Below are 112,741 nucleotides of genomic sequence, written 5' to 3'. Positions count from 1 at the left end.
GTGTGTGATCAGCGGTTCGAAGGTGATGGGCGTGTCCGGGTCGTGACGCACCATGCGGACGCGTTCATGGCGCTGGTCGAAGGTCCACACGAAGTGCCGCATGGCCTGTCCGCCCAGAATTTCCGTTTCGGGCGTGGACTCGATCACCGGCTGGATCAGCACATTATCGCCGATCTGCGCATTTCCCGCGAGGCGCGCGGCGGAGCGGCGCTCGATTTCCGCAAAGCGGACGGCGGCGCCCGTCGCGCGCGGCGGCGCGACCGTGTCGTAGCGCTCCAGATTGCGCAGGACGATCGGGCTCAGCGCTGCGCCGCTGTCGATCAGCAGGCGTCGCGTGCGATCGGGAAAGCTGACGCGGATCCAGGGGCGGGTGTCAGGACCGTTCGCATCGAACACGGTCACGCCGTCCGGGCGGGGCAGGGCGCCGCTCTCCACCCGCATCTCGCCCAGGCCGTAATCGAGCGTCAGCAGTACGTCCTCAAAGGCGTCATATTCGAGTATGCCGTCGATCTCGCGCCCCAGGGCAATCGAGAGGTGATCCAGCTCGCGGACTCCCGCCCGCAGGCCGGTCAGGGCGACGGGCCCGGTGGTGACGCGTCCGAAATTCGCCCGCACGCCGCTGTCCAGCCGCTGCCCGGAGACGCGCTCTATACTGTCCGGATCGACATAGCTGGCCGACGCACCCGTATCGTAGAGAAACCAGAGCGTCCGGTCTTGCGCCGTCTCGCCGTCGCGCACGTCCAGCGTCACCGGCAGGAAGAAATAACCGCGGCACATCTGCGAGGGCAGGACGACCGGATCGATCGTGCGGGCGGCGGCCGGTGGTGGCGCGGCAAGCTTGCCTGCAGCCAGCAGCACGACTATCAGAGCGAACATCCGTTTCATGCTTGTCCCCCGTCACGTTTCCCGCAGGATACGACAGCTGATCTGCATGCCAAGTCGATTGGAGTTCCGATGAAATCGATCTGTGTCTATTGCGGCTCCAATCCTGGCGAGGATCCGGCCTTCGTCGACACCGCACGCGGGGTTGGCCGGACGCTCGCCGAACGCGGCATCGATGTCGTCTATGGCGGGGGACGGGTCGGTCTGATGGGCGAGCTGGCCGATGCCGCGCTGGAGGCCGGCGGCCGGGTGATCGGCATCATTCCGGAATTCCTCGCCCTCAAGGAAATCGCCCATCTCGACCTGACCGAACTGCATGTCGTCCAGTCCATGCATGCGCGCAAGGCGATGATGGTGCAGATGTCCCAGGCCTTCATCGCCCTGCCGGGCGGTATCGGCACGATGGAGGAATTGTTCGAGGTGTGGACCTGGGCCCAGCTGGGCCACCACACCCATCCGGTCGGCCTGCTCAATGCCGCGGGCTATTACGACGACCTCATCAGCTTCCTGGACCGGATGACGCACGAGCGTTTCCTGGCGGAAAATCACCGCCGCTCGCTGATGATTGCCGACCGCATCGACACGCTGCTGGCCGCGTTCGAAACCTACCACGCCCCTCCCGCCGACGTCCGGATCAAGACCGGCCAGACCTGAGTCGGGCCGCTTTCTTTTCCTGTCTCCTCCCTCTGTTTTCCCCGGCCCGCGCGCCGGGGCCCGGCTGAGCCTGCGCCTGAAACGCCGCTGGGCCCCGGAATAAATCCGGGGAAAGCGGCTCTGTGCTCTTCTTCCCCACCTTGTGGGGAAGTGGGCCCTCCATAGCCTTGGCGAAGGAGGGGTCGAAGGGGCCGGCGCGGAGCGCCGGGAGGCGGTGGAGCTTGTCTCAAACACACCGCCGCTGACGCGGCGCCCCTCCGGCTCGCCGCCTTGCGGCGATCCACCTCCCCATGAAATGGGGAGGAAAGGCTTGGATCAATCGATCCCCAGCTCGGCCCAGATCGCGTCGACCTTTGCCTTCGTGGCGTCGTCCATGTCGAGCTTTTCGCCCCATTCGCGATTGGTCTCGCCGTCCATCTTGTTGGTTGCGTCCAGGCCGATTTTCGAGCCGAGGCCGGAGACGGGCGAGGCGAAGTCGAGATAGTCGATCGGGGTGTTCTCGACGGTGACGATATCGCGGGCAGGGTCCATGCGGGTGGAGACCGCCCACATCACATCCTTCCAGTCACGCGCATCGATATCGTCGTCCACGACGATGATCCACTTGGTGTACATGAACTGGCGCAGATAGGACCAGGCGCCCATCATCACGCGCTTGGCATGGCCGGCATAGGCCTTCTTCATCGAGATCACGGCGATGCGGTAGGAGCAACCTTCCGGCGGCAGCCAGAAATCGGCGATTTCGGGGAATTGCTGCTGGATCAGCGGGATGAAGACCTCGTTCAGCGCCTCGCCCAGCACGGCGGGTTCGTCCGGCGGCCGGCCGGTATAGGTGGTCAGATAGATGGGATCCTTGCGCATGGTGATGGCTGAGATCTCGAACACCGGGAATTGCTCGACGGAGTTGTAGTAGCCGGTGTGGTCGCCATAGGGGCCTTCCGGACCGTATTCGTCCAGGAGGACGTGACCCTCCAGAACGATCTCTGCTTCGGCCGGCACTTTCAGCGGCACGGTCTTGCAGTCGACCAGTTCGGCCTTCCGGCCGCGCAATATGCCGGCGAACTGGTATTCCGACAGCGTGTCGGGCACGGGCGTGACGGCGGCGAGAATGGTGCCCGGGTCGGCACCGAGCACCACGGCGGCGGGCAGGGGTTCCGGGCGCTCCTTCTTCCAGCGCTGATAGTGCTGGGCGCCGCCGCGATGCTTCAGCCAGCGCATCAGCGTGCGCGTCTTGCCCAGCTTCTGCATGCGGTAGATGCCGAGATTGAAATCGTCCTGCTTGTCGTCGGACGGGCCCTTGGTGACGACCAGCGGCCAGGTGATCAGCGGCGCGGGCTCGCCGGGCCAGCAGGTCTGGATCGGCAGGCGGTCGAGATCGATCTGGTCCCCGGTCAGCACCACGTCCTGGCAGGGGGCCTTTTTCACGGTCTTGGGCCGCATCGACATGACGGTCTTTGCCAGGGGCAGCATGTCGAGCGCATCCTTGACGCCGCGCGGCGGTTCCGGCTGACGCAGGAAGGCGAGCAATTCGCCGACCTCGCGCAGCTCCGCACCGGTCGTGCGGGCTTCGCCACCCAGCGTGACCGCCTGAGCGACGCGTTTCACCGTGCCGAACAGATTGACGAGGCAGGGCATCTCGCTCTTCTCGCCTTTTTCATTGACCACATTCTCGAACAGCAGGGCCGGGCCGCCGGCATGCAGGGTGCGGCGGTGGATCTCCGTCATTTCGCGATCCGTCGAGACGGGCGTGGTGATGCGCACGAGGTCGCCCCCGGCTTCCAGCTGGTCGATGAAGTCGCGCAGGGATTTGTAGGCCATGCGGGTCTCGCTCCGGTGATATCGAATGACCGAAACTGCAACTTCACGGGCGAAAGTCCAGCGTCTGCTACGTCGCACCTGCAGGCGAACCGTGCTCGAGGGCATTTGAGTCAAGTTCGACTCGAATTTTGCGACACGTCTTGAGTCTTGCTTCAGACGCGGCTGCTAGAGCCCGCGGCCCGCTGGATGGAAGGGTGTCCGCATGCTGCACAGAATGGTTCTTGTTGCCCGCGCCCGGGTCCATCTCGGCGAGGGTGCGCTCAATGGCGATCTGGGACTGATGCTGGCGGCGCATATGAAGGCGAGCGTGGAGCGGGAGATGACCGGCGGGCTGGTCTGGCTCGACGGCTGGTTTCTGGACGTGCTGGAAGGCGATCGCGAGGCCCTGCGCAGCTTCTTCCTGGCGATCGCGGCCGATCCGCGGATATCGGACCTGCGCAGCGAGGAATTCCTGCCGATAGCCCGCCGTCAGTATGCGCGCTGGTCCGTCGCCCGGGGCGATGCGGCGATCTATGATACCTCCGCACTGCGGGCTTTGCGTGAAGGACATGCCAGCGCGGCGCAGGCGAGCGAGCTTGTCGCCCAGTGCCTGCGCAGCGCCACGCTCGCCGAATCGCCGCCGCTGGTTGCGGCCTAGCCGTTGGCCGCAGCCGCCTCGCCGACGGTGCGGATTTGCTGCAGGAACCAGCGCCAGCCCCAGGGATAGTCGGAGATGTCGGCGGTGCGCGTGAAACCGTCATGGACCAGATCGACCCGTGTTCCGTCTCCGTCCTCGCTGAGCAGCCAGGTCACGCGCTGATGGGGAACGTCCGGATCGCCGCGCCAGTCCCGCCACTCCATCACCAGGCGCTCCGGTTCGGCGATCTCGAGCAATTGCATCGGCGGCACGACGACCTCCCGGCCGTTTTCCTCGTAGCGCCATCCGAAATCGAGCGTGCCGGCCGCAAGATCGATCACCGCCGCCTTGGTCAGCCACTGGTCGAGCAGGGCCGGGTCTGTCAGCGTACGCCAGACCGCCGCGCGCGGGGCATCGACATGGATGGAGAGTCTGACCTGCGGATGCGGGTCGGCGAAGTCGGGAAGCGTGACGGGCTGGCCGGACAGATGCGTGCCCAGGGCGCCCAGATGCATGCGCCAGAGATCGTCGACCAGCTCCCGGGCCCGTCCGATGGCGGGGCTGTCGGCCAGCACGTGCCGTGCCGTGACTGCCGTGCCGTCATCCTTCGGTGCCAGGCTCAGCGTGACGCGGCCGGCCTGGCCTTCCAGCGGCCAGTCGAAGGCAATCTCCCGATCCGGCTCGAAAGTGTGCAGGCGTGTCTGGATACCCGGATGAGCCGGGGTGCCGTAGGTGTGACGTCCCCAGAAGCTGAAGCCGCCGCCGGGGCGCGCATCGATCGCCACGCCCTCGGCAAACCAGACCGTCAGGTCGGCCGGGTCGGTCAGCGCCCGGAAGACGCGATCGGGCGGTGCGGCGATGGTGTGGGTGTAGCTGACATCGAGTGCAGTCATGAGCCGGTCTCCTCGTCCGGTAGCGATTCCGCGATCTGTTTGAGTCCCGTCAGGCGCGCGGACCAGTAGAGCCGGTAGGGCGCGATCCAGCGGTCGATCGCCGCCAGGCCCGCCGGGTCGAGCGCATAGATCCGGGCGCGTGACTCCCGGCGCTCGCGCACCAGGCCGGCGCGTTTGAGCACACCGACATGGCGGGCAATGGCCGGCCGGCTGACGGGGAAGTTTTCGGCAATGGCCCCGGCCTGCATCTCGCCCTGGCGGAGCAGGTCGAGAATCGCCCGTCGCGTCGGGTCGGCGATGGCGTGAAAGCCGGGATGATCTGTCTGGACTTTATCCGTAACCATACTGTTACGAATAAAGCGTGACGCGATTCAAGGCAAGCCCGATCCTTCCCGGCGCCGGGGCGCCGGGTTCGCAAAGGCGGTCATCGGATGTGTCAGCCTGGAGTGCCGATGTGCGGGGCAGGGCGGTCGCGCAGGGCGGCGGCGACACCGGCCGCGAGTTCGCCGGCGCCGGAGGAGACCCGGTTGGTCGCGCCGAAGCGGACAATGACCAGATCCTGTTGCGGCATGATATAGGCCAGCTGGGACTGGAAGCCGCGCATCATGAAGGTGCCGTCCGGCAGGTTTTCATGATCTTCCGGCAGCCAGAACCCCATGCCGTAGGCGCCGTCCGAGCCTTCCGTCGGCAGGCGGACCAGATCGACCCAGTCCTCGGGCAGGAGGCGTTGCCCGTCGACGATCCCGTCTTCGGCATACAGCTGCGCCAGCCGGGCCCAGTCATGCGCCGTGGCATACATGTAGGACGAGCCCTGAAACGTCCCGCTCTCATCCGGCTCCAGTATGGCGGAGCGGATGCCCAATGGTTCGAACAGGCGGGCGCGCAGCTCGGTGACCTGCTCGGGCAGGGTGTCGCCGAGTTGCTGCTGCATGGCGTGCGTCGCGAGGATCGTATTGCCGCTCATATACTGCCAGTGCTCGCCCGGCCCGTAGAGCCGCTCGCGCGTGGCGGCGAAGTGCGGCATGTCGGACCGGGTCATCAGCATCCGCGAGTTGGGGTCCCAGCCGTCATTGCACTCGGCAATGGCCAGCCCGCCGGCCATGCGCAGCAGGTCCTCGATGGTGATGTCGGTCAGGCTGTCGTCGACGGCGGCGAGCGCGGGAACCTCGCCCTCAGCCTCGATATCGATCAGCCCGTCCTGCTGCAGCACGCCGGCCAGCGTGGCCATCGTGCTCTTGGTCATCGACCAGCCGTGAAAGCGTGTCTCGCGGCTGGCGCCGGGCGCATAGCGTTCCGCGACCAGACGGCCCTGGTGCAGGACGGCGACGCCCAGCGTGTTGCGCGGATCGGTGTCCGGATCGCCGAAGGCACCGTCGACCGAGGCTTGCAGTGCGGTCACGTTGAAGTGCGTGTCGCGATGCTCCGTGTCGAGTTCGAGCGGTTCGAAGGGGGCAGCGAGCGGGACTTCCAGGTCCGGATCGAAATCGCCGCGGCCATGGACCAGCGTACAGCCCAGACCCTCGCGATAGACGGCATGCTGGCGCCAGAACAGGCCGAACACGCCGGAGCGGACCTCGCGGGCCTCGGTGTCGATATCGTAGTGGATCAGGCTGCCGGCCCCGCCGAGCAGCGGGTCGATATAGATCGACTTGGCCAGATCGGTGTCGAGGCCGGATACGAAGGTCAGCGAGCAGGTCTGCTTGGCGACGAGCCCGGTCCCCGACGGCAGATAGCTGCGCCCGAGCGGCGACAGGTTGAGGGCGAGAAGCCCGCCCGCAACCACAATGGCTGCTGTACCGAGAAGAATACGCTTGGCCATGACGTTCCCCGTGATTCCGGTGGAAATCTAGAGCACTTTCAGCAAAAGTGGGCACCGGTTTTGCGGTTCGAAAATGCGACCGCTCAAAAAGCCGCGCCAGGCGCCTTGTGCGAGTCCGGGGTGCCTCAGCCCAGCTTGTCGAAATCCGGGGCACGGCGTTCCATGAAGGCGGCGGCGGCCTCGGCAAATTCCGGCGAGCGCAATTGTGCGGCGAACTGCCGGCCCTCCAGCGCGATCCGGTCGGTCAGCGGCCCCGGCGCGCGCCGCATCAGGGCCTTGGCCTTGGCCAGCGCGTCCGGTGCCTTGGCGGCGAGAATGCGGGCGGCGTTGCGCACGGTTTCCATCAGCGCGTCCGGCGTCGTGACGGCGCCGACGAGGCCGGTCTGGGCGGCCCGTTCGGCACTCCAGGTCGCGCCCAGCAGCAGGAGTTCAGCGGCCACGACATGGCCGAAAGCGCGAGGCATGGTCTGGCTGGAGCCGTATTCCGGCGCCAGGGCCAGATCGACGAAGGGCGTCTTGAAGCTGGACCGGTCCGAGCAATAGACGAGGTCGCAATGCATCAGGAGGGTGACGCCGATACCGATGGCGAGCCCGTCGACGGCCGCGATCACCGGCTTTTTCGCATTGAGCAGCGCTTGCATGAAATGCTGCACCGGGGACACCTCGTTTCCGTCCATCGCCGGCGGCTGTTCCATGAAGTCGACGATGTCATTGCCAGCGGTGAAGATGCCGCCTTCGCCGGTCAGGATGATGACCCGCACGGCGGGATCCCGGTCGCCATCCTCGATGGCTTCGGCGGCAGCGGAATACATGGCCCGCGTCAGCGCGTTCTTCTTGTCGGGGCGGTTGAAGGAAATCGTGCGGATACGCTCCGCGGTATCGACCAGAACCTGTTCGCTCACACGAGCCTCCCATGGATCGTTTTTCAGATGTGTTGCCGGGCAGGTTAGAGCATTCGGTACGGCTTTGGAAGGTCCGTTCCAGTTTACGTAAACGTCAAGAATGGTCAGTCGTCGCGTGTGACCAGACGGGTGAGTATGTCGTGCAGCCGGTCGGCATCGTCCGTTCCCAGCCAGGCTTCCAGCTCGAGATTGAGGTCACGCAGCACATGGTCGGCGGCGTCGCTGACGGCGCGGCCCTTCTCGGTCAGGGATACGACGGCCGAGCGCTTGTCGGTGCGCGAGGCCGTCTTCACGACGAGGCCGAGGGCCTCCATGCGGTTGACCAGCCCGGTCACCGCCGGCGGGTTCAATGACAGTGTCTCGCCGATATCGCCCATACGCCGCTCACCCTTGCGGGCCAGCAGGAACAGGACGGCAGTCTGGGCTGTGGTGACGCCGGCGGTCTTCTTCAGGCGCGCATCCGCATCCCGGTTCATCCGCCGGGCCGCGATTTCAAGCAAAAGGAAAAGCCGCCGGTCGACGGCACGCGCGCGAGCCATGTCCCTAAAACTGCGCCGATTCTGAACCCGGGGGGAGATGAGTTGAAATACAATTTAAAATAGCATAATATGGAATTACACGAAAACCATTCAGGCTTCCCCCGTTTTTACGGGGGAAGTGGCCGACTCCGGCCGAGGGCCGGAGAAGGTCGAAGGGGGTAAGTCAAAAAATGCGAGAGGACACGACAGTATCGCGCGCTCGGGCGCGCTCCATGAGGCGGTCAATGACCAAAGCGGAGCTCTGGCTTTGGCAGCGCCTGCGTGCCCGCCAGCTCTGCGGTCTGAAATTCAGGAGGCAGCACCCGATCGGGCCCTATATCGCCGATTTTGCATGTCTTCAGTGCCGCCTCGTCGTCGAGCTTGATGGTGCCTCTCATTCAACCGACCAGGAAATTGCCCATGATCGAAGACGGACAGCATTCATTGAACGCGACGGCTGGCTCGTGCTCCGATTCTGGAACACCGACCTTTATGACGATATCGACGAGACATTGAACAGGATCGCGGAAGTCGCCAGCGCCCGGACTTCCCTTGCGCAACGTCGTCCGCGCTGAAGGGTCCAAGCGCCGCTTCGCGCCGCCCCCTCAGTCCGCTACGCGGACAGCTCCCCCGCAAGCGGGGTGAGCCCTTTCGGTGTTGAGGCGGGGGGAGGTGGCCTGTCCTCAGGCGAAGCGCCAGACCTTTGCGAAGCGGACTTCGCGGTCTTCCAGCTCGCGCTGGACGGGGACGGTGTAGCGGGCGACTTCCTCCAGTTCGCCCTTGGGCAGGAAGGCGCGGCCGGGATCGCCGATCAGCACGGTGGCGCCGCGCCGGTGCAGGCCGGCCAGCCAGTCACCGATCCGGAGGGCAAGGTCGGCCTCGTAGAAGACATCGCCGGCGAGCACGACATCCCAGCCGTCATCGCGGCCGACAACATCTTCCAGCCGTGCAGTGACAGTGACGTGGTTGGCGGCCGCGTTGGCCTCGATCGCCGCGATGGCAAAAGCGTCCAGCTCGCTGGCTTCGACCGTGCGGGTTCCGGACTTCAGGGCCGCGATGCCGCTGAGACCGCTGCCAGCGGCAAAGTCGAGCACATGCCTGCCGCGGACAATGTCCGGATTGTCGAGACAGTATCGTGCCAGCGCCTGACCGCCGGCCCAGGCGAAGGCCCAGAAGGGTGGCGGCAGGCCCAGTTCGCCGAGAGCCTCCTCGGTCTCCTGCCACAGCGCCACGGTTTCCACGGCAAGATGCAGCGGCACTTCCGGGACCAGTGGCGGTGGCATCAGGGCAGTGTGTTCGCGAACGAAGCGATGCGGGTCGCGGATGGCGGGGGTGTCGGCCACGGTTTTCCCTGTCACACTGGCTGTCGCGTCGATAGAGCGATGACAGGCCGGGGGCAAGAATGACTGCGAAAATGACGGGCTGCACCTATGTGCTCGCCGTGCCGGATCTGGCACCGACGGCGCGTTGGTGGACGGAGTGCATGGGGTTCGAGGCGTGGCTGGACGTGGACGGCTGGGCCTTCCTGCGGCGCGACAACTGCTATCTGCGCATCGGCGAATGTCCGGATGCGATCCTGCCGCGCGATCTGGGCGATCACCAATACTTTGCCTATGTCGAACTGGACGATGTCGACGCCTATCACGCCGAGATCGCCGGACCGGGTGTGGACATCATCCATCCGCCCGAGGACCGCCCCTGGGGCATGCGCGAAATGGCCGTGCGCACACCGGACGGACACCGCATCATGTTCGCGACAGAGCTGTGAAAAAAGCGGCCGGACCCCGAAAGGCCCGACCGCCAGCCATGGCAAATCCGTGATCCGGTTATTCGCTGTCCGGTGTGATGATCCGCGCGCCTTGCAGTTGGGGCAGGGCCAGCACATCGGCCTGGATCGTCTCCAGATCGCCCACGAGCACCAGCGTCATCCGGTCCAGCGGCAGATAGGTGCGCGCTGTTTCCGAGATGTCCTCGTCGGACACCGCGAGGATGTTGGGCACATAGGCTTCCAGATAATCGTCCGGCAGTCCCCAGAAATCGCGCTGGGCGAGCTGGTTGATCAGCCCGCCGGTCGAGGCGTTCTGCAGGATGAAGATGCCGGCCAGCCAGTTGCGGATGCCCTGGGCTTCCTCATGCGGCGGGTTTTCCGTCTGCAGGCGGTCGATTTCGTAGAAGGTCTCGCGCAGGGCGGCCGCCGTGTCGGCGGCTGTCACATCGGCGTTGAAGGTCCACAGGCCGCCGTCCAGCATCCAGGTTTCACCCGAGCCGGGCGAGTAGGTATAGCCCTTGTCCTCGCGCAGATTGCGGGTAAGGCGCGATGTGAACGAACCGCCCAGAAGCGCATTCATGACTTCCATGGCGGGGGCGTCCGGATCGCCGATCGCAACGCCGGGAAAGCCCAGGCGGATCGTGGTTTGCGGTGCCCCGGGACGGTCGATCAGCTGGACGACCGGGCCTGTCGAAGCGGTTGCGCCCTCGGCGCTGTCCGGCTCGCCGGTTTCCCAGTCACCGAAAGCTTCGCGCACGGCGGCTTCCATGGCGGCCTCGTCGAACCGGCCCGCGATATAGACCCGTGTCCGCCCTGCGCCGAAATGGTCGCCATAGAAGGCGTTGACGTCCTCGATCGTGTAACCGCGCAGCTGTTCTTCCGTCGGCAGGATGTGGCCATAGGGGTGATCGCTGCCGAACAGCAGGTCACGATAGGCCTCGTCGGCGATCGAGCCGGGCTGGGCGCGCGACACATCGACATCGCGCACGAGATTGGCGCGTACGCGTTCGAACTCGTCCGCATCGAGATTGGGACGACGTACCACATCGGCCAGGAGTGCCACGGCGTCCGGTCCGTATTGCGACAGCACGCCGGTGGAGATGCCGGTCGTGTGTACGCCGACCCCGACATTGATATTGCCGCCCATGGAGGCAATCGTCTCGGCGAGCGCCTCCTTGGAACGGCCGCCGGCGCCTTCTTCCATCATGGCGCCCGTCAGATCGGCGAGCCAGGTCTGGGCACCGTCATCGATATTGCCGGCCCGGACCTGGACCGAGATATCCACCGTTGGCGCCAGACCGAAGGGGATGAAGGTGACCTCCAGCCCGTTATCCAGCGTGAAATGCCGGGTTTCCGGCAGTTCGAAGGCAACAGGCTCGCCGATCGGCGGCTGTTCGTGAATCTGTGCCTGCACCGCCGCCGACGGCAGGAGGGCGAGACTGGCCGCGGCCAGGGCCGCGCGGAGAGATGTCTTGGCCATGGGGCTCTTTCCCTTTGCGATCCCGATCATTCTTCACCCTCCGGTGTGGTGCCGTCCTCATCGGCGAGGCGCACTTCCAGAACGGTACGGTTGCCCGGGCGCAGATATTCCCGGGCGGTCTGGCGGATCAGTTCCGGCGTGACCTGCTGGAAGCCTTCTGTGATGCGGTTGATGCGGCCCGGATCGTCGTCGAACAGCGCGAAGGAGGCGAGCAGGTCGACCAGGCCGAAGCGGGTCGAGGTGTCCACGGTGCCATAGAAGTCGGCCAGCAGCTTGGTGCGGGCGCGTTCCACATCGGCCTCCGAGACCGGCTCGGTACGGATCTCCTCGATCGTGGCGTCCAGTGTCGTCATGACGTCGGACACGGTGAACTCGCTGTCGTGGATCAGGCCGACCGTCCACAGCATGGGGCCGTTATAGTTGAAGGCATTGCCCAAGAGGTTGATGCCGCCGAACACGCCGGACGCATAGCCTTCCTCATTGACGATGGCCTGGGTCAGACGGCTGTCATCGCCCTGGACCAGCAATTGGTCGAGCACGGCCATGGCGTAGTATTCCGGAGTGCCGCGCGGGGGCATGTGATAGCCCACGGCCAGCGCCGGCTGGTTGGCGAGATCGTCCTCGATGAAGGCAAATTTCTCTTCTGCCTGGCGCGGTTCCGACGTGTCGATTTCGGGCAGGGGATCGCCGGCAGGAATGTGGCCGAACATCTCCTCGATCCAGCCCAGGGTCTCTTCGCGATCGAAATCGCCGGCCACGACGAGCACCGCATTGCTGGGAGCGTAGAACTGGTCGAAGAAAGTCTGGGCGTCCGCCAGGCTGGCAGCATCGAGATCGGACAGGTCGCCGTAGAAATTATGGGCGTTGTGCCAGTTCTCGTTGGCGGCCATCGGCAGGTCGATCCAGATCCAGCCGCCATAGGGCTGGTTGATCACATTGACGAAGACCTCGTTGCGAACGACCTCGCGCTGATTGTTCAGCTGGTTCTCGTCGAGATCGGGAAAGGCCATCCGGTCGGCCTCGGCCCACAGCACAGCCTGCAGGGCATTGGACGGCACGACTTCGTAGTAGTTGGTGAAGTCGTAGCGGGTGGATCCGTTGTTCACGCCGCCGGATCCGTAGATCAGATTGTCGAATGCGCCGTGCGGCAGATTGCGCGAGCCCTGGAACATCAGGTGTTCGAACAGGTGGGCAAAGCCGGTGCGGCCGCGCGGCTCGTTGCGGAAGCCGACGCCGTAATAGACGCCCACCGTTGCGGTCGGAACGGTGTGGTCCTGCGACAGCACGACACGCAGCCCGTTATCGAGCTGGTGATAGCTGACATCGACCGTGAAGTCGGTCGAGACGCTGTTCGCGGTGCCGGAGCCGGTTTCGGCGGCGGCCGATGTATCGCCTGTTTCCGGCGGCGTGTCCGCAGGCTGACAGGCTGCGAGAACGAGGGCGCCGATACCGGCTGCCAGGCCTCGTTGGATGTCCATGATGTCCCCACCCGGTGCAATTGGTCCGAACGCATATCAGACGCTGCGGGGGCGTTCCGGTCAAACCGTCATGGAGAAGAATTAATCTTGGCCGTGGCTCAGATCAGCGCGCCCAGCGCCAGTGTCGCGACCAGCAGCAGGCCGCTGGTGCGGTTGGCCTTGAACAGGGCGAGACAGCGCGCGCCATCCTCCACGTCCAGCTTGCGGACCTGGTTGAACAGGTGGGCTGTATAGGCGGTGAAGGGCAGGACCACCCAGGGCGATGCGCCGCTCAGCCAGATCGCCAGGGCGACCAGAAGGGCGTTGGCGCCGTAGAAGCCGGCCACCCAGTAGGGCGTGCTCTCCCCGAACAGGCGGGCGGTCGACTTCACGCCGACCAGGGCGTCGTCCTCGACATCCTGGTGGGCGTAGATCGTGTCATAGCCGAGCGTCCAGAAGATCGCCGCGGCATAGAGCGCGATCATGGCGGGCTCGATGGCGCCGGCTGCTGCAGTGAAGGCAACCGGAATGCCCCAGTTGAAGGTCAGGCCTAGCCAGGCCTGCGGCCACCAGGTGATCCGCTTCATGAAGGGATAGGCGGCGACCAGGACCAGCGCCGCCAGACCGACCCCGATCGCCAGGAGCGGCAGCTGGATCAGGACCAGCAGCCCCACCAGCGCCTGGCCGGTCAGGAATATCCAGGCCTGGCGCAGCGATACGGTTCCGGCCGCCAGCGGGCGGTCGGCGGTGCGGGCAACCTGCGCATCCAGATCGCGATCGACAATGTCGTTATAGGTACAGCCGGCGCCGCGCATGGCGATGGCGCCGATGGCAAAGATCACTGCGTACCAGAGATCGGTCCAGCCAAGGCCTTCGCCGGTGCGGGCCAGCATCAGGCCCATCCAGCACGGCAGACCGAGCAGCCAGAACCCGATCGGACGGTCATAGCGCGCCAGACGCAGATAGGGCCGCACGGCCGACGGTGCGCGATCCACCCAGGTCTTCGGAAGGCTGTCGGCGACTCGCCGGTCGAAGTTCAAAACCATATTCGCTGTGTGGCAAAACCGGCCGGGCAGTTCAAGCGGCACTTGACGCACCGGCGCAGCCCCGCCAAAGCGAAAACATGTCGACCGATCCCAGACTCTTCATCGGCCAGGATCTCGCCGCCGGACAGGCGGTCGCCCTGCCGAAGGAAGATACTCACTATCTCGTCAATGTGATGCGCCGCGCGGCGGGCGACACGGTGCGCCTGTTCAACGGTCGTGACGGCGAGTGGCGGGCGCAGATCGTGGAGACCGGCCGCAAGGCTGCGATTCTCGAACCCCTCGAACAGACGCGCCCCCAGGCCGGAGTGCCGGACCTCTGGCTGCTCTTCGCGCCGGTCAAACGCCAGAAGACCGATCTGATGGTGGAGAAGGCGACCGAGCTGGGCGTGGCGCGGCTGTGTCCGGTTTCAACGGCCCGCACCCAGAGCGAGCGTGTCCGCATCGATCGCTTCCGCACCATCACCAAGGAGGCGGCCGAGCAGACCGAGCGTCTTGACCTGCCGGAAATCGACGAGCTGGAGCGGCTGGACCGGGTGCTCGACGGCTGGGATCCGGCGCGGCGGCTGATCTATTGCGACGAGGCCGGTGACGAGGCGGGCGAGCCCTGGGGTGGCGCGCGCGGGCGCGGCCAGCCGATGGCCGCCGCGCTGGCCGGGCTGGAAGCAGGACCGGCGGCGATCCTGATCGGGCCCGAGGGCGGCTTCTCAGACGCCGAGCGCACCCGGCTGCGGGATCACGATTTCGTCACCCCGGTGACGCTGGGGCCGCGCATCCTGCGTGCGGAAACCGCTGCCATGGCAGCGCTGGTGCTGTGGCAATCCGTTCACGGCGACTGGCGTTGAGCCGCGGCCCGGCGTCGCATCACGGCGATCCGCAGATACCGGCCCTTGTTCTCGCTGGAACGCCCACATATCTGTTGCGGACATTGAAGACAGAGCGGGGGCGCCTGGCATGAGCGGCACCTATAATCCGGGCGGCGAAGGCGCACCCGTCGAAAGTCTGGACCAGCTGACGGCCTATTTTGCTGCCGGCTGCAAGCCGGAGGCCGGTTTCCGTATCGGGACCGAGCACGAGAAATTCGGGTTCGCGCTCGAGGACCACACGCCCCTGCCTTACGAGAATGGCGGCGGTCCGAGCGTGAGGAAGATGCTGGAAGGCCTGGTCGCCTTCGGCTGGACGCCGATCGAGGAAGAGGGGCATGTCGTGGCCCTCAAGCGCATGGGCGCCTCGATCACGCTGGAGCCGGGCGGTCAGTTCGAACTCTCCGGCGCACCGCTTGAAACCATTCACGAGACCTGTGCGGAAGTGAACGGCCATCTGCGCGAGGTGCGCGAGGTCGCCGACCGGATCGGCGCCGGCTTCCTGGGGCTGGGCTTCTCACCCAAATGGTCCCTTGAAGAGACGCCGATGATGCCCAAGGCGCGCTACAAGCTGATGAAGGCCTACATGCCCAAGGTGGGCACGATGGGGCATCAGATGATGTTCCGCTCGTGTACGGTGCAGACCAATCTGGATTTCGCCTCCGAAGCCGACATGGCGAAGAAATTCCGGGTCTCGCTGGCGCTGCAGCCGCTGGCGACGGCCCTGTTCGCCAATTCCCCCTTCAAGGATGGCGGGCTGAACGGCTTCCTGTCCTACCGGGCGCATGTGTGGACGGACACCGACAACAATCGCACCGGCATGCTGCCCTTCGTCTTCGACGAGGGCTTCGGCTTCGAACAGTACCGCGACTGGGCGCTCGACGTGCCGATGTATTTCGTCAAGCGCAACAATGTCTATCTGGACGCCACCGGCCAGAGTTTCCGCGACTTCCTCGACGGCAGGCTGCCGGTGCTGCCGGGCGAGCGTCCGGTGCTGAGCGATTGGGAAGACCATCTCTCCACCCTCTTCCCGGAAGTGCGCCTGAAGACTTTCCTGGAAATGCGCGGCGCCGATAGCGGGCCGTGGAACACGCTGTGCGCCCTGCCGGCCTTCTGGGTCGGTCTGCTCTATGACTCGACGGCGCTGGATGCCGCCTGGGATCTGGTGAAGGACTGGACGGCCGAGGAACGTACTGCATTGCGGCTCGGCGCGGCGCGCATGGGCCTGAAGACGCCCTTCCGCTCGGGCACGCTGCAGGATGTGGCCCGCGAAGTCCTGGCAATCAGCCGCAAGGGCCTGAATGCCCGCAAGCGCCTGAACGGGCACGGTGAAAACGAGTCGCTCTTCCTCGACGACCTGGACGAGATCGTGAAGACCGGCCGCACCCGGGCCGAGGACCTGATCGCGCGCTTCAATGGCGACTGGGGCGGTTCGATCGAACCGGTGTTTACCGAAGCCGCCTACTAGCGAACCTCTCCGGATCCCTCCTCATCGCGGGCAATTGATTGTCACAGCCGCGTCACGGGCTTGAGCCCGAATGCCGTGCATGGTCAATTGCGGGCCGGAAATTTGGCCCGCCGGTGGGGCGGGGACGGGGAGAACATGGTTATCAATCTGGTTGTTGCCATCGGCATTGTCGTGACCATCGCGACGGCAATTCCGGTGTTTCTCGAGATGCGCAATCACCCGAAAGGGCTGCACATCCTCTTCTTCGCCGAAATGTGGGAACGCTTCTCCTACTACGGTATGCGCGGTCTGCTGATCTTCTATCTGACCCAGCATTTCCTGTTCGACGATGCCTTCTCCAGCTCGCAATACGGCGCCTATACAGCCCTGGTCTATCTGCTGCCGCTGGTCGGCGGCTATCTGGCCGACAAGTATCTGGGCAACCGCAAGGCCATTGCCTTCGGTGCGCTGCTGCTGGTCGCGGGCCACTTCACCATGGGGATTGAAGGCGAGCCTGCGCGCGAGGCGATTGTCTATGATGGCGGCCAGTACGAGCTCGTGGCCGAAGGCCGCGGCGCTGCGCGCACCGTGCTGCTGGAAGTCGGCGAAGCCACCTATGACTTCTCCGCCAATTCCGCGGGCGATCTGGTGATCGAGGGCCTGCCGGCGAGCGCGGCCATCCCGGCGACCCTGCCGGCCGGCTCGTTCGAGACGCAGATCATCGAGCGCGACCGGATGTTCGTGAACATCTTCTACCTCGCCCTTGCACTGATCATCATGGGCGTCGGCTTCCTGAAGGCCAACATCTCCTCGATCGTCGGTCAGCTCTATGAAGAGAACGATCCGCGCCGCGACGGTGGTTTCACCCTCTATTACTACGGCATCAATCTGGGCTCCTTCTGGGCGGCCATCCTGTGCGGCCTGCTCGGCGAGACCGTGGGCTGGTGGGCCGGTTTCGGCCTGGCCGGTGTCGGCATGCTGCTCGGCTGGCTGGTCTTCGTCCGCGGCCGCGCGCTGTTCTTCATGCCGGGTACCAACCTGATCGGCCATGTCGGCAACCCGCCGGAGCCGGAGAAGCTGAAGCAGAAGGTCTTCGGACCGCTCAGCCGCGAAGGCCTGATCTACCTGCTGGGCGTCGCCGGCGTGCTGGTCGTCTGGTTCATGGTGCAGGCCCACACGATCATGTTTGCAGGCACCGACCTTCTGGCGGTTCTGCTGATCATCGGCGGCCTGCTCTTCGTCGGCTACATGATCTACTACATGGTCACCGAATGTACGGCGGTCGAGGCGCAGCGGCTGATCCTTGCCATCTTCCTGATCGTGACCTCGGTGGTGTTCTGGGCCCTGTTCGAACAGGCCGGTTCGTCGATGAACCTGTTCGCCGCCCGCAATACCGACCTGTCGGTGGCGGAAGCGGCGGTCTGGAATCTCGGCCCGATCGGCATCGAGATGAGCCTGACGGCATCGCAGACGCAGTCATTCAATGCCGGCTTCATCCTGATCTTCGCGCCGGTCTTTGCCGCGCTCTGGGCTTTCCTGGCCAAGCTTCAGAAGAACCCGAACACGGTTCTGAAGTTTGCGCTGGCGCTGGTCCAGGTGGGCCTGGGCTTCATGCTGCTGGTCTGGGGTGTCAGCTTTGCCGACGACAGCTATCGCGTGCCGCTGATCTTCCTGGCGGGCGCCTACCTGCTGCACACCACCGGTGAGCTCTGCCTGTCGCCGGTCGGTTTGTCGGCCATCACCAAACTGTCTCCCGCCGCCGTGGTGTCCTTCATGATGGCGGGCTGGTTCCTTTCCAGCTCCTTCGCACAATACGTGGCGGGCATCATCGCCACCTTCACGGCGACCGATACGGTTGCCGGCCAGGTGCTGGATCCGGAAGCGGCGCTCAGCGGCTATGCCTCGGTCTTCCAGGCGATCGGCCTCGTGGCGATCGTGCTGGGTATCGTGGTCGGTGTGTTCAGCTTCCTCCTGAAGAAGCTGGGCCATGGCCGCGCCGAGGATCAGGTGAAGATCCCGGCGGCTGCCGAAGCGGCAGGCCCGGAACAGGACGCGCATCCCAAGGCGTGATGCTGTCCTGACACCGGCATGAAGAAGGCCGCGGAGCAACTCGCTCCGCGGCCTTTTTTGTCGTTCCTGCCACCCTATTCCTCGCAGGCATAGTCCGGTACGGCTGCGTCGATCTGGAAACTCCCGGTCTCGCGATCGACGGTGACCTCGGCATATTGCAGCAGGTCCATGCCCAGCACGATGGCGGGTTCGTTTTCCCAGCCCAGATGCTCGAAGATGTCGAGATCCGCGTGAAGCACCCGTAGCGAAGGGAAGCAAAGACCGCCCATGCGGAACTGGCGGATCGACAGCAGGCTGGCCTCTTCCACCTCCCGGCCGTCAATGCCGCCGACCGTCATCGCCCGCATGACCATGTGACGGGTCCCGACCAGGCGATCCAGCGGGACATTCGCGATCGTCCGCGCGCTGCCGCTGTCGAGCATCACCCTCACCGGACGGCTGGCGCGGAGCATGGCAGCGTCCCCGACAAGCAGACCGGCCGGATCAATACGGCCGTCGGCGCGGGATGCGGGGGAGGGGGCGAGTTCCAGCCGTCCAGCGGCGAAATCGACGCGATACCGGTCGGCGCGAATGGCATCGACGCCGAGGAGGCCGGCGACGGGGATGGGTTGCCCCTCTTCAACCGGAATGATCACGCTCAGGAGGTCGATCGGGGACTGGTCTCCGAAGTTGAGGCTGTGAAGCGCGAAACGCTCCGCCTCGAAGCGTGTTGTCAGTGCCTGGACATCGTCGACATGCTCCCACCGCGACTGGAAGCCCAATTGCTCTGCCACGGGGGCCGCGATCGCCGTGTGACTGGCGCCGGTGTCGAGAATGAAGGGGAAGGGGCCCGCATCGCCGATGGTCACCGGGAGCAGAAGGTGGCCGCTGGGCGTGCGTTCAAGCGGGATACCATCCCCGGCAAGAGCCTCACTGGACTGTGCGGCTCCCGTCGCAAGAACGGCCGCGGCAACCAGAGCGGCGCCGGAAGCTCTTCGTAATCTACGGGCATGCGACATGGTCCTGCCTCCCTGCAGGTTCGCCAGCAGCCCCTCGCTGGTCTGTGGTTCCGGATTTCGGCGCCTTTGCAGCGCTCTCTGTTGTCTTGATACTGTCACGATACGCCGCCCCGGCGGGCGGCTGCAAACGGGACCCGGGTGTTTCCGGGTCCCGCTGCGATCACTAAAACGTGTCCTGGAACCGCAGATAGGCAACCTGGCCCATCGAGATATTGCGGTACTCGATGGCGTCGATCACGCCGTCTGCTCGGGATCCGTCATAGAAGACCCGCCGGCGGTCGTCGCCATTGTTGAAGACCCCGTCCACGCCGGCTCGTACGGTCATGCCGAACCAGCGTGTCGTCTCGACATAGATGTCGAAATCGCCATCGGTGTTGTCGAACTCGCGATATTCCTGAGCCAGGAAGGTCTCGCCATCGGAGAGCCAGTGATAGTCCCAGCCCCAGGCGAGCTGTCGCTGCGGGAAGGTCTGCCGGAAATCCAGGCTGAGTTCCCACTCGCGAATGCCGGACCAGTGACGGCTTTCGCCGGTGAGCGGGTCGTCGACCTTGGTGTCGTACCATTCCAGGAACACGTCGATCACGGCATTGGTCAGTCCGAACCGGTCGAGCGGCGAGGTCAGATTGCCGGTGACGCGCAGATTGGTCCCGTCGCCGATATTGCCCGGCGCATCGAAGACACCGTCATCGGTGACGATCGGCACCCAGCCGTCGAGATCCTGGATCCAGTCATAGCCGATCTGCAACGAGAAGGAGCCGTCTTCGCCGAACCGCCGTTCCCATTCGGCCTCGATGGTCCAGGTCCGCTGGGGCACATAGTCCGGATTGCCGAGAACGGGATTGTCGTCGGCGGCATCGATGGAACTGGCGAACTTGTCGAATTCGAGCTGGTCGACATCGCGCCGTGCCGTGAAGCGCAGCCGGTTCCGGTCGTCCTGGCGCCAGTTCAGCGTCACGCTGGGTTTGGCGTAGGTGAAGCTGCGCGACTGCTCCGCATCGCCTGTCTGGGTGATCTCGGAGAATTCGTAGCGCAGGCCTGTTTCCACACTCAGCCTGTCGCTGGCCGACCAGACATGGTTGGCGAAGATCTCGCTGCGGGTTTCCTCGACCCGCGTCGACGAGACCGGCAGCGGAATGGGCGTGACAACGGTGCCGTCATCCTCGAACAGGTCCAGGTCGGTATCGCGGGCATTGATCGCGGTTTCCGCCCCGATCTCGAAAGCGTGGGTCGGGTTCGGATTCCAGGACAGCGTCTGGCGAAGGGCGGTTTCTTCGTAATCGCCCTCGAAGCTGACGATGGTTGCCCCAAGGAAACCGGTTTCGACGTCATAGACTTCATAGGGTTCGGGGCCGTCGGCCCAGCGCTCGCGGCTGGCGAGCAGAATCGTTTCGGATGACAGCGCGTCCGTGAAATCGTGGTTGAAGGTCAGCGTCCCGGACCCGATGGCGCCATGGTTCTGGGTCTGGTTTGTCTCTATCGTCACGAGAGTGCCGGCCGCATCGCGCGTGAAGTCGATGGCGCCGCGGTGCCAGGTCCAGGCTTCAACCTGGCCGTCGAAACGCAGGCGCGACCGCTCGCTGATTGCCCAGTTTACAGACAGGCTGGGAATGATCTCGGAATAGGCACGCTGATCCGAGACGCGTGAGAAAAACTCCGGCTCGTCCTGCCCGTTGTGGAAGGCGTGGTGCCGGCGCAGCCGGTTGCCGTCGAAGCCGCCCTCGATCCCCATCACCACGTCGGCATTGCCGACCGGCATGGAGTAGGAGATTTCGCTCCAGTTTCCGGCACGCCCTGAATCCGACAATACAAACCGCGAAGCCCAGGAACCCGATCGTCCTGCGCCCTCGCGCAGAACGACATTCACGAGGCGCGGGTGGCCGCGCATGTCGTATTGCGGCAGGGCTTCCTGGATCAGCTCGACCCGGGCGACATCCTCTGTCGGGATACGCTGCAGGACCGTCTCCAGCGACAGCGACTTGTTGGATGGCCGCTGACCGTTGATCAGGAGATTGCCGAAACTGTCGCCCAGGCCGCGGCGATCGGTGTCGCCGCCCGAAAGCGAGAAGCCGGGCACCCGGCCGACCATGTCCAGCGCCGTGACCGGTGAATATGTGGCAAAGAAGGCCGGTGCGTAGATCGCTATCCCGGCTTGCGTCTTGATAATGGTGTCCGCAGTCCCAGCGTCTGCGTCATCCCGGAATGCCCAGGCTGAATCACCAAATAGTGCGGCTGTCGCGGCCCCTGCGACCACGCCGATAACTGTCCCTCGCATTGTACCCCTGACGAGTTGTGCCAACCCAGCGTCCCTTGACGACTGGGGTAGTACATGGCGGGACCTTATAATACGTAAGCTTTCGTAAGGTGCATCACGCGCCTGTTATTCGGCTGTGTTGCTGCGGCGCGGCATCAGCTGCCGGCACCGCCCACCGTCAGACCCGAGATCTTAAGGCTGGGCTGGCCGACACCGACGGGTACGCCCTGGCCGGCCTTGCCGCACGCGCCGACGCCCGGATCCATCTCGAAATCGTCGCCGATCATCTCGATGCGGGTGAGGGCGGTCGGCCCGTCGCCGATCAGCGTGGCGCCCTTCACCGGTGCAACCACTTTCCCGTCCTTGACCCGGTAGGCCTCGGTGCACTGGAAGACGAACTTGCCGGAGGTGATGTCGACCTGGCCGCCGCCGAAATTCACGGCATAGATGCCGTCTTTCAGGCTTTCCAGCATTTCCTCGCGCTTGTGATTGCCGGCCAGCATGTAGGTGTTCGTCATGCGCGGCATGGGCGGATGGGCATAGGATTGCCGGCGGCCATTGCCGGTCGGCTTGTGGCCCATAAGGCGGGCATTCATGCGGTCCTGCATGTAGCCGGTCAGGATACCGTCCTCGATCAGCACGGTGCGCTCGGTCGGCGTGCCTTCATCGTCGATGGTCAGCGAGCCGCGCCGCTTCTCCATCGTACCGTCATCAATCACGGTGACGCCTTTAGCGGCGACCTGCTGGCTCATGCGTCCCGCAAATGCGGATGTGCCCTTGCGGTTGAAGTCGCCTTCCAGGCCATGGCCGACGGCCTCGTGCAGCAGCACGGCCGGCCAGCCTGGACCCAGAACCACGTCGAACACGCCGGCCGGCGCATCGACGGCGTCCAGATTGACCCGGGCGATACGCAGTGCCTCGTCCGCCAGCGGCTTCCAGGCGTCCGGCGCAATCCAGCGGTCGAACTCGGCGCGACCGCCGGCACCGGCGGATCCGGTTTCGCGGCGGCCGTCGCGTTCGACGGTGACCTGGACGTTCAGGCGTACCAGCGGCCGGATATCGGTCTTGATGTCGCCGTCGGCGCGGATGATCGAGATATTGCGCTTGGCGCCGGCGATGGAGGCGGAAACCTGAACCACGCTGGCGTCCTTCGTCCGGCAGTAGGCGTCGATCTCCTGCAGCAGCTTCACCTTGGTGTCGAAGGCGGGATGCGCCACCGGATCGACGGCGTCGTAAAGCTTGCGATTGGTGCCGGCCGGCGGCGGGGCCAGTACGCCGGCATGGCCGCGCTTCACGGCACTCGCGGTTTCCGCGGCGCGCTTGACAGCATCCAGCGTCGGATCGGAGGAGTGCGCATAGCCGAAGGCCTCACCCGCCACGCAGCGCAGACCGAAGCCGCGATTGGAGTCGAAGCTCGCAGACTTCAGGCGCCCGTCGTCGAAAACGAGGGATTCAGAAACGGCCGTCTCCAGAAAAAGCTCGCCATCGTCGGCACCGGACATGGTGTCGGCAAGGACCGGTGTAACGTCCTCGACGTCGAATTCGAATTGTTCGATCGGTTCCTCAGACATGGCGGCACTCCAGAAGCGGTTTCACGAGCATGACATAGTCGACCGGGGAGGACGAGGGAACACGCGTAGGTCAGCGAAGCCGCACAGCCGACAGGCAATACCCGAGCATTCCGTTCCAGGCGGCTGAGACGTTTGGCCGCATACTGAGTCGGTGTCAGCGGCCTATAGTCGCATCACCAATCGGGGCTTAGGCGCGCGAATGCTTCGCAGTGTCGGTTGGACGGGGAGTGTAGAGCTTTTAAAATCAGTGAGTTGCCGGCTATTCTGATATCATGTGCGAATGCCGGTACAAAAAATGCCGTTGACGGCCTGACACGGCCGTGACCGGGCTCTATATTCCGCCGCCATCGGCGGGGGATTCCTGCCTTAATGCCTGACTTGTATGGGGAAGCCATGCGATTCCTGACCGCACTCGTGCTTACTTGGACAACCGCCGCTGCCGGCGCACTCGCAACGCCCGGCCAGCCGACGGACGGCCATCTGGGTTTTCAGCCGGCCGTCACGCCGATCATGGAACGCGTGACCAGTTTCCATAACATCCTGCTCTGGATCATCATTCCGATCACGCTCTTCGTGATGGGTCTGCTGCTCTGGGTGATGATCCGCTACAACCGCAAAGCCAATCCGCAAGCCAGCAAGAACAGCCATAACACGCTGCTCGAAGTCGTCTGGACGGCGGTGCCGGTCATGATCCTGATCGTCATCTCGGTCTTCTCCTTCCCGCTCCTGTACTTCCAGGACGAGATTCCGGAAGCCGACTTCACCATCAAGGCGACGGGCTATCAGTGGTATTGGGGCTATGAGTATCCCGACCACGAAGTGCCGCAGTACATCTCCACGATGGTTGCGGAAGAGGATCTCTCCGAAGGCCAGCTGCGCAACCTGTCGGTCGACTATCCGCTGGTCGTTCCGGTTGATGCCGTCGTTCGTCTGCAGGTCACTGCGGCCGACGTGATCCACAACTGGGCGATGCCGTCCTTCGGCACCAAGATGGATGCCATTCCGGGCCGCATCAACGAAGCCTGGTTCCAGGTGACCGAAGAGGGCACTTATTACGGCCAGTGCTCGGAGCTGTGCGGCATCCGCCACGCTTTCATGCCGATCGAGGTTCACGTCGTGTCGCAGGACACGTTCGACGCCTGGGTCGAGGCCGGTCCGGGTTCGGACGAGGCCAATGCCGTGATTGCTGAATATTCCGCCGCGCGGGAAACGCGCCTGGCGCAACTCGACTAGGGATGGGCTGAACCATGTCTGCTGACGCCGCTACGCACGACGATCACACCCCGAGCATGTGGGACTGGCGCCGCTGGGTGCTGTCGACCAACCACAAGGACATCGGCACGATGTACCTGGTCTTCGCGATTTTCGCGGGGATCATCGGCGGTGCCCTGTCCGGCCTGATGCGCTGGGAGCTTATGGAGCCGGGCCTGCAGGTCTTCAACAACGGCTTCTGGGGCAACGAGCACAATTACAACGTCGCCACGACGATGCACGGCCTGATCATGATCTTCTTCATGGTCATGCCGGCCATGATCGGCGGTTTCGGCAACTGGTTCGTGCCGCTGATGATCGGCGCGCCGGATATGGCCTTCCCGCGGATGAACAACATCTCGTTCTGGCTGCTGCCCTTTGCCTTCGCGCTGGCGGTGATGTCGATGTTCGTGCCGGGTGCGGGTGGCGATCACGGCTTCGGCGGTGGCTGGGTGCTCTACCCGCCGCTCTCGACCTCGGGCCATAACGGTCCGGCGATGGACCTCCTGATCCTGTCCCTGCACATCGCGGGTGTCAGCTCGATCCTGGGCGCCATCAACTTCATCACCACCATTTTCAACATGCGCGCGCCGGGCATGACGATCCACAAGATGCCGCTCTTCGTATGGTCGGTGCTGGTGACGGTCTTCCTGCTGCTGCTGTCGCTGCCGGTCCTGGCCGGCGCCCTGACCATGCTGCTGACGGACCGCAATTTCGGCACGACCTTCTTCGATCCGATGGGCGGTGGCGATCCGGTGATGTACCAGCACCTGTTCTGGTTCTTCGGTCACCCGGAAGTCTATATCCTGATCCTGCCCGGCTTCGGCATCATCTCGCACATCGTGTCGACCTTCTCGCGCAAGCCGATCTTCGGCTATCTCGGGATGGCCTACGCCATGGTGGCGATCGGTTTCATCGGCTTCATCGTGTGGGCGCACCACATGTACACGGTCGGCATGCCGGTTGATCTGAAGGCCTACTTCATTGCGGCCACGATGGTGATCGCGGTGCCCACGGGCATCAAGATCTTCTCCTGGATCGCGACGATGTGGGGCGGCTCGATCGAATTCCGCACGCCGATGATGTGGGCGATCGGTTTCATCTTCCTGTTCACCGTGGGTGGTGTGACGGGCGTCGTTCTGGCCAATGCCGGCGTCGACCAGTCCCTGCATGACACCTACTATGTCGTGGCGCACTTCCACTACGTGCTGTCTCTGGGTGCCGTGTTCGCGATCTTCGCTGGCTGGTACTACTGGTTCGAGAAAATCTTCGGTGTGAAGTACAACTCGATCCTGGCGCGTCTGCAGTTCGCCTTCTTCTTCATCGGCGCGAACGTGATCTTCTTCCCGCAGCACTTCCTGGGGCTGCAGGGCATGCCGCGCCGCTATGTCGACTATGCCGACGGGTTCGCCCTGTGGAACTACGTGTCCACGGTGGGCTACCTGATCATGCTGGTGGGTATGGTTCTGTTCTTCCTGGTGCTCATCGACGCGATGGTGCGCCGCCGGAAGGCCGACGCCAATCCGTGGGGCGAAGGCGCCACGACGCTGGAGTGGACCCTGTCCTCTCCGCCGCCCTTCCACCAGTTCAACGAGCTGCCGAAGATCAAGTAGGTGGCCCCTTGGACACGCTGACCCAAACCGGCGTTACGCGCGCAGAGGGCGGGGCTGTTTCGACAGCCTCGCCCCGCGACTTTTTCGACCTGATGAAACCGCGGGTGATGACGCTGGTCGTCTTCACCGCCTTCTCCGGTCTGGTCGCGGCCCCGGCCGACATGGACCCGTTCCTGGCTTTCATGTCGATCCTGTGCGTGGCCATGGGCGCCGGTGCGGCCGGTGCGCTCAACATGGCTTATGACGCGGATATCGACGCCACGATGAAGCGCACCCGCAAGCGGCCCGTGCCGCGTGGCGCGGTGTCGGTGTCGAATGCCTACGGTTTCGGCGTGGTGGCGGCCGTGCTGTCGGTCCTGCTGATGGCGCTGTCGAGCAATTATCTCGCTGCGGGTCTGCTGGCCTTCTCCATCTTCTTCTATTCGGTCATCTACACGATGATCCTGAAGCGTTCGACGCCGCAGAATATCGTCATCGGCGGGGCCGCCGGCGCTTTCCCGCCCATGATCGGCTGGGTTGCAGCCACGGGCGAAGTTTCGCTCGATGCGGTTGTCCTCTTCATGATCATTTTCCTGTGGACGCCGCCGCATTCCTGGGCGCTGGCGCTCTACAAGTCCGGCGACTATGCCGCGGCCGGCGTGCCGATGATGCCGGTGGCCAAGGGCCCCAAATCGACCCGGCTGCAGATCCTGCTCTATTCGATCGTCATGGTCGTGTTCGCCGGTGCGCCCGTCCTCACGGGGCTGGGCGGTCTGGCCTATGCCGCGACCTCGCTGGGCGGCGGAGCGCTGTTCATGCTGCTGGCCTGGCGCGTTTTCGCATCTCGGGCCGGTGAGGCCGGTTCGGCCGAAGAGGGCGAGCTTTACGCCGTCCGCGCCGGTGACAAGGCCGCACGCGATCTCTTCGCCTATTCGATCGGCTATCTGGCCGCGCTGTTTGCCGCCCTCATTGCCGAACACGGGCTGGGCGCCTATTTCGCTGTTCCGGGAGTGACGGGATGAGCGATCGCGACGACAATTTCGGTTTCCATCATCGTGAAGGCCAGGCCACGGGCGAGCATGTCCGTCTGACGCCGGAACAGGAAAAGGCTCGCAAGCGCCGCAATGTCTACATTGCCTGGGGGCTGGTTGCCTTCATGGTCGCGGTCTTCCTGATCACGGTTGTGCGCCTGAGCCAGAATATTGCGGGAGCGGCCGGATGAAGCGTCTTTGGCAAAATGCGAACACGCGCGTCGCGCTGATGGCCGGCACCACGGCGGTGGCAATGGTCGGCGCGGCCTTTGCGGCCGTCCCGCTCTACAACCTGTTCTGCAAGGTCACCGGTTATGGCGGCACCACAACGGTCGCCATGGGCGAGGCCGGTGCAATCCTCGATCGTGAAGTGACCGTGCTGTTCGACGCCAATATCAGCCGCGACCTGCCCTGGGAATTCCATCCCGTGCAGCGATCGATGACGGTGCGGATCGGCGAGACGGCCCTGGCCTATTACACGGCCACCAACACGTCCGACCACCCGATCACCGGTGTGGCGACCTACAATGTCGCGCCCTTCAAGGCGGCGTCCTATTTCTCGAAGCTGGAATGTTTCTGCTTCACCGAACAGACCCTGGAACCGGGTGAAAGCGTCGAAATGCCGGTGCTGTTCTTTGTCGATCCGCTGCTCGACGAGGAACGCCGGCTGGACGACATCTCGACACTCACCCTGTCCTACACGTTTTTTGAAACCGAGGGGGATGCGGCCTCGTCCGACGCCGCGCCTTAGCATTGAACCTTGACGCCCCGCCCTGTAATCAGGGCGCATCAAGGGGCTGATTTGAAATCGCAGGAGATTCGCGATGGCTGGGCATGCCGCAAAGCACGACTATCACCTGGTTGATCCGAGCCCGTGGCCGTTTGTGGGCTCGCTCGGTGCCTTCCTGCTGGCCGTGGGTGCGGTCGGCAATATGAAGGGCCTGGTCGGCGCGGATCACCCGCTGGCCTTCATGTATGGCGACGGCGCCTTCGGCGGCCTGCTGCTCGGCTTCGCAGTTGTGATCTATACGATGATCGGCTGGTGGGGCGACGTGATCAAGGAATCGCGCCGCGGTGACCATACGCCGGTCGTCGACCTGCACCTGCGCTACGGCATGATCATGTTCATCGCCTCCGAAGTGATGTTCTTCGTCGCGTGGTTCTGGATCTTCTTCGAATACGCCATCTTCCATGAAGTGCGTGCCGGCTGGGACGGCGCAACGCTGGCCGCCGACTTCCAGGGCCTGGGCACCTGGCCGCCTGTCGGTGTGGAAACCTTCAATCCGTGGCACATCCCGCTGATGAACACGCTGATCCTGCTGCTCTCGGGCACCACGGTTACCTGGGCGCACCACGCCCTCCAGCATGGCGATCGCAAGGGTGCCACGCTGGGCCTGATCTTCACGGTCATTCTCGGTGTGTGCTTCACCTCGCTGCAGGTGGTCGAATACATGGAAGCGCACTTCGCCTTCTCGATCGCCGATGGCGGCAATCTCTACGGTTCGGCCTTCTTCATGGCGACGGGCTTCCACGGCGCGCACGTGGTCATCGGGACGATCTTCCTGGCGGTCTGCCTGTTCCGTCTGCTGGCCGGCCAGTTCACGCCGGAGAAGCATTTCGGTCTCGAAGCCGCTGCCTGGTACTGGCACTTCGTCGACGTGGTCTGGCTCTTCCTGTTCGCCTTCGTCTACGTAACATTCGGCTAGGAGCCGGACCGTCATGACCAAACCCTCCCCGTTCCAGGCCGGCGTCTCAGGGCACTGTCCGAAATGCGGGGAGGGGGCCATGTTCGACGGCCTCCTGAAGATCGCGCCGCGCTGCGATGTGTGCGGTGCGGACTTCGACAAGGCGGATGTGGGCGACGGGGCATCGGTGTTCGTGATGTTCATCGTCGGCTTTCTCGCCGTCATTCTCTACCTGCTGGTCGAGGTCGCCTTCTCGCCGCCCTGGTGGGTGCACCTGATCTTCCAGATCCCCTTCATCCCCGTCGTCTCGATCCTGCTGCTCCGGCCGATCAAGGGGCTGCTCTTCGCGCTGCAGTTCGAACACGACGCGCAGGAAGCCCGGCTCGACGACTAGACGGGCTGCCTTCCGGCCGCAGACATTCAAGCTTCCCGGAGGGACCGGGCATCCCATGCCGCACTTCCGACCGCTTCCGCTCCTCACCCTGTTCAGCCTGCCGGCGCTCGCCCTGCTGCTCACCCTTGGCACCTGGCAGATGCAGCGCATGTCCTGGAAGGCCGACCGGATCGATGCCTTCGAGGGACGTGGCGAGGTGGCAAGCTTCCAGGCCGCATTGTGCAACGGTTTCGAGGGCGATTTCGGACCCAGCGTCACCGGTCCCGCGCCGCTGACGGGGGAAACCCTTAGGGTCTACACGCTGCGCGACGCGCCGGGCTGGGCCCGCGTCGGCCTGATGGCCGTGCCGGCTTGCCAGGCCGGAGAGCCGGACCGGCTGGTCTTCGTGGAAACCGGGTTTGAAACCCTGATGCACGGCGATCGCACGCCGGTCTCGCAATGGCGTATCGAACCCCTGCCGGCGGCAGGCGTTTTCAGCGGACGCAACGATCCGGATACCAATCAGTGGTATCGTTTCGATGTTGACGCCATGGCTGCGGCGCTGGGCGCCGATCCGGCGCGCATTGCCCCGGTGTGGGCGCGGGCCGATCTCGGCCTGCCGCAGAGCCTCGCCCAGACCCCGCCTTCGCGGCATCTGGGCTATGCGCTGACCTGGTACGGGCTGGCACTCGCGCTGGTCGGTGTCTACGCAGCTTTCCACGTCGCGCGTGGCCGGCTGCGTCTTTGATGCGGCGCACGCCGGTCGAATGATGTAGAGAGAAGGCGGACAACAAGCCGCCCGGACGGGAGAATGGACTGGTGGCAGTTTGGCGCGAAACCCCGTGGGACGACCCGCTGATCGGCGAAGGCATCCGGCTGCGCATGCCGCAGCTGGAGGATTACGAGGCCTGGGCTCGCCTGCGCAGCGCCAGCCGCGCGCACACCGAGCCGTGGGAACCGGCCTGGACCCAGGACGAGCTGTCCAAGGGCGCCTTCCGCCGCCGTATCGAGCGTTATGACGCGGACCGAAATGCTGGAACCGGCTATCCCTTCTTTGTCATGCGTGCCCGCGACAATGTCCTGCTTGGCGCCTGCAATCTGAACAATGTCCGCCGCGGCGTGCTGCAGAGTGCGGATATCGGCTACTGGATCGGCAGTCCCTATGTGCGCCAGGGCCACACCCGCGCCGCGGTGCGCCGTGTCCTGGCCTTTGCCTTCGACGAGTTGCGCCTGCACCGGATCGAGGCGGCCTGTCAGCCGGCGAACACGGCGTCCCGCACGCTTCTCGAGGCCGTCGGCTTTACCCATGAAGGGCTCGCCCGTGCCTATCTGAATATCGCCGGGGAATGGCGCGACCACGAGCGCTACGCCATTCTCTCGACCGATCCGCGGTCATGACGGGAACCGACTTCGAGGCCGGTGCCCGGGCGGCCGGCGCAGTCGCCTTCGCCTGCGATACGGTTGCGGGCCGGGTGCGTTTCACCGGCGATATCGCCCGCTTTGGCCTGGATGAAGCCGAGCTCGCCTGGGCCGGCTTTCTCGATCGCCTCGGTCCCGCCGACCAGTCGCGCCTGACCGCTGCCCTGGACCGGGACCGGATCGATATCCGCCTGCGACTGATCGGTGACAAGGGACGGCTTGCCTATGTGCGCCTGCTCGGCCGCCGCAATGGCGAGGGGCGGGTCGAGGGCCTGATGACACCCGCCGGCAGCACCGCCGATGGAGCTGGCCGGATCAGCGAGGAACATGCGCTGGCCAACGGCGTCGGGAACGGGGAGGTGCTGGCCTGGTACCAGCCGGTGATCGATCTTTCCACGGGCCGTCTGGCGGGCTTCGAGGCACTGGCGCGCTGGGAGCGGCCGGGGCTGGGCGTGCTGGCGCCGGACGATTTTCTCGACATGGCCCAGGATCTCGATCTGCTCGAGCGCATTTCCGATCAGGTGCGCAGCAGTGCGGTCGCAGACCTGTCGTCCTGGCGCACCGCTCATGTGACATCCGGCGCCCTTTTCGTGGCCGCCAATGCAACAGTTTCCGAACTTGTCGACCCGGTTTTCTGCGACCGTCTGATTGCGACGGTGAAGGAGGCGCAGCTGCCGGACGGGGCCTTCAAGCTGGAGATTGCGGAAACCGAGATCATGCGCGATCCGGAGCAGGCGGCGGGCGCGATGAAGCGTCTGTCCGAGGCAGGGATTGCCCTCGCGCTGGATGATTTCGGCACCGGCTATTCCTCGCTCGCGCGGCTCGACATGCTGCCCTTCGATGTCGTCAAGATCGACCGCTACTTCATCCGCGCCATGAGCGCGGACGAGAGCGCCGGGACGGTGGTGAAGTCGGTGATCCAGCTGGCAAACCATTTCGGCATGAAAGTCGTGGCCGAGGGTGTCGAGAGCACCGAGGCTGCGGATCGGCTGCGCGAGATGGGCTGCCAGTTCGTGCAGGGCTATCGCTATGCCGGCGCCCTCTCGCCGGACGCGGCAGCCGATGCCGTCGCCAACGGTATCGCCGGGCGCTTTGCGGCGCCGGGCGTCTAGGCCAGGGCGCGCAGTGCGAAAATCGCTGTCATCAAGCCGCCGGTCGCGATGATCACCCCGCGCACCACGCTGTCGGGCAGGACCCGCGCCAGCGGCGCGCCGAGATAGCCGCCGGCGGTCGCTGCGGCCATCATCGCCAGCGCCGGTGTCCAGGCGACCAGGCCGGCCAGCGCAAAGGCGGCAACCGAGATCGCCGAGACGATCAGCGAGACGGCGGTCTTCAGCCCGTTCATCGTGTGCAGCCTGGTCATGCCCTGCAGCGCAAACAGCGCCAGCAGCATGATGCCCAGCCCGCCATTGAAATAGCCGCCATAGGCACAGACCAGAAAAAGCTCGGCTGTGCTCGCGATCCGGCCTGTAGCGGTCGTGCCCGCGAGACGGGCGCGCAAGGCGTCGCCAAAGGCAAAAGAGAGGGTGGCGACAAGCATCAGCGCGGGGATGATTTGGGTGAAGGCCGTGTCGGGTGTGAGCAGCAGGAGCCCGGCTCCCGCAAGGCCTCCGGCCAGCGCCGTGCCGGCCTGATGCAGCAATTGCGCGCGGGGCAGAGTGCCGAGTTCGCGGCGATAGCCGGCCATGCCGCCGGCATAGCCCGGCAGGACGGCGACCGCGCTGGTCGCATTGGCAGCGACGGGCGGCATGCCGGTCAGCACCAGTGCGGGGAAGGTGAGGAAAGTGCCGCCGCCGGCCAGCGTGTTCAGCACGCCGGCGGCGAAAGCAGCGGCGATGAGGATCAGGAGATCGGGCACGGCGCCGGCGGCCTAGCGTTCGCGCAGCCGCTTGATCGTGCCGGAGAAGTTCAGGCAGGGCTTGCCCTCGGCGGTGATCACCCCGCGCACGAAGATCAGCGAGCCGCCGGCCCGCAACACCTCGCCGCGCGCTTCCATGTAGTCGCCCTCGCGCGCACTGCCGAGAAACTCGGAGGTAAAGGCGACCGTGACGCCATAGCCGGACGGTCCCATCTCCTCATGCGCAATGCCGAACAGGGCGAAGTCGGCGAAGCTCATCAGGCAGCCGCCATGAATGATGCCCATGCCGTTCAGCTGCTTCTTCTGCACCCGGAAGGCACAGACCGCCTCGCCGTCGACATGGCGATAGAAAAAGGGACCGGCGGCTTGTTCGAAAGGATCGGTCGGCCAGTAGTGCCAGCCGGCGAATTCGCCGCTTTCAAAGGTGTGCGCATTCATGAGTGGGTCTTTTCGTTGCGGGGAGGTCGTTCGGCTCAGGCGTGGCCGGAGATCATGGACAGGTGTTCGGGCGTTACGCCGATCAGGTCAAGAGCGGCCTCCCACTTGCCGGCATCCTCGGTGTCGAAGATCAGCCCCTCGTCCGGATCGGTGACCAGCCAGGCGTTGGCGGCCAGCTCGTTCTCCAGCTGGCCGGCGCCCCAGCCGGCATAACCCAGCGCCATCAGGCTGCGCCGTGGCGGGTGGTCCGATGCGATGGCTTCCAGCACGTCACGGGTGGCGGTGAGCAGGATGCCGTCGCAGACGGGCAGGGTGGACTCCTCGGCGTGGAAGTCGGTCGAGTGCAGGACAAAGCCGCGATCCCGGTCGACCGGACCGCCCAGCAGGACCGGCCGGTCGGGCGCGCCCTTGCCGCCCGCGATATCGAGCTGCTGGAACAGTTCCGGCATGCGCAGGCCTTCGACGGGCTTGTTGATGACAATCCCCATCGCGTGATCGGCGGCATGGTCGCACATCAGGATCACGGCGCGGTCGAAGCGCGGATCGCCGATGCTCGGCGTGGCGACGAGAAGCTTGCCGTTGAGGAAACTCTCGTCCACATCTGTGTCGGTCGCACGGTCCATGGCCGCCATGTTCGCCGCAAAGAGGGGATGCGTCCAGCCAGGTTCCCGCTATCTTGCCGTGCGTGTTTGCATGAATACTAACTCATAGGAGAACTGACATGACCCTTTCGGTCGGAGATCGCCTTCCCGAAGCCAGCTTCATGACGATGACGGCGGACGGGCCGACGAAGCTGTCGACGGACGATGTGTTCGCGGGCAAGACCGTGGCGCTGTTTGCAGTGCCGGGCGCCTTCACGCCGACCTGCTCGGCCAAGCACCTGCCGGGCTTCGTTGAAAAAGCGTCCGAGATCAAGGCGAAGGGCGTCGATACGATCGCCTGCGTGTCGGTGAACGACGTGTTCGTCATGGACGCCTGGGGCAAGTCCCAGAATGCCGGCGAAGACGTGGTGATGCTGGCCGACGGCAATGGCGAGTTCGCCAAGGCTGCCGGCCTGGAAATGGACGGATCCGGCTTCGGCATGGGCACGCGCTCGCAGCGCTTCTCCATGATCGTGAAGGACGGCGTCGTGTCCGAACTGAACGTCGAGGCACCCGGCGAATTCAGGGTGTCATCCGCTGACCATATTCTCGGTCAGCTCTAGGGATCTGCCCTGGACCGGTCCGGGCGGCATGGCGCCGCCCGGCCGCCGGCAAGACAAACAAGAAAGGGGTTCCGCATGGATTTCGGTCTGATCGGTATTGGCGTTTTCTTCCTTCTGGCACTCTTCATCATCGCTTCGGTGATCAAGACGGTGCCACAGGGGCGGGAATTCACGGTCGAGCGCTTCGGACGCTTTACGCGGACCCTGAAGCCGGGTCTCCACTTCATCGTGCCTTTCATCGACTCCATCGGCTACAAGATGAACATGCGCGAGCGCGTACTGGACGTGCCCAATCAGGATGTGATCACCCGCGACAATGCGACGGTGTCCGTCGATGCTGTCGTCTTCATCCAGGTGCTCGACGCGCCGCGCGCGGCCTATGAGGTCGACAATCTGGAATTCGCCATCATCAATCTGGCCCTGACCAATGTGCGGACCGTGATTGGCGCCATGGACCTGGACGAGACCCTGTCCAAGCGCGACGAGATCAATGCGCGCCTCTTGGGCGTGATCGATGCTGCCACCAATCCCTGGGGCGTGAAGGTCACCCGGATCGAGATTCGCGACCTGTCGCCGCCCGTCGACATTACCGAGGCCATGGCGCGCCAGATGAAGGCGGAACGCCTGAAGCGTGCCGAGATCCTCGAGGCGGAAGGCGCCAAGCAGTCCGCCATCCTGCGCGCCGAGGGCGAGAAGGAAGCCGCCATCCGCGAGGCCGAGGGCCGCAAGGAAAGTGCCTTCCTCGACGCCGAGGCCCGCGAGCGCGAAGCCGAGGCCGAAGCCAAGGCAACGCAGCTGGTCTCCGACGCCATTGCCAAGGGCGATGTGTCCGCCATCAACTATTTCCTGGGCCAGAAATACGTCGAGGCCTTCGGCAAGCTGGCGACCAGCGAACAGCAGCGCACCGTTATCATTCCCGCCGAATTCTCCAACATCATCGGCACGATTACCGGTGTGGGCGAACTGGGCAAGGCGGCGCACGACGCCATCAGCGAGGCGACCCGCAAGGGTCAGGGCTGAGCAGACAGGCGACAGGAGGTTTTTGTCATGGATATCCTCTTTTCAGTCTTCGACCGCATGAACATGTGGGCCTGGTGGGCGATTGCCGGCGTCATCCTGATCGCCGAGTTGCTCACCGGCACCACCTATCTTCTGTGGCCGGCGGCCGCGGCTTTCCTGACCGGTTTTGTGGCGATGGAAACCTTCGGCGTCAGCTGGCCGATCCAGCTGGGTGTGTTCATCGTGCTGACCCTGCCGCTCCTCTGGGCCGGCGACCGCTGGGTCCGTCCGGCGCTGAAGTCGGGATCGGACAGCGGTCTCAACGACCGGTCCGGCCGGATGGTCGGACAGCGGGTGACCGTGGTCGGGGCCTTTTCAGCGGGGCAGGGACGGGTACGCTATGGCGATACGGAATGGTCGGCGCAGACGGCGGACGGATCCGATCCGGAAACCGGTGCGCACTGGTTCGTGACCGAGGTTCGCGGTGTGATCCTGACGATTGCGCCCGCTGCAGCGGCACCCGACTCGCAGGCCACTGCATAAAGTTTCGGGTTCGATCAAAATTTAGGGATTCCGGAAGCGAGGTGGCAAGACACAGGCCCTAAACCTTCGCTCGCAAACGCACCTAACCTCGCTGAGTGAACGCCATGAACAAGAACATCCTCTCCGCCTGCCTGAGCCTTTCCATGATTGCAGCTCCGGTTGCCCTGGCCGGTGCGGCCTCTGCCGCCGACGCGCCGGAGCGCGAAGCGATCGAGCGTGTTGCCCCGGAGTATCCGCGTGGCGCCGAACGCCGCGGTATCGAAGGCTCTGTCCGCGTGACCTATTCGGTCGCCCCGAGCGGTGAAGTCGTCAATGCCGAGATCGCCGAAGCCACGCCGGCCGGCGTGTTCGACCGCGCCGCCCTGTCGGCCATCGAGGCCTGGCGCTTTGCGCCGGCCGCGGCCCAGACCGACGGTCATTCCTACGAGCTGGAATTCCGCCTGAGCAACTAGCCTCCGTCTTCGGGGGACGGCAAAGCCGGCCTGGGGCCGCGGCATCACTGCCGCGGCCCTTTGTCTTTGTGGCTCGAAGTATTTGTTGCGATGCAGCGAATATTCGTATTCGAACGCAAATGCACAATCGCCGTTTTTAAATCCATCGTAACGCGCAGATCCTAGGCTCGTGGAAAATCGGGCGCGCAATGACAGGCCGCCCGCTTGTCCGGGGGTAGGATTGGCTGACCGTCACAGCACACCAGCACTCGAAAACGCCGATATCGCGACGGCCAATGAAGTCCTCGCCGCGATCGCGCGTGTGCAGAGTGTGTTCATCTCCGGCGAGGGCGCCGAGCGCGAAGCGTTCGACGATCTGCTGGAGACGGTGCTGCGCCTGACCAAGAGCGAGTACGGCTTTATCGGTGAAGTGCTGCAGGACGCCGGCCGCCCCTATCTCAAGACCTGGGCGATCACCGATATCTCCTGGAACGAACAGACCCGCGAGTTTTACGAGACCAACGCGGAAAACGGTCTGGAATTCCGCAATCTCGACACCCTGTTCGGCTACAGCCTGAAGACCGGCGACCGGGTCATCGCCAACACGCCGGTGGAACATGCTGCAGTAGGCGGATTGCCGCCCGGGCATCCGCCGCTCAACGCCTATGCCGGTATTCCGCTTCACTCGCATGGCGAGTTCGTTGCCCTTCTGGGGCTCGCCAACCGGCCGGATGGATATACGGATGCTGCGTTGAAGGATATTTCACCGCTGCTGCAGACCATCGGCGATATCATCTATGCACGCCGCACCTCCAGCGACCGTGACAATGTTCTGCAGCGGCTGGCTGAGTCCGAGCGCCGCTTCAGCCTGGCCATCGCCGGCATGACGGCCGGCATCTGGGAAGTCGATCTCGTCAACGATGAGCTGTTCACCTCGAACCGCCTGCTCGAGATTATCGGCCGCCCGCCCAGTGCCGAGGACCGCGGCACCTATGCCCGTGACGGTCTGGATCTGTTGCTGTCGCGGATTCACCCGGACGACCGGACGCGGGTCCACGAGGCCCTGCAACACGCCTGGACAACCTGTGAGCCGCTGGAGATTGCCTACCGTTTCCAGCACGCGGACGGCCACTACCTGCATCTGCATGTGCGCGGACAGGCCGAGCAGGACATGTCCGGATGCGCGATCCGCATGGCCGGTTCGGCCGAGGACATCACCGAAAAGATGCGCCTCGTCGATGTCGAGGAGCGCACGCGCGCCCGGCTTGCCGCTGTCACCGAGCTGAGCGGGATCGGCAGCTGGGAAGTCGATCTCTTGACCGGTGCAGTGGAGTGGGACGCAACCACCCGCCGGATCCTTGACGTGCCGCCGAACCGCGAGATCACGCGCGAGGATCTCATCTCCTTCATCGCGGAAGAGGCACGCGCGGATGTGCGCACGACGGTCGACGGATTTATCGGCGATCTGGGCAGCTGGGACATGGAAGTCCCGATGGTCACGGCTCGCGGCCGCCGCATCTGGGTGCAGGTGGTCGGCAAGCCGGTGATTGCCGATGGCCGCGCGATCAAGCTGATCGGATCCTATCGTGACGTGACGGAACGGCGCTCACGCGAGGCCGAGATGGCAACCCTGTCGAGCCGTTTGTCCATGGCACTGGAGGCGTCGGCCGTCGGCGTCTGGGAGTTCGGCATCGACAAGCCGTATTTCTGGTGGGACGAGGCCTGCAACCGCATCTTCGGGCGGGAGGGTTTCGACGAGGAAATGACCTTCCAGAAGTGGCGCGAATGCGTGCATCCGGATGATTTCCACCGGGTCATGGCCGTTGTCGATGAGGCGATCGAAAGCGGCGGGCCGGCCATCTTCGAGTACCGCGCCATTCTGCCGGACGACAGCGTCCGCCATGTCCGCGTGAGTGCGTCCATTGTCCGCCGCTATGACGGAAGCCGGGTCATCTCCGGTACCAATTTCGACATCACCGACGATGTGAACACGGCCCGCGAACTGGACCGCCGCCGCAAGGAAGCCGAACAGGCCAATGCGGCCAAGTCGCAATTCCTGGCCAATATGAGCCACGAGATCCGCACACCGCTCAATGGTGTTCTGGGCATGGCGCAATTGCTGAAGATGACGCACCTCGACGGGGTGCAGGCGAACTATGTCGAGACGCTGCAATCCTCCGGCCGGGCATTGCTCAGCCTGATCGAGGACGTGCTGGATATCTCCAAGATCGAGTCAGGGGTGGCTGAAGCGGCCTTCGAGCCGTTCGACCTGCACGACATGGTCGCCGATGCGCTGCGTGTGGTCGAACCGATGGCGCGGGAGAAAGGCCTGGCGGTCGCTTGCGACATGGCGGCCGATGTGCCGGCCATTGTGGGCGGCGATGAGGCGCGGCTGCGCCAGGTGCTGATCAATATCGCCGGCAATGCCGTCAAATTCACCGATACGGGCCATGTCGACGTAAGAATCTACCGAACAGAGGGCGACCGGATCCGGTTCGAAGTCCGTGACAGTGGTCCGGGTATTCCGCAAGACCGGCTGGAGCACGTCTTCGACCGCTTCGCACAGGTCGATGCATCCGTGACGCGCAAGCATGGCGGTTCCGGGCTGGGCCTGACCATCTGCCGGGAGATCGTCCGGCAGGCCGGCGGCGAGATCGGCGTCGACAGCCGTCTGGGCGAGGGCGCCTGTTTTTGGTTCGAACTGCCGCTGCCGCAAATGGCCGCTGTCGAGGACGAGGATTTACGCAGGGAGAATCCGGCGCTGCCGGTGGCGCCGGGCCGGATTCTCGTGGTGGACGATGTCGAGACCAATCGCGTCGTCGCCGCTGCGCTGGTGCGTTCGCTGGGTCACGAGGTGGATACCGCCACCGACGGGCTGGAGGCGATCGAAGCCCTGGCGAACACGCCCTACGATGCGGTGCTGATGGATATCCAGATGCCCGTCATGTCCGGCGAGGACACGATCATCCAGATCCGCAGTTCGGGCGAACGCTGGGCCGATCTGCCGGTCTTTGCCGTCACCGCTGACGCGACGGCCGGCGCGCGCGAGCGCTATCTCGATATCGGCGCGACGGACTATCTGTCCAAGCCGCTCGATCTGGAAAGCGTGCGCCGTGTGCTGGATGCGGCCCTGTCTGCCGAGCGGGAGTCTGCGGAGCCGGACAGCCTTGAGACCGGCGGCCGGGCAGCGTCGGGTTAGCGCGCTTCGGCGAGACCCTCGCGGGCGAGTTCGTCGGCCCGTTCGTTCTCGGCGTGGCCGGCATGGCCCTTGATCCACTGCCAGTCGATATCGTGCTTTTGCGTCAGCGCATCGAGGCGTTGCCAGAGATCGACATTCTTGACCGGCTTCCTGTCAGCGGTCTTCCAGCCGCGCTTTTTCCAGCCATGGATCCACTTGGTGATGCCATCGCGCAGATAGACGCTGTCGGTGACCAGTTTCACCGTCTGGCCGGGGCGTTTGAGCGCTTCGAGCGCCTGGATCGCCGCCATCATTTCCATGCGGTTATTGGTCGTGTCGCGCTCACCGCCCTTGAGTTCCTTGCGGTGGCCGTTCCATTCCAGGATCGCGCCCCAGCCGCCGGGCCCCGGATTGCCGGAGCAGGCGCCGTCGGTGTGGATCACGATCAGGGTCATTCGGGATATTTTTCCGCCATGTCGGCCAGGCCGGCCCGGATCAGCTCTTCGAGCACGTCCAGATCGACATCGGCCAGCTTGTTGATATTGAGGCAGGACTTGCCGGACTTGTGCTTGCCCAGGCGGGCGAGGATGGCGCTGTGATCGGAATAGCCGGGCATGATGTAGACGGCCATGTTCGCCTTGCGCGGCGAGAAGCCGGTGCGCATGAAATCGCCTTCCCGGCCGCTGTCATAGCGATAGTGATACTGCCCGAAGCCGACGATTGCCGGTCCCCACATCTTCGGCTCCCAGCCGGTGATACGGGTCATCATCTCCAGCAGGGTTTCCGCATCGGCGCGGCGCACCGGATGCTCGATCGAGGCGATGAAATCTGAGGGCGAAACGCTGGTCGGCCGGGTCTTGTTCTGGCTCATCGCCGGTGTCCTCAGGCCACCGCACGCGGCAGTTTGAAGACCACGTCTTCCTTGGTCACGCTGACATGCTCGACGGTCACATCATAGCGCTCGCGGAAAGCCTCGATCAGACCCTGGACCAGGTCTTCCGGTGCCGAAGCTCCGGCCGTGATGCCCACGGTGGAGACCTCGCCCAGCGCGTCCCAGTCCACATCGGCAGCGCAGGACACAAGTTCGGCGCGCGGTGCGCCGGCCCGTTTCGCGACCTCGACCAGGCGCACCGAATTGGAGGAGTTGGGCGCGCCGATCACAAAGACCATGTCGCTGCGCGAGGCGACGGCCTTCACCGCGTCCTGGCGGTTGGTGGTGGCGTAGCAGATGTCTTCCTTGTGCGGCGCCTTCATATGCGGGAAGCGCGCCTGCAGAGCCTCGACGATGGCCGAGGTGTCGTCGACCGACAGCGTGGTCTGGGTGACGAAGGCCAGCTTGGCCGGGTCGCGCGGTTCGAAGTGCTGCGCATCCTCGACGGTTTCCACCAGCGTGATGGCGCCGTCGGGCAATTGCCCCATCGTGCCGACGACTTCGGGGTGGCCGGCATGGCCGATCAGCACGATCTCGTCGCCATTGGTGAAGTGGCGCTGGGCTTCGACATGGACCTTGGAGACGAGCGGGCAGGTGGCATCGACATAGATCATCTCGCGCCGCTGCGCTTCCGCCGGCACGCTCTTGGGCACGCCATGGGCGGAAAACACCACCGGCCGGTCATCCGGGCACTGGTCCAGCTCTTCCACGAAGATGGCGCCCATGGCTTCCAGCCGTTCGACGACATGCCGGTTGTGGACGATCTCGTGGCGTACATAGACCGGCGCGCCGAAGCGCTCGAGGGCGCGTTCGACGATCTGGATCGCCCGATCCACACCGGCGCAGAAGCCGCGCGGAGCGGTCAAGAGAAGGGTGAGTGGTGGTCGGGGCGCGCTCATCGGCTCGCAATCTCCTTCAGCGATGCCGTTGCGGAAGCCGCATGTGCATCGTATGACCGTCCTAACAAAGTGCCCGGCCGCTATCCAGTGGCGGGGTCCGTTTCCAGGACAGGTAGTGCACAATGTATTTCACTCGGGCGTTTTCCAGTCACGTGCGGTCCATCGCCGCCCTCGCTGTCACAGCCGGCCTGCTGAGCGGCTGCCAGTCGGTGTCCGATGCCCTCTCGTCGCCGGAACCGAATGCCGGACCGTGCCCGTCGGCCCTGTCGCTTTACGAAGCGCAGCGTCTGGTCGAGCTGGAAGGCGGTGAAGTGGCCTACGAGAATGTCGGCTTTACGGGTGAGATTCTCGCTGTGCGCTCATTGTGCAGCTATTACGGCGAACGTCCGATCCTGGCGAATCTCGAGATCGATATGGGCTTCGGCCGCGGTCCCGCCGCACGCGGTGATGCGCGCACTTATGAGTATTTCGTCGCCATTACCCGCCGTGACTACGACGTGATCCACAAGGAAGTCTTCCCGATCCGTGTCGAGTTCGACGCCGGTGAGGACCGCGTCTACCTGACCGAGGAGATCGACGCGATTTCGATCCCGCGGGCAGACGAGGGCACGTCGGGCGTGAACTTCGAGATCATCGTCGGCTTCGAGCTGACGCCGGAACAGATCGCCTTCAATCGCTCCGGTCAGCGTTTCCGCGTGGCGGCCGGCCAGGACTAGAAACATGCCTTCTATTGCCGAACAGCTCAGCGGTGTGCTGGGCGACGCGTTTGCTTCCCTCGAGCTTCCGCGGGAGCTGGGCCGTGTCACCCCGTCCAAGCAGAACCCGGAACGCTTTCCCTTTCAGTGCAATGGCGCCATGCCGGCGGCCAAGCAGGCGGGCAAGCCGCCGCGCGAGATCGCCCAGGCCGTGCTGGACCGGATTTCCGGTGATGCGCTGATCGAGAAGGCCGAGATCGCCGGACCGGGTTTCATCAACCTCCTGCCGGCAGGCGCGGCGATCAATGCCCGCGCTGCCGAGATCGCGTCGGACGACCGTGCCGGTGCGCCACAAGTGTCCGAGCCGCGCAAGGTTATGATCGATTTCGGCGGGCCGAATGTGGCCAAGCCGATGCATGTCGGCCATCTGCGCTCTTCGGTGCTGGGGGACAGCCTGCAGCGCCTGTTCCGCTTCCGCGGCGACACGGTGATTTCCGACATCCATCTCGGTGACTGGGGTCTGCAGATGGGCCACCTGATCACCGAGCTGGAAGAAGAACAGCCCGATCTTCCCTATTTCGACGCCGCGATCACGGACGGCTATCCGTCCGAACCGCCGGTCGATATCGAGGATCTGGCGCGGCTCTATCCGCAGGCCTCGAAGAAGGCCAAGGAAGACGCTGACCGGCTGGCAAAGTCCCGCCGTGCGACGGCCGAGCTGCAGGCCGGCCGGGCCGGCTATCGCGCCCTGCTGCGTCACTTCATCGACGTTTCCGTTGCGGCGCTGAAGAAGGATTTCGGCGATCTGGGTGTCCAATTCGACCTGTGGAAGGGCGAAAGCGACGTCAATGATCTGATCGACGGGCTGGTGGCCGACTTCAAGGCACGCGGCGTGGCCGAGGAAAGCGAAGGCGCCTGGGTCGTCCGGGTCGCCCGTGACGGCGACAAGAAGGAGCTGGCGCCGCTGATTCTGGTGACGTCGGAAGGCTCCTCCCTCTACGGCACCACCGATCTCGCCACCATACTGGATCGCAAGCAGACCGTTGGCCCCGACCTGACGCTCTATGTCGTCGATCTGGCGCAGTCGGACCATTTCGAACAGGTCTTCCGCGCTGCCGACAAGGCCGGCCTGGCACCGGAAGGGTCGCTGGAACACGTCAAGTTCGGCACGGTCAACGGCACCGACGGCAAGCGTCTGCGTACGCGCGATGGCGGGACGTTCCGCCTGGCCGATCTGATCGCCAGCGCCATCGAACGCGCCGATGAACGCCTCAAGGAGGCCGGTCTCGCCGAAGATGTCGGCGCGGAAGAGCATGACCGGGTGGCGCGCATGGTGGGCCTTGCCGCGATCAAATTCGCCGACCTGCAGAACTATCGCACGACGAACTACGTCTTCGACCTGGATCGTTTCACCAGTTTCGAGGGCAAGACCGGTCCCTATCTGCTCTATGCCGCGGTGCGGGTGAAATCGCTGATGCGCCGGGCGGCCGAGGCGGGCGTCGAGCCGGGGCCGATTTCGGCCGAGGCGGCCGAGGAGCGCGATCTCGTTCTGGCGCTGGACGCTTTCGGCGCGGCGCTGGAGCAGGCGTGCGAGAACCGGGCGCCGAACGCGATCTGCGACCACGCCTTCACGCTGGCCCAGGCCTTCTCGAAATTCTATTCGGCCTGCCCGATCCTGTCCGCCGGGACGGATGCGGTGAAGCGTTCGCGGCTGGCGCTGGCCGAAGCGACGCTGAAGCAGCTGGAGCTGTGCCTCGGTCTGCTCGGTCTGGAAGCGCCGGAACGGATGTAGCGCTCTCCCCCGAACGGGGGAGTTTGCGTGCCGGGCGATCGGGTAGGGTGGCGAAAACCGGGAGTTTCCGCATGATCCTGACCGTCCTTGCCACGTTTCTTGTCGCGTCCGAACCTGCGACCTTCTCCGAAGATCCGGCGGATCATTCTGCCTGGATGCAGCACGCCTGCCGTATCCAGCAGGTCGACCGCAGCGGCGGCCTGCCCGAGGACCACGACGCGTTCTGTTCCTGTCTCGATGGCTATCTGCAGGACAATGCGACACCGCAGGTCTACCGTCTCTTCGCACTGGGTTCCCAGGGCGCTATCCAGGACCGCTCCATGCTGACGGACTGGGAAGCGGCCCGCGATACATCCGCGGCCGAGGCGGCGGCGCTTCCCGCGGAGGAACAGGCTGGTTTGATGGGATTGCTGCAGGGCGGTCTGGGCGCCTGTTTCTCGCCGTGGGAATCGGTGGATTAACGGCGCTGCGACATTGACTCCGGGGCGCGGAATCATAGAGTCCGCTGCAACCGCGAGGCGGGCGCAGTGTGCGCCTTGCGGGACCAAACTCCCCGCGGGAGAGACCGGCAAATAACGCCGGCGCCGAAGGCGCAACCGCCCCGGAAACGCTCAGGCCGAAGGACCGCGGGAGAGATAAACGCTGGAAAGTGGATGGGGCTCGCCTTCATCCCACCGACGGAGCAAGCGACTTCCGCCGTGATCGGACGGCATGAGGAAGGTCGCGGAATCTCTCAGGTTATCGGGACAGCGGGGGCGAAGGCTTGCAGGCACACAGGCTTGCAGGATCGCCCCCATGCAAGGACCCGATCGATGACCGGCACGCTTTTCAAGACACCCCTTCACGCGCTCCATGTCGAGCTGGGCGGCAAGATGGTGCCGTTCGCCGGCTATGACATGCCCGTCCAGTATCCGCTGGGGATCATGGGCGAGCACAAGCACACGCGCGAGAAGGCCGGCCTGTTCGACGTCTCCCATATGGGCCAGGCGCGCTACATCGGCGACGAGGCCGCGCTGGAAGCGCTGCTGACGGCCGACCTGTCGGCGATCAGCGCCGGCGAACAGAAATATGCCCTGCTGCTGAACGAGACCGGCGGGATCCGCGACGATCTGATGGTATCGCGCCCGGACGGGGAGGGGATTTTCCTCGTCGTGAACGCGGCGACCAAGGATAATGATTTCGCGCTCATCGAGAACGCGACGAAGGGCAAGGGCGCGCTGACCCGCATCGAGGACCGCGCGCTTCTGGCGCTGCAGGGCCCCGCGGCGAAGGATGTGATGGAGCGCCTGTGCCCGGACGCCTGCAAGATGGTGTTCATGCAGTGCGGCGTCTTCACGCTGGACGGCGCGCACGTGCTGATCTCCCGGTCCGGCTATACCGGCGAGGACGGGTTCGAGATTTCCATCCCGGAAGGCGATGCCGAACGTATCGCCCGCCTGCTGCTCGAGCAGCCGGAAGTCGAGGCGATCGGTCTGGGCGCGCGCGACTCGCTGCGCCTGGAAGCCGGCCTTTGCCTCTATGGCCATGACATGGACGAGACCCGCACACCGGTCGAAGCCTCGCTGATCTGGGCCCTGTCGAAGACACGGCGCGAGCGCGGGGATTTTCCGGGCGCTGACGTGATCGCGGCGCAGATCGATGCGAAGACCTGCCAGAAGCGGATCGGCCTTACCCTGTCCGGCGCGCCGGCGCGCGAGGGTGCCGAGATCGCGTCCAAGGACGGCAAGGTGATCGGCATTGTCACTTCGGGCGGTTTCGGCCCGACCGTGAACGGTCCGGTCGCCATGGGCTATATCGATCGCGATTTCATGCAGCCCGGTACCGAGGTCGACATCCTCGTGCGCGGCAAGCCGCGGGCCGCGAAAGTGGTGAAGATGCCGTTCGTGACGGCGAATTTCTATCGGGGCTGATGCCGTGGACCGGGCAGACCGGACAGGCAGGCGCCAGGCGTTTTTCAGGCTTTTATTCTGGGGCAGGAGACAATCATGACCACCCGCTATACCGAAGACCATGAGTGGATTTCCCTCAATGGCGATATCGCCACCATCGGCATCACGGCCTATGCCGCCGGCCAGCTGGGCGATGTCGTTTTCGTGGAACTGCCGGATGTCGGCAAATCCCTGAAGAAGGGCGACGAATTTGCTGTCGTCGAATCCGTCAAGGCGGCCTCCGAGGTCTATGCTCCGGTCGATGGCGAGATCGTCGAGATCAATGACGCGCTGGAGAACGAGCCGGCGAAGGTCAATGAAGACCCGGCCGGCGACGGCTGGTTCGTAAAGATCAAGGTGTCCGACACGTCCCAGCTCGACGGGCTGATGGACGAGGCGGCCTACCAGGACCACACGGCCTGATCATGTGGCGCACACTGCTTCGCCCGGTTGTCCTGATCCCGTCCGCGGCTTTCGTCGCGATGATGGTGTTGTTTGCACTGCGGGACAGCCCGGCGCTGTGGTTTGCCCTTCTGATCGGTGGCGGCGCGGCCCTGCCGGCAATCGCCATGTATTTCAGCCGCAATTCGGACGAGGCCGATGCCTCGCCCGGCAACACTTCCAAGCCGGAGTAGCTTGATGCGTTACCTCCCCCATACCGATACCGATCGAAAGGCGATGCTCGAGGCCATCGGCGTCGCTTCCATCGACGATCTGTTCCAGGACGTGCCCGAAGCGGCGCGGCTGGACGGGCTGATCGACCTGCCTACTAAGCAGGGCGAGCTGCAGGTCGAACGGGCGCTCGGCGCCATGGCGTCGAAGAATATCTCGGCAGGACAGGCGCCCTTCTTCGTGGGGGCTGGCGCCTACAAGCACCATATTCCGGCGACCGTGGATCACCTGATCCAGCGCTCCGAATTCCTGACGGCCTATACGCCGTACCAGCCGGAAATCTCCCAGGGCACGCTGCAGACCCTGTTCGAATTCCAGACCCAGGTCGCGCTCCTGACCGGCATGGATGTGGCCAACGCCTCCATGTATGACGGCTCCACGGCCTGTGCCGAGGCGGTGATGATGGCCGCCCGCGTGACGCGCCGGAACAAGGCCGTGATGGCCGGCGGCGTGCACCCGCACTATGTCGAAGCGTCAAAGACGCTGGCGAAATACTCCGACGTGAAGATCTCGGTCACCGATCCGGACGTCGCCGACCTGTCCGCCGTGATGGCGGCCATCGACGACGAGACCGCCTGTGTCGTCGTCCAGACGCCGGATGTGTTCGGCCGCCTGCACGATCTGCGCGCCCTGTCCGAAGCCGCCCACGAAAAGGGCGCGCTGGTGATTGCCGCCTTCACCGAATGCGTCTCGCTGGGGCTGGTGGAAAGCCCGGGCGCGATGGGTGCCGACATCGCGGTGGGCGAGGGCCAGTCGATCGGGGTCGGCCTGAATTTCGGCGGACCCTATGTCGGCCTCTTCGCCTGCAAGGACGATCGCCGCTTCATCCGCCAGATGCCGGGCCGCCTGGCCGGCGAGACCGTCGATGCCGATGGCCGCCGCGGCTATGTGCTGACCCTCTCGACGCGCGAGCAGCATATCCGCCGCGACAAGGCGACCTCGAACATCTGCACCAATTCCGGGCTGTGCTCGCTGGCCTGGACGATCCACATGACCCTGCTGGGCGAGCGCGGCATCACCCGCCTGGCCCGTCTCAATCACGAGATGGCCTGTGCCCTGGCCGACCGCCTCTCGGCGATCGAGGGTGTGGAACTGGTCACCGACACTTTCTTCAACGAATTCACCCTGCGTCTGCCCAGGCCGGCGGCGCAGGTGGTCGACGATCTGGCCAGGATCGGCGTGCTCGGCGGCGTTCCCGCCAGCCGGCTCTATCCCGGCAAGTTCGAGGACCTGCTGATCGTGGCGGCCACGGAAACCAATACGGATGGCGATCTCGTCGCCTTCGAAAAAGCGCTGCGCGGAGTACTGTAAGATGGGTATGAACACGCAAGGCCGTCCCACCCGCATGGCCGAGAACATCCAGACCGGCGGCTATGCCGATACGGTCTCGGGCAGCCGCGGTCTCGACCAGGCCGAACCGCTGATCTTCGAGCGCGGCAATCTGGAGCATTGCGGCGTCGACCTGCCGGAGCCCCGGGGTACCGCATCCCGTCTGGGCGGTCTGGAGCGCCAGGGCCAGATCGGCCTGCCGGGCCTCGCCGAGCCGGAGACCATGCGCCACTATGTGCGCCTGTCGCGGAAGAATTACGCCATCGATCTGGGTCTCTACCCGCTCGGTTCGTGCACGATGAAGCACAATCCGCGGCTCAACGAGAAGATCGCCCGCCTGCCGGGCTTTGCCGATGTGCACCCGCTGCAGCCGGCCTCGACGGTGCAGGGCGCCTATGAGCTGATGGGCGAGCTGGCCCACTGGCTGATGACGCTGACCAACATGCCGGCCGTGGCCCTGTCGCCCAAGGCCGGTGCCCATGGCGAGTTCTGCGGCATGATGGCGATCCGCGCCAAGCTGGATGCCGACGGGCAGACCCATCGCCGCCGCGTGCTGGTGCCGGAAAGTGCCCACGGCACCAATCCGGCAACTGCCGTGCAGTGCGGCTTCGTGTGCGACGAGATCCCCGCCGACAAGACCGGCCGGGTCGACATGGAGGCCTTCAAGGCCAAGCTGGGCGACGATGTCGCGGGCATCATGCTGACCAATCCCAACACGTGCGGCCTGTTCGAGCGGGATATCCGCGAGATCGCCGACCTGATCCACGAGGCGGGCGGCTATTTCTACTGCGACGGGGCGAACTTCAACGCCATTGTCGGCCGGGTGCGCCCGGGCGATCTCGGCGTCGACGCGATGCACATCAATCTGCACAAGACCTTCTCCACGCCGCATGGCGGCGGCGGTCCCGGTTCAGGCCCGACCGTGCTGTCGGACGCGCTCGCGGCTTTCGCGCCGGTGCCCTATGTCGTCAAGGATGGCGAGACCTGGAAGATGGTCGAGCACGCGGCCGAGGCCGAGGGCGAGCCCTTTGGCCGTATGGCGGCCTTCCACGGCCAGATGGGCATGTTCACCCGCGCGCTGACCTACATGATGAGCCATGGCTCGGACGGTCTGAAGCGCGTTGCCGAGGATGCGGTGCTCAACGCCAACTACATCCTCGCCCGGCTGAAGCATGTGATGACGCCGGCCTTCGAGGGCAGCTGCATGCACGAAGCCCTGTTCGACGACCGGTTCCTCAAGGACACCGGCGTCTCCACGCTCGATTTTGCCAAGGCGATGATCGACGAGGGCTATCATCCGATGACCATGTATTTCCCGCTGGTCGTCCACGGTGCCATGCTGATCGAGCCGACCGAGACCGAATCGAAGAGCGGGCTAGACCGCTTCGTCGACGTGCTCGAGGCGCTGGCTATGGCCGCGAAGTCTGGCGAGAGCGAGCGCTTCCTGGCGGCTCCGGTTCACGCCCCGACCAAGCGTCTGGACGAGACCCGTGCGGCCCGCCAGCCGGTGCTGCGCTGGACGCCGGACAGCGGCGCGGCCGCAGCGGCGGAGTAGTCCTGCCCCGTGGCAGAATGTTGCGGCCCTTCCCTGGTGGAGGCCCGGCACTGAAAAAACACCGGCGCCCCCGCTGACATCCGGCGGGGGCGTTACTATTTTATGCCTGCAGCTTCGCTCCGGATGGGCCCGCCCGTGATTGTGTGCGCTGCAACACGCGGCAAGATACCAAGCCGCCAAGGAAATGCCGCCCCGGCGTGAGAACCGGTGCGCAGATGCAACAACCCGCTGCTGACTCCGGGCCGCTGCCTGAATTTCGGCTTTTTTGTCTCGCATTGGGGTCATGTTTACGCGTTTAGTGTTGTCTGTCCCGATGGGCGCCTCTCCATCATGCGGCGCCTCAGGAACGGGACGGGTTGGAAGATGGTCACGGCGATGAATGAATCCCTCAATGGATGGGCCCAGCGGAATGCCTTCGGTGCGATTGTCGTGCTGATCATCCGCACTGTCTGCGTCGCCGTCGGGCTGGCGCTGATCGCGCTCGCCGTGCCGATCGGCTTCCTGACGCCCTTCATCCCGATCGGTCTGCCAATGGGTCTGCTCGGCCTGGTGCTGGTGGCAGCCGCGTCGAAGACGCTGCACACCTATATCACCAATACGCTGCGCCGCTTCCCCTGGGTGTGGAAGCGCGTCCGCTTCGCCTTCGGCGAGAAGGAGCCGGCGGAGTAGTTCCGCTGCCCCTCATTCGAATTCCAGCCTGAAACCATTGTGTGCCCGGCGCGAGAGATCGCGCGGGACGCCGGCTTCCTCGGCATAGTGGTCCCACTGCGCCGCCGCCTGCAGGATATCGTCCAGCATGGCTCGCAACTGTGCCGGCTTGAAATCGGCATAGCGGCCGAACGCAACGAGATCTGCGAGGGTGAAACCGTCGGTCTTGCCGGCGAGCGACATCTGGTGCTGTGACGTCCAGGCCCCGCCGGGATTACAGGCATAGACGACGTCGAAGGCCGGGGCGAGCGACCAGTTGCCGGCCTTGTCCATCAGGAAGGCGATATTCTTCACATGGTCGTCCTGGTTGCGGATGACGATGTTGAGGAGCGCCCGGCGCACCATCTGCTCCATCGCCGCGCGGTCCAGACCGAGCAGGCGCAGGGTCTCGATGGCCTGTTCATAGGCATAGGCGCGCGGCTGGTTGTAGTCGAAATGGCGCATCGCCCCCAGCGACTGCATGTGCAGCTTGCCGCCGCCCGGTGTCCGGTCGAAGCGCCGTGTCATGAAGTGCGCCCGGCCGCCTTCCTCGTGAAGGCGGCACTCGGTCATCTCCACCCCGGCCTCCACGGCCAGGCGGTAGCAGGCATATTCCAGCCGGCCATAGCCCTGGGGATCGGCGATCTCCTTGTCGGCATTGCCGCTCACGCCGTCGAACTTCAGCAGCCAGTGCTCAAACCCGTCGGGCAGGTCGAGCTGGCCGGAGCGGAACTCTCCGCTTTCCCGGTTCCAGGCCAGAACCGCCTTGGCACGGGCGCCGCCTGCCGAGGTGCCGACGCGCAGGATGTCCTCCATCCCCCGATGATCGTCAGCCCCGGCAAGTTGCCCCTTCACTTCCAGGCGGCTGCGTGTCATCCGGTCGGCCAGTTCGACGAGTGCATCGATCTTAAGCGGCCGGCCGCGGCCGGACGGGGCGGTGCTGGACGGTTCAAACTCCAGCGCGCCCATGCCGCGGCGGCCGGTATAGCAAAGCCGCTCAACCGGGTCGAAATCGCCTGGCGCGCGGCCCTGTTCGGCCAGCCAGCGGTCGATCAGCAGATTTCCGAACTTGTCCGGCAGGCTGTCGGCGAGCAGGCCGGGCAGGCCCTTGAAGGTGTCGCGGGGCAGGGCGGGGAATTCGAACACCCCGGTACGCAGCGGCATGGTGAGCGGGGCGACCTCGATGCCCGAGCGCGTGAAGGCGGGTTCATATTCGAACGTGCCGAGCTGCCGCCGGTCGTCCCACAGCACGGCGCCGATCCGGCGGCCCCACAGGATGACGTCGGCTCGGGTCATGTCCCTTCAGCCTCGTCACGCCAGGTCCAGGGCGTATCGGGATCTTCCGCCCGGTGCCTCACCCGCTGCCGCGGTTGCTGCGCAACGCTCCGTCTGTCGAGCGGACTGGCCGTGGCATCGGGAATGACATCCAGCAGGCGATGATCGATCTCGAGCGCGCGGAGCAGGCGGGCGAATGTGTCCAGCGTGCCGCTCCCGTGGGTTTCCAGCCGGCGCAGCGTACGTGCGGAGATGCCGGCCTTGCTGGCAAGCTCTTCCTGTTTCATCTGCCGGGAGATGCGGTAGGCTTCCATCCTGCGGCCCAGCTGTTCGAGCAGATGGGCGAGGGGGACAATATCGGTATCGTTATTACTATCGGACATAATCGTCCTCTAAAAGTGATTAATGCTGATAAACAGACGAATATGTCCCTTTATAGAATAAGTCAATAGGCGGACAAAGGTGTCCGATAAAGGGCATTATCCGCGCTTTGGGGACAAAAACGTCCGGTTTCAGGGGGGCAAACACAAGAAAAAGCCCGCGGGAAACCCGCGGGCTTTGCAATCTCGAAATCCGGGAAGAGCCTAGTTCAGCTGTTCGCCAACAGCCTTGATGTCGGCATCGACGATCTTGTTCAGATCGGTCTTCTTCAGCCTGGTCTTCAGGATTTCCTCGGCCGCGCTGGCCGCCAGTTCGGCGGCTGCGGCCTTCACCTCGGCAGCGGCGTGAGCCTCGGCTTGCGCGATGCGCTGCTCGGCAAGCGCCGTGCGGCGTTCCAGGCGCTCGGTCATTTCCTTGCGCGCTTCCGCCTTCAGCGTCTTCGCCTCGGTCTTGGCCTGGGCGACGATGGCTTCGGCCTCGGCTTCGGCTTCACGCTGCCTGCGCTGATAGGAAGCCAGCATCTCCTGGGCTTCCTCACGCAGGCGCTTGGCTTCTTCCAGCTCCGACCTGATCGCGTCGGCGCGGTCGTCCAGCGTCTTGGCGATGGTCTTGTGGACGCCGAAATACCCCAGCACCGCGAAGAAGGCGATGAAGGCCAGGAAGGCGTAGAAGGTCGGATCGGCCGGCTGGGCTGCGAACCATTCACCCGAGAACAGGGCCGGGCCGTGGCTGGCGGCGGCGCCGTGGGCGGCGTCTTCAGCGAACAGGGTCATCTATGCCTCCTTCGCCTTGATCAGGCCGTCCACCGTCTTGCCGGCATCGGCTTCGGTGATCTCGACACCCGCCAGCGCCTCGACGGCAGCCGCCGTGGCGGTTGCAGCGATACCGCGGACTTCGGCGAACGCCTTGTCCTTGGCCTTGCGGATGGCCGCCTCGGAGGCTTCCTGCTTGGAGGCCAGCTCGGCTTCCACTTCAGCCGTCTCCTTGGCGATCTCGGCATCGAGCGCCTTGCGCGTATCGGCCGCAATCACGTGCGCCTTGGCACGCGCTTCGGCGAGCGCCTTCTCATAGGCTTCACCCGCGGCATCGGCATCGGCCTTGGCCTGGGCAGCAGCATCGAGATCGTCGGCGATACGGTCGCGACGGTCTTCGATCGTCGTCTTGATCTTCGGCAGGATAAAGCGATCGAGCGCGACGTAGAGAATCACGAAGAAGATCGCCAGCCAGAAGAGCTGGGACGCGAAATAGGTCGGGTCGAACGGCGGGAACACAGCTTCCGCAGCGCCGTGCGCTGCTTCGGCCGCGTGCTGTGCGACGTCAGAATGCGGTGCATGCGTCATGGGACGCGGGCTCCCTTGGAAAGGTGGAGCGAAAACGGGAGCGGCCGGATCCGGATGAGCCGGCCGCCTCCGGTATGGTTTAGGCCACGAACAGCAGGATCAGCGCGACCAGCAGGGAGAAGATGCCCAGCGCTTCCGTCACGGCGAAGCCGAAGATCAGGTTGCCGAACTGCGACTGGGCCGCAGACGGGTTGCGCATGGCACCCTGCAGGAAGGAACCAAAGATGTTGCCCACGCCGACAGCAGCACCCAGCATGCCGAGGCAAGCGAGACCGGCGCCGATGTATTTGCCCATTTCTTCCATTTGAAAACTCCTTCGAGGATATGTCTGGCAGTTGGTTGGGTTGGACTGTGACGTCTGCGGTCTAGTGACCCGGGTGCAGAGCGTCGGAAAGATAGATGCAGGTCAGGATGGCGAACACGTAAGCCTGCAGGAAGGCGACCAGGAATTCCAGCGCCGTCAGGCCCAGCGTCATCGCGAACGGGGCGATGCCGAGGACATAGCCGCCCACGCCGAGACCGGCGCCGAGCATCACGATGAAGCCCGCGAAGACTTTCAGCAGGATGTGGCCGGCCAGCATGTTGGCGAACAGGCGCACCGAGTGGCTGATCGGACGCGAGATAAAGGAGATCACCTCGATCAGCGACACGAAGGGCAGGATGTAGGCCGGAACGCCGGACGGTACGAACAGCTTGAGGAATTTCGGGCCGTTCTTGAACACGCCATAGATAATGACGGTCAGCCAGACCAGCATCGCCAGCGCCACGGTCACGATCAGGTGGCTGGTGATGGTAAAGGAGTGCAGGCCCGGTCCCGGGAAGTACGGGAACATGCCCAGCATATTGGCGACCAGAATGAAGATGAAGAGCGTGAAGACAAACGGGAAGAAGCGCAGTGCGTCAGGACCGGCGGTCGAGCGCAGCATGTCCGCCACGAAACCGTAGATGATCTCCGCCACCGACTGGGCGCGGTTCGGCACCAGGGCGCGGCTGGACATCGCCAGCATGAACAGCACAACGGTCAGAACCGTCGTCAGCATCATGAAGAAGCTGGAATTGGTGAAGGCCAGATTCAGGCCGAAAGCTTCGAACGGAACCAGTTCGTGAACTTCGAACTGCTTGATCGGGTTGGTGTCTGCCACGCCCGGCCTCTCTTCAATCGCTATAGCGGCCAGGGCCGCGATTCTTCCGGCAGAGCCCGGTGCGCCTAGCGCTCCTGCGACTCCGAACTGATTTCCTGCGCAGCCCTTACGACATTCAGCGTACCGGCTGCAAACCCTAACATCGTTCCGGCAATCAGGCCCCAGGGCGAAATGCCGGCGAAATGGTCGAGGGCAAAGCCCAGACCTCCGCCGACCAGTACCCCGCCAAAGAATTCCGAGCCATAGCGCATCCCCAGCTGCCAGGCAGATCGCTGGCCGTTATCCGGTTCCGGTCTGTACTTCTCGCGCCGCGCGTCGATGCGCTGCTGCAGGGAGTCCAGATCGGCTTTGGATGGGTCGCGCGGGCTTTCGTCTTTGCGTGACATGATTGACCGGTCAGCCAACGGAAGAACAGCCCCCCGCAGGCGCGCGCACACTATCCACGGCCCCCCGGCAAGTCAAGCAAGGGTGCAGGCAATTTAAGTTGCTGAAATAACAAGAAAAAATGCCTATTCGGCGGCGATGAGTTGTTCCGCACTCACCAGGTCGACCGAGACGAGCTGGGAAACGCCGCGTTCGGCCATGGTGACACCGTAGAGCCGGTCCATGCGCGACATGGTCAGGGCATTGTGGGTGATCACCAGGAAACGTGTCTCGGTCAGCCGGCGCATCTCGGCCAGCATGCGGCAATAGCGGTCGACATTGGCGTCATCGAGCGGTGCATCGACCTCGTCGAGTACGCAGACCGGCGCCGGATTGGACAGGAAGACCGCAAAGATCAGCGCCGAGGCAGTCAGCGCCTGCTCGCCGCCGGACATCAGCGACATGTTCTCCATCTTCTTGCCCGGCGGACAGGCCATGATCTCCAGGCCGGCCTCCAGCGGATCGTCGCTCTCGGTCAGCCGCAGCTCGGCATGGCCGCCTTCGAACAGGGTGGAGAAGAGATTGCGGAAATGCCCGTCGACGACATCGAAGGCTTCCAGCAGGCGCGCGCGCCCTTCGCGGGACAGCTCGTCCACCGCCTTGCGCAGGCGCGCGATGGCCTCGATCAGATCGTCCCGCTCGCGCGTCATCTCTTCCATGCGCGTGGCAAGTTCCTCGGCTTCCTCGTCGGCGCGCAGATTGACGGCGCCCAGCCGCTCGCGGCCCTGGCGGGCCTCATCCAGACGGCGCTCCAGCTCGGCCGGGGTCAGTTCGGAAATCTCGTCCTCATCGACTCGTTTCGACAGCGTGCCCGGTGCCTCGCCGGTCGCGTCCTGCAGGCGCTCCGTCGTTTCGTTGAGCCGTTCCCTGGCCCCGCTGAGGCGGGCTTCTGCGGCGGCGCGGCCCTCACGTGCAGCAGACGCGGCGGCTTCCGCCTGGCGGGCGGCGCTGTCGGCTTCCTTCACCTGGCCTTCGGTGGTCGATGCCGCTTCACGGGCTTCTTCCGCGGCGCGTTCGGCGGCCTGCACCTTGCCGGTCAGGGCGAGAATCTTTTCCTGCAGCACTTCGGGCTTTGCCCGCGCCTCGTCCAGCGCCTTGCCGGCCTCTGCCGACTGGCTCTCGATATCGGCGATACGGGCTTCGGCCGCCTTGCAGCGTTCCGCCCAGGCATCATGATCGCGCTTGAAGCCCATGCGGCGCTGACGGCGCAGCTCGCCTTCGCGCCGCACGCCATCCAGCCGCGCCCGGGCATCGGCAGCCGCCTGGCGGGCTTCGTCAGCGGCTTCGCGGGCTGCATCCAGGGCCTCGGTATCGCCATCGCTGGCCTCGGCGTCTTCCAGAACGGCCTGTGCGGCCTCGCGGCCGGACCGGGTCTCGGCCTGTTCGGCGGTCAGCCGTTCGATCCGCTCCTTGAGCGCCGTGGCCCGGGCGGCGTCCTGGGCACTCTTCTCACGCAGGGACGAGACCCGGGCGAGGGCATCGCGCGCTGCCCTGTCGGCCGGACCGATTGCGGCGCGGGCCGATTGTTCGCCGGCGCGGGCGGTCTCGGCAGCGGTGCGGGCGGCAGCATCGGCCGCGCGGGCCGATTCGTGGGCCTCCGCCGTATCCTCCAGCTCGGCGCGGACGGCATCCAGGCGATTGCGGTTTTCCAGGCGGGCAACGGCGGCGGAAGGCGCGTCGGCGCGGGCGACCAGCCCGTCCCAGCGCCACAGATCGCCGTCACGCGTGACCAGGCGCTGGCCCGGCTTCAGCTTTGCGGCCGCCTCGGCGGCCTTTTCCGGCTTGATCACGCCGATCGCGTCCAGCCGCGCCTTCAGTGCTTTGGGCGCCTCGACATGATCGGACAGGGGCACGCAGCCGCCGGGCAGCATCCCGGCCTTCACGCCGGCTTCCGACCAGTGGCGCGATGCCGACGGATCGAGGGAGGCTTCCAGATCGTCGCCCAGTGCGGCCGCCAGCGCCTGTTCATAGCCCGGCCGGGCGCGCACGGCGTCCAGCGCCGGCGAGACGGTTTCCTGCATCGAGGCGGCGAGCAGGCGTTCCAGCGCCTGGGCTTCCCGCTCCAGCCCGTCGCGGGCCGAGGCCATTTCGCGCCAGGTCTCTGCGGCGGTCTCCAGTGCAGCATCGGCCGCCTGGCGTTCGGCTTCGGCGCTCTCCAGCCGGGCGCGCGCCTCGGTGAGGGCGGTTTCAGCCTGTTCGGCATCGACCTGTGCGGTCTCAAGCTCGTGCAGTGCGGGCGAGGCTTCCAGCCGTTCGCGCTCGTCATTGGCGCCATGGATCTCGCGGGCGATCTGCTCCAGCCGGGTCTCGAACCGGCCCAGATCGCGGCGGGCCGTCTCGATGGCTGCCCGCTTGTCGGCGGCCTCGCGGGCGCGTTCGTCCAGTTCGGCCTCGGCGGCGAGGCGCCGTTCCTCCGTCGCCTCGGCAGCTGCGCGTGCGGCGTCCAGATTGGCGCTCTCGCGCTCGATTTCGGCGTCGAGGCCGGCGATGGCCCTGGCCGCCTCGTCACGGCTGGCCTGGGCGTCCTCGACGATCTGCCGCTCTCGGCCGGTGGCCGAGGCAAGTTCTTCCAGGCGCGCTTCCAGGCGTTCGATGGTGCGCTCGATCTCGGCGGCATCGCGCTCAAGCAGATCCCGTTCACGTTCCAGACGGCGCAGGGCCGCAGCCGCTTCGGCCTCAGCCTGGCGAGCCGGTTCGCGGGCCGCCGCCAGGATTTCGGCCTGGGTACGGGCTTCAGCCGCGGCGCGCGTCGCGGTCTCGGCAGCGTCGCGCTTGTCGGTCAGCTCCGCCTCGGCGGTGTCGACGGCGGTCGCTGCCTCGCGCCAGCGATTGAGCCAGACGGCGGCTTCCAGGGCGCGGATCGAGGCGGACAGCTGGCGATAGCGCGAGGCCTGGCGGGCCTGGCGTTGCAGCGAGCCGTGGCGGGAAGAGATGTCGTCGATCACCTCCTGCAGCCTGTCGAGATTGGCTTCGGCGCCCTTCAGCCGCAGCTCGGCCTCGTGGCGGCGCGCGCGCAGGCCGGACACGCCGGCCGCCTCTTCCAGGATGCGGCGGCGATTCTGCGGCTTGGCGGCAATGAGTTCGGAGATCTGGCCCTGACGCACGAGGGCGGGCGAATTGGCGCCGGTGCCCGCATCCATGAAGAGGAGCTGGACATCCTTGGCGCGCACTTCCTCGCCATTGATCTTGTAGGCCGAGCCGGCCCCGCGCGTGATGCGACGGGTGATCTCGAGGCTGTCGGCATCGTTGAAGCGGGCCGGGGCGAGCTTGTCCTCATTGTCGACGGTCAGCACGACTTCGGCATGGTTGCGCGAGGGGCGGGCATCGGTGCCGGAGAAGATGACGTCTTCCATGCCGTCGCCGCGCAGCGACTTGGCCGAGGTCGCACCCATAACCCAGCGCAGGGCTTCAAGCAGGTTGGATTTACCGCAACCGTTGGGTCCGATCACGCCTGTAAGGCCCGGATCGATCCGCAAGTCGGTGGGATCGACGAAGGATTTGAATCCGGCCAGCCTCAGCTGTGTGAACTTCACCCGACCTCCATTGCGCCGCCTGCCCACTCTTGTAGCGGAGGATTGCGGCGCTTTCCTGATGCGATTCTAGTTTTGCGAATCGGACTCGTTCAGGAAGTGAAGGATGATTCGGCGGAAGGAGTCTTCGTCCATTTGGCCGGGAGCCCTTTCCCCATTGAGAATAAGGGGTTCGTCGCCATAGTAGAAGAGCGGACCTTCCCCGCGATTGGTGCCGATCAGGACATCGCCACCAACCAGGAAGGCCGGCGTGCCGGGGATTTCGTACTCGACCGACTGCCGGGCGGACGCATTGAGCGCCTCATTCATCGCCGGGTCCTGCAGGCAGCCCATCAAGGCTTCCGGCGTCAGACCGACAGCACCGGCGATCCGGTTATAGACACCCAGCACATCGCCACCGGCCCGCGCGGTCTCGAACAGATTGTCCTGTTCGGCAAACAGCAGGTCGACCGCATCGAAGAAACGGTCTTCCGGTGCGCATTCGGCAAGGATGGTGCTGGCGGCGGCGAGCTGGACCGGATTGGTCAGCATGGGCCGGAACACCCAGCGTACCCGTCCGGTGTCGACGAACTCCTCCTTCACCATCGGCCATACGGCTTCCTGGAAATGGGCGCAGTGCGGGCAGGCAAAGGACGCGTATTCCACGATCACCAGCGGCGCATCGGGATCGCCCAGCGCGTGATCGTCGGCGGTTTCGGCCTGGCCGGGATGCTGGCCCAGCGCTGCCGGAACGGCGAGCAGAAGAAGGGCCAGCCCGCCGGCGATGCGGTTGAGAAAGCCGGTCATTCGGCGGTCTCGCCGGCTTGCGCCAGAAGATGGTCGATCAGGCGGGTGAAGGTTTCCGCATCGGCCAGGCCCGGCAGCGGCTCGCCGTCGATCATCACCTGCTCGCCATCGAGGAAATAGGTGTACTCGGTCGCACCTGGCGCGCGGCGTGCTTCCAGCATGCGGCCGTTGAAGATAAAGCGCGGCGTACCGTCCACACCGTCGGCGATCGCGCGGTCATGCGCGGCGACGATCGACTGGTTGATCTCCTCATTGTTGAGGCAGGCGATGAAGTCCTGCTCGCTCAGCCCCATCGAGCGGGCGATGGCGAGATACTGGCCGCGGGCGCTGCCCTGGGTCTGGGCGGCCTGGAAGATGGCGCGCTGCTGCTGGAACAACAGGTCGACCATGTCGAAATAGCGCTCTTCGGGCACGCAATGGGCGAGCGAGAAGCCGGCAATGGCAAATTGCGGCGAGCCGGTGATCATCTCGCGCAGCACGTAGCGCATGCGGCCCGTCTCGATGTAGTTTTCCTCGATCGTCGGGAAGACTTCCTCGTGGAAGGCCGCGCAGTGCGGACAGGCGACCGAGGAATACTCGATCATCGTTACGGCCGCGTCCGCATTGCCCATGCCGCGATCGCTGGCGCGCTCATAGCGGGACTGGCCCTCGCCGGGCGCGTCGCCGCCGCCGCAGGCACCCAGGACAAGGCTTGCCGTCAGGGCGGCTGCGGAAAACACACGTCGTGTCAGGTTCATCGAAAGGGCACTCCCCGAGAAATTGCCAGTTGCCGGCACGGCCCCGTCCCGTGCGGTCTCGCCGCAGCTTAACCGCTCAGGCGGGGCTGTTGCCACCACCTCGCTCAGATTTGATCAGCGCTTTTTGCGATCAGCCGCCGGCGGACTGCGCCAGAAGATGGTCGATCAGGCGCGAAAACGTCTCCCCGTCCTGGCGCGCCGGCAGCGGTTCGCCGTCGATCATCACCTGCTCACCGCCCAGGAAATAGGTCGGCTGGGACGCCCCCGGTGCGGTGCGTGCCTCCAGAAGCTCGCCATTGAAGGCGAAATTCGGGGTCAGGCTGACGCCGCTGGCCAGCGCGGCTTCGTGCGAGGCGACAATGGCGCTGTTGATTTCCGTGTCGTTCAGGCAGGCGTCGAACTGCGCTTCGCTCAGCCCCATCGAACGCGCGATCGTCACATAGCGCGCGCGGACATTGCCGCTGCTGCGGGCGGTATTGAAGATCGCCTGCTGCTGTTCGAACAGCACGTCGATCGTGTCGAAATAGCGCTCTTCGGGCACGCAGTGCGCCAGCGCAAAGCCGGCGACGGCGAATTGCGGCGGGCCGTTCAGCATCTCGTGCAGCACCACGCGCATCTGGCCGGCCTCGATATAGGTCTCCAGCGCCGGATACACCTCGTCGTGGAAGCGGGCACAATGGACGCAGGCAACCGAGGAATATTCCGTCATGGTAACAGGCGCATCCGCCGCACCGAGGCTGCGGCCGGTTCCGGCCATCGCGCTGCCTCCCGGATTGTCCGGAGCGTTGCCGCAGGCGGCCAGCGCCGTGGCTGCCGCCAGGGCGGTGGCGGTGAAGATGCGTCGTGTCAGTGTCATGTGTCCCCCGGGAAACGCCTGGATGTTATGGCTCGTCCCGGCGGTGAATCGCACGGGAAAACCGGTCGAGTGCCGACAATAGCCGCGCTTCCGGCGTTGTCGCCTCTGTCTCGCCGGTGTGTGAAGATGATTGCAGTTTTTTCACGCTGCCCCCGGGTGCGTCGGCGGGCTTGCTCGCCTGTCCCTGCACGATGCGCAGACGGGTCGGGGCCCGGTCGCCGGAATGGGTGCGGATGCGCTCGAGAATCCGGCGGCTCTCCGCCTGCAGGATGGCACCCGCCGGACCGCGCGCCTCGATCACCAGCGTGCTGATACCGCCGCTGCGCTGGACGGTTTTCGGTGTGCTCCAGTCGGCCAGGCGCTTGCCGACGATTTCCGGCCAGTGTTCACGCAATTGCTCTACACCGATGCCGAACTGCCGGGTCAGGGGCTTGAGCACCCGTTCGGCGGCCCGCCCGGCGGAGGGCGCGGGCTGGATGGCCCGCCGGCCGCGGCGGCTGCCGATATAGGCGCTGGCAGCGGCTTCCAGTGTTGACGAGGGCGGTTTGCGCTTCATGCTGCGCACTCTCGCTGCGAAGCGGCCTGCCTGCAAGTCCTGCCCGCAAGTCCAGCCCGCAAGTCCTGAAGGTTTCGATGAGCGCATCCCTTTCCCCGCGTCAGGATATGGCCCGTCTGCGTTCGGCGCTGCTGGACTGGTATGACCGGGAAGGCCGGACACTGCCCTGGCGGATCCGTCCGGAAGACCGCGCGGCCGGCCGGGTTGCCGATCCCTATGCGATCTGGTTGTCGGAAATCATGCTGCAACAGACCACGGTGCCGCATGCCACGCCCTACTGGTTCCGCTTTCTAGACCTCTGGCCGCGCGTGGAAGATCTGGCGGCCGCACCGCGCGAGGATGTGATGCGGGAATGGGCGGGGCTGGGCTATTACGCCCGGGCACGAAATCTCCACGCCTGCGCGCGCCATGTCGCCGAAACGCTGGGCGGCGCTTTTCCCGATACGCTGGACGGGCTGAAGGCCTTGCCGGGGGTGGGCGAGTACACGGCGAATGCCGTTCTGGCCGCCGCTTTCAACAAGCCGGCCAGTGTGGTCGACGGCAATGTCGAACGTGTGATCACACGGCTCCACCGGGTGCAGACGCCGCTGCCCGGGGCCAAGCCCGAGATACGCCGTCTGGCCGCCGCCATCGCCTCGCCGGACCGGCCGGGCGACTATGCCCAGGCGATCATGGATCTGGGTGCCACCGTGTGCACGCCCCGCACGCCGGACTGCGCGGCCTGTCCCTGGGCGTTTGCCTGCGCGGCCCGGGCCGAGGGCGACATGACGCGCTATCCGCTGAAGGAAAGGAAAAAGCCAAAGCCGGTACGCCTCGGCACGGCCTGGCTGGTCAGGGGCGAGCAGGGGCTCTGGCTGCGCCGGCGGCCGGACAAGGGCCTCCTCGGCGGCATGGTCGAAGTGCCCTCGACGCCCTGGACGGAGGTGCCGCCGGATGAAGCGCCGCCCTTCGAGGCCGACTGGGTTTCGCGCGGCGAGGTGCGCCACGTCTTCACCCATTTCGAACTCCGGCTCGACGTGCGCGAAAGCGCTCCCGCCCCGGACTGGCAACCGGAAGACGGCTACTGGGCCGCCGAAAACCAGCTCGACAACCAGGCCCTGCCCAGCGTCATGCGCAAGGTGGTCAAGCTGAGGCGATGAGCGCTCTAAACACCCTCGGTTTTTCCCGGCTGGAAGCCCGGCGAAAGCCGGGCGGAAGCGCCGGGATCGACGGGAAACACATCGCTTGAAGTGATCTTCGGTAGATCCCGGATCTGCAGCCTGCCTGCGCAGGCCTTCGTCCGGGAAAAGTGAGAGCGTTGGAAGAGAAGGCACCAACGCTCCAACAAGCACCGTCACCCTGACACCCGCTTTCGCGGGCGCATGCTTCGGTCAGGGCCCAGTTCATAGAGCTGGGTGGTCGCGATCTCGCACTTATCCCTCACATCGCCGACATTCGATCTGAGCCCGCCTGGCGAAAATTTCCCTTTACGATCTGGGTCCTGACTTTCGTCAGGATGACGGTGCGTGGGGGCGGGGCCGGAAACTTATCCCCGCCCCCTCATTTGCCCTTACCATCGTCAGCGGTTTCCGGGATGGGAGGCATGAGCTCAGTCCCTTGTGCCCGGGAGCGTGCGGAGCTCGTCCGCGCCTGGTGGGTGACAGCATCAGGCTCCGGCGTGGCCATCTGCGGGGACACCGGCACAAAGCTCGACCGGAGCGTGCCTGCAGGTTTCGAGACGGGGCCCGCAAGGGACCCGGGTAAATCTCCGCGTGCGGGATGCCCCGGGCATCACCACCAAACCTTCAAATCCGGACACGATGTCCGCCGTGCATCCCGCACCCCTCTCATCGCTCCAGAGCGCAAGCTCGTGGAGGGTTTCGTGCTGACACGCCTTTCCTCCCCATTCCATGGGGAGGTGGATCGCCGCAAGGCGGCGAGACGGAGGGGCGCCGCGCCAGCGGCGTCGTGCTTGAGACAAGCTCCACCGCCTCCCGGCGCTCCGCGCCGGCCCCTTCGACCCCTCCTTCGCCAAGGCTATGGAGGGCCCACTTCCCCATGATATGGGGAAGAAAGAGAGAGCCGCTTTCCCCGGATTTATTCCGGGGTCTGGTGGCGCTTCAGGAGGAGGCTCCTCCAGGCCCCGGCACGGGGCCGGGGGAAGTGGAGCGAGTGAGGGAGAAAACCGCGGCCTCAGTCCCAGTCTTCCTCGTCCTCGTCGAGATAGGTGGGGTCGTTGCGGCCGAGGACTTCGGGGATGTCTCCGAAATCCTCGTCACCGTCAGGCTCGGGCTGCCAGACCTCGTCGGTCTCGACCGACCAGAAGCCTTCGGCCTGGGCCGCGCCTTCGGCCAGGCGGGCGGCCTGCTCTTCGGTCTCGGCCACCACGCCATAGGCGACAAAGCACGGGCCGACCGCGTCCTCGGCCTGCAGCATCACGTTGAAGCCCTTGAGGGCCATGGTGTTATCCCATCTTCCGCCAGGTCGAGCCTTCCGGCCCGTCATCGACCTGGATCTGCCGTGCATTGAGTTCGTCACGCACCTCGTCGGCAAGCGCCCAGTCCTTGGCCTCGCGCGCTTCCTGGCGCTTGAGGATGAGGGCATCGATCGCGGCGCGTTCCTCCGGGTCGATATCTGTCAGACCGAACCAGGCGTCCGGATCGGCCTGGCCCAGCCCCATCAGGGCACCGGCCGCCAGGAGACGCCCCTTGGCCTCGGCCTTTTCCTGCGGCGTTTCGGCCTTGTTGGCCTCGCCGGCCAGCGCGAAAAGCTCCGACATCGCCTTGGGTGTATTGATGTCGTCCAGCAGGGCGTCGAGGAAGGCCTCGGGCACATCGCTGGGCACGGCTTCAAGATGACCCAGGCGGCGCAGTACGCCATAGATCCGGTCCAGCGAGCGGCGCGTCTTGGCCAGGAGATCCGAATTCCAGGTCAGCGGGGCCCGATAGTGTGCCGTCAGCAGCGCGCAGCGCAGCACCTCGCCCGGCCATGATTTCAGCAGGTCATGGATCAGCGCGACATTGCCCAGCGACTTGGACATCTTGTCCGAGCCCATGTTGAGAAAGCCGTTGTGCAGCCAGTAATTGGCCATCGCCTTGCCGCCATGGGCGCAGGTCGACTGGGCGATCTCGTTCTCATGGTGCGGGAAGACCAGGTCGATGCCGCCGCCATGGATGTCGATCGTTTCGCCCAGATGCGTCTCGCACATGGCCGAGCATTCCAGGTGCCAGCCCGGACGGCCGCGGCCCCAGGGGCTGTCCCAGCCCGGCTCGTCATCGGCGGACGGCTTCCACAGCACGAAATCGCACGGGTCCTTCTTGTAGGGCGCGACCTCGACGCGGGCACCGGCAATCATGTCGTCAAGCGAACGCTTGGACAGCGCACCATAGGCTTCGTAGGACTTCACCGAGAACAGGACATGGCCTTGCGCCGCATAGGCATGACCGCCATCGACCAGGCGCTGCATCATGGCGATCATCGGCTGGATGTGATCGGTCGCCCTGGGCTCCAGCGTCGGCGGCACGATGCCCAGCGCATCGAGATCCTCGCGATAGATGCGGGCGAATTTCGTCGCGACGGCCTCGATCCCCTCGCCGCTCTCGCGGGCGGCCGCCATGATCTTGTCGTCGATATCGGTGATGTTGGCTGCCAGCACGACGCTCTCGGCACCGTAGAGATATCCGAGCACCCGGCGCAGCACATCGAACACGACCGGCGGGCGCGCATTGCCGATATGAGCGTAGCTGTAGACCGTCGGGCCACAGACATACATCGTCACCCGGTCCTGATCGATCGGTTCGAATGCGCGCTTTCGCCGCGCCATCGTATCGTAAAGGGTGAGCGATTTCATGTTCTTGTCTGTTCCGTTTGTGTCAAGGGCGTGAAAAATTCACATCTTCCCTGCGGTCATATCATTGGAAATCCCGCAGGGAAGGCCTAAATACCGTCAAGCGCCGAGGCGCGAAAACAGAGGATTTCAGGCTCCGGGTGAAAAAAATCCGGTTCTGCATCCTCGATCCGGAAACCGGCACTACGGCCCTGTCGTATACGCGCAGGACCGACCCGACAACGAAAGGATCCATGGGGATGGACGCCGTGACACCTGAAGCTGCGCGCCTGGCTGGCGTGACAAACTCCAAACCGACCCGCGAGGAGGCCGAGGAGGCCGTCCGCACGCTGATCGCCTGGGCGGGCGACGACCCGGCCCGCGAAGGCCTGATCGACACCCCCAAGCGCGTCGTGAAAGCCTGGTCGGAATGGTTCTCCGGCTATGAAGCCGATCCGATGGCCGCCCTCGGCAAGACGTTCGAGGACGTGCAGGGCTATGACGACATGGTCATGCTGACCAATATCGATGTCGAGAGCCATTGCGAACACCACCTCGCACCGATCCTGGGCGTGGCCCATGTCGCCTACCTGCCGCGCAAGGCCGTGGTCGGCATTTCCAAGATTGCCCGCGTGGTGGAGATCTTCTCCAAACGCATGCAGACGCAGGAAACCATGACGGCGCAGATCGCCGACGCCCTGACCGAGGCGATGCAGCCGCTGGGCGTGGCCGTCCTGATCGACGCCAAGCACCAGTGCATGACCACCCGCGGCGTGCACCACCCGAATGTGTCGACCATCACCACCACCTTCACCGGCGAGTTCAAGACCGACCCGGCCCTGAAGGACCGCTTCATCCGCATGGTCGAACGCGCCTGACGCGAAACACTCATTGCACGAGAAAAGCCCCGTCCGGCCGGACGGGGCTTTTTTCTTACCGCCACGCTCCGGGCTGATAGGGAACGGCCGCCCTCACCCGGCTTCCGGCCGATGCGGTGCGGTACGGAATACCCCGAGGCCCGGCCCTGGTTGGATTCCGACGAAATACAATCTCAGTAATTTTGTCACGCCCTATAACAAACCGCACAAAACCACGAGCTGTATACATGTGGTGAAATTGTAATGGAACATTGTTAGACCGGTGTCGTTCCCACGCTATTGGGCCGTTAAACCCAGATACTGTTCAGCAACCGGGAAGACACTCTCATGATGCACAAGATTTTCACCGCCGCCCTGTCCGCAACCGCGCTGGCAGGCGCCGCCGCCGCCCCCGCATTCGCCCAGGACCCGGCCCAGGCCGGCGCCGAAGCCGGAGCGGCCGAGACCTTCACCCTCACCGATGCGCAGGTCGCCGCTTTCGTGGAAGCTGCCAACGGCATCAATGCCCTTGTCCAGGATATCCAGCCGCGCATGCAGGCGGCCGAAGACCAGGAAGCCCAGGCGCAGATCCAGCAGGAGGCCCAGGCCGAGATGGAGACGATTGTCCAGGACGCGGGACTGACCGTGGTCGAGTACAACTCCATCGCCAATGCCGCCCGCACCGACCAGAGCGTGGCGGCCCGCATCCAGGCCGAAGCCCAGGCGCAGGCCGGCAACTAGACCGCAGACGTGCCTGACGGCGGGAATGAACGGGCGGCTCTCGGGCCGCCCGTTTTCGTATCCGGCTCAGGCCGCCGGCTGCAAGAGACCTTCCGCCTCCAGCGCCGCCAGAACGGCCGGCCGCTGGCGCACGCGATCCATGTAGGCGATCAGCTTCGACCGGCTGCCCAGGCCGACACCCGTGGGGCCGGTCCAGTTGGTCAGAGTGAAGAGATAGGCATCTGCGATGGTGAATTGCTCGCCGGTCAGATAGCTGCGCCCGTCAGCCAGCACGCTTTCGACATGGTCGAGGCGACTGGCGACGCGCTCGATCGCGGCGGCCTTCACCTCCTCGCTGTTGTCGGGGCGGAACAGGGGCGAGAAAGCCTTGTGCAGTTCGGAGGAGAGGAAGGTGAGCCACTCATTCACGCGGGCCCGCTCCAGCGTACCGGCAGCCGGCGCCAGCCCGGCCTCGGGATGGGAATCTGCGATATGCTGCACGATTGCAGCGCCTTCGGTGACGATATCACCAGGCGCCACTTCCAGCGCCGGTACATAGCCCTTCGGATTGACCGAGCGGAAGGCTTCGCCCGTCGAGACGATCCGGCCCTCGGCCAGGTCGACGCGCTCCAGCTCGACCGGCACACCGGCTTCGCGCAGGACGATATGGGGCGAGAGCGAGCAGGCGCCCGGAGCAAAATAGAGTTTCATGGGTTTGTCTCCTTGGTTGGTTGGGAGTGAAAAGGCTCGGGAAATAGTGTCAGGCCACAGCCCGGGCCTCGGCAGGCCGGGTCAGGTCTGCCATCAGATCGGCCGCCTTGCGGTGACGGAGCAGGGGGGCGCCCTGGCCGGCATAGAGCGAGGCGAAGTCCTCGTCGCCGGACGCAATCGCGGTATGCTTGAGATGACCCAGGAACCAGGCCTGCACCGGGAAGGGCGGAAGGCGGTCAGCGCGCGCCTCCATTTCGGCGATGACCCGGTTGGGAATGCCGCGGGCCAGACGGCCGGTATAGGCGCGGGTCAGGACAGTGTGCCGGGCCCGCGGCGAGAACAGAACATCGCGATGGGCGTCATTGGTGCCGGACTCGGCGCAGGCCAGGAAGGCCGTGCCCAGTTGCGCTGCACCGGCCCCCAGCGCGAGCGCGGCATCGATACCGGCCCGGTCGGCAATCCCGCCCGCCGCAATCACCGGCACGCGAAGATGCGCCGCGATCTGCCGGGTCAGCGGCAAGGTGCCGACCAGATTGGCTTCGGCCGGTTCCAGAAAGGCGGGGCGATGGCCGCCGGCCTCGAAACCCGTCGCGAGCACGATATCGACGCCGGCATCTGCGAGCGCCTCGGCCTCGGCCAGCGTCGTCGCGGCGCCCAGCGTCAGGATGTCCCGGTCGCGGCAGGCCTCCAGTATGGCCCGGTCAGGCACGCCGAAGACAAAGGAGAAGACCCGCGGCTGCACGGCCAGGATCGCTTCGACCTGGTCTTCAAAACGCGGATGGTAGCGCGCCGCGGGTTCCGGCCGGTCGAGGCCGTATTCGCGGAAATAGGGCTCGAAGGCCGGCCAGACGGCGTCGAAGGCTTCTTTTGGGAAAGGATACCCGCCCGGATCGTGATCGCTGACCCACAGATTGAGCGCGAAGGGTTGGTCAGTCGCGGCTCTCAGGTCGCGCGCCAGGGTTTCGATCCCGTCCGGTTCGAGAATATGGGCACCGAACGAGCCGAGCCCGCCGGCATTCGACACAGTTGCCGTCAGCGCGACCGTCGACAGCCCGCCGCCGAACGGTCCCTGCACAACCGGATGCTCGATCCCGATCCGTGATTGAACCTCGCTTCGCTCCGCCATCGCTTGCCTCCTGTCCGCTGCGGTCGGGAGACAGATGGGAGCGCGATTACAGAATGTAACCTTGTGAGTAGGCGTAAGCGGCGTTTTGTACTATCCCGGCGGTAAGCAGCTTTCCGGAGCCCCAGCATGCTGAAACGCCGCCGCAACACGTCCCGGCCGCTCGATGACGGCACCCACTGCCCCGTGAACGAGTGCATGCAACTGCTCGGCGGGGCCTGGACGCCCTATGTGATCTGGCATCTCGCCGGCGGTCCGCGCCGCTTTTCGGAGCTTGAGGCCGACATCCCGCCGATCTCGGCCAAGGTGCTGTCTGCGCGCCTTAAAGAGTTGGGCAGGAAGGGCGTGGTGGTGCGCACCGTGCAGCCGACCTCGCCGCCCAGCGTCGAATACGCGCTGACCGAGCTTGGCCGCGAACTCCTGCCCGTGATCGAGGCCATCGTCGACGTAGGGACACGGCTCAAACGGTCCGCCAATGCCTGCTCTACGAGTTAGCCAAGCCGCTCGACGCGCGGAACACTGCCATTGGACGGACGGCCGATACGCCACTGACTGTCCAGTCCGGCCCGGTAGTCGCGCTGCAGAATGGTCGACACGGTGACATAGTCGGCCTGTGCCTCGCCGGGCGTCAGGGTCAGGCGGATATAGCCATGATCGACCATGTTGCAGTGGGCAACATCGGGATTGGCGTCGCGCATCATCTGGCCATAGTCGACACCGGGTGCAGCGAAGCTGGAGAAGGGCGCCGGCGAAGTGACGGACGACCCGACAAATTCCGTCCCGATCCGGTTGCCCTGCGCATCGGTCAGCTCGTTGGCCCAGAAGGAGTGCACATCGCCGGTCAGCGTGATGACGTCGGCACCGGCCTCGCGCAGGGCAGCGAACAGACGCTCGCGTTCGGCCGGATAGCCATCCCACATGTCCAGATTGAACGGGATTTCGAACCGGGTGCGCATGATGAAATTGCGGGCGAACTCGCTGTCCCGCGTCGCCCACCAGCGCAGCCAGCCCGGCATTTCCTCCGCAAAATTGGGGAAGTTCACCCGGCTCATGATCACCTGGTTGGCCAGGATACGCCAGGGCTTGCCGGCGGCAACAGAGGCCGCGCAGGCCTCGCGAATACCGGCGATCTGCGCCGCGCCGATCAGCTCGCGATCCTCGGCGCCGACGACATCGCGCTTCCACGCCTCGACCGCGGCGATCACGTCGGGATCGTCGACATCGGCGTCCGAGGCAACCGGGAAAGTATCGTTCAGGATCTCCTGGTCGCGCGCCGACAGACGGCTCTCGATCAGGCACAGCGTCGCCAGATTGCCGATTTCGTAGACGCCGTAGCGATTGCGCAGATCTTCCGGCTCGCGCGAGGGCGTCCAGTCATACCAGGCCCGCAGCGCGGCATCGCGCCGGTCTTCCCAGCGCCCCTCGCCGTCATTGTGGTTCTGCGCGCCGCCGGTCCAGGAATTGTTCGCCGTCTCGTGATCGTCCCAGCTCATGATCCAGGGCGCAGCGGCATGCAGCGCCTGCAGGTCCGGGTCGGACTTGTACTGGGCGTGCCGCGCGACATAGTCGGCGTGCGACACGATCTCGTGCAGCGGGTCGGGCACGCGGTTCAGTGCCTCGGCATCGCCGGTCGCATACTCGCCCATCGCGTATTCGTAGATGTAGTCGCCCAGGTGCAGGACGAGATCGAGCTCGCCATTTTCCGCCGCCTCGCGATAGACGTTGAAATGCCCGGCCGGAAAGTTGGAACAGGAGAAGACACCGATCCGGAATTGCCCGACCGCGCCCTCGGGCAGGGTCCGGGTGATGCCGACGGGGGAATAAGTCTCGTTGAGGCTAAAGCGGTAGAAATACCGTTCGCCCGGCTCGAGCCCGGTTGCGAGGATTTTCAGTGTGCCCAGCGCCTGCGGCTGGACGTAGGTGATCTCCTCACCCTGCCGGAACACCACGTCCTCAAAGGCTTCGTCGCGTGCAACCTCGACGCCGCGCCAGCCGCCGGCATCGTCGCTCAGTGCGGTCCAGAGCATGATGCTGTTCGTGTCGGGATCTCCCGACGCCACGCCGTGCCGGAAATGTCCCTCGGCACGCGGTTCGAACCGTTCCGGCCCGCTCGAGCAGGCGCTTACGGCCAGGCCCGCACCGGCAGCACCGATCAGGGCGGTACGGCGTGTCAGCTTCATCTTGCTCATGGGTCTCCCCCCAGACTTCCGCGCGCAGACCGGCGGTTAACACCGATCACTAGCGCAATTTCGCGACGGGTTCACTACGATCATAAACGAAGGGGGCGCACCGGGCTCCCCGCCCGGCGCGCCACCCGCCCCAGCCCCCTGGGGAACTAGAATTCGACGCCGCCGCGGATGCCGTAGAGCAGCGGCGAGCCGGCGATGAAGGTCGGCATGCCGAAGCTGCCGCCGGTATTGCCGGCATCGATCAGGTATTGCTCGTCGGTCAGGTTGGTGCCGTAGAGCTCGACGTGGAAGCGTTCGTCGGCATTCTCGTAGCGCAGGCGCGCATTGAGCAGGCCGTAGGCGTCCTGGTGCAGGATGCCACCGAAGCGATCGTTATTGTTGTCGAAGTAGATTTTCGACTGCCAGCTATAGGTCGGCAGGAAGCGCAGCGAACCCCAGTTTCCGGCCGCCATTTCCCAGTTCAGACCCAGCGCGAGCGTGTGTTCCGGGGCATAGCGGAAGGTATTGCCCGCCAGCTCCAGCGCATTGCCGTTCGAGTCGGTGTCGTCGAAAGTCGCCGAATTATAGGCATAGCTGGCGAACAGCTCGGCCCGGTCGGTGATGTCGAACTGGCCCTGCAACTCGGCGCCGTACTGGGTGGCATTGCCGGCATTGTCGGTGACAAAGCTGACCGTGCCCGGATCGAAACGGGTGGTCTGGAAGTTCTCGTATTCCGAATGGAAGACCGAGCCGGACAGCGTGCCGCGCGCGAAGGTCCAGAAAGCGCCGGCCTCCACCGAATCGACGATTTCTGCCGGAGCTTCCGAGAAGAAGGTCGGGCTGTCGGTATCGACCGAGATCACGTCGGGACGGCGGCCGCGGGCATAGCTGATCCAGGTGTTCAGCATGTCGTTGACGGCGTAGGACGCCGCAAAGCGCCAGGTGAAGTCGTCGAACTCGCCGGACTGGCTGACCGTTTCGCCATTCGGCGTGTAGGGCGTCACCAGCGTGTTGGCGAAGGTCACGAAGTTGGGGCCGTTGACATTGCGGCCATAACCCGACGAGGTCTTGTCCTCATAGGTCCAGCGCAGACCGGCGGTCAGGGTCAGGCGGTCGGTCACGGCGTAGGAGGTATCGGCAAAGATGTCGAAGGACGTCGTCTCGCCGGAATTGGAGCCCTCTTCCAGGTAGAAGTCGCGCAGCGGCACCAGCTGTTGCTGTTGCAGCAGGGCAGCCACCGAATAGGGGAAGGGGTTGAGCGGGTTGTCCAGATCGACCCCCGGGAAGCCGTTGAGCGCCAGCAGACCCTCGAGCTGCGCCACGGTGGCGCCGAAGCCGGCCGCCAGGGTCGGTGCGAGGATCGCCTGGGCGACGGCCTCATTCATGCCGATCGGAATCCGCTGCTCGCCTTCCTCGTGGAAGTAGAGCGCGCCGAGCGACCCCGTCCACGCGCCACCGGCGTCGTAGGACAGGCGGAATTCCTGGCTGAACTGCTCGCCGGTCGCGTCTTCGGCGATGACCAGGAAGGGCAGCGCCATACCGTCCGGATCGAAGATCTCGACCGAGTCGAAATCGCGCCAGCCGGTGATCGCATTCAGCGTCCAGGCGTCGGACAGCTGGAAGTCGGCCAGGAAGGTCAGCTCGCGCACTTCGCGGTCCAGACCCAGCTCGGCGCCGCCCTCGAAGCCACCGAACGTGTTCAGCGAGGCCGCGGTGAACGGATCGGTGTCACCGCCCACAGCCGGCAGCGTGCCGGACTTGAAGGAGGTGCCCGGCGGCGTGTCCTGCTGGTAGTTGGCGATCAGGTCGAAGGAGAAGACGTCATTCGGCGTGCCCGACAGCACCAGGCGGATGGCCTGGGTGTCGCGGCCCTGCAGGTCGCCGCCTTCGGTGTTCTCGATATAGCCATCGCGTTCACGCGACACGCCGGAGACACGCAGGCCATAACCGTCGGCGAGACGGAAATTATAGTGACCGCGCGCCTCGATCTGGCCCTCATTGCCGAAGCCCATTTCGAACGAGCCGGAATTCTCGTCCTCGGCCTTGTTCTGGATGATGTTGATGCCGCCGATCAGCGCGCCACGGCCGAACAGGGTCGGCTGCGGGCCCTTGGCCACCTCGATACGCTCAATGTCGAACAGCTCGATATAGGAGCCGCGCGAACGCGTGATCGACACGCCGTCGCGGAACACGGCCACGCGGGTTTCCGATGTGGCTTCACCGCTGTCGGTCGTAATGCCGCGGATCGAGTAGCCGGTATTGTTCGGCGACTGTTCCTGCACGATCAGGCCCGGCGTGAAAGCGGCCAGGTCCTCGAAGTCGGCAATGGCGAGATCCTCGAGCAGGGCCTCGTCGAAGGCGCTGACATTGATCGGCACGTCGGCGACAGACTGTTCGCGGAACTGGGTGGTGACGGTGATCACATCCACCGTGTTGTCGTCCTGGGCAATCGCTGCGGGTGCGAAAATCAGGGGCGCAGCAATCGCCGCGGCCGCCATCAGGCGCGCTTTCAACGTCATGGCTAAGTCCTTGCAGTTACGCGGCCCCCTCGGCCGCGATCCGATGCGCCTGTCTATGAAGTGGCGGTGACGCTTTGCCGACAGAGCCGTGACAGGTAGATGACGCACTGCAGCATTCAGCCGCGCGTTGCATTCCTGCATCGCCTGGAGGACGATCCGCCCATGACCGCAACCGACCAGCTCACCGAACTCACCGCCGACGCCGATGCCGCCGGCGAACGCCTTGACCGCTGGCTGGCCGGCCAGATCGAGACCCTGTCGCGCTCGCGCCTCAAGGCGCTGATCGAGCAGGGCCAGCTTCGGGTTGACGGTACGGTCCTGACCGATCCGTCCGCCAAGATCGCCGCCGGCTCGGTCTATGCCCTGGAAGTCCCGGCGCCGCGCGCGGCCGACCCCGTGCCCGAAAAGATGGATCTCGACGTGCTGTACGAGGATGACGATCTGATCGTCCTGCTCAAGCCCGCCGGCCTCGCCGTCCATCCCGCTGCCGGAAACTGGACCGGCACGCTGGTGCACGGCCTCCTGCATCACTGCGCCGGCTCGCTGTCCGGCATTGGCGGGGTGGAACGTCCGGGCATCGTGCACCGGCTGGACAAGGACACGTCCGGCGTGATGGTGGTCGCAAAGTCGGATGCCGCACACCAGGGCCTCGCCGCGCAGTTTGCCGCGCACACGGTCGAACGCGCCTATATCGCCTTCACGCGCAATGCGCCCTCGCCCAAGGCCGGCCGGATCGAGACCCGCATCGCCCGCGCGCCGCAGGACCGCAAGAAGTTCGTCGTGCCCCGGGATCCGCACAGTGAAGCCGGCAAGCATGCGATCACCAATTACGCCACGCTCGCCCGCTACGGACAGGCGCCGGGTGCCGCGATCGGTACCGGGCTGGCCGCCAAGGTGGAATGCCGTCTGGAAACCGGCCGCACGCACCAGATCCGCGTCCATATGGGCCATATCGGCTGTCCGCTGCTGGGCGATCCGGTCTATGGCAACAAGCGCGGCAACATCCTGGCGATCTCGGACAATGGCCGCGAGCTGAAGGATTTCCGCCGCCAGGCCCTGCACGCCGCCATTCTGGGCTTCGAACACCCGGTGACCGGCGAAGACATGCGCTTTGAAAGCGAGCTGCCGAAAGACATGGAACGGCTGGAGAAGTTTCTCGAGCGGCTCTGACCGCAGCCCAGTTCAGGAGGAGATGATGGCCGAAATGGCGATGACACGCGGGGTTGGCGGATCTGACGCTGCGACCGAACTCTCACGCCTGAGCGACATGCTGGGGCATTGCAGGCCGATCCCCGAGGCGACTTTCCGCCGCCGGCTGGACGGATTGCGCGAGCGGATGCGGGAAGCCGGGATCGATGCGATCTGGCTGAATGCCGGTTCCAACCTCACCTACTACACCGGGCTGCGCTGGCCGGCGACGGAGCGGCTGGTCGGCGCCCTCGTCGGCGCGGAAGGCGATCTTTCCTATGTCGGCCCGGCTTTCGAGACCGGCACGCTGGAGAGCTATCTGCGTCTCGACGCGCCGCTGGCCGTGTGGGATGAGCATGAAGATCCCTACGCCCTCGTCGCATCGCTCGGCCGGGCGAACGCGACACTCGCCCTGTCACCCGACACGCCGTTGGTCACCGCCAACGCCCTCAACAACGCCTGGACTGGCCCGGCGGCGGATGCGGCCGGGATTGTCCTGGGCGCCCGCGCCCGCAAGGATGCCGACGAGCTGGCGCTGATGCAGGCGACGAAGACAGCAACGATCGAGGTCCACAAGGCTGCCGCCCGCATCCTGCGTCCGGGCATCTCGACCGCCGAAGTGACCGAATTCATTCATGCCGCGCACAAGAAGATCGGTGCGCCCGGCGGCTCGACCTTCTGCATCGTGCTGTTCGGACCGGACACCGCCTTCCCGCACGGGGTAGCGCGGCCGAAAGCGCTGGATGAGGGCGACATGGTGCTGATCGACACCGGCTGCGCCATGCATGGCTATCAGTCCGACATCACCCGCTCCTATGTCTTCGGCACGCCGACGGACCGGCAGCGCAAAATCTGGGACGCCGAGAAGGCCTGCCAGCTGGCCGCCTTCGACGCTGCCCGGATCGGTACACCCTGTGCCGATGTCGATGCGGCCGCACGCGCCGAGGCCGAACGCCGCAGCCTGGGCCCGGGCTATGCCCTGCCCGGCATCCCGCACCGCACCGGCCACGGGATCGGGCTGGATATCCATGAAGGACCCTATCTTGTCGGTGGCGACACGACACCGCTGGCGCCCGGCATGTGTTTCTCGAACGAGCCGATGATCTGCGTGCCAGGCGAGTTCGGCATCCGGCTGGAAGACCATTTCTACATGACCGAGGACGGCCCGCGCTGGTTCACCGCGCCCTCGAAGTCGATCGACGATCCGTTCGGCTGAGGCCGGTCAGCCGGCGCTGGAGCCGCTGGTCGCCTTCAGCCCGATAATACCGATCAGGATCAGTGCCAGAAAGACGATCCGGGCCAGCGTCGCCGGTTCCTTGAAGACCAGGATGCCAAACGTTGCAACGCCGAGCGCGCCGATCCCCGTCCACACGGCATAGGCCGTACCGGCGGGCAATTGCTTCATTGCCAGGAAGAGCAGCGTCATCGATCCGATCAGCGCCAGAACGACGCCGCCCTGCTGCCACCAGGGCGCGTCGCGGCCGACATATTTGAAGCCCAGCGCCCAGACCATTTCCAGGATTCCGCCGAGCACGAGCAAGGTCCAGGGACCGAACAGCGCCATCATCAAGAACGCCCCTTGCGAATGGCGGCCTGTACCTTGAGTGCCTGCACCGTCATGCGCACATCGTGCACGCGCACCATTGCCGCACCGGCCTGCGCGGCGCGCAGGGCCGCGGCCAGCGAGCCGCCCAGCCGTTCCAATTCAGCGGCGCCTTCATCGATCGCTGCGATGAAGCGCTTGCGAGAGGCGCCGAACAGCACCGGATAGCCCAGACCGATCACCTCATCGAGGTCGTGCATGAGCGCCAGATTGTGATCCAGTGACTTGCCGAAACCGATGCCCGGATCGAGCCAGATGCTGTCCGCGCTCACCCCGGCCGCCATGGCGATATCGGCGCGCTCGGTCAGGAAGTCGCAGACCTCGGAGACGACATCGTCGTATTGCGGGTTTTTCTGCATGTCCTGCGGCGTACCGGACATGTGCATCAGGATCACCGGCACACCCAGTTCGGCCGCCGTTTCCACCGCGCCCTCATAGCGCAGCGCCATGACGTCATTCCAGATATCCGCACCGGCCTCGATCGCGGCACGCGCGACGGCCGGCTTGAACGTGTCGACGGAGATCCTTGCCGCCGTTTCGTCGCGCAGCGCCTTGATGACCGGAATAACGCGGCGCAGCTCCTCGGCCTCGGGAACCGGATCGGCGCCCGGCCGGGTCGACTCACCACCGATATCGATCACATCGGCGCCGTTCTTCAGCATTTCCAGGGCGCGGCGCACCGCGGCATCCTGGTCGATCCACTGCCCGCCATCGGAAAAACTGTCAGGCGTGACATTGAGCACGCCCATGACAAAGGGGATGTCTGAATTTCGACGGGTGCGGAACTTCGGCATGACCGCTAGCTAGTCCCCGCCGTCAGGCTTGGCAAGCGGACTGATTGGTCAGCTATTCATTTCCGGGCACGCATCGCCCCCGGCATTGGCGTTGGAATGGTGATCAACCCCGCCAAGCCGCAACCAACGCTGCCAGAAGGGCCGCTGGTCGATCCGCACATCGAAGCGCCAGTAATTTTCGGGATTGGTGACAAGGTCATCTTCTGTGCCGGCGCTGGATATCTTCCATTCCCCGGCAGACGCGCCCAGCTGTGCCGAGATCTGACCGTGCCATTCGCCGCCCTCGCCCGGAACCAGGCTGAGCATGGCAGGTGCATCGGGAACTTCGCCGCTCACAATGGTGACAAAGTCAGCCAGGATCAGAATCCTGAGCTCGTCGAGGAGCGGATTGAGCAGCCCTCCCCCGGCCGGCACGTTGAAGCCTTCCTGCATGAGGCCGGCGTCCAGAATGAGCGGCCCGGATGCCGGCAGCTCGACGAGCCGCTCGATGCTCAGACCAACGGCGTTATGAGTTCCGCAGTCCGCGGCGCTCATGTCGATCTTGATCAGCGCATGACCTGGCTCGCCGGCTGGCGCGCGCCGACTCGCACCCGCCAGGAGCGAGACCGCGACCACGGCCGCAACAGCGAGGGCCGCATGCCTTTGAGTGCCCATGGATCCCTCCGCAAAAGCGCAGAACGCGCAACTTTACGTCGAGATCTCGAGCGATGGAACCCCGGAAAGCGAGAGCGAGCGTGCCCTACTCCGCCGGGACACTGCCTTCCTTCTTCTTCATCTTGTCGAACATCTCCCACACGCCGTTGTCGCCATGCCAGGCGCCCTTGGTGGCGCCCTTGGAGTATTCGGTGGCACGGGCTTCGAAGAAGTTGGCGTGCTCGACACCGTTGAGGATTTCCGTCAGCCACGGGATCGGGTGTTCCTTGACGCCGTAGATCGTCGGCAGTTTGAGCTGCTTCATGCGCCAGTCGGCGATGTAGCGGATGTACTGCTTGATATCCTCGGGCGTCATGCCTTCCACCTCGCCCGCCTCGAAGGCCAGCTCGATGAACTTGTCTTCCAGCTTCACCACCGTCTTGCAGCAATCGGCAATGTCGTCCTTCACGCCCTGGGTCAGGGCGCCGGTCTCGGCCGCGAAGGTGTGGAAGAGGCGCATCATGCCTTCGCAGTGCAGCGATTCATCGCGCACCGACCAGGAAACGATCTGCCCCATGCCCTTCATCTTGTTGAAGCGCGGGAAGTTCATCAGCATGGCGAAGGAGGCGAACAGCTGCAGCCCCTCGGTGAAACCGCCGAACACGGCCATCGAGGTGAGGATGTCCTTCTCGGTCTCGCAGCCGAACTGGCCAAGATAGTCATGCTTTGCCGCCATCTCCTGGTATTCCATGAAAGCGGAGAATTCGCTGTCCGGCATGCCGATGGTTTCCAGCAGCAGCGCGTAGGCCGCGATGTGGATCGTCTCCATGTTGGAGAAGGCCGCCAGCATCATGCGCACTTCAACCGGTTTGAAGAGCGGCATGTAGTTTTCCATGTAGTTGGCGCCGACCTCGACGTCCGACTGGGTAAAGAAGCGGAAGATCTGCGTGAGCAGATTGCGCTCCTTGTCCGTCAGCTTGGTCGCCCAGTCCTTGCAGTCCTCGCCGAGCGGAACCTCTTCCGGCATCCAGTGAACCTGCTGCTGACGCTGCCAGAAATCATAGGCCCACGGATAGCGGAACGGCTTGTAGGTCAGGCTCGGGCTCAGAAGAGTCGGCGCTTTCTCGGCAGACAGGGTCATGGTCGCAGCTCCCATGGGGCGGAACGGATTCGGATCGAACACAAGATATTGTGCCTATCCTTTCCAAAACGTCTACAGCTTGATGCGCTCCGGACGACAGGCGGCTGTGGAGAGTGCGCGATTCGCCTGCAATTCGCCATGCCTGGCTCACCCGGGTGCGGCGCTGTGTCCGGCCCCAAGCGCCCTACCAGGTCCAGTTCACCGTGACGGCGCCGAACTCCTCGGTCTCGTCGAAACTGGTGACGCCGGCGACGTGCTTGTACTCGCGGCGCACATAGGCCAGCGACAGGTCCACCTCGCCCACCCGCACCGCGACACCGGCCTGGGCATCGCCCACGACCTGCCGCTGCGCCAGCTGCATGGCGTTGGAAAAATCGATCCCCTTGGACGGGTCGTACATCAGGGCGCGCCGGTCGGCACCGGCGAAGACATACCAGCGCGGCTGCTCGCCTTCGCCGCCGCGCAGATACTGGCCGACCCGCACCTCCGCGCCGGCCCCGGCTGCTGACCCTTCGGGACCGACGCTCAGGCCGGCTCTGGGCGTAAAGGAGACATCGAGCTCCTCGCCCTGCCCCTGGGTCTCGAAGCGCCGCTCATAATTGACCGCCACCGTGGCTTCGCGCTCGCCCCGATCGATCACGACCGGAGAGTACCCGTCTCCGCGCGGCGAGAAGAGACGCTGTGCCCGTCCGTCGCCAGCCGGATCGACAATCGCCACTTCCAGCGTGCCGGCTTCGCCCAGATCGACGCGGGCGCCCTGTTGCGGTGTCAGCGAGGCAAGCGGCACGCCGCCGAAGGGATCGTCATTCATGGAGAGCGCCGACAGGGCAACGCGGGCCGCCGCCGGCGACAGCGGCCGGACCTCGCCCTCGGCGCGGAACTGGTCCTGGATCATGCGGGAGGAGGACGCCCACTCGCTCGCGGCATCGCCCGGCTCGATGAGCACATAGGCCATACCGCCCAGCGCAATTGCGCCGGCTGTTGCAAGCTCGGCTGTCCGCCCCAGTCTCATCATTCATCCCCTCTGCGCCCAGACTAGCAATCGGCGCGCGAAGCGCATGCCGATTCACTCCAGACGCGAGGAAAGGTTAAACCGCGCACGTCAGACGGTCCATCACAAGACCATGGCACAGCGCAATATCGCAGGCGCGTTCATTGACGAGACGAATGGGGGCACACACCGGCAGGGATGTAATGAGAAAGGGGACAGCGAAGCGCCATCCCCTTTCCGGGGCCGGTCTCTCCCCCTCGAAGGACCGGCCGGTATTTCGTATTCGCCTACTGGCAGGCGAGGCATTCTTCATAGTCTGTCGGCGCGGCGGCTTCCATCGACTTTTCCGTTTCCGACTTTTTCTCGGAACCGGCATAGGCCGCCCGCTGCACCGATTTGGAGCGGCAGTAGTAGAGCGACTTCACGCCCTTCTCCCAGGCCGACCAGTGCAGCATGTGCAGGTCCCATTTATCGATATCGCCCGGCAGGAAGATGTTGAGCGACTGCGACTGGCAGACGAAGGGCGTGCGATCGGCCGCATGCTCGATCACCCAGCGCTGGTCGATCTCGAACGCCGTGCGGAACAGCGCCTTCTCGTGTTCGTCCAGCTCCTTGAGATGCTGCACGGAGCCCTCGTGTTCCAGGATCGAGGCCCACACCGCCGGCGTGTTCAGCCCCTTCTCCTCCAGCAGCGCCTCAAGTTGCGGGCTCTTCACCGTGGTCGAGCCGGACAACGTCTTGTGGGTGTATACATTGGCCGGGATCGGCTCGATGCCGGCAGAGACACCGCCGCAGATGATCGAGATCGACGCCGTCGGCGCAATCGCCAGCTTGTGCGAGAAGCGCGCCTTCACACCCGACGCCTCGGCATCCGGGCAGGCGCCGCGTTCTTCGGCCAGCTTCACCGAGGCCGCATCGGCCGCCGTGCGGATATGCTTGAACAGCTTCATGTTCCACGACTTGGCCATCGCGGACTCGAACGGCGCATTCATCTGCTGCAGGAAGGTGTGGAAGCCCATCAGGCCCAGACCGACCGAACGCTCCTGGATCGCGGAATAGACGGCGCGGTCCATCTCGGCCGGCGCGCGGTCGATAAAGTCCTGCAGGACATTGTCGAGGAAGCGATAGATGTCCTCGATGAAGTCCGGATCGTCCTTCCACTCCAGATATTTCGCCGCATTGAGCGAGGAGAGGCAGCACACCGCCGTACGCTCCTTGCCCTTGTGGTCGAAACCGGTGGGCAGCATGATTTCGGCGCACAGGTTGGACTGGCGCACTTTCAGGCCCAGCTTGCGCTGGTGCGCCGGCAGGGCGTTGTTCACCGTGTCGGAGAAGATGATGTAGGGCTCGCCGGTCTGCAGGCGCAGCTCGATGATCTTCTGCCACAGCTTGCGGGCATTGACCGTCTTCACCACTTCGCCCGACTTCGGCGACTTCAGCTCGAACTCCTCGTCATTGGCGACGGCGTTCATGAAGGCGTCGGAAATGTTGAGGCCGTGGTGCAGGTTCAGGGACTTGCGGTTGAAGTCGCCCGACGGCTTGCGGATCTCGAGGAATTCCTCGATTTCCGGATGGTGGACGTCGAGATAGACAGCCGCCGAACCGCGGCGCAGCGAGCCCTGGGAAATCGCCAGGGTCAGGCTGTCCATCACGCGGATGAAGGGAATGATGCCCGAGGTCTGGCCGTTCTTGCCGATCTTCTCACCGATCGAACGCACGCTGCCCCAATAGGTGCCGATACCGCCGCCATTGGAAGCGAGCCAGACATTCTCGGTCCAGGTGCCGACGATCTCGTCGAGCGAATCCCCGACGGAATTCAGGAAGCAGGAGATCGGCAGGCCGCGATCGGCGCCGCCATTGGACAGGACCGGCGTCGCCGGCATGAACCACAGGCGCGAGATATAGTCATAAAGACGCTGGGCGTGCTCGCCATCATCGGCATAGGCCGTCGCGACGCGCGCAAACATGTCCTGATAGGACTCACCCGGCAGCAGGTAGCGGTCTTCCAGCGTCTTCTTGCCGAACTCGGTCAGCAGCGCATCGCGCGACCGGTCGATCTTGACGCTTTCAACCAGACGCAGATGTGCGCCGGCCGAGGATTTGGGCTTGCCGCGGCGCGCCGGACGCGTCTTGGCAACATCGGTTTCCATCTGGCGATTTGTGGCCGTATCCAGTGGCGACATGATGGCATTACTCCCCAAGCCCGAGGCAAAAAAGTCCTGTCGCGCGGTAGACAGCGCCGCGCAGCGAACGAACCCGAAAGGTCAAAAGAAACTCTGTATAGTGTGTCGCTGTGTCCAGCCGACCCAACATATAGTGGATCAACGCGACGGGCTGGTCAACGCCCAGAATGGTCCGCGGGCGGATTTTTTGGTTAACAAATCCTGAATGCGCAGCGGGGCCCGTCACACCCGATTAAACCGGATGAGAGGGCCCCGCAACAGGGTTAAATCCCGTTAATACGGGCGATCAGGACAGGTTCAGCAGTTCCGGGTCGCCGCCCTGGGCAGCGATGTTGATCGTGACCGTCCGCTCGCCGGCAAACCGGTGCAGATAGTGCGGGCCGCCGGCCTTGGGACCCGTGCCTGACAGGCCTTCCCCGCCGAAGGGCTGAACGCCCACAACGGCGCCGACCATGTTCCGGTTCACATAGACATTGCCCGCCGGAACGATGGACTGAATTTGCCTGTGGAAAGATGCCAGGCGCGAATGGATGCCCAGGGTGAGGCCGTAACCCTTCGCCGCCAGCTCGCGTGCGATGGCACCGACATCACGGCGCTTGTAGCGCACCACGTGCAGAATCGGGCCGAACACTTCGCGGTCCAGCATGTCTAGCGAGGGCAGTTCGACCAGGGCGGGCCCGAAGAAAAAGCCGCGCTCGGAAAGCTCCACATCGTCGATCTTCTTGATCACCTTCGCCGCCGCTTCCATGCGCTCCATATGGCGCAGCAGGAGTTCGCGCTGTTCATTGTCGATCACCGGGCCGACATCGGTTGCGGGGTCCATCGGGTCGCCCAGCTGCAGCTCGTCCATCGCACCGGCCAGCGACTCGATCAGCTCGTCCGCCGTATCTTCCGGCACAAAGATGATGCGCAGCGCCGAACAGCGCTGACCGGCCGATCCGAAGGCCGACATGATGGCATCGTCGACGACCTGCTCGCGCAGGGCCGTGGTATCCACGAACATGCCGTTCAGGCCGCCGGTCTCCGCGATCAGCGGTGCGATCGCGGTCTCCCGCGCGGCCAGCGAGCGGTTGATCGCGCGCGCCACTTCTGTCGAGCCCGTGAAGGCCACGCCCTGGGTGCGCGGATCATTGGTCAGCGCCGCACCGATGATCTCGCCCGTGCCGGGCAGGAAGTGCAGCACGCTGGCCGGCAGGCCCGCCTTCTGGAACAGGCGCACGGCCTCGAACGCCACCAGCGGGGTCTGTTCGGCCGGCTTGGCAATAACGGCATTGCCCGCGGCCAGAGCCGCTGCGACCTGGCCGGTGAAGATTGCCAGCGGGAAATTCCACGGGCTGATGCAGACAAAGACGCCCCGGCCCTTCAGGCCCAGATGGTTCGTCTCGCCGGCCGGTCCTGGCAGGCGCACATCCGAATCGAACTCGCGCTCGGCCTGGGCCGCGTAGTAGCGGCAGAAATCGACCGCCTCGCGGACTTCGGCAATACCGTCATTGAGCGTCTTGCCGGCCTCGCGCGCCATCAGAACGATCAGGCGTTCCATGTCCGCTTCCAGCGCATCGCCCATGGCACGCAGGATTGCGCCGCGCGCCTTGCCGCCGCGCGCATCCCAGGCCGGCTGGGCCGCGATGGCGATTTCAAAGGCGGCATTCACATCGTCGACCGACGCATCGACCGCCGTCCCCACATACTCGCCGGAATCCACCGGTGACATGATATGGTGAGCAGCGCCGTCGAGCAGCTTGCCATTGACCAATGGCGCGGCCGTGATCGGTTCGGCCGTCTCGAAATCGCGAAAGGCTTTCGCCAGGCTGGCGCGCACACGCGCCTGGGCCAGGTCCAGCCCCTTCGAGTTCGCACGCTCCTCGCCGTACAGATCGCCGGGCAGCGGGATGCGGGCATGACGGTCGATCGTCTCGGCATCGCGGAACGGACCGCGCGCCACGTCTTCGACCGGGACTTCCGGATCGAGGAAGGAATGCACGAAGGACGTGTTGGCCCCGTTCTCCAGCAGGCGGCGCACGAGATAGGGCAGCAGGTCCTCGTGGCTGCCGACCGGCGCATAGATGCGCACCGGACGCGCCTCGTGAAGCTTGGCAGCAGCGGCATAGAGCGCATCGCCCATGCCGTGCAGGCGCTGGAACTCGTAATGCTCCACACCGGCCTGCTGCGCCATTTCCCGGACAGCGCACAGCGAGTGGGCGTTGTGGGTGGCGAACTGGGAGTAGATCTGGTCCGGCGCGGTCAGCATGACCCGTGCGCAGGCGAGATAGTTCAGATCGGTCGCCGGCTTGGTGGTCCAGACCGGGAAGTCCGGCCAGCCCATCTGGTGGGAGACCTTGATCTCGGTATCCCAGTAGGCGCCCTTCACCAGGCGCACCAGGAAGCGGCGCTCGGTTTCGCGGCCCAGCTCGATCAGGCGCTCGATCACGAATCGTGCGCGCTTCTGGTAAGCTTGTACCGCCAGGCCCAGCCCCTGCCAGCCGGCCAGGTCCGGCTCGCGTGCCAGCCGCTCAAGCAGTTTCAGCGAGATGACCAGACGATCCGCTTCCTCGGCGTCGAGGCAGAAGCCGATATCGTAGGATTTGGCCAGCTTGGCCTGTTCGAGCAGTTTCGGATAGAGCTCGGCCATCACCCGCTCTTCCTTCACCGCCAGGTATTTCGGGTGCAGTGCCGAGAGCTTCACGGACACGCCGTGTTCCAGCTCGACCGGCTTGTCGCCGCGCACCTTGCCGACCGCATCGATCGCCTCGAGATAGCGCTTGTGATAGCGCTCGGCGTCAGCCGCGGTGCGGGCGCCCTCGCCCAGCATGTCGAAGGAGCACAGGGCACCCTCGCCCTTCTTCGCCCGCTTGATGCCTTCGGAGATGCTGCGGCCCAGAACGAATTGCTCGCCCATGATCCCCATGGCGCGGAACACCGCCGCCCGGATCACCGGCTCGCCCAGGCGCGCCGTCATCTTGCGCCAGTAGTCGCCGGGGTTCTGGCGCGCATCCGGATCGACATCGATGATCGAACCGGTCAGCATCAGGCCCAGCGTGGACGCATTGACCAGCCAGTTCTCGGACCGGCCCATATGCTCGGCCCAGGCGCCACCGGAAATCTTTTCCGCGATCAAGCGGTCGGCAGTCGGCGCATCCGGGACACGCAGCAGTGCCTCGGCCAGGCACATCAGGGCGAGCCCTTCCTTGTTGGACAGGCCGAATTCCTGCAGGAAGCTGTCCATCAGGCCGCGCGAACGCGTGGTCGCACGCGCCGTCTTCACCAGCTCGATAGCACCGTCATGAACGCGCTTGCGAGCGCCTGCATCCAGGCCCGTCTCATCCGCGAGACGCTTCACGGCAGCGCTCTCGTCGGCGAACTTCACCGAATCCAAATCATCCCAGCGCAGCGCTTCACGGGTCTGGACATTCATGACTGAAACTCCCACTCCAGCAAGTGAACGGCCCGGACAATGGTCCGGTCTTTTCGTCAGGGCAAGACAAGTGTGCGGGTCATTTGTGTTCACATGCGGCTAATTTATAACCGCGAAACACCGAAGGGCCCGTAACTTCGCCCAAACATTGCGTGATCTTGGTTCGCGCCCCGCATGCAGACAATTTTCTGTCCGCATCCCGACGTGCAGCGGCAGGGTATTTTGCGCAGCGGGGCGCCCAACGGACGCAGTCCGCGCGGCGGATAACCGCTTTCTTTCCTTCAAGCCAGCGCTTTCGCCAGTATGCTAATGGCTGACATGCCGGACCGGTTCCGCTAAACGCGGCGGGACCCCGGTTGAACCGGCCACACTATCGGCCCGAAAGCGGCCCGGAAAACGGATCGAGATGACCGACAACAGCCAGCCCCTCGAAGACGAAACCGCCCAGACCGGCACGCAGCTGCAGACCACGGCGGACGATACCGAAGAACGCCCCCAGCGGATCATGCTGGTCACCGATGCCTGGGAACCGCAGATGAACGGCGTCGTGCGTACCCTGTCGCGCACGGTCGATGAATGCCGCGCCATGGGCCACCAGATCGAGGTGATCCACCCGGGCCTCGGCTACAAGACCTTCCCGCTGCCCACCTATCCGGAGATCCAGCTCGCCATCAATGCGCGCGGCGACATCGCCCGGCGCTTCAAGGAGTTCGAGCCGGAAGCGATCCATATCGCGACCGAAGGCCCGCTGGGCCAGGCGGCGCGGGGCATCTGCAAGAAGTGGGGCCTGCCCTTCACCACCAGTTATCACACGAAATTTCCGGAATACGTCCACGCCCGCTTCCCCTTCATTCCGCTCTCGGCGGGCTATGCCTTCATGCGCTGGTTCCACAACGCATCGGGCCGCATCATGGTGACGACGCCATCGATGCGCGACGATCTGGCGGCACGCGGCTTCAAGAATCTCACGGCCTGGGCGCGCGGCGTCGATATCGAGCTGTTCAACCCGGACAAGCGCCGCGTGAACGGCGAGGACGTCTATGAAGGCCTGGAGCGTCCGATCTGGGTGAATGTCGGCCGGATCGCGGTCGAGAAGAATATCGAGACTTTCCTCAAGCTCGATCTGCCGGGCACCAAGGTCGTCGTCGGCGACGGCCCGCAGCGCGAAGAGCTGAAGCAGAAATTCCCCGGCGCCGTCTTCCCGGGTCCGAAGTTCGGTGACGAACTGGCGCGCTATTTCGCCGATGCCGACGTCTTCGTCTTCCCGTCCTGGACCGACACGTTCGGGCTTGTGAATCTCGAAGCCATGGCCTGCGGCACACCGGTTGCGGCTTTCCCGGCCCACGGCCCCAAGGACATCATCCCCGGCTCCGGTGGCGGCTTCATCAATGACGATCTGCGCCAGGCCTGCCTGGACTGTCTGGAGATCGACCGTGCCGCGCCCCGGGCCCACGCCGAAAAGCACTCCTGGAAACAGTGTGCCATCGACTTCGTCGAGAACCTCACGCCGCACCCCAAGCCGGAACGCCGCCGCTTCTGGCGCCGCCTGCGACGCCAGAAGTCGCTGTACTGAGGTAGCGGCGGCCCTTCCGGACCGCCTCTCCCTATTCTTCAAGGACTGGCCGCAGCGGTTCAGGCCCCAGCTGCTCGAGGGCATAGCCGACGCGGATGACGACGCTGTCATCGCCACCACCGGCCAGAATGCCCAGGCCCAGCGGCAGCCCGTCCGTAGCACCCATCGGCACTGTGATCATCGGATATCCGGCCATCGCCGGCAACCAGGTCGCGCCGACATTGCGGCGCAGAGCCTGGGTTTCCGGATCCCGCTGCAACGGCGCAGCCGGCGGAGCGGCCGGCATGACCAGCACATCCACGCCATGCTCCTCCAGAAGCCGGTCGATTCCGTGCTCGCGCGCTGCGGTTCGGACGGCGGCGACGCGGTCGCGGTGTTCCGTCGTGTCCACGCCGGGAGCCTCAGCGGCACGCTCCAGAATTGTCTGGCCGAAGCGTGCAGTCTCCTCGCGCGGTTCGGATGCGTTGAAAGCCAGCAGGTCCGCCAGCGAGCGCACCTCAACGGTTTCGGGCGTACCGGCCAGATAGGTGTCCAGATTGGCCGCCAGCTCGCTCATCAGAATGATCTCGCCGTGTTGCCACATCGCCGGGTCCGGCTCGAAATGATCAATCTCGACCAGCGTGGCACCGGCCGTTTCCAGCAGGCCGACAGCCGAGTCGAAGGCTGCCGACACGCCGGGGTGACCACCCTCGGCCCAGCGGAACACGCCGATGCGCAGTCCCGTGAGATCGGCATTCAGCGCGGCAACGAAGCCGTCTTCGGGGTCATCGCCTGTCATCGCGTCCATCGCCAGCGCGATATCGGCAACGCTCTGCGCCATCGGTCCCGCCGTATCCTGGCTGCTGGACACCAGCACCATCCCGTCCTGCGGCAGGAACCCCACCGTCGGTTTGAAAGCGACAATACCGTTCACCGCTCCGGGGCAGATCAGCGACGCGCTGGTCTCCGCTCCCAGAGACAATGGCGCAAAGCCCGCAGCCACGGCCACCGCAGACCCCGATGACGAGCCGCAAGGCGAGTGATCGGCACTGAACGGGTTTTGCGTCTGTCCGCCGACGGCACTCCACCCGGCCGGCATGCCGCCGGCGCGAAAGTTCGACCATTCCGAAAGATTGGTCTTGCCGAGGATCACCGCACCTTCGGCACGCAGGCGGGCGACGATCCGGGCATCTTCGGCGGCCACATTGCCGGTCAATGCCAGAGAGCCGGCCGTGGTCGCCACCCCCTCTACGTCGATCGTATCCTTCACCAGGACAGGTATGCCGTGCAGCGCGCCGGCAAAACGCCCCTGGGCCGCCAGCGCGTCCAGGCGCGCGGCCTGCTCCAGGGCCGTCGGGTCAAGCGCAATAACCGATTGCAGCTGCGCGCCGCTGCGGTCGTGCGCCGCAATACGGTCCAGATAGTACTGCGTGGCCTCAACCGCCGTGATCCGGCCCTGCCGTATCTCCTGCGCCAGCGCCGCTGCGGTCATGCCGGACAGATCGGCGGCAGGCCTGGCGGCAGCCGGCGGCGACACGGCTTCCGGCCGCGACACGGCACAGCCGGCCAGCGCCAGCGCGGCACACCCCGCCATCAATGTGGTCCAGTTCATCCGTATCCCCTGTTCTTCTTTGGCAGGAGAACAGGATGCCGCGCCGGAAGGGTCCAGTTAAAGCTTCGTACGGTTTTCGTCAGCTTCACGAAAAACCCCGGGGCATGCCCCGGGGTTCAAATCGTCACGCATGAGGCTGACCGCCCCTATTCCGGCGCTTGCGTCATCGCTTCCAGCGACTGCGCCTGGTTGGCGATCGCATCACGGTCAGCATCCGCGAGCGGGATCAGGCCGCGATCGGTCAGATAGCCGAACTCGCCCCAGGCCGCATCCGAGGTGAACTCGGCGACATAGTCGGCCAGGCCTGGCACGATCGCCGCGTGCTGGTTCTTCACATAGAAGAAGAGCGAGCGGGAAACCGGATAGCTGCCGTCGGAGATCGCGTCGAATTCCGGCGCCACGCCGTCAATCGTCACACCGTAGAGACGGTCGTAATTCTGGTCGAGGAAGGAATAGCCGAACACGCCGAACGCGTCGGGCGTGTTGACCAGCGTCTGGACGATGGCGTTGTCATTCTCGCCCGCATCGATCCAGCGGCCGTCTTCGCGGATACGGCCGGCAATGGTTTCAAAGCGGTCGTGATCGGCATCGGCGAGGTCCGACATGCAGTCGATGCCAGCGGCGCCGGCCTGCATGGCCAGTTCGACGAAGGCGTCGCGCGTACCCGAGGTCGGCGGCGGACCGAACACCTCGATCCGCTGACGCGGCAGGGACGGATCGATGTCCGACCAGCGCTCGTTCGGATTGGCGACAAAGGACGAGCACGTGTCGTCGGCCGGCACTTCAGCCGCCAGCGCCAGCCAGAGCTGGGTCAGCGTCAGGTCGAGTTCTTCCGCCGCTTCGCTGGCAGACCCCATGACGATACCGTCATAGCCGATCCGCACCTCGGTGATCTCGCGTACGCCATTGTTCTGGCAGCGCTCGAATTCGGAGGCATGCATGCGGCGCGACGAATTCACGATGTCCGGATGCTCGGCGCCGACACCGGCGCAGAACAGGCGGAAACCACCACCCGAACCGGTCGATTCAACGACCGGCGTCGAGAACTGGGTCTTGGCGCCGAAGCTCTCGGCCACCGCCGTGGAGAATGGAAAGACCGTCGAGGAACCGACAATGCGGATCTGCTCGCGCTGCTGGATGGCATAGGCGCCGGCGGTGCCGACAGCGGCCGCCAGGAGCGCCGCGGTGAGTTTGTTGAACGCTGACATGGGTGGGGTTCCCCCGTGGTTGGCTTTTCGCGGTTTCGCCTAGCGCCGAATTGGGACGAAACCAAGTCCTATCCGATGAGCAGGCACCGTCCGGCTAGACCAGGCGCTTGCGCAGCAATTGCGACAAGAGGTCGATGGCGCTGACGGCGATGACGATGACAATGACGATGGCGGCGGTGCGCTGGTAGTCGAAGGCACGGACGGCTTCGAACAGGATCTGGCCGATACCGCCGGCGCCGATCAGGCCCAGCACGGTCGCCGACCGCGCATTGGACTCGAACCGGTAGAGGCCGAACGAGGTCCAGAGCGGCGCGACCTGGGGAATGACCGCCCAGATCACCTCGTGCAGCGGCACGGCACCGGTGGCGCGCACGCCCTCGACCGGACCGTCGTCCACCGCCTCGACGGCCTCCGAGAACAGTTTTGCGAGCACGCCCGTGGTGTGCACGGCAAGCGCCATCACACCCGCAAGCGGCCCCAGGCCCACCGCGGCGATGAAGACCAATGCGATGATCAGCTCGTTGATCGATCGGAACACGTCCATCAGGCGGCGCACAGGCTGGACAATCCAGGCCGGCGCGACATTGCGGGCCGAGAGCAGGCCGAACGGGATCGCAGCCAGCACGGCAATGAACGTGCCCCAGATCGCAATCTGGACGGTGATGATCATCTGCGGCACGGCTTCGCCGAAACCATGGGTCAGGTTCTGCCAGTAGCTGGCGCGGGAGGCCGGCGAAAGGTCTTCCGGGAAGAAGCCGGCAATGAACTCGCCCATATCGCCGGCGTTCTCGACCAGCAGGTAGGACCGGTCCATGTCGGCGCTGTCGAAGCTCCAGACGAGGATGATCACCACACCGGCCGCGATCACGGCATTGGCAACCCGTTCGGTCAGCGGCACGCGCGGGCCGGGGCCGCGCGGTGCCGAGGCCCACAGAAGGAGGGTCAGCAGCACCACTACGAGCACCAGTATCACGCCGGAAGCCATCCAGTTGATCTGCGAGCCGGCAGCCGCCTCGGCCGGGCCGGCCGCCGCGAGACCTTCCACAGCGCTCGCCTGGCTGATCAGACCGGTATTGCCGGCCTCGACTTCGGCAAGGCGCTGTTCAAGCTCGGCCACCCGTACTTCGCGTTCCGCCTCGGTCAGGTCCGGATCGTTCCGTGCTTCGGTCAGGTCGCGCACGATCTCCAGCTGGACGATGGGATCGAGATGGGCATTCGAGGACGGCAGGAAGAGACCGAAATACAGCGGGTTCAGCACATCGCGCGCCGCGGCGATTTCTTCCGGCGTGCCCATGCGGCCGTAATTCATGAAGAAGTATTGCAGGCGCTGCTTGGCTTCCTCGTCCAGGTCCGCACGCCAGATGATCGGGTCGGTCTGGATCGCCGGCGAGGTCCACACGACGCGGATACGGCTGGCGATATCCGGACGCGTCCGCGCCAGCAGCGTCATATTGGTCGTATTGTTGGTCGCCACATCGACCAGACCGTTCGCCACGGCGAGCGCATTGGCTTCGTGATTGGCGTTGCGCACCGAGTTGAAGCACTCGCCCGGATCAATACCGCGCGGCGCGAAGATGAAGGCCGACGGGACGAGATAGCCCGAAGTGGAGTTCGGGTCGCCCATGCCGAAATCGATCGATCTGTCACAGGCCAGCACGTCCTCGACGGACTGGATCGGACTGTCGACCGGCACGATGAGCACCGAGTTATAGCCTTCCGATCCGTCCGGATAGGTCGCCTTGGCAAACACCTGGCCGCCGCCCAGGCGCACGGCTTGCAGGCCGGAGAAGTTGGAGAACCACGCCACCTGGATCGAGCCATAGCGCATGGCCTGGATCATCCCGGCATAGTCGGACGCGTAGAAGGGCTCGACATCATAGCCGGTCCACTCCTCCATCGCGGCGATGAAGGGGCGCCAGTTGGATTCCAGGTTGGACGAGCTTTCCGTGGCGATGATGCCGAAATTCAGCGTGCGCCGTTCGCCGCTTTCCGGGTCGGCACCGGACGCTGCATCCGGTCCGGCCTGCGGAGCGGAACAGGCCGACAGGCCCAGAACAAGGCTGACAAGCGTGATCCGGACGAGGATCTGACAGAGCGCGCGGATCATTCCTCGCCTCCATAGAAGGCGGTTTCAAACTCGGGACCGTAGATCTCGATCAGCTTTTCCCGATCGAGGCCATTGGACGGACCGTCATAGACAATCCGGCCCTTGTTGAGCGCAACTGTGCGGTCGCAATAACGCTGGGCATAGTCGACCTGGTGGAGCGTCACGACGACCGTCAGGCCGTCGCTCTGGTTCAGCTCGCGCAGCAATTCCATCACCTTGCGCGCGGAGACCGGGTCGAGCGAAGCAATCGGCTCGTCGGCAAACAGCACCTCGGCACCCTGCACCAGTGCGCGGGCAATCGCGCCGCGCTGCTGCTGGCCACCGGACAGGTTGGAGGCCCGCCGGGCCGCAAACTCTTCCATGCCGACGCGTTCCAGCGCGTCCATGGCGGCCTGCTTCACCGAATTGGGGAACATTCCCAGTGCGCCGCGCCAGACCGGCAGACGCCCCAGCGCGCCCAGCATGACATTGCCGAACAGCGACAGACGCCCCACGAGATTGAACTGCTGGAAGATGAAGCCCAGCCGCGCACGGTTCTTCCGCACCCGCGAGGCGATCCTGCCGCGCGACTGCATTGTGTGACCCAGCACAGCGACCGGCCCGGACGTGTTGTCCGCCGGCTGCAGCGCGGCAGCCACGCGCAGGAGGGTGGATTTGCCCGATCCGGACGGCCCGATCAGGGCCACCATCTCACCTGGTTCAACCGCAAGGCTGACATCGTCGAGCGCTCGGGTCTCGCCGAATGTCATACGGACATTTTCGGCTTTGAGCGCCGGCACGGCGTCTGTCATCTTGAAAACACCCCTTGTACGCCCCGCCCTTGTGGCGCAGTCGCATGACACTTTTGTGACAGGAGCAGCATGTTTCTCACCCACGCCGCAACCCTGATTCTCATCATTGCGCTTAGCGCCCTGTTCTGGATCGACTTTCGTACATACCGCCTGCCCGACGCAATGACATTGCCGCTGATTGCAGCCGGCCTGGCACTCAACGCCTTCGTGTTCTCGACGCCCTGGGCGTCACTGATCGGGGCCGCGGCCGGCTATCTGGCCTTCGTTGCGGTCGAGATTCTCTTCCGCCGTATCACCGGCCGCAACGGGCTCGGTCGCGGCGATGCCAAGCTGATCGCGGCCGGCGGGGCATGGTGCGGTGGCTGGCTGCTGCCGTCGATGGTGCTCGTGGGCACGGGCAGCGCGCTCCTGTTCGTGCTTGGCAAGGCCGTCGTGCAGCGCCGCCTGCCGCGACGCGACGAGGCCTTTGCCTTCGGCCCCTGGCTGGCAGTCGGGATTGCCGCAGGCTGGATCTACCGCGCCTACGGGCCGGGGCTTTATCCGGTGCTGTGAGACAGCTGACTTTAAACATTGTCATTCCGGACGCATGCCCGGCCTTGAGCCGGGCGGAGATCCGGGACCCATAATCCCGGTGCTCACCGGGCTGCCTTCAATATCGAACCTGCTTCCGGCCGACAGGGAGCGTACGGGTCCCGGCTCTGCGGCCCGCTTTCGCGGGCCATCCGGCCGGGATGACAAGGGAAGCGACCGCCCTCACCCCTCCGCCACCGTCCGGCAGGCATAATGCCCGATCAGCGGCACGACGCGCGTCTGGCCGTTCGGCTGCAGCACCCGCATCACCACACGCTCGATACGCTGGCCGGTCGGCAGAGGCTCGCCGACCCGGCCGGTGAGGCGGATATCGAGCCCGCGGGCCGGATCGACATAATCGCGGCGATAGGTCTCGCCCGCCACATAGGGCGCCTCGCGTGGCGGCGTGTAGAAGCCATGCTCGGCACCGTTGGCGAAGACGCGGGCAAAGCCCTCGGTCTCGTTTTCGAAGGCGACAAAGCGATGCGCCGGATCGGCGGTCCAGAAAAACGTGGCACAGGCACCGGCTTCCAGCGTCTGCGGCGGCAGCGCGCCGGCCGTTTCAACGGCCGCTGCCGGAGCCGGGTCGGGCCGCGCCTGGCTCAGCGCCGGCGGCCGCGGCAGTTGCGTCGAGGCGCTACCGGCCGTCGCCGTGCAGGCGGAGAGGGCCAGCCCGGCCGCAAGAAGAAGTCCGTCAGCGGTTCGCACCATACACTCCCCGTCCCTGCGCCTGCCAGGTTTCGCCTTCAGCCTCGAAACCGGCCAGCGCCAGCGCTTCGGCCAGCTCCGGACGTACCGTATCGACCGAGACCTGCCAGTCATAGCCCTCAAGGCGAAGCCGGGCGCTCCCCTCGACCGTCATGTCGGCACTCCGGCCGGAAAAGACGAGTTCGAGATCGTCGCCATTGCAGGCGAGCATGCCGTCCAGTGCCGGCGCGTCGATATCATAGGGCGCAGCGAGCGCCGCCAGCGCATCCGACCGCGCCGAACCGGTAGCGCTTTCGCAGCGCCCGTCGGTCAGACCAAGCTGGGCGATACGGACGAAGACCGGCGCACGGGGGTCGAGCCCTGTGCGGCCCGTCTCCGCCAGACGGCCCAGCGGAACCGTCAGCGACACGTTTTCCAGTTGCACCCGGCCTGGCGCGATAGTCGCGTGGCCATCGCCGGACAGACCACTGTCCGCTACGCGCCAGTCCACCGCCACACGTCCGGTAAGAAGCCCCAGCGGCGACACCGACACGGCCGTCTCGCGCACGCGGTCACCGCCGAGACGCAGACCATAGACGCGCCCGCTCCAGACCGTGCCGAACACATCATCATAACCCAGCTGCGCGGCGCCACCGGCGGCAATCGCCACGGCCTTCAGCGGCATGAGCACGACCAGCCAGACCGCCAGCAGGACGAGAACAAGGAGAATGCGCCCGATCATCGGCCGCCTCCCTGACGGCGCAACACAAAGGACGCCTCGACAACACCTTCGCCCGCCCGGTCCATGGTGGAGGAGGCCACCTGGATGCCGAAGCCGGTCTCCAGCTCGACAAGCCAGGCCATCACGGCGCGGCTGTCGGCGCGGTCGATATTCACGGTCAGCGAGCCATCATCTGCCGGCACCATGCGCGCCAGGGAAATTTCGTGGCGCAGGGCCGTCGCACCGGCCACAGCCCGCAGCGAGCGGCCGGTATCGGTCTCTTCGCGCGCTTCCGCTGCCAGCAGGCGATAGGTGCGGGCATCGTCCTGGATCGAGCGGTAGAGCCGCATCGCCGCGGCGTAGTCGTCACGGGCGCGATCGTTGAAGCCGATCAGCGGCTGCACGACCAGCACACTGACTGCCAGCGCCAGGACCAGGCCGCCGGCGACCCCGAGCAGCACCTGCTCGCGCAGGCTGCGGCCGCCCCAGACCTGTTCGAACATGCGGGTCACAGCATTCATCGCAGCCTCACCGTAAACTCGCCCTGGATGGCCTGGCCGCTCTCGCGCGCGCCGCCATCCTCCAGCACAATACCCAGCGTGCCCGCGCGGGTATTGAGCGCATCGAAATCGGCAAAGTCGGTATAGATCGCCGAGACGGACAGTTCGGACCGGGCCTGGTCGAACCGGACATGATCGATCCGCACCCGCTCATTGCCCGACGTCAGCTCGCCCAGTGCCGCCATCAGCTGCAGGTAGGACGAGGTCTCCCCGCCGCCGAGACCGGACAGGCGCGCCGCCAGCAGGCGCTCGGCCTCGGCCGGAATGACCCGCCGGGTCACGTCCGGCACCGCGGCGCGGAATTCGGCGATGCTGGCCGCGTCGAAGCGCTCGGCCTGCAGGCGGTAATAGACGCCCTCGCCCGCCATCAGCGCACAGAAAGCCACCAGCAGACCCGCCGCCAGCATGACCGGTCTGCGGATCGGTCCCAGCAGGCTGTGCCAGTCGACCGTCGCCTTCAGCCGCTCGCCGAGCAGCGGCGGCAGCGCAGCAATGAATTCGGCCGGCAGGGCACTGGCCTTGAGGTCGAGATCGCCGCGCGGCACCTGTCGGAAGTTCTCGCCGGCCAGGCCGAGCGAAGCCGAGACGGCGACTGTGCCGCCGCCCGTGCCCTCGACCAGCGGACCGATCACCGGACCGAAGAGCTTGGGATCCATCGCACCGCCCGCCGCCTCGCCGGGCTTGCGGGTGCCGGCGCCGTAAAGCCAGAGAATGCTGTCGCCGCGATCGAACAGGGTCAACGCGACATCGCGCTCGGCGGCAGCGATACAATCGGGCATCACCCAGGCCGGGCGCACGATCGCCTCGCCGATCCGTTCCGCCCAATGGGCGACACGGTCGCGGTCGGCCGCCATCACCCAGCGGCGGCCGTCCTCGGTGCGGGCACCGGGCACGATCTCGGTCGAGGCGAGCGAGGAGGCCAGCGCCTCCTCGATCATGAAGGGCGCCGCCTGGCGGGCCTCGCGCTCACCGCGCGCGGGCAGATCGATCAGGCCGAGAAAGACATCTTCCGACGGCACCAGGATCAAAGTCCGGCTGACGCCGTGTATGTCCGGCAGGTCCAGCGGCTCGCCGGGTCCGGCGGCACCGGACGCGCGGCGCACCTGGCCGGCGCGGTCGATGATGGACCAGTGCAGCCTGTCCTGCCCGTCCAGCCTGAGGATCAGGTCCTGGCTCATGAAACGCTTCCGTAATTCTGCGAGAGACGGCGCACCTGCCCGCCTCCCAGACTCTGCACAAGCGCGTTCAGCGCAAAGCGCTGTCCGGCATGGGCGACATGGATCTCGATCTCGAAATAGCGGGTCTCGATGCCGACGCGTTCGCGCACCGTGGCGTCCGGATCGAGCTCGCGCACGGCATCGAGCGCCCAGAACGCCTCTTCAGTCTCGAAGCCCGAGGCCGGCCGGTTCAAAAGCAGGCCCTCGATGGCCGAACGCGACAGCCCGCCATCGAAGGCCACAGCGAGCAGCGGCCACTGCGCGGCGGTCAGTGTGTTGATATTGAGCGCCAGCGCCTCACCGGTCGGGCGCACACAGACCAGCGGCCGCAGGCGCTCGTAGATATCCGGTGTCATCGCCTCCAGCGCCAGCAGTTCGGCCCGTTCAGCCATCGGCGCATTGGCGGTGCGATAGCCCGGATAAAGCTCGTCCTCGCCACCCGAAGCAACCGGCCGCATATCGCTGTCGATCCAGTCGGCGGCCTGCGCGGCGATCCGCACGGCGCGGGCGGCCGGGATCTCGACGGCGCGCATCAGCTGCTCGAAACGCTGGATCCGGGCAGTATCGGCCTGCCGGTCGCCCGACGCACCGGCCGGTGCCAGGCTGTTGAGGTTGAAGCAGTTGTTTCCGTCGCGCACCCGGCCGGTCAGGGCTCCCTGCTCGATCGGGAAAGTACGCGGTCCGTTCAGCCAGTCGGCATCCGGCCGCAGGGCCCGGCGGGGATCGTCCATCGCCCGGGCGATCAGGCCTTCGGTGAACTCGCGCGCGCCGATCGCATACCAGTAGGCCTGGTCGCGCACATCCATATTGGCAGAGCGCCGCATGGCAAAGCGCAGATCGCCGGCCAGCGCCATGGCGAGGCTCGCCATCACCGCCACCAGCAGCAAGGCCGAAACCAGCGAGGCGCCGCGCTCGCGATGACTGTCGAGGACCGGCCGGCTCATGGCTGCGCCTCCGGGGTCAAAAGCACATGCTCCATCGCCCCCAGCGGCGGCAGGTCGTAGCGCAGGCGCACGGCCGCCGGCATCGCGCCCTGGCCGGCTTCCGACAGGAAGACCCGGTTCTGCCAGGCGGCGCCGACAAGAAACTCGACATTGAAATCCTCACCGCCCGCGATCAGCACCTGGTCGGTGATGCGCGTCGCCTCGCCGGGGTCGGGATAGTCGCGCACCCGGCGGACGAGATTGCCGCCGCGTATCAGATAGGTGACATGAACCAGCGAGCTGCGCGGCCGGATCAGGCCCGGATTTGCGCGGCCATGCCGCGTGAACACCATCAGCACCCGCTCGTCCGTATCGGTCTCGTAATCGGCCAGGCCCGTCGCTGCGCCGGCCAGGATCCAGGGATCGCGATAGCCTGCCTTGTCCCGCACCGCGCGCCGGGCGATCTGGCCCAGATCCTCACGCAGCAGGGTGCGCGCACGGTCGATCATCGCGGTGCGCTCCAGCACCTCCGAATTGATCTCCCGCGCACCGACGCTGGACGCCATCAGGGCGACCGAGATCGTGCCGATCACCGCGAAGACGAAGACCGAGACAAGGATCTCGACGAGGGAGAAGCCGGCCTCGCGCGCCGGTGCGGCCGCACTCATTGCGCCCTCCGGAACGTGTCGAGTTCGGCGCCGAGATGACCGCTTTCTACCTCGCGCACTTCCAGGTGCAGGCGGACGAGACCGGCATCGTCGGTCGGGCTGACCGCCAGCGACCAGTCATAATCCACCCCGGCAATCGCATACTCGCCCGTGCCCGATTGCGGCGGACCGGGGCGCAGGATCTGGCTGTTGAGAATGTTCTCGGCCGCCACCATCGCCAGCGCCCGCTCCTGCACGGCAGCGGTGTTGCGCGTCGTTGCCTGGGTCATGTTCATCAGGGCGAGCCCCGCCACCGAAAGAACGGCGAGCGCCATCATCATCTCGATCAGCGTGAACCCGCTTTCAGGACTGGGGACCGGCGCGCGCATGGATCAGCCCCGCGCCGTGCGTTCGATCCGGCCGGCCGCCTGCCAGTCCAGTTCGATCTCGGCACCGTCATCGGCCGACAGGCGCAGGCGAAAGGGTTCGGTCATGCCGGCCGGGTCGAACCAGATCGCCGGGTAGAGCGCGGCACGGGCCGCCGCCTCGGGCGCGACCGGCCGCGTCTCCTCGGCCCGCAGGCGCAGCGCGCCGTCAAAGCGGTATTCCGTCAGCGTGGGATGATCGCGCACCGGCCACCAGCGCCCGTCGACCAGGCGGTAGAAGGCATAGCCTTCGCCCGCCCCCTCGACCGCCAGCCCCACCGGCGCGCCGGACGCAATCGCCTCGGCCTCGGCCTGGTTGAGCCGCGCGGCGAGACGGTCGGCCTCGCGCTCGATCGCCGGCCCGCCCGGCGTGATCGACAGCGTCACCGCAAAGGCGACAATCGCCAGGATCGAGATCCCCACCAGGATCTCGATCAGCGACACGCCGGCTTCGCGGCTGGACGTATGGGCGGGCCCGGCCGTCATCAGCCCTGCCAGTTACCGATATCGGCGTCGAGTTCCTCGCCGCCCTCGCGGCCGTCCCGGCCCAGCGACCAGATGTCGAGCATGCCGTGCTGGCCCGGATAGGCGTACTGGTAGGGATTGCCCCAGGGATCGTCCGGCAGGCGGCGCACATAGCCACCCTCGCGATAATTCTCCGCCCCGCGCGGCGCCTCGACCAGCGCCTGCAGCCCGTCCTCGGTCGAGGGATATTCACGCATGTCGAGCCGGTAGGCATCGAGCGCCTGTTCCAGCGTGGCGATATCGGTGCGGGCCTTCTGCACCATCGCCTGGTCCTGCGCGGGCAGGACATTGATCACCACGATCGTGGCCAGAAGGCCCAGAATGGTGATCGAGATCATGATCTCCAGCAGGGAGAAACCGGCCTCGCGGTCTTCCTGCGTGTCCTCAATCGTGTGAGGGGCCGAACGGGTCTGCATCGACGTCTCCCTAGCCAAGAGCCAAAGTGTTGAGTTGCAGGATGGGCAGCAGGATCGACAGCACGATCATCACCACCACCACACCCAGGACGAGAATGATGCCGGGTTCCAGAAGGTTGAGGCCGACAGTGATGGCCCCGTCGATCTCCTGGTCCATCTGGTCGGCGGAACGGCGGAACATCTCCCCCAGCGCGCCGGAGCGTTCGCCGGCCGCGACCATGAACAGCATCAGGGCGGGGAAGCGGCCGCGGGAGGACAGCGCGTCCGACAGGCCGCGTCCGCTTTCCACATCGGTAACGACCTGGCCGATCCGCTTGCGGATGGCGAGATTGCCGGTCGCGCGCGCCGCAGCCCGCAGGGCATCCGGCAGCACGGCGCCACTTTCGATCAGGATGCCCATCGTGCGGGCAAACCGCGCCGCCTCGGCCTTGCGCAGGAAGGCGCCGAGCAGGGGCAGCCGCACCATGAGCCCGTCAAACGCGGTGCGCACCGGCGCCTGGCGCAGCGCCAGCGCAGCACCGGCGACGAGGATGACGAGGGCCGCGACGATAAACGGCCAGCCGGCCTGCAACGCGCCCGACAGGCCGATCATGATCCGGGTCAAGAGCGGCAGCGCCATCCCCATGCCGGTGAATTGTTCGGCGATGCGCGGCACGACGAACGTCATCAGCATCGTCACCACGCCCATGGCGACCACGGTGAGCACGGCCGGATAGACCAGTGCGCCGGTGATCCGGTTGCGCACCGCCTGTTCCTTTTCCAGATAGTCGGCCAGCCGTTCGAGCACATGGCCCAGACCGCCCGCCCCCTCGCCCGCCGCGATCATGGCGCGGTAGACGGCCGGGAAGGATTTGGGGAAACCGTCCATCGCGACCGACAGGCGGTCGCCTTCGGAGACGCGGGCGCGCACCGCCATCAGCACGCGCTGCATGTTGTGGCGGCCGCCCTGGCGGGCCAGCAGGCCCAGCGATTCGGCGATCGGCATGCCGGCACCGATCAGACTGGCGAGCTGGCGTGTGACCAGCATGAGTTCGCGGCTGGAGATATCCTGACGGCGCAACCGGTCCACCACGGATGTCCGGTCGCCTGCCGCCGCAGCCGCGCGCCGGCCATCGGCCGAGCGCACGGAGAGCGGCGCCATCGAACGGCCGCGCAGTTCGCGCCGGGCTGCCAGCTCGCTGTCCGCGGTGATCAGGCCTTTCGACTTTTTCCCACGGGCATCCAGCGCTTCATACTCAAACGCCGGCATGTCGCTCCCCTTCCTCGCGGCTGACGCGCAGGACTTCGGACAGGCTGGTCGTGCCGGCCAGGACCAGATCGACGCCATTCTGGAACAGCGTCTTGCGGCGGGCGAAGGCGTGGGCCGCCATCTCGCTCTCGCGGGCATCGTCGTGGATCTGCTTGCGCAGCGTGTCGTCGACAACGACGATCTCGTAGACCCCGGTGCGGCCGTCATAGCCGGTCTGCTTGCAGTGCGAGCAGCCCGCCGGGCGGTGCAGCGTCACATCGCTGCGGCCTGCCAGACCCAGCAGCTCCAGCTCGGCCGCGTCCGGCGTATAGGCCTCACGGCAATGCGTACACAGGCGGCGCACCAGGCGCTGGGCGACAATCGCCGACAGGGTCGAGGCCAGAAGATAGCTCTCCACGCCCATATCGCGCAGGCGGGCAATAGCGGCGACGGCGGAATTGGTGTGCACCGTGGACAGGACGAGGTGGCCAGTCAGGCTGGCCTGGACGGCGATCTGGGCGGTCTCCGCATCGCGGATCTCGCCGACCATGACGATGTCCGGATCCTGGCGGAGAATGGCGCGCAGACCGGCCGCGAACGTCATGCCGACCTTGGCGTTGACCTGGGTCTGGCCGATCCCGTCGATGGCGTATTCCACAGGGTCCTCGACGGTGAGGATGTTGCGGGTTTCCTCGTTGAGGAGGTTGAGCCCCGCATAGAGCGTGGTGGTCTTGCCCGCGCCGGTCGGACCAGTGACGAGGATGATGCCATTGGGCTGGGCCAGCGCCTTCTTCATGTCGGTCAACATGGCCTGGGGCATGCCCAGATCATCGAGGCGGAAGCGGGCCTGGGAATTGTCCAGCAGGCGCAGCACGACGCGTTCGCCATGGCGCGACGGCAGGGTGGAGACGCGCACATCGATCGACTTGCCGCCCAGGGCAATCGTCAGACGTCCATCCTGCGGCACGCGCTTTTCGGCGATATCCAGCCGCGCCATCACCTTGATCCGGCTGACCAGAGGCGGCGCCAGACGCGGCGAGACTGAGACTGTCTCATGGAGCACGCCATCGACACGGTAGCGGATGGAGACGCGGTCCTCGAAGGGCTCGACATGGATGTCCGACGCCGCCGTGCGCACGGCCTCGGCGATCATGCCATTGATCAGGCGGATGATCGGTGCGTCGGATGCGCTGTCCAGCAAGTCCTCGGTCTTGGGGATCTCGTCGATCAGCCGGGACAGGCTTTCGCCGTCTGCCGCATCGGCGTCCGCACTGTCAGCCCCCAGGCCGGCATAGGCATAGATATCCGACAGGGCCTGGTCGAACCGGCCGGCATCGCACTCGACAACGGGATGCGTGGCCCCGACCACGCGCCGCACTTCCAGCAGCGCCCGGCGGTCACCCCCCTGACGCAACAGGAAGGCCGGCTCGGCACCGGGCCGGTAGGCGACGCCCTTCTGGCGGGCGAAGGCATAGGTGACCGGGCTGGCCTCGCGGGCCGGGCTGGTATCCGCCTCACTCGCCATCGTCGGCGCTGCCCTGTGGCATGTCGATCATCATCATCTCGACGATGGATTCCAGCGAACTCGCACCCTGCGGATCATTGGCGATCTGCTGGCCGCGGATATAGCCGTAGCGATTGTCGGTCACCGCGCGCATGTCCGCCTCGTCGCGGATGATGGTCGGGCGGATGAAGACCATGAGATTGGTGCGGCGGCGTTCGGTGCCTTCGGAGCGGAAGAGACGGCCGACACCCGGCACGCGGGACAGGCCCGGCACGCCGGTCACCGAATCCTCGTCTTCCTGCTGGATCAGCCCGCCCAGCACGATGATCTCGCCATTATCCGCCAGCACCGTCGTCTGGATCTCGCGCTTGTTGGTGATCAGATCGGTCGTGTCGTCATTGACGGTGCCCGCGACCGAGGAGACTTCCTGCTCGATCAGGAGGCGGATCGTATTGCCCTCGGTGATCTGCGGACGCACATGCAGGCGCACGCCGACTTCCTGGCGCTGCACAGTGCGGAACGGGTTGGAATTGCCGTCGCCGAGCACTTCGCCGGTCGTGACGGGAATTTCCTGGCCGGACAGGAAGGACGCTTCCTCATTGTCCATCGCCAGGATGGAAGGCGTCGCCAGGACGTTGGAATTGCGGTCGCTCTCCACCGCGTTCAGCACCAGGCCGAACAGGGTGCCATCACCATTCTGTCCGCCGAAGCCGATCGTGCCGCCCGTGGCACCGAGCAGCGAGTTGAGGGCTGCCTGACGCAGATCGTCATTGAAGTCGCTGTCATCCTCGCCGGGCGAGGTGATCGCCCCGGTCAGGGCCAGAAGATCCGGTGTGTTCGAGCCGAAGCGGGTCATCGCCAGGGGCGCATCGCCCTCGCCGCCGGCCAGCAGCATCTGCACGCCCAGCTCGTCGGCGACCGTGTCGGACATCTCCACCACGATACCCTCGACCAGCACTTGCGGACGGCGGATATCGAGCTGGCGGATCACCAGTTCCAGCTCGCGCTGGATGTCCGGGTCGGCATTGACCACCACGGCATTGGTCGGCGCGTGATAGGAGACGGACGGACGCCGGGCCATGGTCTCGTCATCGGCCATGGTCTCGACCACCTGCTGCAGGATCGGCAGCAGATCCTCGCCATCGGCATGGCTGAGATAGATCACCCGGAAGCCCTGGTTCGAGCGGCTGACGCCGTCGACCCGCCGGATCAGCGACATCATCTCGGCCACCGCCTCGCGATTGCCGCGCAGCACGATCGTGTTGGAGGCCGGGATCGGCGCCACCGTGACGCCGAAGGCCATATCGTCTTCGCCGGACGTGTTGCGGGTGCGGATCGTCTCGATGATCCGCGCCATCTCGCCGGCCGACACATTGGACAGTTCGACCATCTCGACCACCGAGGTATCGCGATCCAGGTCGCGCAGGACCTGGCGGATACGCGCGACATTCTCGGCATAGTCGACGATGACCAGCGCATTGCCGCCCTCGGCCGCGTTGACGAAACCGTTCGGACTGACCATCGGCCGCACCACGGTCAGCGCGTCGCGCGTGCCGGCATGGGTCAGGCGCACCACGGCAGTGACATACTGGTCGCCGCGCAGATTGGAATTGACCGGGCTGGAGGTGCGCGCACCGGCCTGTTCGGGAATGATCTGGTAGGCGCCCGAGGCGGTCGGCACGACGGCAAAGCCGTGCACCCGCATGGTCGACAGGAAGACCTGGAAATACTGGTCCGGCGTCAGCGGCGCCTGCGAGGTGATGGTCACCCGGCCGCGCACATTGGGATCGACGATGAAGGTATAGCCGGTCACCGACGACACATCGTCGATCACGGCCTGGATCTCGGCCTGGTTGAAATTGACCACGCTGCCCTGGCCGCCGGACTGGGCAGAAGCGGCAACCGGCGCCATCGCAGACAGGGCGAGCGCCAGGAGGCCCGCAATCAGTCGGTTCACGAAATCGGTCATCACGGCAGGTCCACTTGAAGGGTCAGGGGCAGGCCGCCCCGATTGATCGACAGGGTGAAACCGTCCTCTTCGCGCAGACGGCGGAAGAGAGCGGGAAGATCGGAGATATCGGCGGCGGAGCGGCCATCGACGGCCGTGATCACATCGCCATTGCGCAGGCCGGTCGCCGACAGGAGGGCCGGGCTGGCCTCGCTGACGCGATAGCCGGTCAGACGGTTGCCCTCACGCACCGGCTCGGCATGGAACAGGCCCGCGACAGACTGGCCGCCAGCAGCGGCGGGCGCCCCGGCCGCGCGCGGCATGTCCTCGTCACGCAGGAAGAGCGATTCGGCGATGCCGCGGCGGCGGATCAGGACATGGTCGACATGCACTTCCTCCAGCGTCACGCCATCGAGGACTTCGGCACCGACGCCAAAGAAGCTCTGGCGGCCGCCGGGGATCTGGATGATGGCGCCGCCGGTCTCGGGCGTTGCGCCGCGGCGGATGCCGCGCAGGGTGAGATCGAGGCTGGTTTCCTGGATGGTTGCCGCAACGGGCGTCGCATCGACAGGGCCGGCACGCCGGTCGGCGAACAGGTCGGTTTCAGCCAGTTGATCGAGGTCGGCCTGGTAGGCCGGGGCGCCGCCGAAGCGCGGGCCGGCACCGGCCGGATCCTGCTGGAAGTCGGTCGCGCTGGCGCCGAAGGCGATGAGCCAGATCAGGCGTGCGGCGATATAGGTCAGGCCGGCGAGCAGGACGAGTTCGGCCAGGGCGAGCACGGTCGCGAGACCGCGCGGAAGGCGCGATCGCCCTCCCCGTCCGGCCGGCAGTGATTGCGACTGATGCGTCACGATGATTGCCTGTCCCTTCGGTCGCCATCCGCTTCGAACCGGCGTCCGGCGCCCGTCCGGGGCGCGCCGTATCGAAGCTTCGGATATCCGCTCCCCGATACACGTGGCGTACGTCAGTTTTACGACGTTTCGGGATTAATCGTCGGATGAATGCAGACGGGCGGACCCGAAGGTCCGCCCGCCCGAATGCGTATTACCAGCTGCGGCTGACACTGACGCTGAAGGACGTACCCACTTCATAGGTGTCCACAGGCAGTTCCACGCCGCCGGCATTCTGGGTCGCCTCGTAGTCGTCGCCCAGGATGTTCCGGATCGAGAAGCCGAAATCCCAGTCGTTTCCGCCCAGGTCGAGCGTGCGCGAGTAGACGAGGTCCAGCGACGACGGCACCTGCTCGACGATCTCCGGGAGATTGTCGGACAGGTTGGCCACGGCCCGCGAGCGTTCGCCTGTGTAGTTGTACAGGATCGCGCCGCGCGCCCGGCCGTCGAAGGTTTCGAAGCCGAGCTGGACGTTGAACAAGTGCTCGGACTGACCTTGCAGCGCCCGCCCGTCATCGACGAAGCCGGCCGCATCCAGCACGATCGCCTGCGGCTGCCCGAAAGCACCCTGGGCGATCGTCACCGTACCGTCGGCCGAAACTTCCGACTGGATGTAGGTGTAGTTCGTCTTGATGAACCATTCCCGGTCGTTGAAGAAGGGACGGTCCCAGCGGCTGGAGAGGTCGAACACCTTCTCGAACTCGAACTCGGCGCCCGTGAGCTCCGCTTCCGGTGCGTTGATGAAGGAGGTGTTCAGCCCGTCGCCGATCGGAACGATGTATTCCTCGATCGGGTTTTCCAGGATCTTGTGGAACGCACCGACGGTCACGAACTGGTCACGGCCGAAATAATATTCCAGACGTGCATCGTAGCTCTCGATCTCGGTGTTCACGAGGAACGGATTGCCGAGGAAGCGCTGGTCGGTATCGGTGTTGAAGAACTCGGCGAAGGCCAGTTCGCGGAATTGCGGCCGGGCGATCGACTGGGAATAGCCGGTGCGCAGCTGCAGATTGTCGGCGAAGGTCCAGGTCAGCGTCACCGCCGGCAGGACATAGTCCTCCTGGATCTGTGTCTCCACCGCACCCGTATCGGCCGGATTGGCCGGGAAGGCGAAGGTGTCGACGCTCTGTTCGCCGTCCTCGAAGCGGGCACCGATGGCCGCGCGGACAAAGTCGGTCAGGGCGATGTCAGCACCGGCATACCAGGCCTCGACGTCCAGCTCGCCGCGATAGGCTTCCGGAAGCGTCAGACCGCCCGTTTCGATGAGACGCAGGCGTTCGTCGGTGATGTTCTGGGCTGCAAAGATGTAGTCGATACGGCTGTCCAGAAGATCGGCGGGCACGCCCTGGGAGCCGGGCGTGAACGAGAAGCGGCGCGACCAGGCATCGCGTTCGCGGCTCGTCATCGAGTAGCCGGCCGTGAGTTCGAGATCGAACGAGCCCAGCTGGACGGGCAGGGCAAAGTCGACGCCGTAGTCCGAGGTGTTGTCCTCGATCTCGGAGAAGCTCGTCGAATTGCCGTTGGTGGTCGCATCGTACTGGTAGTGATCGACACCGAAGGCATAGCGGGCCCGGCGCTGGTAGGGCGCGTCCCGGTTGGCCGTGGCATCGGACACCCGCCAGTCGACGGCCAGATCGCCGAGCGATTCGAACACGTGCTCGCCCGACAGCTGGTTGAAGATCACCTGGCGCTCGAACCACTCGGTCGAGTCGTTGCGGAAGACGCCGCTCGAACCGGCGTTGAACTCTTCCTGTATCCGGGCCTCTTTCGAGGTCGAACGCAGGACCATGCTCAGTAAGTTTATCGAGTGGTCGTTGTAGAAGTCGACGCCGAGCGAGACCATGCCCGAAACGTCGATCCGGTTCTCGGTGCCGAAATAGTTGTCGATACCCTCGCCCACCGGGGCAAGACCCGAGCGGTCTTCCGACGGCGGACCGTTCTCGTAGCCCAGTTCGCCGCCGGCGCCGATGGCGCCCTTGCCACGCTGGCCTTCGCGGGTTTCCCACTCGTTGGCGTAGGAGAAGGCGCCGAGAATGCCGAAGGAGAAGTTGTCGAAGTCGAAGCGATTGCCGGCCTCGACGGAGAATTCCCCATTGGCGTCGGTGTCGAGGTTCTGCACGACCCAGAGTTCGGAATTGACCAGCGAGCGGCCGATTTCCTGCTGCTGCTCGGCCGGCAGATTATTACCGATCCGGGTGGTCTCGAAGATCGCCGCCATCGGCGAGGGCAGGTCGCGCAGACCGTCGTCATAGCCCAGCCAGTCCGTATCCGAACCGTCATAGGTGATGCCGCGATTGCCGGTCGTGACCGTGTCGAAACTGCCGCCGACCGAGACGGTCAGGAAGCGGTCGTCCGGCAGGGTGGCCGTCTCGATGCCGATCACGCCGCCGCCGAACTCGCCGGGGAATCGCGGCGAGAAGGTCTTCTGCACCAGAACGCTGGACAGAACGTTGGTCGGCAGGATGTCCAGCGGCGCCGCACGGCGGAAGGGCTCCGGCGAGGGCATCGGCGAACCGTTGAGGAGCGTGTTGGAATAGCGCTCGTTGAGACCGCGCACGACGACGAAGCGTCCCTGCGTGGTCGACAGGCCGGTGACCCGGACCAGGGCGGCAGCGAGGTCGTCGTCGCCGGTGGTTTCAAGGTCGTCGATCGAGAGCCCTGCAGAGACTTCCGAGGTGACGCGGCGGTCATCCGGAATGTACTGGAAGCGGACCTCGATCACGTCTTCGGGTTCGGACGTCGTCTGAGCGTCCTGCGCGAAGGCGGCTACCGGGACCAGCGTGGTCGACGCCAGTAACGCAGCCGAAAGCGCATATCGTTTGGTTTGCATTTTCATCACCATTTGACTGCGATGGAACATCGCTCTTGCCCGGCCGGCTCAAAGCCGGCCGGGTTGAGGCATGCGCGTTACTGGGGAACGTAGGTCCAGCCCTGGTACCAGGTGTCGTTCGCGTCCTCGACGGCGCCGACATAATCGACATCGACGAACCAGGGATCGATCGCGTTCACGTCGGTCGCGGCTACGGCCTGCTCGGTCGCCCCCGGAACCACACCGGTCGAGCCGGCGAAGAAGGCGAAACCGCCCATCGTGTTCGTGATCGTGTCGTTGTTGGCCTGACCCAGGAACCAGGTCGAGATGTCGACCGGGTCGGAAGCGTCTTCCTTGAAGTTGGTCACGCAATCGAGAACCGTCGACTGGAAGACCAGGTCTTCGTCGCCGGCGGCGCCGGAAGCGCCGATGCGGTCGAAGGTCTCGGTCTGGTCGATGTTCAGGCAGGCATTACCGAAATCGATGACGATACCGTTGTAGAACTCACCGGCCGTGCCTTCGCGGATCAGCATGCCTTCGTCGGAGTCGTTCGAACCGGTGCCGTTGCGGCGGCCGATCAGGGTGAAGTTCGAGATCGTCGGGTTCGAACGCGGCAGCAGCGTGTTGTTCGACGAACGGTTGTCGAATTCCCAGCCCTGGTCGCCAGACGGACCCTGGCGAACCAGCACATATTGCGCCCGGCCCTGCCAGCCGTCGGTGTAGTCCATCGAGTCGTCGGAATTGCCGGTCAGAACGACGTGGCGCAGATCCACGGCACCGCCGAACATCTCGATACCGTCGTCGGCATTGTTGTGGACCTGGATGTAGTCGACTTCGGTGCCGGAGCCGATGCCCTGGAAGGCGATGCCGTTCAGCTCGTCCTCATTGTTCACCTTGAAGCCGGCGAAACGGACTTGGGTGTAGAAGATATTGCCCGAGTCGTCGGCCGGATTGGCGCCGCCGAACAGGCCCGAAGAGCCTTCGCCCGACTTTTCGCAATCCACCGTACCGCCGGCAGCGGTGCCATCGATACAGGCATTGATCGGCGCACGGCCATTGATCACAAGACCGCCCCACAGGCCGATATCGGCGATGCCGACCGTGCCTTCGACATCGTCGCGGGCCGTGAAGACGACCGGCGCAGTGCGGGTGCCGTTGGAGCGGATCGTCGAGCCGCGGGCCACCACGATATAGTCGGAGCCGGCGGAACCGAAGACGGTCACGCCCGGGTCGATGCGCAGCTCGGCCTCGATGCCGGAAGGCAGCGGGCTGGCCGCATCGGCGCCGCGGTCGACGCCGACAAAGACCGGACCGACGAGTTCGTAGATCGAACCGCGGGTCAGGTGCACGTCGGTCGTGATATTGCCGGTGATCTGGCAGACGCGCTGACCGTCAATGGTCTCTGCCGATTCCGTGGTGCCCGCCGGGCAGCCCGGATCTTCGAACAGATCGTAGGTCCAGCCCGCAGCCCAGTTCGAGGCGTCGGTCTCGTCGGCGGCGAAGGCGCCGATATAATCCGTGGTCTCGAACCAGGGATCGATCGCATTCACGTCGGTCGCGGTCACGGCCAGTTCAACCGGGCCCGGGAACACGCCGGAGAGCGAGTTGTCGACAGTGTCGTTGTTGGCCTGACCCAGGAACCAGGTCGAGATGTCGACCGGGTCGGAAGCGTCTTCCTTGAAGTTAGTCACGCAATCGAGAACCGTCGACTGGAAGACCAGATCTTCATCGCCGGCCGCGCCCGATGCGCCGATGCGATTGAAGGTCTCGGTCTGGTCGATGTTCAGGCAGGCATTACCGAAATCGATGACGATACCGTTGTAGAACTCACCGGCCGTGCCTTCGCGGATCAGCATGCCTTCGTCGGAGTCGTTCGACCCCGTGCCGTTGCGATTGCCGATCAGGGTGAAGTTGGAGATCATCGGGTTGGAACGCGGCAGCAGCGTGTTGTTCGACGAACGGTTGTCGAATTCCCAGCCCTGGTCGCCGGACGGACCCTGGCGAACCAGCACATATTGCGCGCGGCCCTGCCAGCCATCGGTGTAATCCATCGAGTCGTCGTCATTGCCGGTCAGCACCATGTGGCGCAGATCGACCGTGCCGCCGAACATCTCGATGCCGTCGTCCGAATTGTTGTGCACCTGGACGAAATTGACGTCCGTGCCGGAACCGACGCCCTGGAAGGCGATGCCGTTCAGCTCGTCCTCATTGTTCACCTTGAAGCCGGCGAAACGGACCTGGACATAGTTGAGCGTGCCGGAATTGTCGGCCGGATCGGCGCCGCCGAACAGGCCCGAAGAGCCCTCGCCCGACTTTTCGCAATCGGCAGAACCGCCGACCGCCGTGGCATCGATACAGGCATTGATCGGCGCGAAACCGTTGATCACCAGGCCGCCCCAGAGACCCTTGTCGTTTTCGCCGGCGTTACCTTCGATGTCAGCGCGTGCGGTAAAGACGATCGGCGAGTCGGCGGTACCGGCCGCTTCGATGCGCGAACCGCGCGCGACCACCAGATAGTCGCCACCGGAGGCGCCGAACAGGGTCGCACCCGGCTCGATCGTCAGGGTGGCGGAGGCGCCGCCATCGACGCCGACGAAGACCGGACCCGTGATGATCACGCCAGCGTTCGCGGCGATCGTCGTGTTGGTCGTGATATTGCCGGTGATTTCACAGGCATTGATGGTGATGTCGCCATTGGTGACGGAGGTTTCGCGGATCGAACCCGTACCGCAGCCACCGGCCGGGATCAGATCGATCGTCTGACCGGCGGGCGGCGGGTTGCCGCCGCCATCGCCCGGAGGCGTGCCCGGGTTTTCGGCACCCGGAGAGGAAATGGACGTATCCGCGCACGCTGCAAAGAACGCGCAGGACGTGGTCACAAGCAGGAGCTTGCGGAAATTGTGCTTCACCGACATGGAAGACCCCCAAGAGGAATGAATCTCGACCACGGTGGCGCCGGCGGATCCGGCCCAGCCGCTTGGAGCGGGGATAAACATCAGCTTTGTAACGGCTGAATGACAAAGCGCCGGTCCGGCCACCCGCAAAACCCGCCGCAGGATCACCAAGGGTGGGGATTCCGGCCCGGGACACCCACTAGATACTGGCCATGCAAGGGATTTCACGCCGGTGGCAAATCCGCCACATCGGAAGAATTCGAAATTGAAATTTTTGCGACAATCCGCAGCATGACACTTGTTTGACGGAATTCACGCCTGCGATGACTGGAATCGCCCAAATCGATAACAGGCGAATATTGGTTTCTATACGGATCACATGGAGCGACGGTTGCACTTCCGGCGCCAAGCCGCAACACTAAGGTCTCGTTCAGCAACCGAAGGGGCCCTGAAATGACCCCCGACATGACAAAGTGCGTCCGAGGCAGAATTCGTGCTTTACACAGCCCGTATTTGACTTTAATCGCGCACCTCCCGGCGGAGGCGACGATGCCGGATTGGGTTAACTGCCAACAGGGGGTCACGTGAATTGCACACGTACCATACTCCCCTGGACCTGGTCCGCTCACGGCACGTAGAAAGCCCGGTCGTCTGCGCACGTCCGGATCGCGTTGCACAAGCGAGCCACTGGTTCCAGGAAAACTTTCCGGGCGAAGTCCTCTACGCGGTGAAGGCGAATCCCAGCCCGTGGATTCTCGACGTGTTGTATGCCAACGGCACGCGCTTCTTCGACGTCGCTTCGATTCCGGAAATCCAGCTCGTCCGCGAACGGTGCCCCGAGGCCCGCATGGCCTTCCTGCACCCGGTAAAAAGCCGCGAGTCGATCCGGCGCGCCTATTATGAATTCGGCGTGCGCATCTTCGCTCTCGATTGCGAGGCGGAGATGGCCAAGATCGTCGAGGAGACGAACCACGCCGACGATCTCATCCTGATCGTGCGCCTGGCCGTGTCGAATGACGGTGCGATGTTCTCGCTGGCCGGCAAGTTCGGCGTGCCCGCCTATGAGGCGTCCGACCTGATCCGCAAGGCGCGGGCCCACGCCTGGGAGCTCGGTGTGAGTTTCCATGTCGGCAGCCAGTGCATGCAGCCCTCCGCCTATCGCTCGGCCATGATGGAGGCTTCGCGCCTCATCGCCCAGGCCGGCGTGACGGTCGACATCGTCGATGTCGGCGGCGGCTTCCCCTCGATCTATCCGGGCATGACCCCGCCGCCGATGGACGACTATATCTCGTCCATCGAGGACGCGTTCGAGGAGATGATGGTGCTGGAGAATGCCGACCTCTGGTGCGAGCCGGGCCGGGCCCTGGTCGCCGAGGCGGAAAGCGTTCTCACGCGGGTCGAACTGGTCAAGGGCGACGCCCTCTACCTCAATGACGGCGCCTATGGCCGCCTGTTCGACGCGGCGCACGCCAAATGGCCCTTCCCGGTGCGCCTGCACCGCCGCAAGGCCGACGGACCTGCCGGCGAAACCGGCGGCGAGACCGCATCCTTCCGCCTCTACGGCCCGACCTGCGATTCGATGGACGCCATTCCCGGCCCCTTCGACCTGCCGGCCGACATCGCCGAGGGCGACATCATCGAGATCGGCATGCTCGGCGCCTACGGCACCGCGCTGGCGACGAATTTCAACGGGTTCGGTGCCATCGAATACGTAACGGTCGAGGACATGCCCTGGCCGTCCATGTTCGAGGTTCAACCCGACAAGGCCGACGACAGCGAAGCGACGGTCATTTCCTTCGCCCGCGCCCGCCGGCGCCGGCCCAAACTCAGGAGACGCGCATGACCGATATGTCGAACCGGAAGGCGGAACTTCTCGCCAACCCGATCCATCATATCGACATCACCGAATTCGACGGCCGCGAGCTGATCGACAGCTGGGAGAAGATGTCCTTCACCTCGCGCGATGCCGCGCGCGCCGCCCGCATCCTGCAGGCTGCCGTCGCCGATCCGGACTGCTCGGTGATCCTCACCCTGGCCGGCTCCACCTCGGCCGGCGGCTGCATGCATGTCTGGCGTGACATGGTGCGTCACAACATGGTCGACGCCATCGTGTCGACCGGCGCCTCCATCGTCGACATGGACTTCTTCGAGGCCCTGGGCTTCAAGCACTACCAGGCCCGCGAGATCCCGGACGACCGCGAGCTGCGCGATCTCTATATCGACCGCATCTACGACACCTATATCGACGAGGAAGAACTGCAGGCGTGCGATCACGTCACGCAGGAAATCGCCGACATGCTCGAGCCGGGACCGCGCTCCTCGCGCTCCTACATCAAGGCGATGGGCAAATGGCTGTCCGAAGGCAATGCCAAGAAGCAGGGCTCGCTCGTCCAGGAATGCTATGAGCACGGCGTGCCGATCTTCTGCCCGGCCTTCTCCGACTGCTCCGCCGGTTTCGGCCTGGTGAAGCACCAGGTGGAACGCATGAAGGCGAACAAGCCCTATCTGTCGATCGACAGTGTGGCCGACTTCCGCGAGCTGACCGACATCAAGATCAAGGCCGGCACCACCGGCCTGTTCATGGTCGGCGGCGGCGTGCCGAAGAATTTCGCCCAGGACACGGTCGTGTGCGCGGAAATCCTCGGCGAAGAGGTGCCCATGCACGCCTATGCCGTCCAGATCACCGTCGCCGACGTGCGCGACGGCGCCTGCTCCTCCTCCACCCTCAAGGAAGCCTGTTCCTGGGGCAAGGTGGACGTGGCCCTGGAACAGATGGTCTACGCGGAAGCCTCCACCGTGGCCCCGGTCATCGTCTCCGACGTCTACCACCGCCGCGCCTGGGAAAACCGCCCGCGGCACCGCTATGGCGACATGTTCAAGGACTAGGGTCCAAGGGCATTGCTGGAATGAAGAAGCCCCGGTGCGCTGCGCCGGGGCTTTTTTTCTTCTCCCCCTGTCACCGCGGTGTTCGTCCAGCCGGGATGACAATGAAGTGCGTGAAAGCGCAAAACCTGAACACCCCTTCTCCCCGGCCGGGGAGAAGGTGGGCGGAGCCCGGATGAGGGGCGGCCGCGGCAGCGGCCCACTTGAAGC

105 protein-coding genes and 1 riboswitch (1 of these 106 cut by a window edge) are annotated in these 112,741 nt (G+C 65.2%); of the genes, 41 read left to right on the top strand and 64 right to left on the bottom strand.

Annotated features, from left to right (window positions below; all coding sequences use genetic code 11):
* Positions 1-885, bottom strand: the 5' portion of a protein-coding gene (locus PKE71_RS12755; protein WP_271187369.1) for a PDZ domain-containing protein. It extends 237 nt beyond the left edge of the window; the window shows 885 of its 1,122 coding nt (coding positions 1-885); it begins with the start codon at positions 883-885; its stop codon lies beyond the left edge, outside the window.
* 69 nt (positions 886-954) lie between these two features.
* On the opposite strand from PKE71_RS12755, the gene PKE71_RS12750 reads away from it, so the two are divergent.
* On the top strand, positions 955-1,536 hold the full coding sequence (locus PKE71_RS12750; RefSeq protein WP_271187368.1) for an LOG family protein: 582 nt from the start codon (positions 955-957) through the stop codon (positions 1,534-1,536).
* 315 nt (positions 1,537-1,851) lie between these two features.
* Here the strand turns inward: PKE71_RS12750 and PKE71_RS12745 are convergent, their stop codons facing one another.
* Complete coding sequence (locus tag PKE71_RS12745; RefSeq protein WP_271187367.1) at positions 1,852-3,354, bottom strand: UbiD family decarboxylase; 1,503 nt, start codon at positions 3,352-3,354, stop codon at positions 1,852-1,854.
* 202 nt (positions 3,355-3,556) lie between these two features.
* Between PKE71_RS12745 and PKE71_RS12740 the strand changes: the two genes are divergently transcribed.
* Positions 3,557-3,991: a BLUF domain-containing protein gene (locus PKE71_RS12740; RefSeq protein ID WP_271187366.1), complete on the top strand. Its 435-nt coding sequence runs from the start codon at positions 3,557-3,559 to the stop codon at positions 3,989-3,991.
* Here the strand turns inward: PKE71_RS12740 and PKE71_RS12735 are convergent.
* The 5 genes from PKE71_RS12735 to PKE71_RS12715 all read right to left on the bottom strand — a co-directional run bounded on the left by PKE71_RS12735 (position 3,988) and on the right by PKE71_RS12715 (position 8,123).
* Positions 3,988-4,863, bottom strand: coding sequence for an SRPBCC family protein (locus PKE71_RS12735; protein ID WP_271187365.1), 876 nt, complete (start codon positions 4,861-4,863; stop codon positions 3,988-3,990). The genes PKE71_RS12740 and PKE71_RS12735 overlap by 4 nt on opposite strands.
* Entirely contained in the window at positions 4,860-5,207 is a 348-nt protein-coding gene (locus tag PKE71_RS12730; RefSeq protein WP_271187364.1) for an ArsR/SmtB family transcription factor, read from the bottom strand. Before PKE71_RS12730 ends, PKE71_RS12735 begins: the two co-directional genes overlap by 4 nt.
* A gap of 92 nt (positions 5,208-5,299) precedes the next feature.
* Positions 5,300-6,682 carry a serine hydrolase domain-containing protein gene (locus PKE71_RS12725; protein WP_271187363.1) on the bottom strand — a complete coding sequence of 461 codons (1,383 nt, stop codon included), beginning with the start codon at positions 6,680-6,682 and terminating at the stop codon, positions 5,300-5,302.
* A 125-nt stretch (positions 6,683-6,807) separates the two neighbouring features.
* On the bottom strand, positions 6,808-7,584 hold the full coding sequence (locus PKE71_RS12720; RefSeq protein ID WP_271187362.1) for an enoyl-CoA hydratase-related protein: 777 nt from the start codon (positions 7,582-7,584) through the stop codon (positions 6,808-6,810).
* A 104-nt stretch (positions 7,585-7,688) separates the two neighbouring features.
* Positions 7,689-8,123 carry a MarR family winged helix-turn-helix transcriptional regulator gene (locus PKE71_RS12715; RefSeq protein ID WP_271187361.1) on the bottom strand — a complete coding sequence of 145 codons (435 nt, stop codon included), beginning with the start codon at positions 8,121-8,123 and terminating at the stop codon, positions 7,689-7,691.
* Positions 8,124-8,293: 170 nt separating this feature from the next.
* On the opposite strand from PKE71_RS12715, the gene PKE71_RS12710 reads away from it, so the two are divergent.
* A complete protein-coding gene (locus PKE71_RS12710; protein ID WP_271187360.1) occupies positions 8,294-8,677 on the top strand; it encodes an endonuclease domain-containing protein in 384 nt (127 codons plus the stop codon).
* A gap of 108 nt (positions 8,678-8,785) precedes the next feature.
* Here PKE71_RS12710 and PKE71_RS12705 read toward each other — a convergent pair whose 3' ends face one another.
* Entirely contained in the window at positions 8,786-9,385 is a 600-nt protein-coding gene (locus PKE71_RS12705) for a class I SAM-dependent methyltransferase (protein WP_373878820.1), read from the bottom strand.
* 119 nt (positions 9,386-9,504) lie between these two features.
* Between PKE71_RS12705 and PKE71_RS12700 the strand changes: the two genes are divergently transcribed.
* The gene (locus PKE71_RS12700) at positions 9,505-9,870 is read left to right on the top strand and encodes a VOC family protein (RefSeq protein ID WP_271187358.1); all 366 of its coding nucleotides are present in this window, start codon (positions 9,505-9,507) and stop codon (positions 9,868-9,870) included.
* 58 nt (positions 9,871-9,928) lie between these two features.
* On the opposite strand, the gene PKE71_RS12695 is transcribed toward PKE71_RS12700, so the two are convergent.
* The 3 genes from PKE71_RS12695 to ubiA all read right to left on the bottom strand — a co-directional run bounded on the left by PKE71_RS12695 (position 9,929) and on the right by ubiA (position 13,853).
* A complete protein-coding gene (locus PKE71_RS12695; RefSeq protein WP_271187357.1) occupies positions 9,929-11,350 on the bottom strand; it encodes a M16 family metallopeptidase in 1,422 nt (473 codons plus the stop codon).
* Positions 11,351-11,376: 26 nt separating this feature from the next.
* Entirely contained in the window at positions 11,377-12,828 is a 1,452-nt protein-coding gene (locus PKE71_RS12690) for a M16 family metallopeptidase (RefSeq protein WP_271187356.1), read from the bottom strand.
* 98 nt (positions 12,829-12,926) lie between these two features.
* The gene (ubiA, locus tag PKE71_RS12685) at positions 12,927-13,853 is read right to left on the bottom strand and encodes a 4-hydroxybenzoate octaprenyltransferase (RefSeq protein WP_373878815.1); all 927 of its coding nucleotides are present in this window, start codon (positions 13,851-13,853) and stop codon (positions 12,927-12,929) included.
* 77 nt (positions 13,854-13,930) lie between these two features.
* Here ubiA and PKE71_RS12680 point away from each other — a divergent pair, with 77 nt between their 5' ends.
* From PKE71_RS12680 to PKE71_RS12670, 3 genes are all read left to right on the top strand, one after another.
* On the top strand, positions 13,931-14,695 hold the full coding sequence (locus PKE71_RS12680) for a 16S rRNA (uracil(1498)-N(3))-methyltransferase (protein WP_271187354.1): 765 nt from the start codon (positions 13,931-13,933) through the stop codon (positions 14,693-14,695).
* Positions 14,696-14,804: 109 nt separating this feature from the next.
* On the top strand, positions 14,805-16,181 hold the full coding sequence (locus PKE71_RS12675; RefSeq protein ID WP_271187353.1) for a glutamate--cysteine ligase: 1,377 nt from the start codon (positions 14,805-14,807) through the stop codon (positions 16,179-16,181).
* A gap of 141 nt (positions 16,182-16,322) precedes the next feature.
* Complete coding sequence (locus PKE71_RS12670) at positions 16,323-18,230, top strand: peptide MFS transporter (protein WP_373878819.1); 1,908 nt, start codon at positions 16,323-16,325, stop codon at positions 18,228-18,230.
* Between the two features lie 74 nt (positions 18,231-18,304).
* On the opposite strand, the gene PKE71_RS12665 is transcribed toward PKE71_RS12670, so the two are convergent.
* From PKE71_RS12665 to tldD, 3 genes are all read right to left on the bottom strand, one after another.
* A complete protein-coding gene (locus PKE71_RS12665; protein WP_271187351.1) occupies positions 18,305-19,228 on the bottom strand; it encodes a retropepsin-like aspartic protease in 924 nt (307 codons plus the stop codon).
* Between the two features lie 163 nt (positions 19,229-19,391).
* Positions 19,392-21,314, bottom strand: a complete 1,923-nt coding sequence (locus PKE71_RS12660) for a TonB-dependent receptor plug domain-containing protein (protein ID WP_271187350.1) — start codon at positions 21,312-21,314, stop codon at positions 19,392-19,394.
* Positions 21,315-21,634: 320 nt separating this feature from the next.
* Positions 21,635-23,050, bottom strand: coding sequence for a metalloprotease TldD (gene tldD, locus PKE71_RS12655; RefSeq protein WP_271187349.1), 1,416 nt, complete (start codon positions 23,048-23,050; stop codon positions 21,635-21,637).
* 393 nt (positions 23,051-23,443) lie between these two features.
* Here tldD and coxB point away from each other — a divergent pair, with 393 nt between their 5' ends.
* From coxB to PKE71_RS12605, 10 genes are all read left to right on the top strand, one after another.
* Complete coding sequence (gene coxB, locus PKE71_RS12650) at positions 23,444-24,283, top strand: cytochrome c oxidase subunit II (protein WP_271187348.1); 840 nt, start codon at positions 23,444-23,446, stop codon at positions 24,281-24,283.
* A 14-nt stretch (positions 24,284-24,297) separates the two neighbouring features.
* Positions 24,298-25,914 (top strand): cytochrome c oxidase subunit I, encoded by a 1,617-nt coding sequence (gene ctaD / locus PKE71_RS12645; protein ID WP_271187347.1) that lies wholly within the window; start codon positions 24,298-24,300, stop codon positions 25,912-25,914.
* Positions 25,915-25,931: 17 nt separating this feature from the next.
* A complete protein-coding gene (locus PKE71_RS12640) occupies positions 25,932-26,915 on the top strand; it encodes a heme o synthase (protein ID WP_373878818.1) in 984 nt (327 codons plus the stop codon).
* Positions 26,912-27,115 (top strand): protoheme IX farnesyltransferase, encoded by a 204-nt coding sequence (locus PKE71_RS12635; RefSeq protein WP_271187345.1) that lies wholly within the window; start codon positions 26,912-26,914, stop codon positions 27,113-27,115. Before PKE71_RS12640 ends, PKE71_RS12635 begins: the two co-directional genes overlap by 4 nt.
* Positions 27,112-27,675 (top strand): cytochrome c oxidase assembly protein, encoded by a 564-nt coding sequence (locus PKE71_RS12630; RefSeq protein ID WP_271187344.1) that lies wholly within the window; start codon positions 27,112-27,114, stop codon positions 27,673-27,675. Before PKE71_RS12635 ends, PKE71_RS12630 begins: the two co-directional genes overlap by 4 nt.
* A 73-nt stretch (positions 27,676-27,748) precedes the next feature.
* Entirely contained in the window at positions 27,749-28,630 is an 882-nt protein-coding gene (locus tag PKE71_RS12625; RefSeq protein WP_271187343.1) for a cytochrome c oxidase subunit 3, read from the top strand.
* 79 nt (positions 28,631-28,709) lie between these two features.
* Positions 28,710-29,003, top strand: coding sequence for a DUF983 domain-containing protein (locus PKE71_RS12620; RefSeq protein WP_271187342.1), 294 nt, complete (start codon positions 28,710-28,712; stop codon positions 29,001-29,003).
* A gap of 55 nt (positions 29,004-29,058) precedes the next feature.
* The gene (locus PKE71_RS12615) at positions 29,059-29,730 is read left to right on the top strand and encodes an SURF1 family protein (RefSeq protein ID WP_271187341.1); all 672 of its coding nucleotides are present in this window, start codon (positions 29,059-29,061) and stop codon (positions 29,728-29,730) included.
* A gap of 71 nt (positions 29,731-29,801) precedes the next feature.
* The gene (locus tag PKE71_RS12610) at positions 29,802-30,380 is read left to right on the top strand and encodes a GNAT family N-acetyltransferase (protein ID WP_271187340.1); all 579 of its coding nucleotides are present in this window, start codon (positions 29,802-29,804) and stop codon (positions 30,378-30,380) included.
* Positions 30,377-31,513 (top strand): EAL domain-containing protein, encoded by a 1,137-nt coding sequence (locus PKE71_RS12605; protein ID WP_271187339.1) that lies wholly within the window; start codon positions 30,377-30,379, stop codon positions 31,511-31,513. Before PKE71_RS12610 ends, PKE71_RS12605 begins: the two co-directional genes overlap by 4 nt.
* On the opposite strand, the gene PKE71_RS12600 is transcribed toward PKE71_RS12605, so the two are convergent.
* The 3 genes from PKE71_RS12600 to PKE71_RS12590 are packed head-to-tail and all read right to left on the bottom strand — an operon-like array spanning position 31,510 to position 33,320.
* Complete coding sequence (locus PKE71_RS12600) at positions 31,510-32,259, bottom strand: sulfite exporter TauE/SafE family protein (RefSeq protein WP_271187338.1); 750 nt, start codon at positions 32,257-32,259, stop codon at positions 31,510-31,512. The two genes, PKE71_RS12605 and PKE71_RS12600, sit on opposite strands and share 4 nt — an antisense overlap.
* A gap of 12 nt (positions 32,260-32,271) precedes the next feature.
* Positions 32,272-32,697, bottom strand: coding sequence for a PaaI family thioesterase (locus PKE71_RS12595; RefSeq protein ID WP_271187337.1), 426 nt, complete (start codon positions 32,695-32,697; stop codon positions 32,272-32,274).
* 35 nt (positions 32,698-32,732) lie between these two features.
* Positions 32,733-33,320, bottom strand: coding sequence for a YqgE/AlgH family protein (locus PKE71_RS12590; RefSeq protein WP_271187336.1), 588 nt, complete (start codon positions 33,318-33,320; stop codon positions 32,733-32,735).
* Between the two features lie 98 nt (positions 33,321-33,418).
* Here PKE71_RS12590 and PKE71_RS12585 point away from each other — a divergent pair, with 98 nt between their 5' ends.
* The 5 genes from PKE71_RS12585 to PKE71_RS12565 all read left to right on the top strand — a co-directional run bounded on the left by PKE71_RS12585 (position 33,419) and on the right by PKE71_RS12565 (position 39,073).
* The gene (locus tag PKE71_RS12585; protein ID WP_271187335.1) at positions 33,419-33,901 is read left to right on the top strand and encodes a peroxiredoxin; all 483 of its coding nucleotides are present in this window, start codon (positions 33,419-33,421) and stop codon (positions 33,899-33,901) included.
* 75 nt (positions 33,902-33,976) lie between these two features.
* Entirely contained in the window at positions 33,977-34,921 is a 945-nt protein-coding gene (locus PKE71_RS12580) for an SPFH domain-containing protein (protein ID WP_271187334.1), read from the top strand.
* A 27-nt stretch (positions 34,922-34,948) separates the two neighbouring features.
* Entirely contained in the window at positions 34,949-35,443 is a 495-nt protein-coding gene (locus PKE71_RS12575; RefSeq protein ID WP_271187333.1) for an NfeD family protein, read from the top strand.
* A gap of 104 nt (positions 35,444-35,547) precedes the next feature.
* Positions 35,548-35,895, top strand: a complete 348-nt coding sequence (locus PKE71_RS12570; RefSeq protein WP_271187332.1) for an energy transducer TonB — start codon at positions 35,548-35,550, stop codon at positions 35,893-35,895.
* 220 nt (positions 35,896-36,115) lie between these two features.
* Positions 36,116-39,073, top strand: a complete 2,958-nt coding sequence (locus tag PKE71_RS12565) for a PAS domain-containing protein (protein ID WP_271187331.1) — start codon at positions 36,116-36,118, stop codon at positions 39,071-39,073.
* Here PKE71_RS12565 and rnhA read toward each other — a convergent pair.
* From rnhA to ispH, 3 genes are read right to left on the bottom strand one after another with little or no spacing between them, the layout of a single operon-like run.
* On the bottom strand, positions 39,070-39,507 hold the full coding sequence (rnhA, locus tag PKE71_RS12560; protein WP_271187330.1) for a ribonuclease HI: 438 nt from the start codon (positions 39,505-39,507) through the stop codon (positions 39,070-39,072). The genes PKE71_RS12565 and rnhA overlap by 4 nt on opposite strands.
* Positions 39,504-39,923, bottom strand: a complete 420-nt coding sequence (locus PKE71_RS12555) for a DUF1801 domain-containing protein (protein ID WP_271187329.1) — start codon at positions 39,921-39,923, stop codon at positions 39,504-39,506. The genes rnhA and PKE71_RS12555 overlap by 4 nt, the downstream gene beginning before the upstream one ends.
* A gap of 11 nt (positions 39,924-39,934) precedes the next feature.
* Positions 39,935-40,882: a 4-hydroxy-3-methylbut-2-enyl diphosphate reductase gene (ispH, locus tag PKE71_RS12550; protein ID WP_271187328.1), complete on the bottom strand. Its 948-nt coding sequence runs from the start codon at positions 40,880-40,882 to the stop codon at positions 39,935-39,937.
* Positions 40,883-41,004: 122 nt separating this feature from the next.
* Here ispH and PKE71_RS12545 point away from each other — a divergent pair, with 122 nt between their 5' ends.
* The 9 genes from PKE71_RS12545 (at position 41,005) to PKE71_RS12505 (ending at position 49,522) form a co-directional block, all read left to right on the top strand.
* Positions 41,005-41,598, top strand: a complete 594-nt coding sequence (locus tag PKE71_RS12545; protein WP_271187327.1) for a hypothetical protein — start codon at positions 41,005-41,007, stop codon at positions 41,596-41,598.
* 4 nt (positions 41,599-41,602) lie between these two features.
* Entirely contained in the window at positions 41,603-43,369 is a 1,767-nt protein-coding gene (gene argS, locus PKE71_RS12540) for an arginine--tRNA ligase (protein ID WP_271187326.1), read from the top strand.
* A 71-nt stretch (positions 43,370-43,440) separates the two neighbouring features.
* The gene (locus PKE71_RS12535) at positions 43,441-43,830 is read left to right on the top strand and encodes a hypothetical protein (RefSeq protein ID WP_271187325.1); all 390 of its coding nucleotides are present in this window, start codon (positions 43,441-43,443) and stop codon (positions 43,828-43,830) included.
* A gap of 85 nt (positions 43,831-43,915) precedes the next feature.
* Positions 43,916-44,006, top strand: a riboswitch (glycine riboswitch).
* Between the two features lie 175 nt (positions 44,007-44,181).
* On the top strand, positions 44,182-45,279 hold the full coding sequence (gene gcvT, locus PKE71_RS12530) for a glycine cleavage system aminomethyltransferase GcvT (protein WP_271187324.1): 1,098 nt from the start codon (positions 44,182-44,184) through the stop codon (positions 45,277-45,279).
* 75 nt (positions 45,280-45,354) lie between these two features.
* Entirely contained in the window at positions 45,355-45,720 is a 366-nt protein-coding gene (gene gcvH, locus PKE71_RS12525; RefSeq protein WP_271187323.1) for a glycine cleavage system protein GcvH, read from the top strand.
* 2 nt (positions 45,721-45,722) lie between these two features.
* Complete coding sequence (locus PKE71_RS12520; protein WP_271187322.1) at positions 45,723-45,932, top strand: hypothetical protein; 210 nt, start codon at positions 45,723-45,725, stop codon at positions 45,930-45,932.
* A 4-nt stretch (positions 45,933-45,936) separates the two neighbouring features.
* A complete protein-coding gene (gene gcvPA / locus PKE71_RS12515; RefSeq protein WP_271187321.1) occupies positions 45,937-47,280 on the top strand; it encodes an aminomethyl-transferring glycine dehydrogenase subunit GcvPA in 1,344 nt (447 codons plus the stop codon).
* Position 47,281: 1 nt separating this feature from the next.
* Entirely contained in the window at positions 47,282-48,853 is a 1,572-nt protein-coding gene (gene gcvPB / locus PKE71_RS12510; RefSeq protein WP_271187320.1) for an aminomethyl-transferring glycine dehydrogenase subunit GcvPB, read from the top strand.
* A 375-nt stretch (positions 48,854-49,228) separates the two neighbouring features.
* Positions 49,229-49,522, top strand: a complete 294-nt coding sequence (locus PKE71_RS12505; protein WP_271187319.1) for a hypothetical protein — start codon at positions 49,229-49,231, stop codon at positions 49,520-49,522.
* A gap of 12 nt (positions 49,523-49,534) precedes the next feature.
* Here the strand turns inward: PKE71_RS12505 and PKE71_RS12500 are convergent, their stop codons facing one another.
* The 12 genes from PKE71_RS12500 to PKE71_RS12445 all read right to left on the bottom strand — a co-directional run bounded on the left by PKE71_RS12500 (position 49,535) and on the right by PKE71_RS12445 (position 60,566).
* Positions 49,535-50,836: a type II toxin-antitoxin system HipA family toxin gene (locus tag PKE71_RS12500; protein ID WP_271187318.1), complete on the bottom strand. Its 1,302-nt coding sequence runs from the start codon at positions 50,834-50,836 to the stop codon at positions 49,535-49,537.
* A complete protein-coding gene (locus tag PKE71_RS12495; RefSeq protein WP_271187317.1) occupies positions 50,833-51,198 on the bottom strand; it encodes a helix-turn-helix domain-containing protein in 366 nt (121 codons plus the stop codon). The genes PKE71_RS12500 and PKE71_RS12495 overlap by 4 nt, the downstream gene beginning before the upstream one ends.
* Before the next feature lie 201 nt (positions 51,199-51,399).
* Positions 51,400-51,969, bottom strand: coding sequence for a F0F1 ATP synthase subunit B family protein (locus PKE71_RS12490; protein WP_271187316.1), 570 nt, complete (start codon positions 51,967-51,969; stop codon positions 51,400-51,402).
* Positions 51,970-52,536 carry a F0F1 ATP synthase subunit B family protein gene (locus tag PKE71_RS12485; RefSeq protein ID WP_271187315.1) on the bottom strand — a complete coding sequence of 189 codons (567 nt, stop codon included), beginning with the start codon at positions 52,534-52,536 and terminating at the stop codon, positions 51,970-51,972.
* A 79-nt stretch (positions 52,537-52,615) separates the two neighbouring features.
* Entirely contained in the window at positions 52,616-52,840 is a 225-nt protein-coding gene (locus tag PKE71_RS12480) for a F0F1 ATP synthase subunit C (RefSeq protein WP_203294954.1), read from the bottom strand.
* 61 nt (positions 52,841-52,901) lie between these two features.
* Positions 52,902-53,678 carry a F0F1 ATP synthase subunit A gene (locus PKE71_RS12475; protein ID WP_271187314.1) on the bottom strand — a complete coding sequence of 259 codons (777 nt, stop codon included), beginning with the start codon at positions 53,676-53,678 and terminating at the stop codon, positions 52,902-52,904.
* Positions 53,679-53,743: 65 nt separating this feature from the next.
* The gene (locus PKE71_RS12470; RefSeq protein ID WP_271187313.1) at positions 53,744-54,064 is read right to left on the bottom strand and encodes an AtpZ/AtpI family protein; all 321 of its coding nucleotides are present in this window, start codon (positions 54,062-54,064) and stop codon (positions 53,744-53,746) included.
* Between the two features lie 123 nt (positions 54,065-54,187).
* A complete protein-coding gene (smc, locus tag PKE71_RS12465; protein ID WP_271187312.1) occupies positions 54,188-57,634 on the bottom strand; it encodes a chromosome segregation protein SMC in 3,447 nt (1,148 codons plus the stop codon).
* Positions 57,635-57,700: 66 nt separating this feature from the next.
* Positions 57,701-58,417, bottom strand: coding sequence for a DsbA family protein (locus tag PKE71_RS12460; RefSeq protein ID WP_271187311.1), 717 nt, complete (start codon positions 58,415-58,417; stop codon positions 57,701-57,703).
* A complete protein-coding gene (locus PKE71_RS12455) occupies positions 58,414-59,154 on the bottom strand; it encodes a thioredoxin domain-containing protein (RefSeq protein ID WP_271187310.1) in 741 nt (246 codons plus the stop codon). Before PKE71_RS12455 ends, PKE71_RS12460 begins: the two co-directional genes overlap by 4 nt.
* A gap of 130 nt (positions 59,155-59,284) precedes the next feature.
* Positions 59,285-60,010 (bottom strand): thioredoxin domain-containing protein, encoded by a 726-nt coding sequence (locus PKE71_RS12450; protein WP_271187309.1) that lies wholly within the window; start codon positions 60,008-60,010, stop codon positions 59,285-59,287.
* A gap of 25 nt (positions 60,011-60,035) precedes the next feature.
* The gene (locus PKE71_RS12445; RefSeq protein ID WP_271187308.1) at positions 60,036-60,566 is read right to left on the bottom strand and encodes a DUF721 domain-containing protein; all 531 of its coding nucleotides are present in this window, start codon (positions 60,564-60,566) and stop codon (positions 60,036-60,038) included.
* Between the two features lie 77 nt (positions 60,567-60,643).
* On the opposite strand from PKE71_RS12445, the gene PKE71_RS12440 reads away from it, so the two are divergent.
* On the top strand, positions 60,644-61,705 hold the full coding sequence (locus tag PKE71_RS12440) for an A/G-specific adenine glycosylase (RefSeq protein WP_271187307.1): 1,062 nt from the start codon (positions 60,644-60,646) through the stop codon (positions 61,703-61,705).
* Positions 61,706-62,738: 1,033 nt separating this feature from the next.
* On the opposite strand, the gene PKE71_RS12435 is transcribed toward PKE71_RS12440, so the two are convergent.
* Positions 62,739-63,005, bottom strand: a complete 267-nt coding sequence (locus PKE71_RS12435) for a hypothetical protein (protein ID WP_271187306.1) — start codon at positions 63,003-63,005, stop codon at positions 62,739-62,741.
* Positions 63,006-63,009: 4 nt separating this feature from the next.
* A complete protein-coding gene (gene cysS / locus PKE71_RS12430) occupies positions 63,010-64,395 on the bottom strand; it encodes a cysteine--tRNA ligase (protein ID WP_271187305.1) in 1,386 nt (461 codons plus the stop codon).
* 236 nt (positions 64,396-64,631) lie between these two features.
* On the opposite strand from cysS, the gene folE reads away from it, so the two are divergent.
* The gene (gene folE / locus PKE71_RS12425) at positions 64,632-65,249 is read left to right on the top strand and encodes a GTP cyclohydrolase I FolE (protein WP_271187304.1); all 618 of its coding nucleotides are present in this window, start codon (positions 64,632-64,634) and stop codon (positions 65,247-65,249) included.
* Positions 65,250-65,576: 327 nt separating this feature from the next.
* Positions 65,577-65,969, top strand: coding sequence for a DUF4168 domain-containing protein (locus PKE71_RS12420; RefSeq protein ID WP_271187303.1), 393 nt, complete (start codon positions 65,577-65,579; stop codon positions 65,967-65,969).
* 66 nt (positions 65,970-66,035) lie between these two features.
* Here the strand turns inward: PKE71_RS12420 and gstA are convergent, their stop codons facing one another.
* Both gstA and PKE71_RS12410 read right to left on the bottom strand, forming a co-directional pair.
* The gene (gene gstA, locus PKE71_RS12415; RefSeq protein WP_271187302.1) at positions 66,036-66,659 is read right to left on the bottom strand and encodes a glutathione transferase GstA; all 624 of its coding nucleotides are present in this window, start codon (positions 66,657-66,659) and stop codon (positions 66,036-66,038) included.
* A gap of 49 nt (positions 66,660-66,708) precedes the next feature.
* A complete protein-coding gene (locus tag PKE71_RS12410) occupies positions 66,709-67,785 on the bottom strand; it encodes an NAD(P)H-dependent flavin oxidoreductase (protein ID WP_271187301.1) in 1,077 nt (358 codons plus the stop codon).
* Between the two features lie 126 nt (positions 67,786-67,911).
* On the opposite strand from PKE71_RS12410, the gene PKE71_RS12405 reads away from it, so the two are divergent.
* Positions 67,912-68,277, top strand: coding sequence for a winged helix-turn-helix transcriptional regulator (locus PKE71_RS12405; protein ID WP_271187300.1), 366 nt, complete (start codon positions 67,912-67,914; stop codon positions 68,275-68,277).
* Here the strand turns inward: PKE71_RS12405 and PKE71_RS12400 are convergent.
* The gene (locus PKE71_RS12400; protein ID WP_271187299.1) at positions 68,274-69,971 is read right to left on the bottom strand and encodes an alkaline phosphatase D family protein; all 1,698 of its coding nucleotides are present in this window, start codon (positions 69,969-69,971) and stop codon (positions 68,274-68,276) included. The two genes, PKE71_RS12405 and PKE71_RS12400, sit on opposite strands and share 4 nt — an antisense overlap.
* Before the next feature lie 146 nt (positions 69,972-70,117).
* On the bottom strand, positions 70,118-72,469 hold the full coding sequence (locus PKE71_RS12395) for a TonB-dependent receptor (protein ID WP_271187298.1): 2,352 nt from the start codon (positions 72,467-72,469) through the stop codon (positions 70,118-70,120).
* A gap of 162 nt (positions 72,470-72,631) precedes the next feature.
* Between PKE71_RS12395 and PKE71_RS12390 the strand changes: the two genes are divergently transcribed.
* A complete protein-coding gene (locus tag PKE71_RS12390; protein WP_271187297.1) occupies positions 72,632-73,639 on the top strand; it encodes an RluA family pseudouridine synthase in 1,008 nt (335 codons plus the stop codon).
* Between the two features lie 40 nt (positions 73,640-73,679).
* The gene (locus tag PKE71_RS12385) at positions 73,680-74,873 is read left to right on the top strand and encodes a M24 family metallopeptidase (protein ID WP_373878817.1); all 1,194 of its coding nucleotides are present in this window, start codon (positions 73,680-73,682) and stop codon (positions 74,871-74,873) included.
* A 6-nt stretch (positions 74,874-74,879) separates the two neighbouring features.
* Here the strand turns inward: PKE71_RS12385 and PKE71_RS12380 are convergent, their stop codons facing one another.
* The 7 genes from PKE71_RS12380 to putA all read right to left on the bottom strand — a co-directional run bounded on the left by PKE71_RS12380 (position 74,880) and on the right by putA (position 84,414).
* Complete coding sequence (locus PKE71_RS12380; RefSeq protein WP_271187295.1) at positions 74,880-75,224, bottom strand: DMT family transporter; 345 nt, start codon at positions 75,222-75,224, stop codon at positions 74,880-74,882.
* Positions 75,224-76,054, bottom strand: coding sequence for a dihydropteroate synthase (folP, locus tag PKE71_RS12375; RefSeq protein ID WP_271187294.1), 831 nt, complete (start codon positions 76,052-76,054; stop codon positions 75,224-75,226). The genes PKE71_RS12380 and folP overlap by 1 nt, the downstream gene beginning before the upstream one ends.
* Before the next feature lie 48 nt (positions 76,055-76,102).
* Positions 76,103-76,708 carry a hypothetical protein gene (locus tag PKE71_RS12370; RefSeq protein ID WP_271187293.1) on the bottom strand — a complete coding sequence of 202 codons (606 nt, stop codon included), beginning with the start codon at positions 76,706-76,708 and terminating at the stop codon, positions 76,103-76,105.
* Between the two features lie 85 nt (positions 76,709-76,793).
* Positions 76,794-77,828 (bottom strand): ribonucleotide-diphosphate reductase subunit beta, encoded by a 1,035-nt coding sequence (locus PKE71_RS12365; protein WP_271187292.1) that lies wholly within the window; start codon positions 77,826-77,828, stop codon positions 76,794-76,796.
* A 184-nt stretch (positions 77,829-78,012) separates the two neighbouring features.
* Positions 78,013-78,843, bottom strand: coding sequence for a lipid A-modifier LpxR family protein (locus PKE71_RS12360; RefSeq protein ID WP_271187291.1), 831 nt, complete (start codon positions 78,841-78,843; stop codon positions 78,013-78,015).
* A 263-nt stretch (positions 78,844-79,106) separates the two neighbouring features.
* On the bottom strand, positions 79,107-81,002 hold the full coding sequence (locus PKE71_RS12355) for a ribonucleoside-diphosphate reductase subunit alpha (protein ID WP_271187290.1): 1,896 nt from the start codon (positions 81,000-81,002) through the stop codon (positions 79,107-79,109).
* A 286-nt stretch (positions 81,003-81,288) separates the two neighbouring features.
* On the bottom strand, positions 81,289-84,414 hold the full coding sequence (gene putA / locus PKE71_RS12350) for a bifunctional proline dehydrogenase/L-glutamate gamma-semialdehyde dehydrogenase PutA (RefSeq protein WP_271187289.1): 3,126 nt from the start codon (positions 84,412-84,414) through the stop codon (positions 81,289-81,291).
* Between the two features lie 505 nt (positions 84,415-84,919).
* On the opposite strand from putA, the gene PKE71_RS12345 reads away from it, so the two are divergent.
* Complete coding sequence (locus PKE71_RS12345; protein WP_373878816.1) at positions 84,920-85,987, top strand: glycosyltransferase family 4 protein; 1,068 nt, start codon at positions 84,920-84,922, stop codon at positions 85,985-85,987.
* Between the two features lie 31 nt (positions 85,988-86,018).
* Here PKE71_RS12345 and PKE71_RS12340 read toward each other — a convergent pair whose 3' ends face one another.
* From PKE71_RS12340 to phnC, 4 genes are all read right to left on the bottom strand, one after another.
* Entirely contained in the window at positions 86,019-87,578 is a 1,560-nt protein-coding gene (locus PKE71_RS12340; RefSeq protein ID WP_271187287.1) for an amidase family protein, read from the bottom strand.
* 146 nt (positions 87,579-87,724) lie between these two features.
* Positions 87,725-88,786 carry a substrate-binding domain-containing protein gene (locus tag PKE71_RS12335; protein WP_271187286.1) on the bottom strand — a complete coding sequence of 354 codons (1,062 nt, stop codon included), beginning with the start codon at positions 88,784-88,786 and terminating at the stop codon, positions 87,725-87,727.
* Positions 88,787-88,880: 94 nt separating this feature from the next.
* A complete protein-coding gene (gene phnE / locus PKE71_RS12330) occupies positions 88,881-90,893 on the bottom strand; it encodes a phosphonate ABC transporter, permease protein PhnE (protein ID WP_271187285.1) in 2,013 nt (670 codons plus the stop codon).
* On the bottom strand, positions 90,890-91,684 hold the full coding sequence (gene phnC / locus PKE71_RS12325) for a phosphonate ABC transporter ATP-binding protein (protein ID WP_271187284.1): 795 nt from the start codon (positions 91,682-91,684) through the stop codon (positions 90,890-90,892). Before phnC ends, phnE begins: the two co-directional genes overlap by 4 nt.
* A gap of 69 nt (positions 91,685-91,753) precedes the next feature.
* Here phnC and PKE71_RS12320 point away from each other — a divergent pair, with 69 nt between their 5' ends.
* Positions 91,754-92,236 carry a prepilin peptidase gene (locus PKE71_RS12320; protein ID WP_271187283.1) on the top strand — a complete coding sequence of 161 codons (483 nt, stop codon included), beginning with the start codon at positions 91,754-91,756 and terminating at the stop codon, positions 92,234-92,236.
* A 201-nt stretch (positions 92,237-92,437) separates the two neighbouring features.
* Here the strand turns inward: PKE71_RS12320 and PKE71_RS12315 are convergent, their stop codons facing one another.
* The 15 genes from PKE71_RS12315 to PKE71_RS12245 all read right to left on the bottom strand — a co-directional run bounded on the left by PKE71_RS12315 (position 92,438) and on the right by PKE71_RS12245 (position 109,669).
* On the bottom strand, positions 92,438-92,965 hold the full coding sequence (locus PKE71_RS12315) for a hypothetical protein (protein ID WP_271187282.1): 528 nt from the start codon (positions 92,963-92,965) through the stop codon (positions 92,438-92,440).
* Positions 92,949-93,683: a type II secretion system protein N gene (locus PKE71_RS12310; RefSeq protein ID WP_271187281.1), complete on the bottom strand. Its 735-nt coding sequence runs from the start codon at positions 93,681-93,683 to the stop codon at positions 92,949-92,951. The genes PKE71_RS12315 and PKE71_RS12310 overlap by 17 nt, the downstream gene beginning before the upstream one ends.
* A complete protein-coding gene (locus PKE71_RS12305) occupies positions 93,680-94,183 on the bottom strand; it encodes a type II secretion system protein M (protein ID WP_271187280.1) in 504 nt (167 codons plus the stop codon). The genes PKE71_RS12310 and PKE71_RS12305 overlap by 4 nt, the downstream gene beginning before the upstream one ends.
* Positions 94,180-95,400, bottom strand: a complete 1,221-nt coding sequence (gspL, locus tag PKE71_RS12300) for a type II secretion system protein GspL (RefSeq protein WP_271187279.1) — start codon at positions 95,398-95,400, stop codon at positions 94,180-94,182. Before gspL ends, PKE71_RS12305 begins: the two co-directional genes overlap by 4 nt.
* The gene (gspK, locus tag PKE71_RS12295; RefSeq protein WP_271187278.1) at positions 95,397-96,383 is read right to left on the bottom strand and encodes a type II secretion system minor pseudopilin GspK; all 987 of its coding nucleotides are present in this window, start codon (positions 96,381-96,383) and stop codon (positions 95,397-95,399) included. Before gspK ends, gspL begins: the two co-directional genes overlap by 4 nt.
* Entirely contained in the window at positions 96,380-97,030 is a 651-nt protein-coding gene (gene gspJ / locus PKE71_RS12290) for a type II secretion system minor pseudopilin GspJ (RefSeq protein ID WP_271187277.1), read from the bottom strand. The genes gspK and gspJ overlap by 4 nt, the downstream gene beginning before the upstream one ends.
* Positions 97,027-97,398 carry a type II secretion system minor pseudopilin GspI gene (gene gspI, locus PKE71_RS12285; RefSeq protein ID WP_271187276.1) on the bottom strand — a complete coding sequence of 124 codons (372 nt, stop codon included), beginning with the start codon at positions 97,396-97,398 and terminating at the stop codon, positions 97,027-97,029. Before gspI ends, gspJ begins: the two co-directional genes overlap by 4 nt.
* Before the next feature lie 3 nt (positions 97,399-97,401).
* Positions 97,402-97,920: a GspH/FimT family pseudopilin gene (locus PKE71_RS12280; RefSeq protein ID WP_271187275.1), complete on the bottom strand. Its 519-nt coding sequence runs from the start codon at positions 97,918-97,920 to the stop codon at positions 97,402-97,404.
* On the bottom strand, positions 97,920-98,375 hold the full coding sequence (gene gspG / locus PKE71_RS12275; RefSeq protein ID WP_271187274.1) for a type II secretion system major pseudopilin GspG: 456 nt from the start codon (positions 98,373-98,375) through the stop codon (positions 97,920-97,922). Before gspG ends, PKE71_RS12280 begins: the two co-directional genes overlap by 1 nt.
* A gap of 10 nt (positions 98,376-98,385) precedes the next feature.
* Positions 98,386-99,624: a type II secretion system inner membrane protein GspF gene (gene gspF, locus PKE71_RS12270; protein ID WP_271187273.1), complete on the bottom strand. Its 1,239-nt coding sequence runs from the start codon at positions 99,622-99,624 to the stop codon at positions 98,386-98,388.
* Positions 99,611-101,128: a type II secretion system ATPase GspE gene (gene gspE / locus PKE71_RS12265; protein WP_271187272.1), complete on the bottom strand. Its 1,518-nt coding sequence runs from the start codon at positions 101,126-101,128 to the stop codon at positions 99,611-99,613. The genes gspF and gspE overlap by 14 nt, the downstream gene beginning before the upstream one ends.
* Positions 101,118-103,076 carry a type II secretion system secretin GspD gene (gspD, locus tag PKE71_RS12260; RefSeq protein ID WP_271187271.1) on the bottom strand — a complete coding sequence of 653 codons (1,959 nt, stop codon included), beginning with the start codon at positions 103,074-103,076 and terminating at the stop codon, positions 101,118-101,120. The genes gspE and gspD overlap by 11 nt, the downstream gene beginning before the upstream one ends.
* Positions 103,076-103,906: a type II secretion system protein N gene (locus PKE71_RS12255; protein WP_271187270.1), complete on the bottom strand. Its 831-nt coding sequence runs from the start codon at positions 103,904-103,906 to the stop codon at positions 103,076-103,078. The genes gspD and PKE71_RS12255 overlap by 1 nt, the downstream gene beginning before the upstream one ends.
* Before the next feature lie 193 nt (positions 103,907-104,099).
* Positions 104,100-106,775 (bottom strand): TonB-dependent receptor domain-containing protein, encoded by a 2,676-nt coding sequence (locus tag PKE71_RS12250; protein ID WP_271187269.1) that lies wholly within the window; start codon positions 106,773-106,775, stop codon positions 104,100-104,102.
* A gap of 77 nt (positions 106,776-106,852) precedes the next feature.
* Entirely contained in the window at positions 106,853-109,669 is a 2,817-nt protein-coding gene (locus PKE71_RS12245; RefSeq protein WP_271187268.1) for a hypothetical protein, read from the bottom strand.
* Positions 109,670-110,237: 568 nt separating this feature from the next.
* Here PKE71_RS12245 and PKE71_RS12240 point away from each other — a divergent pair.
* Together PKE71_RS12240 and PKE71_RS12235 are read left to right on the top strand one after the other, a co-directional pair.
* On the top strand, positions 110,238-111,491 hold the full coding sequence (locus tag PKE71_RS12240) for a type III PLP-dependent enzyme (RefSeq protein ID WP_271187267.1): 1,254 nt from the start codon (positions 110,238-110,240) through the stop codon (positions 111,489-111,491).
* Complete coding sequence (locus PKE71_RS12235) at positions 111,488-112,534, top strand: 1,9-bis(guanidino)-5-aza-nonane synthase (RefSeq protein ID WP_271187266.1); 1,047 nt, start codon at positions 111,488-111,490, stop codon at positions 112,532-112,534. The genes PKE71_RS12240 and PKE71_RS12235 overlap by 4 nt, the downstream gene beginning before the upstream one ends.
* Positions 112,535-112,741 lie beyond the last annotated feature (207 nt).

The sequence above is a fragment of the Maricaulis virginensis genome, assembly GCF_027922185.1.
GTDB lineage: Bacteria > Pseudomonadota > Alphaproteobacteria > Caulobacterales > Maricaulaceae > Maricaulis > Maricaulis virginensis.
Note: the sequence above shows the minus strand (reverse complement) of the source record. Positions and strands in the feature narration are given on the sequence as shown.

Bases quoted from the DNA above. Each gene is read 5' to 3' on its own strand.
- PKE71_RS12750 (WP_271187368.1), top strand. From the start codon at position 955: ATGAAATCGATCTGTGTCTATTGCGGCTCCAATCCTGGCGAGGATCCG.
- PKE71_RS12745 (WP_271187367.1), bottom strand. From the start codon at position 3,354: ATGGCCTACAAATCCCTGCGCGACTTCATCGACCAGCTGGAAGCCGGG.
- PKE71_RS12740 (WP_271187366.1), top strand. From the start codon at position 3,557: ATGCTGCACAGAATGGTTCTTGTTGCCCGCGCCCGGGTCCATCTCGGC.
- PKE71_RS12735 (WP_271187365.1), bottom strand. From the start codon at position 4,863: ATGACTGCACTCGATGTCAGCTACACCCACACCATCGCCGCACCGCCC.
- PKE71_RS12730 (WP_271187364.1), bottom strand. From the start codon at position 5,207: ATGGTTACGGATAAAGTCCAGACAGATCATCCCGGCTTTCACGCCATC.
- PKE71_RS12725 (WP_271187363.1), bottom strand. From the start codon at position 6,682: ATGGCCAAGCGTATTCTTCTCGGTACAGCAGCCATTGTGGTTGCGGGC.
- PKE71_RS12715 (WP_271187361.1), bottom strand. From the start codon at position 8,123: ATGGCTCGCGCGCGTGCCGTCGACCGGCGGCTTTTCCTTTTGCTTGAA.
- PKE71_RS12710 (WP_271187360.1), top strand. From the start codon at position 8,294: ATGCGAGAGGACACGACAGTATCGCGCGCTCGGGCGCGCTCCATGAGG.
- PKE71_RS12705 (WP_373878820.1), bottom strand. From the start codon at position 9,385: ATGCCACCGCCACTGGTCCCGGAAGTGCCGCTGCATCTTGCCGTGGAA.
- PKE71_RS12700 (WP_271187358.1), top strand. From the start codon at position 9,505: ATGACTGCGAAAATGACGGGCTGCACCTATGTGCTCGCCGTGCCGGAT.
- PKE71_RS12695 (WP_271187357.1), bottom strand. From the start codon at position 11,350: ATGGCCAAGACATCTCTCCGCGCGGCCCTGGCCGCGGCCAGTCTCGCC.
- PKE71_RS12690 (WP_271187356.1), bottom strand. From the start codon at position 12,828: ATGGACATCCAACGAGGCCTGGCAGCCGGTATCGGCGCCCTCGTTCTC.
- ubiA (WP_373878815.1), bottom strand. From the start codon at position 13,853: ATGGTTTTGAACTTCGACCGGCGAGTCGCCGACAGCCTTCCGAAGACC.
- PKE71_RS12680 (WP_271187354.1), top strand. From the start codon at position 13,931: ATGTCGACCGATCCCAGACTCTTCATCGGCCAGGATCTCGCCGCCGGA.
- PKE71_RS12675 (WP_271187353.1), top strand. From the start codon at position 14,805: ATGAGCGGCACCTATAATCCGGGCGGCGAAGGCGCACCCGTCGAAAGT.
- PKE71_RS12665 (WP_271187351.1), bottom strand. From the start codon at position 19,228: ATGTCGCATGCCCGTAGATTACGAAGAGCTTCCGGCGCCGCTCTGGTT.
- PKE71_RS12660 (WP_271187350.1), bottom strand. From the start codon at position 21,314: ATGGTCGGCCGGGTGCCCGGCTTCTCGCTTTCGGGCGGCGACACCGAT.
- tldD (WP_271187349.1), bottom strand. From the start codon at position 23,050: ATGTCTGAGGAACCGATCGAACAATTCGAATTCGACGTCGAGGACGTT.
- coxB (WP_271187348.1), top strand. From the start codon at position 23,444: ATGCGATTCCTGACCGCACTCGTGCTTACTTGGACAACCGCCGCTGCC.
- ctaD (WP_271187347.1), top strand. From the start codon at position 24,298: ATGTCTGCTGACGCCGCTACGCACGACGATCACACCCCGAGCATGTGG.
- PKE71_RS12635 (WP_271187345.1), top strand. From the start codon at position 26,912: ATGAGCGATCGCGACGACAATTTCGGTTTCCATCATCGTGAAGGCCAG.
- PKE71_RS12630 (WP_271187344.1), top strand. From the start codon at position 27,112: ATGAAGCGTCTTTGGCAAAATGCGAACACGCGCGTCGCGCTGATGGCC.
- PKE71_RS12625 (WP_271187343.1), top strand. From the start codon at position 27,749: ATGGCTGGGCATGCCGCAAAGCACGACTATCACCTGGTTGATCCGAGC.
- PKE71_RS12620 (WP_271187342.1), top strand. From the start codon at position 28,710: ATGTTCGACGGCCTCCTGAAGATCGCGCCGCGCTGCGATGTGTGCGGT.
- PKE71_RS12615 (WP_271187341.1), top strand. From the start codon at position 29,059: ATGCCGCACTTCCGACCGCTTCCGCTCCTCACCCTGTTCAGCCTGCCG.
- PKE71_RS12605 (WP_271187339.1), top strand. From the start codon at position 30,377: ATGACGGGAACCGACTTCGAGGCCGGTGCCCGGGCGGCCGGCGCAGTC.
- PKE71_RS12595 (WP_271187337.1), bottom strand. From the start codon at position 32,697: ATGAATGCGCACACCTTTGAAAGCGGCGAATTCGCCGGCTGGCACTAC.
- PKE71_RS12590 (WP_271187336.1), bottom strand. From the start codon at position 33,320: ATGGACCGTGCGACCGACACAGATGTGGACGAGAGTTTCCTCAACGGC.
- PKE71_RS12585 (WP_271187335.1), top strand. From the start codon at position 33,419: ATGACCCTTTCGGTCGGAGATCGCCTTCCCGAAGCCAGCTTCATGACG.
- PKE71_RS12580 (WP_271187334.1), top strand. From the start codon at position 33,977: ATGGATTTCGGTCTGATCGGTATTGGCGTTTTCTTCCTTCTGGCACTC.
- PKE71_RS12575 (WP_271187333.1), top strand. From the start codon at position 34,949: ATGGATATCCTCTTTTCAGTCTTCGACCGCATGAACATGTGGGCCTGG.
- PKE71_RS12570 (WP_271187332.1), top strand. From the start codon at position 35,548: ATGAACAAGAACATCCTCTCCGCCTGCCTGAGCCTTTCCATGATTGCA.
- rnhA (WP_271187330.1), bottom strand. From the start codon at position 39,507: ATGACCCTGATCGTGATCCACACCGACGGCGCCTGCTCCGGCAATCCG.
- PKE71_RS12555 (WP_271187329.1), bottom strand. From the start codon at position 39,923: ATGAGCCAGAACAAGACCCGGCCGACCAGCGTTTCGCCCTCAGATTTC.
- ispH (WP_271187328.1), bottom strand. From the start codon at position 40,882: ATGAGCGCGCCCCGACCACCACTCACCCTTCTCTTGACCGCTCCGCGC.
- PKE71_RS12545 (WP_271187327.1), top strand. From the start codon at position 41,005: ATGTATTTCACTCGGGCGTTTTCCAGTCACGTGCGGTCCATCGCCGCC.
- argS (WP_271187326.1), top strand. From the start codon at position 41,603: ATGCCTTCTATTGCCGAACAGCTCAGCGGTGTGCTGGGCGACGCGTTT.
- PKE71_RS12535 (WP_271187325.1), top strand. From the start codon at position 43,441: ATGATCCTGACCGTCCTTGCCACGTTTCTTGTCGCGTCCGAACCTGCG.
- gcvT (WP_271187324.1), top strand. From the start codon at position 44,182: ATGACCGGCACGCTTTTCAAGACACCCCTTCACGCGCTCCATGTCGAG.
- gcvH (WP_271187323.1), top strand. From the start codon at position 45,355: ATGACCACCCGCTATACCGAAGACCATGAGTGGATTTCCCTCAATGGC.
- PKE71_RS12520 (WP_271187322.1), top strand. From the start codon at position 45,723: ATGTGGCGCACACTGCTTCGCCCGGTTGTCCTGATCCCGTCCGCGGCT.
- gcvPA (WP_271187321.1), top strand. From the start codon at position 45,937: ATGCGTTACCTCCCCCATACCGATACCGATCGAAAGGCGATGCTCGAG.
- gcvPB (WP_271187320.1), top strand. From the start codon at position 47,282: ATGGGTATGAACACGCAAGGCCGTCCCACCCGCATGGCCGAGAACATC.
- PKE71_RS12505 (WP_271187319.1), top strand. From the start codon at position 49,229: ATGAATGAATCCCTCAATGGATGGGCCCAGCGGAATGCCTTCGGTGCG.
- PKE71_RS12500 (WP_271187318.1), bottom strand. From the start codon at position 50,836: ATGACCCGAGCCGACGTCATCCTGTGGGGCCGCCGGATCGGCGCCGTG.
- PKE71_RS12495 (WP_271187317.1), bottom strand. From the start codon at position 51,198: ATGTCCGATAGTAATAACGATACCGATATTGTCCCCCTCGCCCATCTG.
- PKE71_RS12490 (WP_271187316.1), bottom strand. From the start codon at position 51,969: ATGACCCTGTTCGCTGAAGACGCCGCCCACGGCGCCGCCGCCAGCCAC.
- PKE71_RS12485 (WP_271187315.1), bottom strand. From the start codon at position 52,536: ATGACGCATGCACCGCATTCTGACGTCGCACAGCACGCGGCCGAAGCA.
- PKE71_RS12480 (WP_203294954.1), bottom strand. From the start codon at position 52,840: ATGGAAGAAATGGGCAAATACATCGGCGCCGGTCTCGCTTGCCTCGGC.
- PKE71_RS12470 (WP_271187313.1), bottom strand. From the start codon at position 54,064: ATGTCACGCAAAGACGAAAGCCCGCGCGACCCATCCAAAGCCGATCTG.
- PKE71_RS12460 (WP_271187311.1), bottom strand. From the start codon at position 58,417: ATGACCGGCTTTCTCAACCGCATCGCCGGCGGGCTGGCCCTTCTTCTG.
- PKE71_RS12455 (WP_271187310.1), bottom strand. From the start codon at position 59,154: ATGAACCTGACACGACGTGTGTTTTCCGCAGCCGCCCTGACGGCAAGC.
- PKE71_RS12450 (WP_271187309.1), bottom strand. From the start codon at position 60,010: ATGACACTGACACGACGCATCTTCACCGCCACCGCCCTGGCGGCAGCC.
- PKE71_RS12445 (WP_271187308.1), bottom strand. From the start codon at position 60,566: ATGAAGCGCAAACCGCCCTCGTCAACACTGGAAGCCGCTGCCAGCGCC.
- PKE71_RS12440 (WP_271187307.1), top strand. From the start codon at position 60,644: ATGAGCGCATCCCTTTCCCCGCGTCAGGATATGGCCCGTCTGCGTTCG.
- PKE71_RS12435 (WP_271187306.1), bottom strand. From the start codon at position 63,005: ATGGCCCTCAAGGGCTTCAACGTGATGCTGCAGGCCGAGGACGCGGTC.
- cysS (WP_271187305.1), bottom strand. From the start codon at position 64,395: ATGAAATCGCTCACCCTTTACGATACGATGGCGCGGCGAAAGCGCGCA.
- folE (WP_271187304.1), top strand. From the start codon at position 64,632: ATGGACGCCGTGACACCTGAAGCTGCGCGCCTGGCTGGCGTGACAAAC.
- PKE71_RS12420 (WP_271187303.1), top strand. From the start codon at position 65,577: ATGATGCACAAGATTTTCACCGCCGCCCTGTCCGCAACCGCGCTGGCA.
- gstA (WP_271187302.1), bottom strand. From the start codon at position 66,659: ATGAAACTCTATTTTGCTCCGGGCGCCTGCTCGCTCTCGCCCCATATC.
- PKE71_RS12410 (WP_271187301.1), bottom strand. From the start codon at position 67,785: ATGGCGGAGCGAAGCGAGGTTCAATCACGGATCGGGATCGAGCATCCG.
- PKE71_RS12405 (WP_271187300.1), top strand. From the start codon at position 67,912: ATGCTGAAACGCCGCCGCAACACGTCCCGGCCGCTCGATGACGGCACC.
- PKE71_RS12400 (WP_271187299.1), bottom strand. From the start codon at position 69,971: ATGAGCAAGATGAAGCTGACACGCCGTACCGCCCTGATCGGTGCTGCC.
- PKE71_RS12395 (WP_271187298.1), bottom strand. From the start codon at position 72,469: ATGACGTTGAAAGCGCGCCTGATGGCGGCCGCGGCGATTGCTGCGCCC.
- PKE71_RS12390 (WP_271187297.1), top strand. From the start codon at position 72,632: ATGACCGCAACCGACCAGCTCACCGAACTCACCGCCGACGCCGATGCC.
- PKE71_RS12385 (WP_373878817.1), top strand. From the start codon at position 73,680: ATGACACGCGGGGTTGGCGGATCTGACGCTGCGACCGAACTCTCACGC.
- PKE71_RS12380 (WP_271187295.1), bottom strand. From the start codon at position 75,224: ATGATGGCGCTGTTCGGTCCCTGGACCTTGCTCGTGCTCGGCGGAATC.
- folP (WP_271187294.1), bottom strand. From the start codon at position 76,054: ATGCCGAAGTTCCGCACCCGTCGAAATTCAGACATCCCCTTTGTCATG.
- PKE71_RS12370 (WP_271187293.1), bottom strand. From the start codon at position 76,708: ATGGGCACTCAAAGGCATGCGGCCCTCGCTGTTGCGGCCGTGGTCGCG.
- PKE71_RS12365 (WP_271187292.1), bottom strand. From the start codon at position 77,828: ATGACCCTGTCTGCCGAGAAAGCGCCGACTCTTCTGAGCCCGAGCCTG.
- PKE71_RS12360 (WP_271187291.1), bottom strand. From the start codon at position 78,843: ATGATGAGACTGGGGCGGACAGCCGAGCTTGCAACAGCCGGCGCAATT.
- PKE71_RS12355 (WP_271187290.1), bottom strand. From the start codon at position 81,002: ATGTCGCCACTGGATACGGCCACAAATCGCCAGATGGAAACCGATGTT.
- putA (WP_271187289.1), bottom strand. From the start codon at position 84,414: ATGAATGTCCAGACCCGTGAAGCGCTGCGCTGGGATGATTTGGATTCG.
- PKE71_RS12345 (WP_373878816.1), top strand. From the start codon at position 84,920: ATGCTGGTCACCGATGCCTGGGAACCGCAGATGAACGGCGTCGTGCGT.
- PKE71_RS12340 (WP_271187287.1), bottom strand. From the start codon at position 87,578: ATGAACTGGACCACATTGATGGCGGGGTGTGCCGCGCTGGCGCTGGCC.
- PKE71_RS12335 (WP_271187286.1), bottom strand. From the start codon at position 88,786: ATGTCAGCGTTCAACAAACTCACCGCGGCGCTCCTGGCGGCCGCTGTC.
- phnE (WP_271187285.1), bottom strand. From the start codon at position 90,893: ATGATCCGCGCGCTCTGTCAGATCCTCGTCCGGATCACGCTTGTCAGC.
- phnC (WP_271187284.1), bottom strand. From the start codon at position 91,684: ATGACAGACGCCGTGCCGGCGCTCAAAGCCGAAAATGTCCGTATGACA.
- PKE71_RS12320 (WP_271187283.1), top strand. From the start codon at position 91,754: ATGTTTCTCACCCACGCCGCAACCCTGATTCTCATCATTGCGCTTAGC.
- PKE71_RS12315 (WP_271187282.1), bottom strand. From the start codon at position 92,965: ATGGTGCGAACCGCTGACGGACTTCTTCTTGCGGCCGGGCTGGCCCTC.
- PKE71_RS12310 (WP_271187281.1), bottom strand. From the start codon at position 93,683: ATGATCGGGCGCATTCTCCTTGTTCTCGTCCTGCTGGCGGTCTGGCTG.
- PKE71_RS12305 (WP_271187280.1), bottom strand. From the start codon at position 94,183: ATGAATGCTGTGACCCGCATGTTCGAACAGGTCTGGGGCGGCCGCAGC.
- gspL (WP_271187279.1), bottom strand. From the start codon at position 95,400: ATGAGCCAGGACCTGATCCTCAGGCTGGACGGGCAGGACAGGCTGCAC.
- gspK (WP_271187278.1), bottom strand. From the start codon at position 96,383: ATGAGCCGGCCGGTCCTCGACAGTCATCGCGAGCGCGGCGCCTCGCTG.
- gspJ (WP_271187277.1), bottom strand. From the start codon at position 97,030: ATGAGTGCGGCCGCACCGGCGCGCGAGGCCGGCTTCTCCCTCGTCGAG.
- gspI (WP_271187276.1), bottom strand. From the start codon at position 97,398: ATGCGCGCGCCGGTCCCCAGTCCTGAAAGCGGGTTCACGCTGATCGAG.
- PKE71_RS12280 (WP_271187275.1), bottom strand. From the start codon at position 97,920: ATGACGGCCGGGCCCGCCCATACGTCCAGCCGCGAAGCCGGCGTGTCG.
- gspG (WP_271187274.1), bottom strand. From the start codon at position 98,375: ATGCAGACCCGTTCGGCCCCTCACACGATTGAGGACACGCAGGAAGAC.
- gspF (WP_271187273.1), bottom strand. From the start codon at position 99,624: ATGCCGGCGTTTGAGTATGAAGCGCTGGATGCCCGTGGGAAAAAGTCG.
- gspE (WP_271187272.1), bottom strand. From the start codon at position 101,128: ATGGCGAGTGAGGCGGATACCAGCCCGGCCCGCGAGGCCAGCCCGGTC.
- gspD (WP_271187271.1), bottom strand. From the start codon at position 103,076: ATGACCGATTTCGTGAACCGACTGATTGCGGGCCTCCTGGCGCTCGCC.
- PKE71_RS12250 (WP_271187269.1), bottom strand. From the start codon at position 106,775: ATGCAAACCAAACGATATGCGCTTTCGGCTGCGTTACTGGCGTCGACC.
- PKE71_RS12245 (WP_271187268.1), bottom strand. From the start codon at position 109,669: ATGTCGGTGAAGCACAATTTCCGCAAGCTCCTGCTTGTGACCACGTCC.
- PKE71_RS12235 (WP_271187266.1), top strand. From the start codon at position 111,488: ATGACCGATATGTCGAACCGGAAGGCGGAACTTCTCGCCAACCCGATC.